Origin of the sequence: uncultured Psychroserpens sp., from assembly GCF_947492715.1 — a bacterium.
Lineage (GTDB): Bacteria > Bacteroidota > Bacteroidia > Flavobacteriales > Flavobacteriaceae > Psychroserpens.
In genome coordinates, this window is record NZ_CANLNS010000007.1 from 115,344 (window position 1) to 209,017 (window position 93,674).

The 93,674-nt window shown below is 34.1% G+C and carries 87 protein-coding genes (1 of these 87 only partly in view); 56 read left to right on the forward strand and 31 right to left on the reverse strand.

What is annotated here, in order from left to right; all coding sequences use genetic code 11:
* Positions 1–845, reverse strand: the 5' portion of a protein-coding gene (gene mqo, locus Q0787_RS16290) for a malate dehydrogenase (quinone) (RefSeq protein ID WP_298903905.1). The gene continues 646 nt to the left of window position 1, outside the view; 845 of the gene's 1,491 nt are visible here — the first part of the coding sequence; it begins with the start codon at positions 843–845; the stop codon falls past the left edge of the window.
* Between the two features lie 85 nt (positions 846–930).
* Here mqo and Q0787_RS16295 point away from each other — a divergent pair, with 85 nt between their 5' ends.
* The 5 genes from Q0787_RS16295 to Q0787_RS16315 all read left to right on the forward strand — a co-directional run bounded on the left by Q0787_RS16295 (position 931) and on the right by Q0787_RS16315 (position 4,458).
* On the forward strand, positions 931–1,527 hold the full coding sequence (locus tag Q0787_RS16295) for a TetR/AcrR family transcriptional regulator (protein WP_298903906.1): 597 nt from the start codon (positions 931–933) through the stop codon (positions 1,525–1,527).
* A 50-nt stretch (positions 1,528–1,577) separates the two neighbouring features.
* The gene (locus tag Q0787_RS16300) at positions 1,578–2,066 is read left to right on the forward strand and encodes a thioesterase family protein (protein ID WP_298903907.1); all 489 of its coding nucleotides are present in this window, start codon (positions 1,578–1,580) and stop codon (positions 2,064–2,066) included.
* A gap of 59 nt (positions 2,067–2,125) precedes the next feature.
* Entirely contained in the window at positions 2,126–2,986 is an 861-nt protein-coding gene (locus Q0787_RS16305; protein ID WP_298903908.1) for a TraB/GumN family protein, read from the forward strand.
* 219 nt (positions 2,987–3,205) lie between these two features.
* Positions 3,206–3,868 (forward strand): deoxyribose-phosphate aldolase, encoded by a 663-nt coding sequence (gene deoC / locus Q0787_RS16310; protein ID WP_298903909.1) that lies wholly within the window; start codon positions 3,206–3,208, stop codon positions 3,866–3,868.
* Positions 3,869–3,942: 74 nt separating this feature from the next.
* On the forward strand, positions 3,943–4,458 hold the full coding sequence (locus Q0787_RS16315) for a histidine phosphatase family protein (protein ID WP_298903910.1): 516 nt from the start codon (positions 3,943–3,945) through the stop codon (positions 4,456–4,458).
* Here the strand turns inward: Q0787_RS16315 and Q0787_RS16320 are convergent.
* Positions 4,451–5,212 (reverse strand): DUF6503 family protein, encoded by a 762-nt coding sequence (locus tag Q0787_RS16320; RefSeq protein ID WP_298903911.1) that lies wholly within the window; start codon positions 5,210–5,212, stop codon positions 4,451–4,453. The two genes, Q0787_RS16315 and Q0787_RS16320, sit on opposite strands and share 8 nt — an antisense overlap.
* A gap of 82 nt (positions 5,213–5,294) precedes the next feature.
* On the opposite strand from Q0787_RS16320, the gene smpB reads away from it, so the two are divergent.
* From smpB to Q0787_RS16345, 5 genes are all read left to right on the forward strand, one after another.
* Positions 5,295–5,753, forward strand: coding sequence for an SsrA-binding protein SmpB (smpB, locus tag Q0787_RS16325; RefSeq protein WP_298903912.1), 459 nt, complete (start codon positions 5,295–5,297; stop codon positions 5,751–5,753).
* Positions 5,754–5,920: 167 nt separating this feature from the next.
* Complete coding sequence (locus Q0787_RS16330; RefSeq protein ID WP_298903913.1) at positions 5,921–8,386, forward strand: DUF5686 and carboxypeptidase regulatory-like domain-containing protein; 2,466 nt, start codon at positions 5,921–5,923, stop codon at positions 8,384–8,386.
* Between the two features lie 10 nt (positions 8,387–8,396).
* On the forward strand, positions 8,397–8,915 hold the full coding sequence (locus Q0787_RS16335; RefSeq protein WP_298903914.1) for a hypothetical protein: 519 nt from the start codon (positions 8,397–8,399) through the stop codon (positions 8,913–8,915).
* Positions 8,916–9,054: 139 nt separating this feature from the next.
* Positions 9,055–10,896: a Xaa-Pro dipeptidyl-peptidase gene (locus Q0787_RS16340; RefSeq protein ID WP_298903915.1), complete on the forward strand. Its 1,842-nt coding sequence runs from the start codon at positions 9,055–9,057 to the stop codon at positions 10,894–10,896.
* A complete protein-coding gene (locus Q0787_RS16345) occupies positions 10,897–11,388 on the forward strand; it encodes a GNAT family N-acetyltransferase (protein ID WP_298903916.1) in 492 nt (163 codons plus the stop codon).
* Between the two features lie 30 nt (positions 11,389–11,418).
* On the opposite strand, the gene Q0787_RS16350 is transcribed toward Q0787_RS16345, so the two are convergent.
* A complete protein-coding gene (locus tag Q0787_RS16350) occupies positions 11,419–12,060 on the reverse strand; it encodes a protein-L-isoaspartate(D-aspartate) O-methyltransferase (RefSeq protein ID WP_298903917.1) in 642 nt (213 codons plus the stop codon).
* A 156-nt stretch (positions 12,061–12,216) separates the two neighbouring features.
* Between Q0787_RS16350 and Q0787_RS16355 the strand changes: the two genes are divergently transcribed.
* The 11 genes from Q0787_RS16355 to miaA are packed head-to-tail and all read left to right on the forward strand — an operon-like array spanning position 12,217 to position 22,520.
* Positions 12,217–13,176, forward strand: coding sequence for a Gfo/Idh/MocA family oxidoreductase (locus Q0787_RS16355; RefSeq protein WP_298903918.1), 960 nt, complete (start codon positions 12,217–12,219; stop codon positions 13,174–13,176).
* A gap of 18 nt (positions 13,177–13,194) precedes the next feature.
* Entirely contained in the window at positions 13,195–14,085 is an 891-nt protein-coding gene (locus Q0787_RS16360; RefSeq protein WP_298903919.1) for a 3-hydroxyacyl-CoA dehydrogenase family protein, read from the forward strand.
* 12 nt (positions 14,086–14,097) lie between these two features.
* A complete protein-coding gene (locus Q0787_RS16365) occupies positions 14,098–14,739 on the forward strand; it encodes a M23 family metallopeptidase (RefSeq protein WP_298903920.1) in 642 nt (213 codons plus the stop codon).
* Positions 14,740–15,978: a DUF1015 domain-containing protein gene (locus tag Q0787_RS16370; RefSeq protein WP_298903921.1), complete on the forward strand. Its 1,239-nt coding sequence runs from the start codon at positions 14,740–14,742 to the stop codon at positions 15,976–15,978.
* Between the two features lie 12 nt (positions 15,979–15,990).
* Positions 15,991–16,620, forward strand: a complete 630-nt coding sequence (locus Q0787_RS16375; protein ID WP_298903922.1) for a hypothetical protein — start codon at positions 15,991–15,993, stop codon at positions 16,618–16,620.
* 1 nt (position 16,621) lies between these two features.
* Positions 16,622–16,756 carry a hypothetical protein gene (locus tag Q0787_RS16380; protein WP_298903923.1) on the forward strand — a complete coding sequence of 45 codons (135 nt, stop codon included), beginning with the start codon at positions 16,622–16,624 and terminating at the stop codon, positions 16,754–16,756.
* A 13-nt stretch (positions 16,757–16,769) separates the two neighbouring features.
* Positions 16,770–17,426 (forward strand): YggS family pyridoxal phosphate-dependent enzyme, encoded by a 657-nt coding sequence (locus Q0787_RS16385; protein WP_298903924.1) that lies wholly within the window; start codon positions 16,770–16,772, stop codon positions 17,424–17,426.
* 17 nt (positions 17,427–17,443) lie between these two features.
* Positions 17,444–18,805, forward strand: a complete 1,362-nt coding sequence (locus tag Q0787_RS16390) for an exonuclease domain-containing protein (protein WP_298904019.1) — start codon at positions 17,444–17,446, stop codon at positions 18,803–18,805.
* Between the two features lie 3 nt (positions 18,806–18,808).
* Entirely contained in the window at positions 18,809–20,767 is a 1,959-nt protein-coding gene (locus tag Q0787_RS16395) for a DUF3857 domain-containing protein (protein WP_298903925.1), read from the forward strand.
* 21 nt (positions 20,768–20,788) lie between these two features.
* Entirely contained in the window at positions 20,789–21,619 is an 831-nt protein-coding gene (locus Q0787_RS16400; RefSeq protein ID WP_298903926.1) for an ion transporter, read from the forward strand.
* Entirely contained in the window at positions 21,609–22,520 is a 912-nt protein-coding gene (gene miaA, locus Q0787_RS16405; protein ID WP_298903927.1) for a tRNA (adenosine(37)-N6)-dimethylallyltransferase MiaA, read from the forward strand. Before Q0787_RS16400 ends, miaA begins: the two co-directional genes overlap by 11 nt.
* 50 nt (positions 22,521–22,570) lie before the next feature.
* Here miaA and Q0787_RS16410 read toward each other — a convergent pair whose 3' ends face one another.
* The 5 genes from Q0787_RS16410 to Q0787_RS16430 all read right to left on the reverse strand — a co-directional run bounded on the left by Q0787_RS16410 (position 22,571) and on the right by Q0787_RS16430 (position 27,490).
* Positions 22,571–23,281: a response regulator transcription factor gene (locus tag Q0787_RS16410; RefSeq protein WP_230935597.1), complete on the reverse strand. Its 711-nt coding sequence runs from the start codon at positions 23,279–23,281 to the stop codon at positions 22,571–22,573.
* A 3-nt stretch (positions 23,282–23,284) separates the two neighbouring features.
* Complete coding sequence (locus tag Q0787_RS16415; protein ID WP_298903928.1) at positions 23,285–24,823, reverse strand: sensor histidine kinase KdpD; 1,539 nt, start codon at positions 24,821–24,823, stop codon at positions 23,285–23,287.
* 99 nt (positions 24,824–24,922) lie between these two features.
* A complete protein-coding gene (gene coaE, locus Q0787_RS16420; RefSeq protein WP_298903929.1) occupies positions 24,923–25,522 on the reverse strand; it encodes a dephospho-CoA kinase in 600 nt (199 codons plus the stop codon).
* A complete protein-coding gene (locus tag Q0787_RS16425) occupies positions 25,519–26,487 on the reverse strand; it encodes a CdaR family protein (protein ID WP_298903930.1) in 969 nt (322 codons plus the stop codon). The genes coaE and Q0787_RS16425 overlap by 4 nt, the downstream gene beginning before the upstream one ends.
* On the reverse strand, positions 26,477–27,490 hold the full coding sequence (locus Q0787_RS16430; protein WP_298903931.1) for a glycosyltransferase: 1,014 nt from the start codon (positions 27,488–27,490) through the stop codon (positions 26,477–26,479). The genes Q0787_RS16425 and Q0787_RS16430 overlap by 11 nt, the downstream gene beginning before the upstream one ends.
* A gap of 65 nt (positions 27,491–27,555) precedes the next feature.
* Here Q0787_RS16430 and Q0787_RS16435 point away from each other — a divergent pair, with 65 nt between their 5' ends.
* Positions 27,556–28,659, forward strand: a complete 1,104-nt coding sequence (locus Q0787_RS16435) for a sulfotransferase family 2 domain-containing protein (RefSeq protein ID WP_298903932.1) — start codon at positions 27,556–27,558, stop codon at positions 28,657–28,659.
* A 53-nt stretch (positions 28,660–28,712) separates the two neighbouring features.
* On the opposite strand, the gene Q0787_RS16440 is transcribed toward Q0787_RS16435, so the two are convergent.
* The 12 genes from Q0787_RS16440 to Q0787_RS16495 all read right to left on the reverse strand — a co-directional run bounded on the left by Q0787_RS16440 (position 28,713) and on the right by Q0787_RS16495 (position 46,787).
* Positions 28,713–30,458 (reverse strand): T9SS type A sorting domain-containing protein, encoded by a 1,746-nt coding sequence (locus Q0787_RS16440; RefSeq protein ID WP_298903933.1) that lies wholly within the window; start codon positions 30,456–30,458, stop codon positions 28,713–28,715.
* Between the two features lie 245 nt (positions 30,459–30,703).
* Positions 30,704–33,856 (reverse strand): GEVED domain-containing protein, encoded by a 3,153-nt coding sequence (locus tag Q0787_RS16445; RefSeq protein ID WP_298903934.1) that lies wholly within the window; start codon positions 33,854–33,856, stop codon positions 30,704–30,706.
* Positions 33,857–34,099: 243 nt separating this feature from the next.
* Positions 34,100–35,809 (reverse strand): FG-GAP-like repeat-containing protein, encoded by a 1,710-nt coding sequence (locus Q0787_RS16450; protein ID WP_298903935.1) that lies wholly within the window; start codon positions 35,807–35,809, stop codon positions 34,100–34,102.
* Positions 35,810–35,909: 100 nt separating this feature from the next.
* Positions 35,910–39,074: a T9SS type A sorting domain-containing protein gene (locus Q0787_RS16455; RefSeq protein ID WP_298903936.1), complete on the reverse strand. Its 3,165-nt coding sequence runs from the start codon at positions 39,072–39,074 to the stop codon at positions 35,910–35,912.
* A 351-nt stretch (positions 39,075–39,425) separates the two neighbouring features.
* Positions 39,426–40,244, reverse strand: coding sequence for an SDR family oxidoreductase (locus Q0787_RS16460; protein ID WP_298903937.1), 819 nt, complete (start codon positions 40,242–40,244; stop codon positions 39,426–39,428).
* A 50-nt stretch (positions 40,245–40,294) separates the two neighbouring features.
* Entirely contained in the window at positions 40,295–41,947 is a 1,653-nt protein-coding gene (gene recN, locus Q0787_RS16465) for a DNA repair protein RecN (protein WP_298903938.1), read from the reverse strand.
* Positions 41,948–42,009: 62 nt separating this feature from the next.
* Positions 42,010–42,897: a DUF4835 family protein gene (locus Q0787_RS16470; RefSeq protein ID WP_298903939.1), complete on the reverse strand. Its 888-nt coding sequence runs from the start codon at positions 42,895–42,897 to the stop codon at positions 42,010–42,012.
* Positions 42,890–44,101, reverse strand: a complete 1,212-nt coding sequence (coaBC, locus tag Q0787_RS16475) for a bifunctional phosphopantothenoylcysteine decarboxylase/phosphopantothenate--cysteine ligase CoaBC (protein WP_298903940.1) — start codon at positions 44,099–44,101, stop codon at positions 42,890–42,892. Before coaBC ends, Q0787_RS16470 begins: the two co-directional genes overlap by 8 nt.
* A 7-nt stretch (positions 44,102–44,108) precedes the next feature.
* Complete coding sequence (locus Q0787_RS16480; protein ID WP_298756595.1) at positions 44,109–44,438, reverse strand: DNA-directed RNA polymerase subunit omega; 330 nt, start codon at positions 44,436–44,438, stop codon at positions 44,109–44,111.
* A gap of 12 nt (positions 44,439–44,450) precedes the next feature.
* On the reverse strand, positions 44,451–45,266 hold the full coding sequence (gene bamD / locus Q0787_RS16485) for an outer membrane protein assembly factor BamD (RefSeq protein ID WP_298903941.1): 816 nt from the start codon (positions 45,264–45,266) through the stop codon (positions 44,451–44,453).
* A 121-nt stretch (positions 45,267–45,387) separates the two neighbouring features.
* Positions 45,388–46,269 (reverse strand): 4-hydroxy-tetrahydrodipicolinate synthase, encoded by an 882-nt coding sequence (dapA, locus tag Q0787_RS16490; RefSeq protein WP_298903942.1) that lies wholly within the window; start codon positions 46,267–46,269, stop codon positions 45,388–45,390.
* Positions 46,269–46,787: a hypothetical protein gene (locus Q0787_RS16495; RefSeq protein WP_298903943.1), complete on the reverse strand. Its 519-nt coding sequence runs from the start codon at positions 46,785–46,787 to the stop codon at positions 46,269–46,271. Before Q0787_RS16495 ends, dapA begins: the two co-directional genes overlap by 1 nt.
* Before the next feature lie 72 nt (positions 46,788–46,859).
* On the opposite strand from Q0787_RS16495, the gene Q0787_RS16500 reads away from it, so the two are divergent.
* Together Q0787_RS16500 and Q0787_RS16505 are read left to right on the forward strand one after the other, a co-directional pair.
* On the forward strand, positions 46,860–47,618 hold the full coding sequence (locus tag Q0787_RS16500) for a 5'-nucleotidase C-terminal domain-containing protein (RefSeq protein ID WP_298903944.1): 759 nt from the start codon (positions 46,860–46,862) through the stop codon (positions 47,616–47,618).
* 2 nt (positions 47,619–47,620) lie between these two features.
* The gene (locus Q0787_RS16505; protein WP_298903945.1) at positions 47,621–48,532 is read left to right on the forward strand and encodes a bifunctional UDP-sugar hydrolase/5'-nucleotidase; all 912 of its coding nucleotides are present in this window, start codon (positions 47,621–47,623) and stop codon (positions 48,530–48,532) included.
* On the opposite strand, the gene Q0787_RS16510 is transcribed toward Q0787_RS16505, so the two are convergent.
* Entirely contained in the window at positions 48,533–49,300 is a 768-nt protein-coding gene (locus Q0787_RS16510) for a hypothetical protein (protein WP_298903946.1), read from the reverse strand. It lies immediately after the preceding gene.
* Positions 49,301–49,456: 156 nt separating this feature from the next.
* On the opposite strand from Q0787_RS16510, the gene Q0787_RS16515 reads away from it, so the two are divergent.
* Positions 49,457–49,846, forward strand: a complete 390-nt coding sequence (locus Q0787_RS16515; protein WP_298903947.1) for a DoxX family membrane protein — start codon at positions 49,457–49,459, stop codon at positions 49,844–49,846.
* Here the strand turns inward: Q0787_RS16515 and Q0787_RS16520 are convergent.
* Both Q0787_RS16520 and ligA read right to left on the reverse strand, forming a co-directional pair.
* A complete protein-coding gene (locus Q0787_RS16520; protein WP_298903948.1) occupies positions 49,835–50,569 on the reverse strand; it encodes a hypothetical protein in 735 nt (244 codons plus the stop codon). The two genes, Q0787_RS16515 and Q0787_RS16520, sit on opposite strands and share 12 nt — an antisense overlap.
* Positions 50,570–50,666: 97 nt before the next feature.
* Positions 50,667–52,661 carry an NAD-dependent DNA ligase LigA gene (ligA, locus tag Q0787_RS16525; protein ID WP_298903949.1) on the reverse strand — a complete coding sequence of 665 codons (1,995 nt, stop codon included), beginning with the start codon at positions 52,659–52,661 and terminating at the stop codon, positions 50,667–50,669.
* 50 nt (positions 52,662–52,711) lie between these two features.
* On the opposite strand from ligA, the gene Q0787_RS16530 reads away from it, so the two are divergent.
* The 3 genes from Q0787_RS16530 to Q0787_RS16540 are packed head-to-tail and all read left to right on the forward strand — an operon-like array spanning position 52,712 to position 58,167.
* On the forward strand, positions 52,712–54,988 hold the full coding sequence (locus tag Q0787_RS16530; protein WP_298903950.1) for a family 20 glycosylhydrolase: 2,277 nt from the start codon (positions 52,712–52,714) through the stop codon (positions 54,986–54,988).
* A 1-nt stretch (position 54,989) separates the two neighbouring features.
* Positions 54,990–55,697 (forward strand): copper homeostasis protein CutC, encoded by a 708-nt coding sequence (locus Q0787_RS16535; RefSeq protein ID WP_298903951.1) that lies wholly within the window; start codon positions 54,990–54,992, stop codon positions 55,695–55,697.
* Complete coding sequence (locus Q0787_RS16540) at positions 55,687–58,167, forward strand: glycoside hydrolase family 2 protein (RefSeq protein WP_298903952.1); 2,481 nt, start codon at positions 55,687–55,689, stop codon at positions 58,165–58,167. Before Q0787_RS16535 ends, Q0787_RS16540 begins: the two co-directional genes overlap by 11 nt.
* Here Q0787_RS16540 and prmC read toward each other — a convergent pair whose 3' ends face one another.
* Entirely contained in the window at positions 58,168–59,025 is an 858-nt protein-coding gene (prmC, locus tag Q0787_RS16545; RefSeq protein ID WP_298903953.1) for a peptide chain release factor N(5)-glutamine methyltransferase, read from the reverse strand.
* Positions 59,022–59,534, reverse strand: coding sequence for a GNAT family N-acetyltransferase (locus Q0787_RS16550; RefSeq protein WP_298903954.1), 513 nt, complete (start codon positions 59,532–59,534; stop codon positions 59,022–59,024). Before Q0787_RS16550 ends, prmC begins: the two co-directional genes overlap by 4 nt.
* Before the next feature lie 43 nt (positions 59,535–59,577).
* Between Q0787_RS16550 and Q0787_RS16555 the strand changes: the two genes are divergently transcribed.
* The 5 genes from Q0787_RS16555 (at position 59,578) to Q0787_RS16575 (ending at position 63,377) form a co-directional block, all read left to right on the forward strand.
* Positions 59,578–60,042 carry an LEA type 2 family protein gene (locus Q0787_RS16555; RefSeq protein ID WP_298903955.1) on the forward strand — a complete coding sequence of 155 codons (465 nt, stop codon included), beginning with the start codon at positions 59,578–59,580 and terminating at the stop codon, positions 60,040–60,042.
* 245 nt (positions 60,043–60,287) lie between these two features.
* Positions 60,288–61,292: a bifunctional diaminohydroxyphosphoribosylaminopyrimidine deaminase/5-amino-6-(5-phosphoribosylamino)uracil reductase RibD gene (gene ribD, locus Q0787_RS16560; protein ID WP_298903956.1), complete on the forward strand. Its 1,005-nt coding sequence runs from the start codon at positions 60,288–60,290 to the stop codon at positions 61,290–61,292.
* Positions 61,279–61,896, forward strand: a complete 618-nt coding sequence (locus tag Q0787_RS16565; protein WP_298903957.1) for an HAD-IA family hydrolase — start codon at positions 61,279–61,281, stop codon at positions 61,894–61,896. The genes ribD and Q0787_RS16565 overlap by 14 nt, the downstream gene beginning before the upstream one ends.
* Positions 61,893–62,756: an EamA family transporter gene (locus Q0787_RS16570; protein ID WP_298903958.1), complete on the forward strand. Its 864-nt coding sequence runs from the start codon at positions 61,893–61,895 to the stop codon at positions 62,754–62,756. The genes Q0787_RS16565 and Q0787_RS16570 overlap by 4 nt, the downstream gene beginning before the upstream one ends.
* On the forward strand, positions 62,757–63,377 hold the full coding sequence (locus Q0787_RS16575) for a YigZ family protein (RefSeq protein ID WP_298903959.1): 621 nt from the start codon (positions 62,757–62,759) through the stop codon (positions 63,375–63,377). It abuts the gene before it with no gap.
* Here Q0787_RS16575 and Q0787_RS16580 read toward each other — a convergent pair.
* Positions 63,374–63,784, reverse strand: a complete 411-nt coding sequence (locus Q0787_RS16580) for a thioesterase family protein (protein WP_298903960.1) — start codon at positions 63,782–63,784, stop codon at positions 63,374–63,376. The genes Q0787_RS16575 and Q0787_RS16580 overlap by 4 nt on opposite strands.
* Positions 63,785–63,974: 190 nt before the next feature.
* On the opposite strand from Q0787_RS16580, the gene dnaA reads away from it, so the two are divergent.
* From dnaA to Q0787_RS16605, 5 genes are all read left to right on the forward strand, one after another.
* Positions 63,975–65,402: a chromosomal replication initiator protein DnaA gene (gene dnaA / locus Q0787_RS16585; RefSeq protein WP_298903961.1), complete on the forward strand. Its 1,428-nt coding sequence runs from the start codon at positions 63,975–63,977 to the stop codon at positions 65,400–65,402.
* Positions 65,403–65,410: 8 nt separating this feature from the next.
* Positions 65,411–65,875 (forward strand): low molecular weight protein-tyrosine-phosphatase, encoded by a 465-nt coding sequence (locus Q0787_RS16590; protein WP_298903962.1) that lies wholly within the window; start codon positions 65,411–65,413, stop codon positions 65,873–65,875.
* A gap of 66 nt (positions 65,876–65,941) precedes the next feature.
* Positions 65,942–67,357: a PQQ-dependent sugar dehydrogenase gene (locus Q0787_RS16595; protein WP_298903963.1), complete on the forward strand. Its 1,416-nt coding sequence runs from the start codon at positions 65,942–65,944 to the stop codon at positions 67,355–67,357.
* Positions 67,358–68,074, forward strand: a complete 717-nt coding sequence (locus Q0787_RS16600; protein ID WP_298903964.1) for an SAM-dependent methyltransferase — start codon at positions 67,358–67,360, stop codon at positions 68,072–68,074.
* A gap of 169 nt (positions 68,075–68,243) precedes the next feature.
* Positions 68,244–69,044, forward strand: coding sequence for a hypothetical protein (locus Q0787_RS16605; RefSeq protein WP_298903965.1), 801 nt, complete (start codon positions 68,244–68,246; stop codon positions 69,042–69,044).
* Positions 69,045–69,111: 67 nt separating this feature from the next.
* On the opposite strand, the gene Q0787_RS16610 is transcribed toward Q0787_RS16605, so the two are convergent.
* The 5 genes from Q0787_RS16610 to dapF form a co-directional block, all read right to left on the reverse strand.
* On the reverse strand, positions 69,112–69,807 hold the full coding sequence (locus Q0787_RS16610) for a peptidoglycan-binding protein LysM (RefSeq protein WP_298903966.1): 696 nt from the start codon (positions 69,805–69,807) through the stop codon (positions 69,112–69,114).
* A 108-nt stretch (positions 69,808–69,915) separates the two neighbouring features.
* On the reverse strand, positions 69,916–70,830 hold the full coding sequence (locus Q0787_RS16615) for a DUF2279 domain-containing protein (protein ID WP_298903967.1): 915 nt from the start codon (positions 70,828–70,830) through the stop codon (positions 69,916–69,918).
* Positions 70,830–71,873: an endolytic transglycosylase MltG gene (gene mltG / locus Q0787_RS16620; protein WP_298903968.1), complete on the reverse strand. Its 1,044-nt coding sequence runs from the start codon at positions 71,871–71,873 to the stop codon at positions 70,830–70,832. The genes Q0787_RS16615 and mltG overlap by 1 nt, the downstream gene beginning before the upstream one ends.
* Positions 71,874–72,398, reverse strand: a complete 525-nt coding sequence (locus tag Q0787_RS16625; RefSeq protein ID WP_298903969.1) for a GNAT family N-acetyltransferase — start codon at positions 72,396–72,398, stop codon at positions 71,874–71,876.
* Complete coding sequence (dapF, locus tag Q0787_RS16630; protein WP_298903970.1) at positions 72,398–73,171, reverse strand: diaminopimelate epimerase; 774 nt, start codon at positions 73,169–73,171, stop codon at positions 72,398–72,400. Before dapF ends, Q0787_RS16625 begins: the two co-directional genes overlap by 1 nt.
* A gap of 154 nt (positions 73,172–73,325) precedes the next feature.
* Between dapF and Q0787_RS16635 the strand changes: the two genes are divergently transcribed.
* The 18 genes from Q0787_RS16635 (at position 73,326) to Q0787_RS16720 (ending at position 93,584) form a co-directional block, all read left to right on the forward strand.
* On the forward strand, positions 73,326–74,741 hold the full coding sequence (locus tag Q0787_RS16635) for a trypsin-like peptidase domain-containing protein (protein WP_298903971.1): 1,416 nt from the start codon (positions 73,326–73,328) through the stop codon (positions 74,739–74,741).
* A 142-nt stretch (positions 74,742–74,883) separates the two neighbouring features.
* Positions 74,884–76,332 (forward strand): glyceraldehyde-3-phosphate dehydrogenase, encoded by a 1,449-nt coding sequence (locus Q0787_RS16640; RefSeq protein ID WP_298904021.1) that lies wholly within the window; start codon positions 74,884–74,886, stop codon positions 76,330–76,332.
* A gap of 118 nt (positions 76,333–76,450) precedes the next feature.
* Positions 76,451–76,978, forward strand: a complete 528-nt coding sequence (locus Q0787_RS16645; RefSeq protein ID WP_298903972.1) for a hypothetical protein — start codon at positions 76,451–76,453, stop codon at positions 76,976–76,978.
* An 18-nt stretch (positions 76,979–76,996) separates the two neighbouring features.
* Positions 76,997–77,734 (forward strand): hypothetical protein, encoded by a 738-nt coding sequence (locus Q0787_RS16650; RefSeq protein ID WP_298903973.1) that lies wholly within the window; start codon positions 76,997–76,999, stop codon positions 77,732–77,734.
* A 144-nt stretch (positions 77,735–77,878) separates the two neighbouring features.
* Entirely contained in the window at positions 77,879–78,490 is a 612-nt protein-coding gene (locus tag Q0787_RS16655) for a tRNA (guanine-N1)-methyltransferase (RefSeq protein ID WP_298903974.1), read from the forward strand.
* Positions 78,491–78,565: 75 nt separating this feature from the next.
* A complete protein-coding gene (locus Q0787_RS16660; RefSeq protein ID WP_298903975.1) occupies positions 78,566–79,003 on the forward strand; it encodes a GNAT family N-acetyltransferase in 438 nt (145 codons plus the stop codon).
* A 34-nt stretch (positions 79,004–79,037) separates the two neighbouring features.
* Positions 79,038–79,922 (forward strand): hypothetical protein, encoded by an 885-nt coding sequence (locus Q0787_RS16665; RefSeq protein WP_298903976.1) that lies wholly within the window; start codon positions 79,038–79,040, stop codon positions 79,920–79,922.
* Between the two features lie 83 nt (positions 79,923–80,005).
* Positions 80,006–82,744 (forward strand): DEAD/DEAH box helicase family protein, encoded by a 2,739-nt coding sequence (locus Q0787_RS16670; RefSeq protein WP_298903977.1) that lies wholly within the window; start codon positions 80,006–80,008, stop codon positions 82,742–82,744.
* A gap of 137 nt (positions 82,745–82,881) precedes the next feature.
* A complete protein-coding gene (gene trmD / locus Q0787_RS16675) occupies positions 82,882–83,559 on the forward strand; it encodes a tRNA (guanosine(37)-N1)-methyltransferase TrmD (RefSeq protein ID WP_298903978.1) in 678 nt (225 codons plus the stop codon).
* Between the two features lie 17 nt (positions 83,560–83,576).
* Complete coding sequence (locus Q0787_RS16680; protein WP_298903979.1) at positions 83,577–83,912, forward strand: hypothetical protein; 336 nt, start codon at positions 83,577–83,579, stop codon at positions 83,910–83,912.
* A 254-nt stretch (positions 83,913–84,166) separates the two neighbouring features.
* Positions 84,167–84,517 (forward strand): 50S ribosomal protein L19, encoded by a 351-nt coding sequence (gene rplS / locus Q0787_RS16685; protein ID WP_298896955.1) that lies wholly within the window; start codon positions 84,167–84,169, stop codon positions 84,515–84,517.
* 710 nt (positions 84,518–85,227) lie between these two features.
* Positions 85,228–85,803 carry a pentapeptide repeat-containing protein gene (locus tag Q0787_RS16690; protein ID WP_298903981.1) on the forward strand — a complete coding sequence of 192 codons (576 nt, stop codon included), beginning with the start codon at positions 85,228–85,230 and terminating at the stop codon, positions 85,801–85,803.
* A gap of 194 nt (positions 85,804–85,997) precedes the next feature.
* A complete protein-coding gene (locus Q0787_RS16695) occupies positions 85,998–88,217 on the forward strand; it encodes an NADP-dependent isocitrate dehydrogenase (protein WP_298903983.1) in 2,220 nt (739 codons plus the stop codon).
* Between the two features lie 80 nt (positions 88,218–88,297).
* Positions 88,298–89,233 (forward strand): threonine/serine dehydratase, encoded by a 936-nt coding sequence (locus tag Q0787_RS16700; protein WP_298903985.1) that lies wholly within the window; start codon positions 88,298–88,300, stop codon positions 89,231–89,233.
* Positions 89,234–89,290: 57 nt separating this feature from the next.
* Positions 89,291–91,669 carry a TonB-dependent receptor gene (locus Q0787_RS16705; RefSeq protein ID WP_298903987.1) on the forward strand — a complete coding sequence of 793 codons (2,379 nt, stop codon included), beginning with the start codon at positions 89,291–89,293 and terminating at the stop codon, positions 91,667–91,669.
* A 3-nt stretch (positions 91,670–91,672) separates the two neighbouring features.
* The gene (locus tag Q0787_RS16710) at positions 91,673–92,494 is read left to right on the forward strand and encodes a DUF4249 family protein (RefSeq protein ID WP_298904011.1); all 822 of its coding nucleotides are present in this window, start codon (positions 91,673–91,675) and stop codon (positions 92,492–92,494) included.
* Positions 92,495–92,542: 48 nt separating this feature from the next.
* Positions 92,543–93,361 (forward strand): N-acetylmuramic acid 6-phosphate etherase, encoded by an 819-nt coding sequence (gene murQ, locus Q0787_RS16715; RefSeq protein WP_298904013.1) that lies wholly within the window; start codon positions 92,543–92,545, stop codon positions 93,359–93,361.
* Entirely contained in the window at positions 93,351–93,584 is a 234-nt protein-coding gene (locus Q0787_RS16720; RefSeq protein ID WP_298904015.1) for a DUF6095 family protein, read from the forward strand. The genes murQ and Q0787_RS16720 overlap by 11 nt, the downstream gene beginning before the upstream one ends.
* Positions 93,585–93,674: the final 90 nt, after the last annotated feature.

The following is a 93,674-nucleotide window of genomic DNA, read 5'->3' on the forward strand; positions in this document are numbered from 1 at the left end:
TCATTTTTACAAACCAACCATTCACCACTTACGGGAAAGCCTCCATAGCCATGTTTCTCAGGAATCTCAACTTTTTGTAACAGCAATAAACTACCGCCTCCAGCACCAATAAACACGTGATGAGCATCATAGTACTTTTTTTGATCAGTTTTTAAATCTCTAGCAATTATAGACCATTCAATATCCTCATCAGGATCTATGTCAAGCACCTCATGATAGCACTGCACTTTGGTATCAAATTGTTCGTCTAGGATTGAAAATAATTGCCGCGTCAAATTTCCGTAGTTAACCTCTGTCCCTCTATCAATTCTGCTCGCAGCAATTGGCTCATCTGTTGCTCTTCCGTTAGCTATCAGCGGGAACCACTCCTTCATTTTATCAATCTGTTCTGTATATTCTATATCGTCAAACATAAAGTGTGATTTCATAGCTTCATAACGACGCTTTAGATAACTCACATTTTCGGCACCATAAACCCAACTATGATGCGGAACATGCTGTATAAAATCTTGAGGGTTTTCTATTAATCCTTGTTCAACCAAAAAAGACCAAAACTGTTTAGATACTTCAAATTGATTACAAATTTTAATCGCTTTCTTTATAGACACATCATTATGCTCATTGGTTGGGCAATAATTTAATTCACATAAAGCAGAATGCCCTGTACCAGCATTATTCCATGCGGCCGAACTTTCTAAAGCAACAGCCTCTAGACGTTCTAAAATGAGAATATTCATATTAGGATCAAATAACTTAGCCATTAGCGCTAAAGTCGCACTCATTATTCCTGCACCAACACATATTAAATCATAGTCTTTATCGATATGAACAGTAGTTTTACTCATGTTTTTTTTATAAATATAATCAAGTAAATCGAGTTTTTTATACTTTTAAATATACCGTTTGGTATATTTTTAATATATTTGTTTCATGCACACTAAAGCTGATCTTACGAAACACTATATTTTAGAAACTGTAGCTCCTATTTTTAATCAAAATGGTTATGCTGCAACAAGTATGAGCGATATTACTCAAGCTACAGGTTTAACCAAAGGCGCCATCTATGGCAATTTTAAAAACAAAGAAGAATTGGCAATATCAGCTTTTAAATTTACAGTAAAGGCTTTAATGAAACGTATTTCTAGACATTTAGAACTCAGTGATTCACCAATTCAGAAGTTATTTTTGATTTCAGACTTTTATAGAAACTATTATGACTATAGCAAGCAGTTAGGCGGTTGCCCTGTACTAAATATTGGTGTTGATGCAAACAATCAGAATACACCTTTATTAGAAAATGTAAAAATTGTAATTGAAAAAATTCAAGATCAGGTGGCGACTATTATTGAAAATGGAATTGAAGCTGGCGAAATTTCAACCGAAATCAATGCTATGCAATATGCAAAACGACTTGACACCATGATTCAAGGAGCCGTCTTTATGACCTATACCATGGATGACGAATTCTATATGAAAGACACAATGAATCAAATTGATCAAATGATTCATAACGACTTAAAATCTTAAAAAAATTTAACATATAATATACCAATTGGTATATTCTAAAAACAACACGTATGACACTACCAAAAATTGTAAACAGTAAAACAAAAATAAGGTTTCAAGACTGTGATCCTTTCAATCATTTAAATAACGGAAGCTATATCAACTACTTCATGAATCACCGCGAAGATCAATTATTAAAGCATTATAACATTGACATTTATAAAATGGCTCAAAAAATTGGTATAAGTTGGGTGTCTAGTAGCAACCAAATTGCTTATCTCAAGCCTGCGTTTTTAATGGAAACGGTAATCATCGAATCCCAATTAATATACTACGATTCTAGTCAGCTTAAAGTAGAAATGCGCATGTATAACGAAGACAAATCACAGCTAAAAGCAATTATATGGTGTGGCTTTGTACATTTCAATCTTCTTAAACAATCAAGAGAACAACATTCAGAAGCGTTAATAGCCCTCTTTAAAAGTATTATTAGTCCAATAGACAGGGCTACTTTTGAAGAACGTGTTCTTGAATTTAAACGAATTAAAACAGAAATTTAAATGGCGTGTAACATTTCAGTATTCATAGATACTTATAAGAGGAAACTTAAACTTTAATTATGAAAAAAATACTATGTTTTTTGGCATTATGCCTTGGCTTTTTTACCAACTCTAATGGACAAGAGCTTGAAAAATCGCTATTATGGGAAATATCTGGTAACGGATTAAAAGAGTCATCATATTTATATGGTACTATACATATGACTTGTGATGCATCTCTGGACGAAGATGTACAAAAAGCAATGAAGGCAACCAAATTACTTGTATTGGAGCTAGATATGGATGACCCTTCAATGCAAATGACAATGATGAAAGGTCTATACATGAAAGATGGTAAAACCATTAAAGATTTAGTCACTAAAGACGAATACAAAACTATATCAAAATTTATAAAAGAGGAATTAGGAATGCCTCTCGAGGCCATGGCTAACATTAAACCATTCTTCATAAGTGCTATGTTTTATCCGAAATTATTGGGCTGCCCTGTTCAATCTTATGAAGAAGCGCTGATGAAAGTTGCTCATGAACAAAACGAAGAAGTTTTAGGCTTAGAAACAGTTGAAGACCAATTAAATGTATTTGATGAGATTCCTTATAAAGATCAGGCTGCCGACTTATTACGTTCTGTAAAAGACAACTTAGCTTATGACAAAGAATCATTTGTTAAAATGCTTCAACTTTATGACAATGAAGATATTGAGGGCATGGATGTTATGATGAAAGAAGATAAAAATTTATCGACAACCAAACACAGAGACAAAATGTTGGATAACAGAAATAAAAATTGGATACCTAAGATCGAAGAATTCTCTAAGAAACAGCCTACATTTTTTGGTGTTGGTGCAGGTCATCTAGCAGGTAAAAAAGGCGTTATAAAGCTATTAAGAAAAGCTGGATACACTGTAAAAGCAGTGAACTAATGTCTTAAAAACACAGCTTAAGCCTCTGAAAAGAGGCTTTTTGTTGAAAACTTGTTTAAAACTCTTGATTTATACAATAAAACTTTAGTAATTAAGGTTATGATTATTAGATTTAATTGCTAACTTTGAATTGCTATTAATTCCCAAATTTACATTAGTTAAAAGTATGCCGATTCTTCTTCAAATCAAGAATTGGTGATAAAATACGCCTACTTTAATATGAATATTAACTCATATATTGATCACACACTCTTAAGTGCCTCTGCCACTGAACGGGACATTATTGACCATTGTAATCAAGCCAAAAAACACAAATTCTACTCTGTTTGCATTAATAGTTGTTATGTACCATTAGCAAAACAATTACTAAAAGATTCTAGTATAAAAATCTGTACCGTTGTTGGTTTTCCTTTAGGAGCTTCTTCAACTGAAGCTAAAGTTTTTGAAGCCAAACAGGCCATTGACGATGGTGCTCATGAAATTGACATGGTCATGAATCTTGGTGTTTTTAAAAGTAAAAATTATGTTGAAGTTTTTAAAGATATCAAAGATGTAAAAACTGCAATTGGAAAAACGCCATTAAAGGTTATCATAGAGATTAGTGAATTGTCTAAAAACGGCATTGTTAAGGCATCAGAAATTTGCCTAGATGCAAAAGTTGACTTTGTAAAAACCTCTTCTGGTTTTACAAAAAGTGGTGCTACGCTTACCGCTGTAAAAATTATTAGAAAAACGGTTAGAGACAAATGTAAGATAAAGGCTTCTGGTGGAATAGGCGATTATGAAACTGCCAGGAAATATACTGATATTGGTGTAGAACGAATTGGCACTTCCAAAGGTGTTGCTATAGCAAATGGAGAGCTCTCGCGCGCCGATTATTAACCTTAAGTTTTAACATAGTTTTTTAAGTTTTAAATTTGGAGTCATTTATATTTGACTATCAACAAAACACTACTATGAAGCATATTATTACACTACTACTAGTTATCACTATAGCTTTGCCTTCTTTTGCTCAAGAAACAGGTAAAAAAAACGGAGAAATTACGACCTATTATTTTATTCGTCATGCAGAAAAAGATAGAAGTGATAAAACGAATAGAAATCCTGATCTCACCGATGCAGGAAAAACAAGGGCAATACATTGGAGTGAAATCCTTCAGCACGTTAAGTTTGATGCTGTCTATTCTACAAAGTATAATCGTACTATGCAAACCGCTGCGCCTACTGCTGAGAAAAACAAAGTTGAACTTCAGTTCTATGACCCGAGAGCATTATATTCTGAAGATTTCGCCAAGGCAACTCAGGGACAAACTGTTTTAGTTGTTGGACATAGTAATACAACTCCTGCTTTTGTTAATATGATATTGAAAGACAAAAAGTACGAAGATATCAACGACAATAATAATGGCAACCTTTATATTGTGACCATATCTAATGGAACCACAACAGATCAGGTTCTAACTATTAATTAACCGTAACCTCCTCTAGTTCTATTTTAGATAATAGTTTTAGCTGATTGTTATTAAATAATTCTGGTAATTTAATTAAAGATATCGAGGCATCATTGGGCTTATAATTATTATAATCTACAAACCTTATACCTTTAATATAACGTTCATTATAGACCTCTCTAAACCGAAGTCCTAAACCGTCACTTTCATTGTATGAGTATGCCAAATAATCAACCTTGTATGACGCTTTGTTAATCCAATAAATAAATACGTCTTCAAAGTCTTCTCCTCCTCCATCTTGATTGAAGGTTACCTGAATAGTAAAATACTCATGATCTTTAATCATCATATCTGCTAATCGTTTTTTATTAACCGCAGCATCGTTTAAACCATATGGTAGTACAGAAAAATAATGTACTGAGTTTACAGAAGCCGCATATTTAGCTGCCATAGTATCTGTGACGTTCATTGGAGAATTATCAACAAACCTCATAAACCCTTTATTATTTAGAACATCTTTGACCTCATTAATAGAATCTACTTCCTCAAATATCAGCGCTTTAAATTGTCGTTCTAAGTGAAAAACCCCTTTATTTCTAAAAGCCATATAATGCTTGTCTCGAAAGTCAAAATGTATGGTAGTAGAATCCATCAAATCCCCTCCAGACACTTGAATCGCTTTGTCTATAAGCGATTGTGCTGTCACCGTTTCAGAAGCATCAGATTTACAATTTAAAAGCAAAAAGGATAACGTAATAATAACGAGATATTTCATATAATTAACTTTAGAAATTAAGTCGGAAAACTAATCATTTCATAACAGCTATAAAAGTTAAAAATAATTACCTTTGCCTTCCATGCAAAAACCGGTTAACATAAAAAACAAAAAAGCAAAGTTTGAGTACGAAATTCTCGATACTTACACCGCTGGTATTGTACTTACTGGAACAGAAATTAAATCCATTAGAGATAGTAAAGCCTCCATTGCCGAAAGTTTTTGTGAGTTTAATGATCGAGGAGAATTGTTTGTAATAAACATGACAATTCAAGAATATGTCTTCGGAAACTACTACAATCATAAACCTAAGGCAGAGCGCAAACTTTTACTTAATAAACGTGAACTTAAAAAACTTGAAAAGGAAGTTAATGTTAAAGGAAATGCTATTGTTCCATTGCGCTTATTTATTAATGAAAAGGGTTTAGCTAAGTTAGAAATTGCCTTAGGTAAAGGAAAAAAACTCTTTGACAAACGCGACACAATAAAAGATCGCGATAATAAACGCCATCTAGATCGTATAAAAAAAATCTATAAGTAATTACATATAGATAAGTTCAAAATCTGAGATAATATTTAACAGGAAAGTTAGTTTTATTTATGATTGTTTAACAAAAGTCATTTAAATAAATACCTATGTTTGGCATCGCTTAGGCAACCTTTTTATAAAATTGTGCGTCTATATAAATAAACCATCAATCAATTCTTATGAAACAAAAATTACTCCTCGTATTCACATTCTTAATTACTTTTCAATCTTTTTCTCAAATCCAAGGTACGGTTAAAGATAACAAAGACGAACCCTTACCATTTGTAAATATTTACATAGAAAACACCTATACAGGGACTACAAGTAACGAAGACGGCAACTACGAACTTGGCATTAGCAAATCTGGTGATTATACTATTGTATTTCAATTTTTAGGCTATAAAACGGTAAAAAAAACAGTAACCATAAGTTCCTTTCCTTATACATTAGACGCCACTTTATTAGACGAAGAAATTTCGTTAAACGAAGTTGTTGTTAACGCCGAAGAAAACCCTGCCAATATTATTATTCGTCAGGCTATTGCAAAGCGAAAAGAAAATCAGAACAAAATTCAAAGTTATAAATCAGACTTCTATTCTCGTGGATTGATTAGGATTAAAGATGCACCTGAAAAAATTCTTGGTGCCGAAGTTGGAGATTTAGGTGGCGGACTAGATTCTACAAGAAGTGGTGTCATTTACCTATCTGAAACAGTTTCCAAATTGGAGTTTTTAAGACCAAATAAACTCAAAGAAAAAATCTTAGCTTCTAAAGTTAGTGGCGATGACAACGGATTTAGTTTTAACAATGCCATAGATGTTGACTACGACTTATATAACAATACTGTAGAAATAGGAAATCAAATTATTACACCAATTGCTAATAATGCTTTTGGATATTACCGTTATAAGTTAGAAGGTATCTTCTATGATGACAGAGGTAACCTTATCAACAAAATAAAAGCAACGCCTAGGCGAGAAAATGATCCCGTTTTTGAAGGTTATATATACATCGTTGAAGATCAATGGACCATTTATGCAGCCGAATTAGATATTACAGGAACTCAAGCTCGAATTCCTGCCGTTGACAAAATTACCATAACGCAAAATTTCTCCTTTTCTGAACAAGATAATATTTGGGCTAAAATATCTCAAAATATAGATTTTAAATACGGAATTCTTGGTATAAAAGGTGATGGTCGCTTTACAGCCGTTTACAGTGATTACAAATTTAATCCTGGCCTAACACGAAAAGATTTTACCAGAGAAATTGTATCATTTGCAGAGGCTGCTAATAAAAAGGACTCTACCTTCTGGAATACAATCAGACCTGTACCTCTAACTGTCGAAGAAATTACAGATTATATCAAAAAAGATAGCATCCAAATTGTTCGAGAATCTAAAACCTATAAGGATTCTGTGGATGGTGTGAATAATAAATTTAAATTAGGTGATATCGTTGGTGGATATACTTACACTAATTCATATGAAAACTGGAGAGCTGGCATTAGCTCTCCTATAGAGGCTATTAGTTTTAATACAGTTCAAGGGTGGAATGCTAACATAGGTGCTTTTTACACTAAAAGTTACGATGATTTTGAGCGCTTCTTTACCATAAGAGGAAACATTAATTATGGCTTTAGCGATGATCGTTTAAGAGGGACACTTTCAGCAACTTATAAATTCAACAACAAGAGCAGACCTTTCTTAACACTTTCGGGAGGTGTTGTGACCCAACAGTTTAATACAAGTAATCCTATCTCCAAATCTTTAAACACAGGTTTTTCTCTATTTTCAGAAGAAAACTATATGAAGATTTTTGAAAACAGCTATGTTCAAGCCTCCTATTCTAATGAATTATTCAATGGATTTAGAATTAATACAAGTTTAGGCTATCAAAGACGTAAGGCGTTATTTAACACCACAGATCAGGCGTGGTATCCAAAAGATGACAAAGTTTATACTAGCAATAACCCTTTAGATGAAACAGCTTATGGTGTTGCTCCTTTTGACACTCATAATATCATGAAATTTAATCTTACGGCTCGCATTAATTTTGCCCAAAATTATTTAAGCTATCCAGATGGTAAATACAACATTCCAAATTCTAAGTACCCAACCGTAATTCTTGGATACGAAAAAGGCTTTGCGTCATCCATAGACGATTATAATTTTGATCAAGTAAAATTTAGAGTAACACAAGGGCTCAATGTTGGCGATAAAGGGCGTTTTCGATATAATATTAAAGCGGGTAAATTCTTTGGTGGAGATGATATCGCTTTTGTAGATTATCAACATTTTAATGGCAACCAAACACATATTGGCTCTGGATCTTATCTCAATGTCTTTAATAATTTACCATATTACGCGGCTAGCACTAATGATTCATATTTAGAGATGCACGCCGAACATGATTTTAATGGATTTCTATTAGGAAGAGTGCCACTTCTAAAGAAACTAAACTTTAATCTTATTGTTGGAGCACACGCCTTATCTACTCCAGACAATAAACCATATCAAGAATACACAATCGGGCTTGACAATATTGGTTGGGGAAAATTTAGATTTTTACGTTTAGATTACGTACGTTCGTATCAAGGTGGATTTCAAAGCGATGCATTTCTGTTTGGCTTGAAATTCTTTTAATCTCAACATTATGAAAAATTTAATTTTAATTTTATTCGTGATTGGTTCTCTTAGCTATGGACAAGATAAAACCGATTACTCAAAAAAAGTAGCATCCTTAGATAGTACAATAGAAACGTTATATAGTGTTATCTCTGGAGATAAAGGTGAAGCCCGTAATTGGGAATTATTCAAGTATCTATTTCATAAAGATGCTAAACTCATTCCGTCAGGGAAAGATAACGAAGGTACTCACAATGCCACCTTCATGACACCAGATGATTATATTCAACGCTCAGGTAAATGGCTTGTTGAAAATGGATTTCACGAAGTTGAAATCAGCCGAAAAGTTCAAACTTTTGGTAATATTTCTCAAGTATTTAGCACATACGAATCCTTCAGAAACAAAAGCGATAAAGAGCCATTTATGAGAGGGATTAATAGTATTCAACTATTAAACGATGGCAATCGTTGGTGGATTATTAATATCTATTGGCAACAGGAAACAAAAGACAACCCAATACCTAAGAAGTATTTGAGTAAACAATAAGTTTTTAGGTCTTACATCTTTTTAAACGCATACTCATGTTTAACTATAAAATGATTTAACTTTTATCAAAAAGTTAAATCATTTTAGTTTAGCCATATTACTTCTTATTTTTATCAAAACATTTATCAAACTATAAATTATGACAAGTTCAGTTAAATCGACATCATTAATGCTCTTTGCCTTATCGGTATTCTCTTTTAGCAATGCCCAAGATACGTCTCAAGAAGCAAAACCTGCTTTTAAAGACGGAGAAGCGCAAATCGTTGAAGCGTTTAGTGATTCTGGAAAATGGATACGACACGATTTATGGGTAGAAACTAATTTTGATACCGATGGCGACGGTAAATTAGACCGAATGCATGTTGATGTTACACGTCCAGAACAAACGGAAAGTGAAGGCTTAAAATTACCTGTAATATATGAAACAAGTCCTTATTATGCAGGAGTTGCTGCAGATGTACCAGGTGTGTTTTGGAATGTAGAGATAGAACTTGGAGAGGCCGCAGAAGAGCGCGCACATCCAGAGGTTAAGCGTCGTGGTAAACGCCCTATCATATCTAATTCTCTTATAAGAACTTGGGTTCCTAGAGGCTATATAGTTGTACATTCATCGTCTCCTGGAACAGGTTTATCACAAGGTGCTCCTACAGTTGGTGGCGACAATGAATCTCTAGCGCCTAAAGCTGTTATCGACTGGTTAAACGGTCGCGCAAAAGGTTATACAACACCAGATGGAAACGAAGAAGTTAAGGCCAATTGGAGTACAGGGAAAGTTGGTATGACCGGAACATCTTATAATGGTACTTTACCCTTAGCAGCAGCAACAACTGGTGTTGATGGTTTAGAAGTCATCATTCCAATTGCTCCTAACACGTCATATTATCATTATTACCGTTCTAATGGGTTAGTGCGTTCCCCAGGAGGATATTTAGGAGAAGACATTGATGTGCTTTACGATTATATTCATAGTGGCGATGAAGCTAAACGCCCTTATAATAATAAAACGGTTAGAGATACCGAAATGGCCAATGGCATGGATCGTCTCACAGGCGATTATAACGATTTTTGGGCTGGACGTGATTATCTCAATGAGATGAAACCAATGAAAGCCGCTTTGCTAATGTCACACGGATTTAACGATTGGAATGTCATGCCCGAACATAGCTATCGTATATATAAAGCTGCAAAAGAAAAAGGCTTGCCTGCTCAAATCTATTACCATCAAAATGGACATGGTGGCCCACCTCCTACAGCTATGATGAACCGTTGGTTTACACGATATTTACATGGTATTAAAAATGGCGTTGAAAATGAAGCAAACAAAGCGCATATCGTAAGAGAGGATGATAAACCAAATAACCCAACAACATATAAAGATTATCCAAACCCAGATGCCACAGATGTCACCCTGCATCTCACTGCTGGTGGAAATAAGGCAGGAGGCTTAAGTACGACTAAAACTAAAGGGAAAGCCATATCCGAAAAATTAATTGATGATGTAAGTTTCTCTGGAAAAGATTTAGCTAAAGCGGAATCATCAGAACATAGACTCTTATATCTTTCCCCTACACTTACTGAAGATATACACATTTCTGGCTTGGCAAATATTACTATTGAATTAAGTAGCAACAAACCAGCGGCAAATTTATCTGTTTGGTTGGTTGCCTTACCGTGGGATGGCGGAAAAATCACAAATGATATTATCACTCGTGGATGGGCAGATCCTCAAAATCATAAATCATTAACAAAGAGTGCTCCGTTAAAAATAGACAAATCCTATACTTTGAATTTCGATCTTCAACCAGACGACCAGATTATAAAGAAAGGCCAACAAATTGGTTTAATGATTTTTTCTAGCGATAAGGAATTTACATTACACCCAGACCCAGGTACGACGCTGTCTATAAATATCAAAAATACTAAGTTGAACCTCCCTATAGTTGGGGGGATTGAAGCTTATAAAAAGGCTACACAGAAATAAATGACAGAAATACGTGCAGTAAAAAGCAAGGATGACTGCAATGCTATTGCTCAACTAGCCAACATAATTTGGCGCGAGCATTATACACCAATAATTGGAAGAGATCAAGTAAGTTACATGCTTGATAAATTTCAATCTTCTGAAGCCATTAAGCAGCAAATAGAAGATGGTTACAAATATTATGCAATCAGTTATAATATGGTCTTGGTTGGCTACCTGGCGATTAAAAAAAATGACCATACCATGTTTTTAAGTAAAATCTATATCTCCAAAGATTTTAGAGGTCTTGGTATTGGCAAGACAGCTTTGAATTTTATCGATCAAGAAGCGACAAATCATGCGTGTAAAACGATAACATTAACGGTAAATAGGTTTAATACGAATTCTATCAATGCCTATGAAAAGTTAGGCTATATCAAAACCAGAACAGCCATTAAAGATATTGGTGAAGGTTATGTTATGGATGATTATATAATGGAGCGAACACTTTAATCATTATTTGTTAATAAAAAAAATAGCCATTTAATTCTTATCTTCTAATAAAGGTACAAAACGAAATTCTCCAAATTCATGTTGTTCAAACTCTTTTGCCCCTTTTCTAATAAATAAGGTCATAATTTGTACATCGTCTCCAACGGGAATAACTAAACGTCCTCCTATTTTAAGCTGACTTAATAAAGGTTTAGGTACGAAAGGAGCACCAGCTGTTACAATAATACTATCAAAAGGAGCTTCATCTTCTAAACCAATATAACCATCTCCAAAAATGAGTTTCTTTGCTCTGTATCCCAATTTTGGTAAGAATTTGCTTGTCTTTTTATAGAGTTCATTCTGGCGTTCAATACTGTACACCTTAGCGCCAAGCACACATAAAACAGCCGTTTGATAACCGCTTCCTGTTCCTATTTCAAGAACGGTATCACCACGTTTAACTTGCATAAGTTCGGTTTGAAATGCAACAGTATATGGCTGTGAAATGGTTTGATCGGCAGCAATTGGAAATGCTTTATCCTGATAAGCATGATCTAAAAAACTAGAATCCATAAATAAATGTCTTGGTATGGCACCTATAGCTTCCAGAACTTTTTCGTTAGATATGCCTTTGGATTTTAGCGTGGCCACCAGCTTTTGCCGTAGCCCTTGATGTTTAAACGTGTCTTTCAAAGTAGTTAAGTTTGTTATGCTAAAATAACTGAAACATTTTTATACTGAAAGTTAAATCTAATTGAATTATCAACCTCATAAAAGCAATGATTTTTTATTGTCATTTTCTCATAAATAAACTCTGAAAAATCTTATTTTTGTTGAAAACGTAAAATCATGCTAAAAGCTGGTGTTCTAGGTGCTGGTCACCTTGGTAAAATCCATTTAAGACTTCTTAATCAATCTGAAAAATATGACCTTGTTGGGTTTTATGACGCAGATGAAACCAATGCTAAAAAGGTGGAAACCGAATTTGGTTATAAATACTTTAATTCTATTGAAGCGCTTATTGAAGCTGTGGATATGGTAGATATTGTAACACCAACCTTGTCGCATTATGATTGCGCTAAAAAAGCAATCGCTCAAGGCAAACATATTTTCATTGAAAAGCCCATTACTAACACAGTTGAGGAAGCAGAACACATTAGAGAATTATTGGCCAAACATAACATTAGAGGTCAGGTTGGTCATGTAGAGCGTTTCAATCCGGCATTTATAGCAGTTCGAGATCAAGTCAATAACCCAATGTTTATTGAAACACATCGTTTGGCCGAATTTAATCCACGTGGCACAGATGTTCCTGTCGTTCTCGATTTAATGATTCATGACATAGACATCATCTTAAGCGTTGTTAGATCTAAAGTAAAAAATGTTTCAGCAAGTGGTGTTTCTGTAATAAGTGATACACCAGATATTGCAAATGCAAGAATTGAATTTGAAAATGGTTGTGTTGCTAATTTAACAGCAAGTCGTATTTCTCTTAAAAACATGAGAAAAACACGTTTCTTTCAAAAGGACGCTTACATCTCTGTGGATTTCCTTGAAAAGAAATGTGAAGTTGTAAAAATGAAAGATGCGCCAGAACAACCTGGAGATTTTGATATGATTCTACAAAACGCTGAAGGCATAAAAAAACAAATCTATTTTGACAACCCGCAAATAGCTAACAACAATGCTATCTTAGACGAATTAGAAACATTTGCTGATGCTATAAACAACAACACAACACCTATCGTAACACTTCATGACGGAACCGAAGCCTTACGCGTAGCAACAATGATAATAGATCAATTTTAAAAAATAAAATCAATATAAATGAAAAACGTAGCAGTTATAGGAGCTGGAACCATGGGAAACGGAATTGCCCATACTTTTGCTCAATCTGGATTTAAAGTACAATTAATAGACATTAGCGAAGATTCTCTTAAAAGAGGTATAGCCACCATTTCTAAAAACCTAGATAGAATGGTTGCTAAAGAGAAAATTTCTGAAAGCGACAAACAAACTACGTTGGATAATATTACAACATTTACTAGCATCACCGAAGGTGTGGAATATGCTGGTCTTGTGGTTGAAGCTGCTACAGAAAATATTGACTTAAAACTTAAAATTTTCAAGCAGTTAGATGAGGCGTGTCCAGATGACACTATTCTAGCAACCAACACTTCCTCTATTTCGATTACTCAAATTGGAGCGGCAACATCTCGTCCAGAAATGGTTATTGGAATGCACTTTATGAACCCTGTGCCTATCATGAAATTGGTAGAAATCATTCGTGGTTATAATACGAGTGACGAAGTAACTAATACCATTATGAAATTGTCAAAAACTTTAGGTAAAATACCAACTGAGGTTAACGATTACCCTGGATTTGTAGCCAACCGTATTTTAATGCCTATGCTTAATGAATCTATTGAAACACTCTACAATGGCGTTGCTGGTGTAGTAGAAATAGATACCGTAATGAAATTAGGTATGGCACATCCTATGGGTCCCTTACAACTTGCAGATTTTATTGGCCTTGATGTTTGTTTATCTATTTTGAATGTGATGTACGACGGATTTAAAAACCCAAAATACGCGCCTTGTCCATTATTAGTTAATATGGTTAGAGCAGGTAAACTTGGCGTGAAATCTGGTGAGGGATTCTATGATTATTCTGAAAGTAGAAAAGCAGAAACTGTAGCGAAGCAGTTTACTAAGTAAATCTCCTTTTTTATGACTCGTTTGTTTATTTGTGGGCTTCTTTTACTTGCTTTCGTAGCATGTAAGAACCATGATAAAACAACAAATGAGGAAGTCCATACTATAGAAGATATCGTAATTACAGAAGACACAACGGAAGTCATCGAGCAGAAAACAGACTATCTCAAACTTCTAACAGACAATCCTGATTATAGTTCTGATGGTTTTGATTTTCCTATTGGCAAACCAAATGCACGTGGTTATTACAATGCTCAAAAATTTCAAGAAAACGATCATTTAGGTGATGATTGGAATGGGGTTGGCGGTGGTAACACAGATTTAGGAGACCCTATATATGCTATAGCAAATGGTTATATTAGTGAAGTAAAAGATTATGAAGGTGGCTGGGGAAATGTAGTTAGAATCGTGCATTTACATAATAACACATTATACGAATCACTATATGCACATTGTGATACTATGGTTGTAAAGGCAAATAACTTTATAAAGAAAGGTGAGCAAATTGCTACTATTGGCAATTGTAATGGTAATTATTATGCACATCTTCATCTAGAACTAAGAGATGCCGTTGGCTTAAGTATTGGAGGTGGTTATTCTTCTGATACTACAGGATATCTAGATCCAACAGCGTTTATAAATAAAAACAGAAAATAATTGGCAAAAATACTTCCATTTAAAGCAGTTCGACCAACACGTGATAAAGTGAGCCTTGTTGCATCGCGCTCATATCAAACGTATACACAGGCTGAACGTGAAGCTCGATTAGATTATAACCCGTTTTCTTTTTTACATATCGTAAATCCTGGCTATAAATATGCCCGAGAGATTACAGGTACAGAACGCTATACACTTGTGCGCAATCGTTATTTGGAATTTAAAGAGGATAATGTTTTTGTGCATGACAAAACACCATCATACTACATTTATAAAATCGTAGATAGAGATCACCAAGTGTTTAATGGTATTGTTGCAGCAGCTAGTGCAGAAGATTACGAAAAGGACACCATCAAGAAACATGAGGATACTATTGAATATCGCGAACGTATTTTTAAAGACTATTTAAAAACAGTTGGATTTAATGCAGAACCTGTGCTTCTCACCTATCCAGATAATCCAACCATTTCAAAAATCATTCAAAACGTTCAAAAAGAGCGTGCAGAATTTGAATTTACAACAACCTATAGAGACACACATTATCTGTGGAAATTAGAAGATCCATCGTTACTTGACACTATCAAGGAAGCCTTTGAAAAAATGTCTACTATCTATATTGCAGATGGTCATCATCGCTCGGCGTCGTCATATTTGCTTTATAAAGACGAAAAAAAAAACAACCCAAAACATACTGGAGATGAGTCTTACAATCAATTTATGACCTTTCTCATTCCAGAATCAGAATTGCGTATTCATGAATTTAACAGACTAGTAAAAGACTTAAATGGACTTACAAAGGAAGAGTTCTTAATCGAATTGGATACCATCTTCAGAATTGAAAACAGAGGTGTTGTTCCCTACAAGCCCTCAAAAAAGCATCATTTTAGTATGTACTTAGATGGTGAGTTTTATTCCTTATACCTTCGGAAATCGCTCTACAATTTTAAAACATCTTTAGATGCCTTAGATCCACAAATTTTATACAATACTATTCTTCAACCTATTTTGGGCATTGAAGACCTAAGAAATGATGTGCGTATCGATTATATTAATGGCAAGAAAGACATCATTAATGTAAAAGAACGCATTGACAATGGTGAATTTGCTGTTGGGTTTGGTATGGTTCCTGTAGATATAAACGAAATGAAACACATTGCAGACGACGGACTTAAAATGCCCCCTAAGAGTACTTTTATTGAACCTAAACTTCGAAGTGGTGTCACAATTTATGAATTCTAAAATTGATATAGCATGAAACTCAGATGGTCTTTTATTGTATGTTTAATGACATTAACTATGCATGCTCAAGATTTCGAGGGTGTCATAACTTACAAGTCTGAATATCCTATAAATAAAACAGCTTTATCAAATGACGAACTCAAGAAAGAATTAGGCACAGATGTAACTACTTACTTCAAAAATGGATATTACAAAGAACTTACCAATTCAAGATTCATCAGTTATCAGCTTTTTAGGCATAATGATTCTATGGTGTATTACAAACACAACATAAAATCAGATTCATTGTTCTACAGCAAGGTTAACACTGACAAAAAGGAAACATTTTCCTATAAAATTGAAAAAAGAACAGATACAATTTTAGGCTATATATGCGATAAACTCATTGTAGAAGGTGGCTATGGTACAAAAACATACTATTATACCAGCGAACTCTCATTAAACCCTGAATATTACAAAAACTTTACGATAGGTAATAAGTATGACATTATGAAACTAATGAAAGCAATATACCTTAAGCTGGAAATGACCTACGATGCTATAAGCGTTAGAGTTGTAGCAACAGAAGTAAAAAAACAAAAGTTAGAAAATTCGGTTTTCGATATTCCAAAGCATCAATACATGATAGAACAGAATATGTAAAATGAAATATATCTTAGTCTCTTTATTAATTGTTATTATCATTTATAATATCTATAAACGATGGGACGAGTATACAGGAAAAAAGGCAGAAAACCCAAATGATTGGTGGAATGATAAAGGCTCAAATCTAGATTAATTATAACAAGGAAATGGACATCAAACAAAATCTAAATACAATACAATCTCAATTACCAGAGCATGTCACCCTAGTTGCTGTTTCTAAAACAAAACCTGTAAGTGATTTGATGGAAGCCTACGCTGCTGGGCAACGTGTTTTTGGAGAAAACAAAATCCAAGAAATGGTAGAGAAACACGATCAAATGCCTAAAGATATAGAGTGGCATATGATTGGTCATGTACAGCGTAACAAAGTGAAGTACATGGCAAAATTTGTGACTTTAATTCATGGTGTTGACAGCCTAAAATTACTCAAGGAAATTGATAAACAAGCTCAAAAGCATAATAGAATTATCAATTGTTTACTACAGATAAAAATTGCTGAAGAAGACTCCAAATTTGGAATGTCATCTTCTGATGCCAACGAATTATTACATTCAGAAGACTTTTCAACATTAAACAACGTTAATATTATTGGTGTTATGGGAATGGCAACATTTACCGATGACAGCTCACAAGTTCGACAAGAATTTGAAAGACTTAAATTAGCGTTTGATATGCTCAAAACAACTCATAATACACTTGATGTGATAAGTATGGGAATGAGCGGAGATTACCAATTAGCAATTGATTGTGGAAGTACAATGGTTCGTGTAGGAAGTAGTATATTTGGCAGTCGTAATTATTAAATTAAAAACATCAATTTATCTACGCAATACTCGACATAGAAACAACAGGCGGAAAGTACAATGAAGAAGGCATTACTGAAATTGCCATCTATAAATTTGACGGACATAAAGTCATTGATAAGTTCATTAGTCTTGTCAATCCAGAGCGCGAAATACAGCCCTTTGTGGTTAACCTTACCGGAATCAATAGTAATATGCTAAAAACGGCTCCAAAATTTTATGAGGTCGCCAAGCGTATTGTTGAAATTACCGAAGACTGTATTATTGTGGCTCATAACGCCCAATTTGATTATAGAATTTTACGAACAGAATTTAAGCGTTTAGGTTTTGGTTTTAAACGTAAAACTTTATGCACTGTTGAACTTTCAAAACAATTAATTCCAGACCAGCCTTCTTACAGTTTAGGTAAATTAACAAGAGCACTTGGCATTCCTGTTAGTGATAGACATAGAGCCAATGGTGACGCCATGGCTACAGTGAAATTATTTAAAATGTTATTATCTAAAGACATAGATAAACATATCATTAAAAGTAATGTCAAAACAGAAGTTATAAAGCGTCTTAATGATAATCATCGCTTAATTATAGATAAATTACCTTCTATTACAGGTGTCTATTATATTCATGATGAAAGCGGTGAAATTATATACATAGGTAAGAGTAAAAACATCAAGCATCGTATTAATCAGCATTTTACAAACAACAGTACTAAGTCTAAAAAACTACAACTATTAGCAAAATCAGTTACCTATGAAGCCACAGGAAGCGAACTTGTTGCCTTGTTAAAAGAGAGCGAAGAAATAAAAAGAAGTAAACCACTATATAACAGAGCGTTAAGACGAACTATCTTTACACACGCTTTATATAGTTTTATTGACGAAAATGGCTATATCAATTTAAAAATTGATAAAACAAATGCTAACGAAAAACCCATAACCACATTTAGCAATATGCAAAGTGCTAAAAGTTTTATGTTTAAAGTGGTTGAGCAATATATGCTCTGCCAGAAATTAACAGGTTTATATCCAACATCATCAAATTGCTTTAATTATACGATCAAAAGTTGTAATGGAGCCTGTATCAATGAAGAAGCTCCAGAAGATTATAATAAGCGTGTTCAGGAACTCATTGCTAAGAACAGCTATGACAATAAAAATATGGTTATTATCGATCAAGGTCGAGATATAGACGAAAAAAGTGTGATTTACATTGAGAATGGGGTTTTTAAAGGTTTAGGCTTTTACGATCTAAACCATCAAATTAATAATATCGAAATTCTCGAGTCTATTATTACACCAATGGAAAACAATCGAGACACACAGCACATTATTCAAAGTTATTTGCGCCGCAATAAAAGAGTTAAAACCATTTCACTTTAATTTATGAGATATATTACAGTATTACTTTTGTTACTAGGTGTTACTTCCGCACATTCACAATCAAAATTTAATTCAGACAGTTTTGATGTCACAAAAGAAGACCTAGAACTAAATGTATTTGAAAAAGATTCTACCGCAAATGCATTAGTTATATATGAAGTTGGAGAAAGTGATGTTAATTCTCGAACTCTCAATATTGAAACAGAGGTAAAGAAAAAAGTAAAAATCCTTAATAAAAAGGGATTTAGTTACGGCGAAGTAATCATTCCTCTTTTTGAAGATTATAGCGGAGACAAAGAAAGCATCAAAAACATAAAAGCTACTGTTTATAATCTCGTAAATGGTTCTATTGAAAAGACTAGATTAAAAAAGGCCGCTATTTTTGAAGAAGACGCATCTGAAAGTTTAAAAACTATTAAAATCGTATTTCCAAAAATAAAGGAAGGCTCTGTAGTTGTTTATAGCTACACCAAAATATCTCCTTTTCTATATAAGTACAAAGGATGGAGTTTTCAGAGTGACATTCCTAAATTGTATAGCGAATATAATGCAAGTATTCCTAGTCATTTTGAATACCATGCAAAATTAGTAGGAAACTTAGAATTTACATCTAAAGAAATCACAGAAGACCCTTATTGCACTAGAATACCAGGTAGTAATGCTATATGCAATGTTAGCAAGTATATTATGAAAGATATTCCTGCTTTTATTGTTGAAGATTATATCACTACAAAAGACAACTATCTGTCAAGAATTGAATACGAGTTAAAGTCTATAAAAGGATATCGAAATACTAAACATATCACAAAGACATGGCAAGTAGTTGATAATCAGATTCTTAAAGACACTTCTTTAGGACATGAATTGATCCAAACAACAGACTATAAAAATTTAATTTCAGAAGACATTACTTCGCTTTCTGATCCATTAGAAAAAGCGAAAAAAATCTTTGAATATGTTCAAAGCAACTACAAATGGAATGGCGGAAAACGTGCTTTTGACAACATTTCAACCAAATACCTAGTAGAACACAAAACGGGAAATGTTGGAGACATTAACATGTTATTGTACTTATTACTAAACGAGTTCGAAATCGACGTGCAACTCATCGTGCTCTCCACAAGGGAAAATGGGTTTGCTACGGTGCTTTACCCCGTTATTTCTGACTTTAATTATCTCATCATAAAAGCTGTAATTGATGGTAAAACATACCTATTGGATGCAACAAGTAACTATGTGGCCTTTGGAGAGGTCCCTTTTAGATGCCTTAATCAGTATGGAAGAGTTTTAGATTTTGCAAACGGAAGCTCTTGGTATGAAATAAAAATTGAAGACACTAGTCTCATGCAATATAGTTATGAGTTAAGCATTGATAAAGATCAAAACATTACAGCCAATGTAGATTTTGAATCAACTGGCTATCATGCTTTACCCATAAAAGAGCGTTATTTTGAAGATTCCGAAAAGTTTATACACAACTTTAAAAATGAGTTTGACTTCTTAGAATTTTCAAAATTTGAGGTAATTACAAAAGAAAAAATCTCAGACAGTTTTAAAAGTAGTTTTGAAGTACAAAACACAGCCGAAATCATTGGAAATAACATATATTTAAATCCAGTACTGTTAGAGTTTTTTCCAAAAAACCCTTTTAGATTACAAGAACGAAGTTATCCAATTGACTTTGGTTACAAGGACACTTATATCTATAAAATTAAAGTTAATGTCGATGATTCATATAACATATTAGAGATTCCTCAAAACCTAAACCTTTCTTTACCTGGTCGAGAGGCTTCAGTACGCTTTTCTGTTCAACAAAAAAACAATGAGGTCTTATTATATTTTAAATTATCCTTCAGTCAAGCCATTTATCCACCTAATTATTACGAAGCTCTAAAAGAAATTATGACTAAGGTTATTGACATACAGAACAACTCCATTATTGTCTTAGAGAAAAAACAATAAACTTTTAGTATTTTTGAATTCATGAGCACTAAAACTTCAAAATGGCAAAAGAAACTGCATGAAATAATTTATGAGGCAGATACGCCTGCCGGAAAATTGTTTGATGTCATCTTGCTCTTTGTTATTTTAGCGAGTATCGTTTTAGTAATGCTTGAAAGTGTAGAAAGCATTGACACGAAATATCATAACTTTCTTATTATTTCAGAATGGATTATTACCATTCTATTTTCTATAGAATATATAGCTAGAGTTATTAGTGTAAAAAAACCATTAAAATACGTTACGAGTTTTTATGGTATCATTGATTTACTTTCTACTATACCAATGTACTTATCCTTCTTTTTTGTAAGTTCAAGTTCACTCGTCGCTTTTAGAGCATTACGATTGTTACGTGTTTTTAGAATTTTAAAACTCACACGCTATATAGGCGCGTCAACAAATTTTGTAAGAGCTTTAAAAACCAGTCGAGCAAAAATTGCTGTTTTCCTTTCTTTTGTAATCATTTTATGCATTATTCTCGGAACGATTATGTATTTAGTAGAAAGCAAAGAAGGTAGTGGTTTTACAAGTATTCCGCGAAGTGTATATTGGGCTATTGTGACATTAACTACAGTTGGTTATGGTGATATTGCACCTGCAACACCCTTAGGTCAGTTTATTGCTTCTTTAATTATGATTATGGGTTATGGTATTATTGCTGTACCCACAGGAATTGTGTCTTCTGAAATGACAAAAGTAAATAAGCACGACGTACACACAAACACACAATCTTGCCCTAATTGTTTAGAAGGAAAGCATCGTGATAACTCTCAGTTTTGCCATAATTGTGGTCATGAATTAAATGAAAACTAACTATTTAATTTCTATTGTTGGTCCTACAGCGATAGGAAAAACGGCACTTAGTATTAAGCTAGCCAGTCATTTTAATACCGAAATTATTTCGGCAGATTCCAGACAGTTTTATAACGAAATGCAGATTGGCACTGCTGCTCCTACCCCTTCTGAACTTGCCGCTGCGACTCATCATTTTATAAAACATTTACCTGTAGATCACTATTATAATGTTGGTGCTTTTGAAAAAGATGCTATTGCATTACTTGATAAGCTGCATCAAAAACATAAAGTCGTCGTTATGGTTGGAGGGTCTGGACTTTATGTAAACGCTGTTACGAAAGGTTTAGACGATTTACCAAAAATTGATGTAGCCACAAGAACATTACTCAATACTCGATATCAAAACGAAGGATTAAAACCTTTACAGGCTCAACTTAAAGCATTAGACCCGAAAGCCTATAAAACAATTGCTATTGATAATCCGCAACGTGTTATAAGAGCTTTAGAGGTTTGCCTCTCAAGTGGAAAACCCTACTCTTCATTTTTAAAAGGCAAGGACAAGACAAGAGCCTTTAAGACGATTACCATTGGGTTAACAGCAGAGCGACAAAACATATATGATAGAATCAACCAACGTGTTGATCTTATGATAACCGAAGGTTTACTAGACGAAGTAAAGCAGTTAAAACCAATGCAACATCTCAATGCCCTTAATACAGTAGGATACAAAGAGCTCTTCAATTACTTAGACGGCACATGGGATTTAGAATTTGCTATTTCAGAAATAAAAAAGAACACCAGACGTTTTGCAAAACGCCAGCTAACCTGGTTTAAAAAGAACGAAAACACCATCTGGTTTGATTACCAATATAAGTTAGAAGCTATCGTAGCTGCAATTAAATTAGAGATGGATTCATAAAAAAACCAATCAACAAATGATTGGCTTCTTTTAATATGATATAATTCTAATTAGGCATCTTGATTAACAACTAATCTAAAACCTTCTCCATGGATATTTAAAATCTCCACGTTTTCATCTAATTTTAAATACTTTCTAAGTTTAGCAATATACACGTCCATACTTCGAGATGTAAAGTAGTTATCATCTCTCCATATTTTTGTTAAGGCCAATTCACGAGGCATTAGGTCGTTTTCATGTAAAGCTAACATACGTAATAATTCATTCTCTTTTGGAGATAATTTAATCGGATCTTTTCCATTAAATTTTAAGAAACGTAATTTAGAATTCAAGTCAAAACGTCCAATCTTGAATTCAAATTGCTTGCTATCTGCAATGGTATCTGTAGCTTTACGCTGCATAATTGCCTTAATCTTCATTAAAAGTACTTCACTGTCAAATGGCTTGTTTAAATAGTCATCTGCACCAACTTTATACCCTTTAAGAACATCTTCTTTCATAGCTTTGGCAGTCAAGAAAATAATTGGAACATCCGTATTCTTTTCCCTAATCTCTTTAGCTAGGGTAAATCCATCTTTATAAGGCATCATAACATCTAATATACATAGGTCATAATCGTCCTTTTTGAATTTTTCGAAACCTTCCATTCCGTTTTTAGCATGAACTACGTCATAGTCGTTCATGTTTAAATAATCTTTTAAAACCGTTCCAAAATTTGGATCGTCTTCTACTAAAAGAATTTTCTTATTTTGCTCTTCCATAATTTATGATATTAATGGTAGCTTTATTATGAATGTGCTACCTTTTCCCTTTTCACTTTCTACTGATATATGACCTTGATGATCATCTATAATTCGTTTAACATATGCTAAACCTAAACCGTGCCCTTTTACATTGTGTACATTTCCAGTATGTTCTCTATAAAACTTCTCGAACACTCTTTTTTGAACTTGCTTAGACATTCCATTTCCCTGATCTGAAATTTTAAGCAATACATTATTACCGACGTTTTCAGAATAAACATCAATCTTTGGTGCCGAATCACTATATTTAATAGCGTTGTCTAAAATATTGACAATCACATTTGTAAAATGTGTTTCGTTAGCCAAAACCGATGATTTATCTGCTTCTAAATGCGTTTTAACGTAGCCTTTTCTGTCCTCTACAATCAATTCAACATGCGTAATAGCATCTTCTACTAAGTCGTGGAGCTTTACACGTTCCTTACTAATGTTAAGTTCGTTTTTTTCTAACTTCGAAATTCGTAATACATTTTCTACTTGAGCATGCATTCTCTTATTTTCATCCTTAATCATTTTTAAATAACGCATGACCTTATCTTGATCACCAATTATTTTTGGATTTCGTATAGAGTCTAAGGCTAAATTTATAGTTGCAATAGGCGTTTTAAACTCATGCGTCATATTATTTATAAAATCAGTTTTGATTTGAGAGATTTGACGCTGTCTAATCAACTGATAAATAGCACTTGAATAAGCCAAAATAATTATGGAAGTAAAAATGATAGATAATACAATCATTCCCAAAATTGACGATAATAAATATTTTCTCCGTTCAGGAAAATCTACATATAACGAGTATTTACTTCTTCCTTTATCATCCAAAAAAACTGGAATTCCTATAGTAGACTCTGGATTTAATTCAAAATTATCAGACCTAATTTTAGTCGATAAATCTTTGTCATAAATTGCATATTCAAACGCTGTTTTTATACCACTAATTGAAAATTGAGATTCTAAAAAATCTGAAACTTCCTCATTAGAGATACGTTTATAAATTGGATAGTTTTTATAAACTGCGCGATAGTTTTTTTTGTAAAAACTTCGCCCCAACTCGTCCATTGTACTATAATCTCTAAACGTTTGAGATGGGCTTAAACTTATTCTTCCATCTATAGGGCTTCGATCATAAACTTTGGTTTCACTAATATTAGTAAACCTGCTTATGTTTATACTGTCTGTACCAATGTCAAAGAACAATGAGGGCACTTTAAAACTTTCTTCCGCAATGGCATTTCTAAATTGTATGGCCTGATCAGTATCTTCATCAAAAGAGTCATAAATCAAAAGTTGTTTGATTTCTGTAGTATCAGGCGTTCTACCATTTTTGGTAACTTCTTTATATAACCTATCATAACTAAGAAGTTCTTTGTCTTCAATAGCTTTCGACACTAAACTTAGAGATCGAATAACATCAGACGTAAATTGTTTTTCCTCGTTTTTTAAGGTGTTATTTATAAAAAATGCTTGAACGAAAATGATGCCAATGAGTGATAAACTCATTAAAACCACCAATAAAATGAATAGCTTTTTGCCCATCATTCAAATTTAGTATTTTAACATTTAGAACTATTACCATTTAACCTTACATTAACAAATATGTTAATTTTTCGATTTTTTGATTTTTTGGAGAATAAATTCATGAATTTTTAAAACTTGTTTTTGAGTATGCTCCAAATCGTTGTTAACAATCACAAAATGAGACTTTTCAGTCTTTTCCTTGTCACTCATTTGATTTTTTATGACGGCCTCAATTTTTGATTTCGTCTTATCATCTCTTTTCATAACACGTTTAATACGTTCGTCTATATGAGCTGTAACGGTTATAATATAGTCATACTCATCTTCTTTACCTTGTTCAAAGATAATTGCGGCCTCTTTGATCACATAATCAGATTTTTGCTTCTTCATCCATCTTTTAAAATGGGATGCCACTTTAGGATGCACAATGGCATTCATTTTTTCAAGATACGTCTTATCATTAAAGATTTTTGAGGCTATAAAGGGCTTATTAAGTCCTTTTTTGGTGTATGCTTCTTCTCCAAAAAGCGTAATAAGTTTACGCCTAATAACTTTGGACCTATTCATTAATAGCTTCGCTTCGACATCTGCTATATATATAGAAACACCAAGCTCTTCAAAGAAAGAGGCTACTGTAGTTTTTCCACTACCTATTCCGCCAGTAAGTCCAATTACAATCATTTTATAATAATATATTCTACTTTATTCTGCTTCATTTTAGCCGTTTTAACCTTGGATGAATTTACAATCAATTTGGGCGTAAAGTAGGACTTTCCAGACGCTAACACTTCATTGTAATCACATTCAATTTTAAAATCATTGGGAGTGACATATTTATAATCCTTTAAACTCAAATAGTAAGCTACTTTTATGTGCTTCGGAAAAAAGTTAATTTCATTAGTATTAGGCAAGTTTAAAATTGAAATAGGAATTTCAAATGTTCCTTCCGTAAATTTCTCTACCTCTGCTTTAATCCTGACATTATCTTCCGATAGTTTTAAATGCTTTGACGTGCTCTCGAATGCTAAATCTAATTCGGTATCTACATTGGTCTTGACATTATTTAAGTTGAAAGGCACGGTTTCAATGAATGCTATTTCAGAAATTTGGTCTTCTGCTCCTATAACTTTGACCGAATCTGGCATGAGTTCAATTCCATTTAAAGCATCATATCCTAGAGCATAGCTGACTTTAGATTTTAAAACTACTGGTACCATTTTAGTGCTTAATTTTCCGAAAGGAAAACGCAAAGTATCTGGAGTGACTGAAACGATTTTAACCGAATTACCTAATTGCTCCTTAATAGCGTAGGTTCCTTTTTCTGCAAGCCATATATATGTGTTGTCTTTCACAAACGTACTCGTCTCAAAATCTAACTGATAGGAATTATCATAAAAGTAATATGAGAACAAATTGAATCCATGCGTTGACACGGTTACATTCACTTTAGGAACACTATCGAGCGTAATCACATTAGCTTCAGGTAAGTTTTTATATTCTACATTAAAAGGGATTGTTTCCACATAAGTTTCTGAAAGTTTAGTTACAACTAAAATTAAGAATGCTATTAAAAAGAAAAGACCAAAAACATTAAGTCTTTTATTTCTTATTGATTGTCCTAATTTTGATTTTATACTATTTAGCATTTTTAAAAAATAATTTAGGAAATCTTTGTTCTGGTTTCTTTTTTAAAACCGCTACTGCCAATGTAGATTTTAAAAACCCATAGCCATAACCGAAAAACTGAATAAAAATAGCTAAAATAGATTGAATGGCTACACTTAAATTTACAGTAGCTGTTAAAGCCAAAACAAAAGCAAATAGAATATACAAGGCATACATCATTATGAAAATTTTAATTCCAACTAACCAACCAATTAATGCTATTATAAAACCAAGCGAAAATACGGTTGGAAACCAATACGTCAAACGTCTCGTTTCGGGATGCCAACTATTAAGAATTGGTCTTACTAAACCAAATTTATGAACTTGCTGATAAAATTTCTTCCAAGAAATGCGTCTTTTATGATATACGAAGGCCTCGTTAATTAACACTGTATCATAACCCAAATTATTCAACCTTATTGATAAATCTGGATCTTCACCTGGGTGAATGATACCAAAACCACCAGAACTCGTAAAGGCTTCCTTAGAGATCCCCATGTTAAAGCTACGTGGTTGAAACTTATCTCCCGATATTTTCCCTCCTCTTATGCCTCCAGTAGATATGAAAGACGTCATTGCAAAGTTAATCGCTTTTTGCAAATTGGTAAATGAACCATGTGCCGCATCAGGGCCTCCAAAACAATGAACAAAATTAGCAGAAAGATATCTATTCACAGTTTCCAAGTACTGTGATGGCAGTAAACAATCGGAATCTAAAATAATAAAGTAATTTCCTTTTGCCCTTTGCATTCCAAAATTTCTCGAATCTCCAGGTCCCGAATTTTCTTTAAAGAAATAGGATATATCCAATTGTGCCTTGTAGTTTTCTACCACATGCCTACAATCTTTGGATGATCCATCTTCAACAATAACAACCTCATAAGCCAGATCTCCATCTAATTGGCTAAAACTCATAAGTAGTTCTTCTATTTCTTCGGGTCTGTTATATACAGGGATTATAAACGAAAAATGCAGTGCTCTCATACAATACAAAGGTAGCCATTGTATTTAAATTATTATATTTAAATTATCATTCAAGTAGATCAAAAATGAAATCAAAAAATATATTCATTCATATCCCGAAAACGGGCGGCACAACTATCAATTGTATTATGACAAAATCGGATTGGCAAACCGAGCCCGATTTTAATTATCGACATATTCTATATGATACAAAACGTTCTAATTCTGGAGACATCTTTAATCCGTTAAAAAACGAAACCTACTCTGACTATCACATCTTTACGATGCTAAGAAATCCAGTAGACAGACTCATATCTGAATATTACTTTATAAAAGACAGACCCGAGTTTATGTCATTATTAAAACCAATTCCAAAGAATCTAATTGAATATGCAAAACATAAACAGACTGGTAATTATATGGTGGGGTTTCTTTTAGGCAAAAGAATGTATGACGAAGACCTAGTTACAAAAAATGATTTACAACTTGTTTTAAATACCATTAATAGTTTAAATATAAAGGTTGGTTTCTTTGAAGAGTATGAGAAATCAATGCGATATTTTAGTTCAATTACTGGAATAAAATGGCCAAAAACTATCGATATAAAGAGAAAAACATTGAATAGGCCTGAGATTAATGATGTTTCCGATGTGATTAAGAATAGCATCAAAAAAAACAATGCGCTTGATTTTGAACTCTATAATCATTGTAAGGCCATGTTTAATGACATGGATCTTTCAGGGAGCGATTCTAATAAGATTAGTTTTATTGGCAATGAATATGATTATATTATGAAATATACGCAGCGATTTAATCTTTTACAAGTTGGATTAAAAAATGTGAGCTTTATAAACAATAATCAAATTTACTTTAAGGACTTAAATCAATACTTACACAATAAACTTAAACAGAAAGAAGGCAAATCGTATGTGATGATATGGACTGATTATTTTATAAAATCGTGTCATGAGGCATTTCCAGGTTCAGGGCTAATAAAAAAACTAAACACCTTAGATTCTCATCAAGAGCCTTTAGAAAAAGTAAAAGACATGTGTAAGATTTTAGATCTAGAACTAAGAACGAAAGCCATGACCTATAACAAACCCCTAATTTTCGATCCTTCTAAACTCAATATGAATTTAAGAATAAAGAAAGGTTTGTTTTCAATTCTGAAATCAAAATTAGGATAAAATAAAAGCCCAATCAAATGATTGGGCTTTTAAATTTATGTAATTCACTAAGTTTATTGCTTAATAACTCTTACTGTTTTAGTTACATCACCAATTGTTACTTGCACGAAGTAAGCTCCTTGGCTTAAACCATTCATATCTACAGTACTTTCAACTGCATTAGGCGATGTTCTAAGAACTTCTTGACCTAACATATTATAAACAGCTACATTTTGAATATCCTTCTGTGCACTTAATGTTAACTCATTTTTAACTGGGTTAGGGTAATAAGTGAACGCATTTGGATTTTCTACACCATCTACAGAAAGTGTTGCATCAACAGATATTGTAAAGTCACCTTCAACTCTTCCTGCTGGAGGAGCCGTTGGAGGAGCAATACCATCATTCCAAACTCTAACAAGGTAAGTATTAGAAACTGTTAAACCTGTAAGGTTCAATGTTTCACCACCATTAGCATCAGAACATCCTACCTGAGTTGCTAAAGTACAATCTTCATAAACAGCAACGTTAGCTTGATCTGCAGTACCTAAAGTAGTAATAACAGTCATGTCAGCTTCAGAAGCAGTAAAAGAATACCATACATCTACGATAGTAGCTAAACCACTCTCACAAGTTGGATTAGCATCTGCAGCTTCTACAGTTGCACCAGCAGTTGTTCCTGTTTCGGCAACACCAACAGCTAAGCCTTCTGCATTAGCACATAAGTCATTAGCAGGAGCTACAATAGCAGGAGCACAAGTCACCCCTAAATCATAATTTCCAGTATCTCCAACATTCCATCCTTCTACAGCAATGTAATACGTCGTTGTACCATCAGAAATAAACGTTAAGAAAGATCTATATGATTCTGGTGGATTAGCTCCACAAGCATCTGCATCTTCATTTTCTGCAACTTGCGTTAAGTTTCCAGAAGTTCCTGTAAATACCATGATACCTGTATCATAATCTGAAGCACAAAGTGATAATGTCACTTCCTCTGCAGATCCAGAACCTGTATAAGTAAACCATACGTTAGGCGCATCAAAATCTGCTCCACCAGCAGGCTCTCCAGGATAATCTTCATCAAGAGTTGCATCAACTGTTGATCCTGTGTAGTTCATACCACAAGCAACAGGGTCTGCACCAGCGAAATCATCATTAGATGGAGGACAGTTGGCTGCGTTATACGTAAGCGCCGCACTAGATGTAGTACATGTACCATCATCATCATTGGTTACTGTAATGATAACATTTGTTCCGTTAGTGTAGGCACCATAAGAATACGTCCCAGCAGTTAAACCACCACTAGCAGCAGTACCTTGGTCATCTGTAATAGTTACACCAGAAGCTGTACCTATATCATTAATGACTACTTCTAATGTGAAGTCTGTATCAGTTGGACAGTTCGGTATCACATTGTAAGTGACATCAGGAATTGAACAAGACGGACACAGTGCTGAAATCGCTGTTGTAATACTGGTTTCTGCACCAGTACCAACTTCTGCGCCGAGCGCATCGAGTATCCTATAGGAGGTTTCGGCTCCAAAGCCTCCGCCACCATTCCAGAGCGTGGTAATCATATCACCATCGTTCACGGCAAATGTCATTGTCATTTGCACTCCAGCCGGACTTCCTTCACCAGCTGTAAAAGTAACGTCATCTAAGACCTCTACACCGTTTACAAGTACATCCATAGTGTTGCCATTCCAGCCATCACCCCAAGAGTCATTCATCTCCAAGGTATAATTACACTGGGCTTTAGCGGAAAAACTAAAGCATAAGGTAACAATTGCAATAAATAAAAAAGTAATTTTTTTCATATTAGGTTGAATTTAATTATTATGTGTTAAAATTATGATAATTCTATAATATATAATACTGAATATTATAAAATCGATAAAAAGACAAAAACACCGATAAAATACCATACCACTTTCATAATCAATATTTTACAAAACACCGATAGTTATTGGCCTCACACTATATTTTCTTTTTAAAAACCACGAAATCCAATAAAAAAAGAGGCCATTTTGGCCTCTTTTAAAAATAATTGTGAATTTGTATTTTACTGTTTTATAATTCTTATTGTTTCTGTAACATCATTTATTGTCACTTTCACGAAATAAGTTCCAGTTTGTAATTGACTCATATCTAATTCAGAACGCAATTCTCTTGGAGCAATTGTTAATACTTCTTGACCAAGCATGTTGATAACTGTAATAGCATCAATTGCGTTTTGAGCATTTAACGTTAGCGTGTTTTTAACTGGGTTAGGGAAATATGTAAATGCATTCTCATTTTCAAACTCATCGGTAGATAATGAAGCATCAACAGTAATTGTATAATCTTCAGTTTCACCACGAGGTGTAGCTGCCGATCCATATGAGCAAGGTGCATCATCCCCTGGATTTGCATCGTTCCAATCAATTAACACTCTCATTCTATAATCTCCATCTGGTGTTGCATCTGGTATAGTAATTGTTCCGTTAAATGGTCCATTACCATAACTTGTTGTACTAAAAGCAACTTCAGAAGTATCAAATACGAAATCATTGTTCCAATCAACCCAAACTGCACATCCTACAGTACCACCAACAATCACTACTTCAAAATCAATTGTCGCATTTGGTCCACCACTTGCAGACATTGTAGCCGAATTGTTTTGATAGTTATTAGGTGCTAAACCAGAACTTAAATTTGTAATATTCATATCATTCCCTGACGTAGAAAAATCATCTATATACGTCGCTGTACTTGTTCCATTAGGAATACAATATCCAGCGTTAAAAGTAAATGGTTGTGACCAACTACTTGTATCTCCTCCTCCACAATCTGATTGTACACGTAAGTCATAAAGTGTATCCACTGTTAAACCTGTAGCTGTATCGAATAAGTCGGCTGTTGATCCACTTGAAACTACACCATCTCCCTGAGCATTACCTTGAGGAACAACCTCCCAGTTATATCCTACTGGTGTTGTACCATCAGTTGGTGCTGTCCAAGAAAGGTCGGCTGAACTTGGTGCAACGAATGCTGCATCAAGGTTTTCAGGAACAACACATGAAGGCGGTGTTCCAACACATACATCAAACGTAGTTTGCGCTGTACCAGTAGGGCTACTACTCCATCCATAAACTCTTACATAATAAGTATTACCACCTGTAAGACCTGTTAAATCTAAAGTATTAGGATCACTTTCTCCTACTTCGTTGGCTGCTGTCATATTACATCCTGCAGCATCATCAAATACACTCATTCCCATGTCAGTTGAAGTTCCTACTTGTGCAACAACATTTAAAAGTGAGATTTGGTGCTCTGCTCCTGTTGCAACAAATGTAAACCAAACATCATTATTTGGTGTTCCTGTAGCATCATCAGGTTGAGGAGATTCTGTAGCACTAACTGTAGTACCGCTAGTTACAACACCACAAGCTAAATCGGCATTTACCGTTAAAGCAACCGCAGCATCACATTCATCGTTTGCTGGTGGTGAAGGTGGTGTTCCTACACATACATCGAATGTAGTTTGAGCCGTAGCTGTCGGGCTGCTGCTCCATCCATAAACTCTTACATAATATGTATTACCTCCAGTAAGTCCTGTTAAACTAAGGGTGTTAGGATCACTTTCTCCTACTTCGTTGGCTGCTGTCATATTACATCCTGCAGCATCATCAAATACACTCATTCCCATATCTACTGAAGTACCTACTTGAGCTACAATATTTAAAAGTGAGATTTGGTGCTCTGCTCCTGTTGCAACAAATGTAAACCAAACATCGTTATTTGGTGTTCCTGTAGCATCATCTGGCTGTGGTGATTCTGTTGCACTCACAGTTGTTCCGCTAGTTACAACACCGCAAGCTAAATCAGCATTTACAGTTAAAGCAACTGCAGCATCACATTCGTCGTTTGCAGGAGGTGCAGGTGGTGTTCCTACACAAATATCGAAAGTTGTTTGAGCAGAATTTGTACCACTCCATCCATAAACTCTAACATAATAAGTATTGCCATTAGTAAGACCAGTTAGATTAAGTGAATTAGGATCACTTTCTCCTACTTCATTTGCTGCTGTCATATTACATCCAGCTGCATCATCAAATACGCTCATTCCCATATCTGTTGAAGTTCCAATTACCGCAGTAACATTTAAAAGTGAGATTTGATGTTGAGCACCCGTTGCTACGAATGTAAACCAAACATCATTATCTGGCGTTCCTGTGGCATCATCAGGTTGTGGAGAAGCTGTACCTCCAACCGTAGTTCCGCTGGTTACTACACCACATGCTAAATCGGCATTAACAGTTAAAGCAACTGCAGCATCACACTCATCATTTGCTGGTGGTACGGCAGGCGTCGTAAACGCTACTGGACCTACCCAATTACTTGTAGATCCACTACAATCTGATCTAACGTATATTTCATAATCATTCTGAGCAGTTAATCCCATTAACATATAAGGATTTGCAACGCCTGAAGCCGTTGGTGTACCTGTCGCTGTTCCTGCAGCCGTAATGTCTACTAATTCTACATCCCATAACATTGCTGTTCCAGCTTCTGTCCAAGCTATAGTAGCCTCAATTGGAGATGTCGGTGTCGCTGTTAGCGATGTTGGATCTGGACAAGCTGGAGGTGTTGCAGACGTAATTGTCGGAGCATCAAAACAGAAACCCCATTCATAAGCAGCTCCACCGGCTCCACCATCGTCTAAAAACGAAATTCTATATCTAAAACCTGATTGTTGTGTTCCTGTAAACCCAGCAATGTTTAAAACAATACTAGTAAAGGAATCTCTTGCCCCTGCACAGAAATCATTTTGAGGTTGATCTGCGGTTCCAACAAATTGCTCCCAAGTAGTCCAAGCTCCTGCATCAGCATCCCAGTATTCTAGTGTTAAAGTATCATCTAAATCATTATAAGTAAAATCTACACTTACTGTTAGCCAAGTTTCACCTGCACCAAAAGCAGCTGTTAAATCTATAACAGGAGACTCTGCAGCAATGTCATCATCACTACCATTTCCGGCATCATCATCATCAAATGCAAAATTAGCAGTTAGGGTTGGATCAGCTTCAAAAGCAAGAGGGTCTGTATTATAGACTCCGGTCACGGTCCAATTCGCATTGGGCCAACTTGCATTTTGATTAAGCGTTTGCGCCATCAATTCGCTCGTAAAAACGAAAGAAAACGTCAACAGAAAAAATAAAGTAATCTTTTTCATATTAATTAATTTTTTAAATAGTTATCGTTTAAAATTAAATTAAAAATCCATGACCGAATCAGGCGCATGTCCTTAATCGATTAAAAGTAAAAAACAACGACGAACTTGAATTTACCTTAACAAAAAATAGAACTCAACATCAGTTTTTTACTTTTAATCGTTGAAAAATTGATTACAGAACAATTAAACAATGGTCAAAGTTGCTTTTTATCGATTAAAAAATGAATTACATATAAGAAGGCATCAATTTTTTAAAACTCTTAAGGTCTCATAACGGTTTTCAATAAAAACCTTAACGATATAGATACCAGACTGCAGTGAAGACATGTCTATGTGTTGTGCTGTACTTTGATTTTTAATAGCAATAACTAGCTGCCCCAAAACATTTCTAATTTCGATTGCATCAATACTATGCGACGTAGCTATTCTCAAAATATCCTGTACAGGATTAGGGTAAATTCTTAAATCATTGTTGATTGAATTCTCATCTATAGATAGTGATTCTCCCTCAGCAAGCACAACTACTTGGTTGGATTGTACATTAAAATGCATTTCTTCAAGACCGCTTGGCCAAGTTACTTTCACATAATTTACCAGTGAATTATTATCCAATCCAAAATGCATCGTTCCAGAGTTTTGCCCCAAATAACCTTCTCCACATAATTTATAGCCATATTGCTTTTCTCCGTTAACGGAAATCTCAACTCTAGCTCCAATAGCATCTCTATTACTCTGTGTCCCTTCCAATTTCAATTTTAGCCAATTCCTTGAATTAGATGTCATGTTTTTCCATAGAAACATATCTTGACCATCATTACTTACTACAATGTCAAGTAATCCGTCATTATTAATATCACCTGTTGCATTAGAATAACTCGCACCATTATCCATGGGGAAACAACTATTATTTAAAGTAAACGTATTATTATCATTGTTTTCATAAAATGCGGAAGACAACAAACCTCCCACGCTTCCATCATATTGTCCACTTACATATAAATCAAGGTCGCTATCATTATCAGCTTCAAAGAACACTGCTCCCCAACCGATGCTATCGAACGTAGTCCCAGTAGACATTGCCATATTCTGAAAGGTTTCATCGCCATTGTTTTTTAAGAGGTAATTTCCAGAAGGACTATTAGTGATATAAATATCAAAGAAACCATCTTTATTATAATCGCCAACTGTAACAGACATGGCATCAATTGCTATATTAGTTCCAGACGATATACTAATATCTGTAAACGTACCATTGCCATTATTTTTATAAAGTTTGTTTTCGTAATTAAGTTTATCGTTAGACACATAAAGATCTTGATATCCATCGTTGTTAATATCTAAAAATGCGGCACAAAATGAGAATGCTGGATCTTGATCAATCCCAGCTGGCAAAGTCATATCTGTAAATGTGCCATCGCCGTTATTCTTATAAAGTATGTTAGAAAATATTGACGTTCTATTACTTAAAAAGACATCTAAAAACCCATCATTATCATAATCTCCCCAAGAAGCCCCATAAGTAAATACGTTACCAGTTATCATACCAGAAGTGGCCGTAATATCTTCGAAGATCATATTTCCATTGTTCTTCAATAGTTTATTACCATTAGTATCACTAGTTACGAACAAATCATTATCTCCGTCGTTATCAAAATCTACCCAAACTGCACATCTTGTTTGGTAATTGATGTATGGTAAATTAAAATCTTGTTCAGCAAAAACACCAAAAAAGTTTTTAAAAAACCTCAACTCATTATTATTAGCAGTGCTAATTGTAATATCATCCCAACCATCGTTATCATAATCAAAAAAAGAAACACCATTTCCTAAAGATGTTAATCCTGGAGAAATATCAACACCCAAATTAGCAGCCATGTTCTCAAATTGTATTTGAGCATTTACTACATTTAGTGAAAGCGTATAAAGCAACAAAAAACAAAAGGTTTTTTTCATAACTAGTAGTTTTCAATATTCGATAGTATAATATAAGAATAAAATAAAAAAGAGGCCTAATTTAAAATTAGACCTCTTTGTCATATAAAGATATTAAAGATTACTCTTTTAAAACTCTTATTGCTTTGGTTTGGGTTTCAATAGAAACCTTAACAATATAAGCTCCAGATTGTAAATTAGACATATCTATGTTTTGAATCGTATTTTGGCTATCAATTGCAATAATACGTTGCCCAAGAACATTAAACACTTCTATTTTATCAATAGTTTTAGGTGAATCTAAAGTTAATACATCTTTTACTGGATTTGGATAATAATTAAAGCCAGCAAATGTATCGTCTTCTACTCCTAAACTCGTTGGAGACCAAGCACAAATATTAAAATCTCCTTTAACATTATCACCAAATTCCCAAACTCTAATTAATAGAATATCACCAGGTGTTAACCCCGTTAATTCCACTAGAGAAAACAAACCAGTACCACCATCATCATCACATCCAGCAGATAAAAGATTACCTGAAGTTCCTGAGTACACTTCCATTGTGGTATCTGTAATTCCACTTCCATCAGCAGAAGATGTTTCAATTGTTAATTCGCCCGTTGCAGGCACCATAACTTTAAACCATACATCTCCACCTTCATAACCAGAGGCGCCACATGAAGGATCTCCCTCTCCAGAATCTGTAGCACCTACATTAGAACCTAATGTTGGTGATTCACACAATGTGTCTCCAACAGAAATTTCAACTGCACCTGCCGGTACATCATTTTCAGGCGGACAAACATCTGTCGAGAACGACTCAGTAGCTGCACAAGTATCATCGGCAGCATCTTCTATTGTTACATCATAATCTGTTGCGGCATTTAAACCAGTAATACTATAAGGCGACGCTGTTCCATCAACACCAGAAATTACGGGTGCACCATCTAACAAAATATTAACTGAAGTAGCACTTCCTATATTAGTAATATCTACATCAATAACGAAACCATCTTCAGATGGACACGTATTACCGCCATCAGATAATGCAAATGAGGCTGGTATACAAGCTGGTGGTGGCACACAACTTACATCAAGTGTATATGCTCCTGCATTTGTTGAGAAACCATGTACTAACACATAGTAATCTGTACCTACTGTTGTTGTAAATGTAAATAAAGACGTGGTACCTGTACCTCCATCATCATTTCCTCCAACACAAACTAAGGCATCACATCCACCTTCAAAGACTCTAATCTTTGTATCAAAAGTTGACAAACTTAAATCTAAAGTGACATCATCACCTTGACTTCCATTAGCCGCTGCTCCATCATTAGAATTCGCTCCTGTAAATCTATACCATACAGCTCCTGCCGATCCTGCCGAAGTTCCACAGAATCCTGGATCTGGATCTTCTGGATTCGCATTTGTTGTATCTCCTGTATACTGACCATCACAAGCAATCTCTATAGCTCCAGCGCAGTCATCATTTTCTGGTGCCGGTTGTGGACACGTAAAATCAAATGTTCCAACAGTTGAACTACATGCTGCATCTAAAGCTGTTAATTCAATTGTTACTGAATCTCCACTATTATAAGGTCCTGTTGTTACTGTTCCTGCTACTATTGGGTACGTATTTGTTCCATCGTCTAAAACACTTCCTGCATCTCCAGCATCTGAAAACACGTGATCTACAGTAAATGTTCCTGTTCCATCTGGATTACAACTATCAACGACGGTCGAACTATCTAAAACTGGTGGTGTACATGCTGGTGGTGGCACACAAGTTATTGTCAATTCAAAAGCTCCAACATTACCAACGTTCCAACCTTCAACTGAAATCCAATATTGCGTTCCTACTACTGAAACAAATGTGGTCTCCGCTGTAAAATTAACCTCAGATCCACCACACTCATCAAATCCATCATCAATACAAGTCAAATTACCGGATGAGCCTGTAAAGACAAACAATTCAGTGTCAAAATCTGTATTTGCACATGTAGACAATGTGACTGTATCTCCTGTTCCAACAAAACCATACCATACATTTGGTGAGTCAGTATCTGCTCCTGTATCTGGTTCTATTGTAGCAACATCTGGAGCATCGGCTTCATCAATTGTAGCTGCAGATGTATCTCCCGCATATGTGTTTCCACAAGTTATATCAATAGCATTTGCCAAGTCATCATTCTCAGGTCCTGGTTGTGGACATGTAAAATCAAACGTTCCTACTGTAGAACTACAATCTGTATCTAAAGCCGTTAATTCAATTGTTACTGAATCTCCACTATTATATGGTCCTGTTGTTACTGTTCCTGCAACTATTGGGTACGTATTTGTTCCATCGTCTAAAACACTTCCTGCATCTCCTGCATCTGAAAACACGTGATCTACAGTAAATGTTCCTGTTCCATCTGGATTACAACTATCAACGACAGTTGAACTATCCAATGTAGGCGGTGTACATGTTGGTATAACTGCACATGTTAAGGTAAGGTCTATTGTTCCAGTAGTGCTGCTAGAGCCTGACCAATGTGCTATATACACATAATAAGTCTCATCTAATACTGAGGTGAAGGTAAACGTCTCTTCTCCGGCTGAACCATCATCACAACCAACATTTGCTAATGCTCCACAAGCTCCACTTGTGATTGCCATTTCATGGTCAAAACTAGCAGTAGAAGTTAATGTCATATCACCCCCTGTTCCTGTGAATGTAAACCAAATTCCATTTGTTCCCATTGTACAGCCACTTCCTTCTTGGTCTCCAGTAGACCCTACAGATGAAGTGTTTATAGTCTCATCACATACTATTGGTGTTGCATTAGCACAGTCAACATTATCTGGAGCTGCTGGTGGATCTTGTACAACCCACTCAAGTGTAAAGGTACCTGATCCTGTAGAAAAGGCAGACTGAGTCCAAAAAACTGTTTGATCAGATCCAGTGTCATTATCCCATGTTTCTGTTTGCGTATCTGGGTCATCAGTGCAAACAATAAGTGTTTCACCAGGACATGTCCCATAAGCTAATCTATGCTTAGAATCATAGCTATTTGCAGATTGACCTATGACGAGTTGTTGCCCATCTGGCACAAGAATTGAAAACACTTGGTCTGGTGCCCCTACATTGGTTAAACAATCTTGTCCGAAATCATTAGCTGCACCTGTGGTATCGCCATTATATGGACTTGTCAAGGCACCTAAATCTATTACTCCTGCACAATCCTCTTGTGAGAATGCGAAGCATGATAGCAATAGAAAAAATAATAAAGTAATTTTTTTCATTTTTGTCGGTTTTTAGTTAATGTATTAATTAATAACCCTGTAAATTATTCATATTAAAAGCATTACAATCAAAAAGAACTTAACAAGATATCAACAATTCGACAAAGCATAAGAAAACACCGATAAGTGGTTGTGCGTGATTAAGAAAAAATCTAAATTTTAACAAAAAACATGCATTTTTTTATAGTTTTTTAAATCTTTAGTGCGTTTTTTTTCTTTTTTAGTCATATTTTCATCGAACAAAAAATACCATTTATCTATTATAATCCCATGTAAAACGATAAAAATATAAGCATAAAAAAAACCGATGTTTTCACATCGGTTTTGGTTATAAAAAGGTGTATTATTATATTATTGATTCTCTACAAAGGCATCCATTACAGCATCGCTTACACCCATATTACTAAAACCACCATCGTTATACAGGTTTTGAAGTGTAACACGTTTTGTTAAATCACTGAATAAAGTCACTGTGTAATTAGCACAATCTAATGCTGTTGCATTACCTAAAGGCGACATTTTTTCGGCATAAGAAATAAAGCCATCAAAACCTTTTACCCCTTGACCTGCGGTCGTTGGTGTAGGCGATTGAGAAATTGTATTCACTCTAACTTTTTTATCTCTTCCGAAGAAATAACCAAAACTACGTGCAATACTCTCTAAGTATGCTTTATTATCAGCCATGTCATTATAATCAGGAAACACGCGTTGTGCTGCCATATATGTTAATGCAACAATACTCCCCCATTCATTCATAGCATCTGCTTTATATAAGGTTTGCATAACCTTATGAAAAGACATAGCCGAAACATCAGTTCCCTTTTGGGTCCAATCGTATTTTTGATCTGTATAAGCTCTTCCTTTTCTAACGTTTACAGACATCCCAATAGAATGCAATACAAAATCGAGTTTACCACCAAGGATTTCCATAGATTGATTAACTAGATTCTCTAGATCTTCTTGCGAGGTCGCATCGGCAGGAATAATTTGAGAGCCTGTTTTTTCAGCCAACTCATTGATTTGCCCCATTCTCATTGCAATTGGTGCATTAGTAAGTACAAATGTTCCGCCTTCTTCGTGCACACGTTCTGCTGTTTTCCAAGCGATTGAATTAGAATCCAATGCGCCAAAAATAATTCCGCGCTTTCCTTTTAATAAATTGTATGACATGCGTTTATAATTAAGATGTTAGTTGATTATTTATAAGTTCAAAGATAGTATTAATTGAGTAATTGTTTAGCATGCTCTATGGCAGAATTTGAAACGTCTACTCCACCTAGCATCTGTGCGATTTCAACAATGCGTTCCTCAGGCATTAATTTTTTTAGTCGCGTTTGTGTAACGTTTTCAATATCTTCTTTATAGACTTTGAAATGTGTATCGCCTTTTGCCGCAATTTGAGGTAAGTGCGTGATTGTAAACACCTGCATTGTTTTACTCATTTGCTGCATAATGCTTGCCATTTTATTTGAAATTTCACCTGAAACACCCGTGTCAATTTCGTCAAACATAATAGTAGGTAATTGTGTGTATTTTGATAAGATTGATTTAATTGCCAGCATTATTCTTGACAATTCACCTCCTGAGGCTGCTTTTTTAAGATCATTAAATTGACCTCCTTTATTTGCAGAAAACAAAAATTTTAGATTATCGGTTCCATTAGTCAAAAACACCTCCGAAGGCTGTAATTCAATATTAAATTTCGCATTAGGCATACCTAATGTTCCTAAAATACGCTCTAATTGTTTGATGAGATCTGGAATGACCTTCACTCTATTAGAATGAAGCGCACTAGCTTTTAGTTTTAATTGTTCATTAATAACGATTATGACTTTCTCCTTTTCTAAAATATCAGAATCTAAGTGCTCTGTGGCCGAAACTTTTTCTGCAAGATTTTCTTTTACTTCAATTAACTCCTCTATGGATTGGCTAGTGTGTTTTAGCATTAAATTATGAATAACTTGCAATTTCGAATTTACAGCATCCAAGCGGTTTGGATCGGCTTCTAACTGTCCCTCTAACTGTTCAATCTCGGAAAACATATCATCTAATTCAATCAAACTACTTACAACACGCTGATACATATCTTCGTATTGTTTTCCGAAACCCGCAATCTTACCTAGTTGATTTTTAACCTCAGACAGATTAGTAGTAATACCTACCTCTTCATGACTCAGTAGACGATGAGATTGTGTTAATTTTTCTTTTATATCTTCTACATTATTAAGAGTTTCAAACTCACTTTCTAAGGTCTCTAATTCTCCAGCAACTAGTTTAGCTTCCTCCAATTCCTTTAACAAAAACAAATTGTAATCCAGCTCTTTTATAGATTCAGCCTTTTGCAAATGAAGGTGTTCAAGCTCGGCTTTTAATCCCTTATATTGTTTGAGTTTATCTGTATAATCTGTTAACAGCACCTCATTATTGGCCAAGGCATCAATAATTTGAAATTGAAAGTCGTCGTTAGTAAGCTGCAAAGTTTGGTGCTGTGAGTGTATATCTAACAAGCGTTCGCCCAAAACTTGAAGGCTATTTAAATTTACAGGTGTATCATTAATAAAAGCTCTAGATTTTCCTGAAGGTAAAATCTCTCTTCTTATTATGGTAAGCGATTCATAATCTAAACCTTCTGTAACAAACAAAGTCTTCAAATTATATTTAGCAATATCGAAGGTAGCTTCGATAATACACTTTTTTGAAGCGTCTTTTATCGCACTTAAATCTGCACGTTTACCTAAAATTAAAGACAATCCACCTAACAAAATAGACTTACCCGCTCCTGTTTCTCCAGTAATAATTGACAATCCATTATTAAAGTTTACATGGAGCTCATCTATAAGCGCATAATTTTTTATAGTAAGTTGTGTAAGCATTTTCGTGTGACTAATTACAGTATGAAATTACTGAAATTAACATAAAAACAAGGTGTATAAACTTAGAAATTTATTTTACGCCATTTAGCAGCGTGAAAAGGAGCAATTCTTGTTAAGGTTGAAATCAAATCAGACACATTAACAGACGGACCATCACTAAAAATTTCTTGTATTTCGTCTGATTTAGCATCAAAAAAGACACGCATTAAATACGAATTTGGCCGACGATTATTCAAGGTTTGCAAATCGGTTATTGATTCTGCTATAGCCTGTTTACCTTCTTTAGCATCATTACTCATTTCATCCAAACCATTACGATGATATTCGTACATAACATCTCTAAATTCCTTAAAGGTAGATGACAACACATTATCTATTAACACAAAACGTGTTTGTTGCCCATCTGCCAACTTCCAACCTTTAGCATTATTTTGCTGTGAATAATTTACAATGGTTTGTGCTTGCTTATAATATTCTTCACCTCCTTTAGGAGCAAATGTATCAGCGTCTAAACCTAAAATCATATAAATATGAAACGTAATCATAGATACAAGATTAGACTCAAACTGATTAGGATTATAAACAAAATTCTGAAATTCTAAATATTGAAAGTTGAAATCTTTATCGTTGTAATTATAAACAGGTGCAGCATAAGTAGAGCCAAATACTGGTCGTGTACTTTGCACTTGAAGCGTTGCTTGAAACAAGTCGGTATCATAATTTTCGATGGTAATAATCATACCACAATCGATACGCTCTTGGGGTTTAAACGACTTATCTGTCCACTTTGTATTATTAATAAACTCTGTTAACTGACGTTCCAATGTTTTAAAAACTTGAACATTTTCGTTACCAGTTTTTTGTGCATTTACAACAACATTACAGTTTAGTTCTTGCGACCAAGCTGTAGACATTACCAAGGCTAATAGAATAAATATATAATTACGCATGTGTTTGTTTTAAAATTTGTTGCATTAAATCTTGTGCTACTTCAGTTTTTGATTTTAACTCGTGAGCAAAAATGTCATGAGATGCAGTTATAAAAGTAACTTTATTTGTTGAACCACCAAAACCAGCGCCTTTATCATTTAATGAATTAAGAACGATTAGATCTAAATTTTTAGCTGCTAATTTCCCTTTAGCATGTTCTAATTCATTATTGGTTTCAAGAGCAAAACCAACCAAAAACTGTTGTTTTTTTATAGCTCCTAAAGATTTCAAAATATCCTTTGTTTTTTCCAACTCAATAGTAAACGTTGATTCCTTCTTTTTTATTTTTTGGGTAGCAACATTTTTTGGTCTATAATCTGCAACAGCAGCCGAAAGAATAGCTATATCACAAGTATTAAAGTGCTTGTGTACCTCATCATACATGTCTTGAGCACTCTTTACACGCTCTACGGTAATCATGCTTTGATTAACATGTTGAGATGATGGTCCTGAAACCAAAATAACTTCAGCGCCTAAATTAGCAGCCGCTTTAGCAATTTCAAACCCCATTTTCCCGCTAGAATGGTTCCCAATAAAACGTACAGGATCTATGGCTTCATATGTTGGTCCTGCCGTAATCAATATCTTCTTACCTCTTAAAGGCAATTTTCCGAGAATATCTTTTTCTACAAAGGCAATAATATCTTCGGGCTCTGCCATACGCCCCTCTCCTACGAGCCCACTCGCTAATTCACCAGATGTGGCTGGAATCATCACATTTCCGAAGGATTTCAACTTTTCAAAAGAATGCTTAGTAGAGTCGTGTTTGTACATATCTAAATCCATTGCCGGAGCAAAATACACAGGGCATTTAGCAGATAGATAGGTAGCAAGTAATAAATTATCGCAGGTTCCATTTGCCATTTTAGACATTGTATTGGCTGTAGCAGGAGCGATTACAAAGAAATCTGCCCACAGCCCAAGCTCTACATGGTTATTCCACATAGCATTGTCATCTTCTTCATTGGTAAATGTAGAATAGACTGGATTTTTAGATAAGGTAGAAAGTGTTAAAGGTGTAATGAAATCTTTAGAAGCAGGTGTCATAACGACCTTCACGTTAGCACCTGCTTTTATAAATAGCCTAACTAGGCTCGCTGTCTTGTAAGCCGCAATACCGGCAGTTATGCCTAATAGTATATTTTTGCCGCTTAATATAGACATGCTTATATTATTCCTGAACGTCGTCTTCAGTGTTTCTGTAATAAATCTTGTCGTCTAACCATTCTTGAACAGCTAAAGCGTGTGGCTTAGGCAATTTTTCATAGAATTTAGACACTTCAATTTGCTCTTTGTTTTCAAAGATTTCTTCTAGACTATCATTATAAGTAGCAAACTCTTCAAGTTTATCAACTAACTCACGTCTAATGTCTGTATTGATCTGTTCTGCTCTTTTTGAGATTACAGAAATTGCTTCATAGATATTATCTGTTGGTGCATCAATGACATTTCTGTCATAAGTTTCTGTTGTTACAGGAGCATTGGTCTTCTTTAAATCCATTATGTATGTGTATTAACTTTTTGTATTATATTGTTGTACAGCCGTTGTCATTTCTTCATTCATCTTATCGGCATCTTTCATTAGTTCTGAATTAGGAAAGAACTTTTTAAAACTGTCATAATAACTTATTGCAGTATTTAATCGTGCCTGTTTTTTTGACTGTATACTATTAATTCCTAATTTATATGCAGAATCCAATCTATAGAACATGGCTTCTTCTTTAAACGTTGTTCCTGGAAAATCTGCCAAGAAGTTATCAAACGCTTTTATAGCCGCTTCATAATCTGATGATTCAAAATAGGCTACTCTATTATATTGTTTTGCAATTTCGAATGCTTTTCGTTCTAACTTATAATCTAATTCTTTAATCAACTTATTAGCTTGTGGTAGAAAATCAGAATTCGGATATTTATTCACAAATAATTGTAGCTTTTCAAGAGCTTCTATCGTTTCTTGCTGTTCTTTACTATAAACAGGAGATACTTCATAATAGCTCTTAGCCGCTAAAAAAGCAGCCTCTTCAACTTTCTGACTGTTTGGATATGAATTTTCAAATCGCGTAAAGTGATATCCTGCTTCGAGATAACTTCTCATTTCATACAATGACTTTGCATGCATAAAAGTTAATTTCTCAGCTTGTGGTTTACCAACATATTTCGGAAGAATTTGTCCTAACAACTTATAGGCCTTAGACCATTTTCCGTCTTCGTACATTTTCGTACCCAACTCAAATTTGGTCTTAATATCTTCAGACTTTAATGCTTTTTGGTATTCGCTACAAGAGTTAAACACCAAAAGAGCGACTAATAAGTAAACTAATTTCTTCATAAATAAAAAACAGGTTGCAAAAGTACGTATTTCTAACGTATTATAAAAACAAAAAATTATGTTCAAAAATAACGTTTGAAATCAGGTGCTCACTAAGTTTAAGTATATTTTAACTATTAATCTAGTCTTCTAAATTTTGTAGTGCTGTTTTTATCTTTTGTTTTAGCTCTTCTGTGGCTTCCACCAAAGGCAATCTAACTGCCGATTTTGATAAGTTCAAGGCTTCTAAAACAGCTTTAATCCCAGCAGGATTATTCTCAGAAAAAATAAGGGATGTAAGCTCCATTAATTCAAAATGAATCTTATAAGCCTCTTTAGCCTTCCCTTCGAGTCCGAGATTAATCATAGTCGTGAATTTTTTAGGTAATGCCTGTCCTAAAACAGATATCACTCCTGCTCCACCAGCCAAAACAACTCCAAGCACCAAATCATCATCTCCCGAAATTATCAAGAAATCATCTGGCTTATCTCTTAGTAATTTTAAGTATTGATGCACGTTGTTACCAGCCTCTTTTACTGCGATTATATTTTTAAAATCTCTTGCCAATCGCAATGTTGTTTCTGGTGTCATATTAGAAGATGTTCGACCAGGAACATTGTACAAAATGATATCTACTGGAGACGCCTCTGAAATGGCTTTAAAATGCTGATAAATTCCTTCTTGTTGTGGTTTGCTATAGTATGGTGAAACAGACAGAAGCGCATCAATAGCACTCAAATCTGTAGTTGTAATTTCTTCAATAACCTGAGCTGTATTATTTCCACCAACACCCAAAACCAAAGGTACTCGTCCCTTATTAGCTTCAACAATTGTCTTTATAATATCCTGTTTCTCATGTTTGGTAATCGTAACGCTCTCGCCTGTGGTACCACTAATTACGATATAGTCTGTACCATTGTCTATGTTAAAATTCACCAAGTTTGCCAATGCATTATGGTCTACCGTAAGGTCTGCATTAAAAGGCGTGATAATGGCCACACCTGTACCATGAAATTTAGTCATTATAATTTATTTAAAACGGTTAAATATTTTTTCATTTCTTTTTTAAAAACCGAAAAATTTTTTGGTTCTATATTTATCATCAAATCGTAAAATCGTTGATCCTCATTCGTTAAACCAACTTTGAAATTTGCTTTTGATGACGCCACAATCATATCGAGTTCTAAGTGTTTTTCCCTATAATAAGAGATTAACACATCAAATTTAGTATCAATAAAGGTTTGTAAGTCGATATTATTTATCTTTCCTTTCCAACCAAAATCTTTTGGATTGAAATAAGTATCCCAAAGCACATTTGTGTCTTTCGAATCCTCAACAAAAGCTATTATTTTAGTCTTTGCCTGCTGAATTCCTAAACTTTTAAAATACATTCTAAAAGACTCAAAATCTGAATATTCACTAATATTCAAAATAACACCTACAGTTGCCATTTTACTGTTACTAACAGCAACACTTCTAGCACTTAACAATTTGTTGATGTATTTTTGGTTTGATTTTGTCTTAAATGCCTTTAAAATCATTTATATTTATGCTTTGTACAAATGTACTAAAAACACATCGTACGATATTGTAAACATTTCACAATAAATTCTATGAATTATAAACATTTTATTCTTCTTATTTGCCTTGTTACGTTGAGTTCATGTAAACAAGACAGTTACCTCAATAAAATTGAAGGAAAACAAATAAACATCTCCGATAGTCTTCAGCCAGATAAAACTATAGAAGCATTTATTAAGCCTTATAGAGAACACGTTAATGCTAACTTGGATAGTGTTTTAGCTTATGCCGTTAATACATTATCTAAAAGTGATGGGGAGTATAATACAGCCATAGGAAATATGATGGCCGATGCCGTTTTTGAGCAAGCCAATCCTATTTTTAAATCTAGAACTGGTCATGATATAGATATGGTACTGCTTAATCATGGTGGTATTCGTGCAATCATTTCCAAAGGAAACGTAACCTCAAGAACCGCATACGAAGTGATGCCTTTTGATAATTCGGTTGTGGTTGTAGAACTAAAAGGGCAACAAGTAAAAGAATTATTAGATTATCTCGTTAGAGCTAAACGTGCGCATCCTATTTCTAAATTAAAAATTACTCTTGATAAAGACACACTTTTACAATCTGCTTTTATTAATGACAAACCTATAGATTTAAACACATCTTATTTTGTTGCAACGAATGATTACTTATACAATGGTGGAGATCGAATGAATTTCTTCAAAACTAATGACAGTCTTTATGTTTTAGATTACAAGGTTAGAAATGTGCTTATTGATTATTTTTCAGAGACTGATACTTTAAGACCAGTTATTGATGATCGTTTTATTCAGTTAAAAAATTAATTATGAAAAGAAGAGATTTTATTCAGCAAACAGCAGCGGCGTCAGCATTAATTGGACTTGGCGGAATGGGTTTATCATCATTTAAACCAGCTACTAAAAAAATTACCATCTTACATACTAATGATGTTCACAGCCATATTGATGCTTTTGGTCCAGATGATGGACGAAATCCAAATCAAGGTGGTGTTGCCAGACGTGCTAGTTTAATTGATGCCATTAGAAAAGAAAACCCCAATACTTTATTACTAGATGCAGGAGATATTTTCCAAGGCACACCATACTTTAATTATTATGGAGGTGAACTGGAATTTAAACTAATGAGCATGCTTAAATATGACGTTGCCACCATCGGAAATCACGATTTTGACAATGGTATTGACGGACTTTATGCACAATTACCACATGCTAAATTTGATTTTGTTTCAGCGAACTACGATTTCTCAGATACTGTTTTAGACACTCATGTTAAGCCATATCGTATCATTATAAAAGATGGGATTAAAATTGGAATTTTCGGATTAGGAATTGAACTCGAAGGACTTGTTGAAAAAAGGATGTATAAAGAAACTCTTTATTTAGACCCTACAGAAACAGCCCAAGAAATGACACGTATTCTCAAACAAGATGAAAAATGCGACCTAATTATTTGCTTATCACATTTAGGGTACAATTATAGAAATAGGCCAGAAAAGATTAGTGATCTCAAATTAGCAGAAACCACAAAAGATATCGATTTAATTATTGGAGGCCATACGCATACATTTCTTAAAAAACCAACGGTTGTAAAGAACGCTATTGGAGAAAATTTATTAGTAAATCAAGTAGGCTGTTATGGTATCAATCTTGGAAGAATAGATTTCTACTTTGATTCTGATAAGAACAAAGCGGCAAACGGAAAATCTATTATCGTTTAATTATAAATGAACTCGAATTTCGCGTAATCGCTCTGTAGTAGGAATGAAATACGTCTTAAAATTAATGCGCTTGTTATTATTTCGATTCATGTAGTAATCATAAACATACTTATATAGTAAAAACAAACCTGCCGTATGAAGGACACCTTCGAAGACTTCGAATATCCAATAATAGACATATAAGTTACATATATAGTGTAACACATCTGAAAACACAAAACAAAAAACCATCAATAAAAAGGTAATAGACTGCGCTGTTTCTCTACTTAAATACACGGCAAATGCAAAATAAGTCATAGCTATTAATGTAATACCATGACAGATATATAGTACTAGATTTATAGTATCTACAAAATTATCTTTGGCTACACCATAAAGCGCATATAGAAAATACGAATTGAGCAATAGCACGAGTACGAGATACACAGTGACTAAACCTTCAAACTTAACACGCTTCAATTTTCCTAGAAGAACAAAAATGAGTAGCAAGTAAGCACCAATATACATTGTTTTTGATAATTTAGAAGCTATGTCTCCAAAATCAAATACAGAAAAGGCATCACCTACAAAAAACACTAAAAAAACGGTTAAAAAGATGTTAGCCATTTTATTAAGTTGACAAAAGTAAAACGTGAGTAATATCGTAACCGTGATTAGCTTGGCTATTTTAGGCACAACGATCACATCAAAATAGGTAGCTAACGACGTGCCAAGAAGCAAGACGAATAAGACCATAACCAATACCATATTTGGCTTTAATTTTTGCATTTTATGCATGGTAGATTTTTTATTGGGTGAAGCAAATATACTAAAAATTGCGTATTTCAACGAATAAAACATACATTTAATCGATTTTTTAACAAATTTTATCTGTATCTGTAGGGTTTATTTTTCTAATCGTCTAATAGACAATACACTTATATTATGAAAAAATATTTACCACTTATTTTGAGACTTGCAGTCGCCATTATTTTAATACAAACCTTACGCTTTAAATTCACAGGGCATGAAGACAGTATTTATATTTTCTCAAAAGTTGGTTTAGAGCCTGTTGGCAGAATTGGTATTGGAATTGTCGAGTTAATAGCAGGTATCTTATTACTGTTCAAAAAAACAGCCTGGGCTGGTGCAACATTAACAATAGGTATTATTGGCGGAGCAATTATGATGCACTTAACGCAATTAGGAATAGAAATAAAAGGTGATGGAGGTGTACTTTTCTATACCGCAGTTACAACATTTGTACTAGCACTAATTATTCTCTATATCTATAGAAAAGACATTCCTGTTTTAGGAAAAAAATTAAGCTTCTAAATTTTGAGTTTCGTAAGCCATTGTTTGTTCATTTTCTAAACGCGACTGCAGATAGAAGAACGCAAATGCAGCCACTAAAAACATTGAACACAATACATTGAGTACGTTAGAATCGGCAACATAAAAATAAGCGAGTTGTAAGATTTCAGAAAACACAATACAAATAGATCCTATGAGGAGATTCATTGATTTCTTATTATCCTTATGCATATAGTTAATTAAAGCTAATCCCATCAAACTCATAATTACTGCATTGTATATAAACTCAAGCATATATTCCGAATTATCAAGCTCTTCTCTGGTTGTATCGGTAACTAAGTACACGACAAAAATGCCTAAAACCGTAAGTAATATCGTTTGCACAAAAAATTTAGACATTGCTTTAAACATATTGGTTCCAACAAATATTCTAGCAATTAAAAATGAATAAGAAAATATATAAAGGCCATTTCCAATATAATAGAAGTAGTCTACATCATTACTAAAATCAAAATCTATAACCCAAGTTACATAGTTTAATATTTCCGCAGCGGTAAAAAATAGGAGAAATAACAAAAAGAAGATTTGCTTATCCTTTACACGCATAACATACAATATGGTTAACATGACCATAGCCAATGCTCTCACTCCAGAAGCGTGTAGTTCTAAAGCCTGAGATTGCAGACCTAGAAATAGTATACTCAGTAGTATAAGTACAATCCCTATAATTTTACTTAAATACATAATTTATTCCTTAATAGCATAGCAAATATACGCAAAAAATACATATAAACGAATAAAAATGCATTTAATCGATAAAATTTAACATTTTGTAGGAATTTTAATTCAATTTGGATAAAAATTCAGATTCCGAGATTATTGCGACTCCAAGTGTTTCTGCCTTAGTTCGCTTACTTGGCCCCATTTTATCACCTGCAACTAAAAAATTAGTCTTGGAAGAGATTGAGGATGAGACTTTTCCGCCATTATCTTCAATCATTTTTTTCAGTTCAGTTCTTGATACAGTTTCAAAAACTCCAGACACTACTATAGATTGTCCTTTTAGCTTATCTGTTTGATTCGCCAATTTTTCTGCAGATAATTCTAACTGTAAACCATAAGACTTCATTTCATCGACAATCATTCTATTTTCTTCGGAAGAAAAGAATTCCACAACACTTTCTGCAATTCGGTCTCCAATTTCATCAACAGCAATTAAATCTTCTACCGAAGCTTCAATAATAGCATCAATATTCTTATAGTGTTTAGCTAGTTTTTTGGCCACTGTTTCTCCTACATAACGAATACCAATAGCAAAAAGCACACGCTCAAACGGAATTTGCTTAGACGCAGCAATACCTTGTATTAAGTTCTCCGCACTTTTTTCAGCCATACGTTCTAAGGGCAATACATCTTCTTTTTTAAGTGTATACAAATCCGAATAATTCGAGATTAGACCTTCATTCACTAAGAGCGCTACCGTTTCTCCCCCTAAGCCTTCAATATCCATAGCCTTTCTTGAAATATAATGCTGAATACGACCTACAATCTGCGGATTACAACCATTATAGTTAGGGCAATAATGTTTAGCATCACCTTCTTGTCGTATCAATTCGGTTTGACATTCAGGACAATGTGTTATGTATTGCGTAGGTTTTGAATCCTCTGGTCGCTTAGACAAGTCAACAGCGATAATCTTCGGAATAATCTCACCTCCTTTTTCAACAAAAACCTCATCCCTTTCTCTAATGTCTAATTTTTCAATTTGATCAGCATTATGCAACGATGCTCGTTTTACAGTAGTTCCTGCTAATTCAACTGGCTCCAGGTTAGCCACAGGTGTTATAGCTCCTGTTCGCCCAACCTGATATGTAATTTCATTAAGTCTCGTAGACACTTGCTCTGCCTTAAACTTATAAGCCATTGCCCAACGTGGTGCCTTAGAGGTATACCCCAATTCTTCTTGTTGTTGAAGACTATTAACTTTAATGACAACACCATCTGTTTCGTAAGGTAAGTCATGCCGATGTACATCCCAATGCGATATAAACTCCAATACCTCATCAACCGACGAGGCTAATCTCGCCGCTTCTGGCACCTTAAACCCCATTTGTCTAGCACGTTCTAAACTTTCAAATTGTGTTTCAAAACCAAGGTTTCGACCAGTAATATTATATAATAAACATTCTAAAGGCCGTTTCGCCACTTCCGCACTATCTTGAAGTTTCAAACTTCCAGAGGCCGTATTTCGCGGGTTCCTATACGGCTCTTCTCCTGCCTCCAGTCGCTCCTCATTCATTTTATTAAATCCATCAAAAGGCAACACAATTTCGCCTCTAATATCAAATTTAGGAGGAAAATCACCTTGTAATTGTAAAGGAACAGATTTAATCGTTTTTATATTCGTGGTCACATCATCTCCCTGAGTACCATCACCTCGTGTAACTGCTCTAAGCAAATTACCGTTTTCGTAAGTCAAGCTAATTGAAGCGCCATCGTACTTTAATTCACAGGTATAAAAAACATCTCCATCAACGAGTTTCTTAATACGTTTTTCCCAATCTAGTAAATCTTCCTTTGAATACGAATTATCTAAAGAATACATGCGATGCTCATGAACAACAGTATTAAAGTTTTTAGTAACCTCTCCTCCAACTCTTAAGGTTGGTGAATTGGAATCATAAAACTCTGGATGCTGCTCTTCTAAATCTTGCAGTTCTTTTAGCTTCATATCAAATTCATAGTCGCTAATTGTTGCATTGTCAAGAACATAATAATTATAATTATGTTCTCGTAATTCTAAACGAAGGTCTTTTATTTTTTGCTGAATTGTCATTAAAAATGGTCGTAAAAAAAAGTTATCTTTAAGGCATCTAATATACTAAAATGTACATCAAAAAAATTGTAGCCCTAAGTGTTTTTATTAGCTTTTTATTCAGTTGTAAATCTGAAGAGCATAGAACTACCAAAATCTCTCAAATCATTCCTACACCATCAACACAAACTATTAATCCAGGTTATTTCGTTCTTAATAATGACGTAGGAATCACCTACGACGACAATTTTAAAACCTCTGGCGATTTTCTTCAGAATTTTATCGAAACCGGAAGCTCTATTACTCTTGAGAACAACGACGATATAACATTTGTTCTTGACAACTCCATAGAACATAACGAAGGCTATGTACTGGATATCAAACCATATGAAATACGAATTCGTGCAAAAACCGATAGAGGTGCGTTTTATGCTGTACAAACACTACGACAACTATTACCTCCAGAATTTGAAAACAATACATTTTCAGAAGAAACAGTTAGCATACAATGCATGACCATTACAGATGCACCTCAATTTAGTTATAGAGGAATGCATTTAGATGTTGGTAGACATATGTTTTCTGTAGATTTTATTAAAAAATACATTGACGCGCTTGCCATGTTAAAAATGAATACATTTCATTGGCATCTTACTGAAGATCAAGGTTGGCGTATCGAAATAAAAAAATACCCAAAATTACAGGAAGTGGCTGCATTTCGAGACGAAACATTAATTGGACATTACAGTGATCAACCACATCAGTTTGACGGAAAGCGTTATGGTGGTTTTTACACACAAGCCGAAATTAAAGATATCATCGCATATGCGCAAAGTAGACAAGTTACTGTAATTCCAGAAATTGAATTACCTGGTCATGCTCAAGCAGCTATTGCTGCCTACCCTAATTTAGGATGTACTGGAGAACAAGTTGATGTCGCCACTAAATGGGGTGTTTTTGAACATATCTATTGCTCTAAAGATGAAACCTTTGAATTTTTAGAAGATGTGTTAGACGAAGTTGTCGCTCTTTTTCCTAGTGAATATATTCATATTGGAGGTGACGAAGCACCAAAAACACAATGGAAATCGTGTAATAAATGTCAAGAGCGTATCCAAAGTGAGGGTTTAAAGGACGAGCATGAGCTTCAAAACTATTTTATCACACGCATTGAAGCTTATCTTAATTCTAAGGGCAAACAAATTATTGGCTGGGATGAAATTTTAGAGGGTGGATTAGCACCAAACGCAACCGTTATGTCATGGCGTGGTATTAAAGGCGCTGTTGAAGCGGCAAAACAAAAACACAATGTGGTTATGACACCAACATCACATTGTTATTTTGATTATTACCAATCTACTAATCCGGATGAACCTACTGCTATAGGTGGCTTTTTACCTTTAGAGAAAGTCTATAGTTTCAATCCTATTCCAGAGGAGTTAAATGAAGACGAAGTACAATATGTACTTGGCGCACAAGGTAATATTTGGACAGAGTATATGCCTACTTCAGATCAGGTAGAATATATGGCATTCCCAAGAATGCTCGCCATGAGTGAAGTAGTATGGTCAAAAGACGAGAACAAAAATTATATAGATTTTACAAAACGTGTAGAATTATTCAATCAACGCTTAGATATGTTAGATATTAACTACGCCAATCACCTTTATGAAATTTCAGGGGAGCTTATTTCTGAAGGCGACACAACAGCCTATGCACTAGCAACAACAACCGATAATAAGACGATCAGGTACACTCTAGATAATTCGGAGCCTAATGTATCGTCAGAGGTTTACAAAACTCCTATTCCAATAACGGAAAGCCAAACTATCAAAGCAGCCGTTTTCAATTCTGAAAAGCGTTTAGGTTCTACGTTTTCTGAAACTATAAACTACCATAAAGCCGTTGGAAAAACAATTACGATTAACAAAATACCACACAAATCGTATTCGGGTAGCGGCCCCGAAGGTTTAATAAATGGCATTTCTGGAAGCGATTCCCGATATGGCGATAAAGAATGGTTAGGCTTTTGGGGAGAAGATATTGCAATTACAATTGATTTAGGTGAAGACACTGATGTTAAATCTATTAAAACAAGATTTCATAACGGTAAAGGACAATGGATCTATGCGCCTAAAGAGATTGAATTTGGGTTTAGCGCTCATGGTATAGATTCAAAAGCAGATATTCCAACTTCAGAAAAGAACATTGTAGATGTTATTATTAAAGCCAATGTCAATACGAGATATATTTATATTAAACTCTCTAATTATGGCATTATTCCAGATGGCAACCAAGGCGCTGGCAATAAGGCATGGACTTTTATTGACGAAATCATAGTAAACTAATATGCTTTTAGAAATTTGTGCTAACTCCTACCAATCTGCAAAAAATGCTCAAGAAGCTGGAGCACATCGCATTGAGCTTTGCAGTGAATTATCCATTGGAGGCATTACACCAAGCTATGGGTTAATACAACAAGTTATTACCGAATTAGAGATCAAAACTTTTGTGCTCATAAGACCTAGAAGTGGAAACTTTTGCTATTCTGAAGCGGAGTTCGAGATTATAAAAAAAAACATTCAAGTCTGTAAAGATTTAGGATGTCATGGTATTGTTTCAGGTGTTTTGAATTCTGACAACACCATAGATATTAAACGCACACAAGAACTTATAGCTCTATCTCACCCATTACCATTTACCTTCCATCGCGCTTTTGATATGGTTCCAAATCCTACAGAAGCTATTGAACGACTTATCGATTTAGGTGCGACTAGAGTGCTCACCTCTGGGCAGCAACCAAAAGCCATTGATGGTCTAGACACATTAAAAATGTTAAAACAGCAAGCCCAACATAGAATTACAATCTTGGTTGGTAGTGGCATCTCTTCGGAAAACGCTAAAGTTTTTAAAAATGAAGGTTTTCATGAAATCCATGCTTCAGCTTCTGAAATTATCAATTCTGAGTCATCGTCATATTTCGGAAACACACCTCAAACGGTTTCGAGTTTAAAAGAAATTAAAACCATTTTAAACGTGATTACAAATGAAATATAGTCTAATTGCGATACTTTTACTATTACTAACAAGTTGTGAAGCAAAGCATGATTTACCAATAGCTACCGCTTTGCAAGACAATTGGCAATTCAAAGCTGTAAATGATTCTATTTGGCATGTAGCAACAGTACCTGGAAATGTACATGCCGATTTGCTAGACAACAAACTAATAGAACATCCTTTTATTGGTGCTAATGAAGACAGTCTACAATGGATTTCTGAAACGGATTGGGAATATAAAACTACATTTTCAGTCCCTAATGAAACACTTAGCAAAAAACACATAGCTCTAAATTTTGAAGGACTAGACACCTATGCATCAGTATTTCTAAATGATAGTTTAATTCTGAAAACGGATAATGCATTCCGAGCCTTTTCTGTAAATGTGAAATCGGTTTTAAAACCTCAAAATAAATTGCGAATTGTTTTTGAACACACGTCTATTTCCGAAGAACAAGAGAAAGCCAAATTAGGATATCAACTTCCTGAAGGCAATCGTATTTTTACCCGCAAAGCCCAGTTTCAATATGGCTGGGATTGGGGGCCAGAGTTAAATACAAGTGGCATTTGGCGCCCAATAATGTTGGAGACCTGGAATGATTTAAGACTAGAAGACTTAACCATAAAACAAAGGCTACTGAATGACTCGATTGCAGACATGACGGCCACTTTTGATATTAAGTCTGAGGTGATTAAAGACAAAGAGCTAGTCTACGAAGTTTATGTAAATGATGTACTTCATACTACTTCTAAAGTGGTTCAAAAGGGACACACCAGAACGGTTCCTTTTCAAATAAAATCTCCAAAGCTGTGGTGGCCACATAATTTAGGAGATCCATATTTGTATACTATAAAGATGGTCTTAAAGAGAAACAACAGCATTATTGATAGTGTTTCTATAAAAAAAGGACTTAGAACTATTGCCTTAGTTACTGAAAATGACACCAGAGGAGAATCTTTTTATTTTAAAGTCAATGGCGTTCCTGTATACATGAAAGGCGCTAATTATATTCCACAAAACAGCATGCAAAATAAAGTGACTGATGCGCATTACGAAAAACTTCTAGATGACGTCGTTGATGCCAACATGAATATGCTTAGAGTTTGGGGAGGTGGTATTTATGAAAATGACATTTTTTATGATTTATGTGACGAAAAAGGTATTCTTATTTGGCAGGATTTCATGTTTGCTTGCGCCATGTATCCAGGAGATCAATCATTTCTTGAAAACGTTCAAGACGAAGCTACTCAAAATATCAAACGACTTCGTAATCATGCTTCCATTGCCTTATGGTGTGGAAATAACGAAAACTCTGAAGGCTGGCATCGCTGGGGATGGCAAGCCAACAGAAGTGATGAAGAAAAAGATGAGATTTGGAACAATTATTTAAAGGTATTTGACTCTATTCTCCCTAAAACAGTTAATGAATTTACTGACGCACCCTATTGGGAATCTTCGCCAAAATATGGTCGTGGCAATCCAAAATATCAATTTGAAGGTGATGCCCACGATTGGTGGATTTGGCATGACGCTTACCCTTTTGAACATTTAGAAGACAACGTTCCTCGTTTTATGAGTGAATTTGGATTTCAAGCCTTTCCTAGCTATGAAGCCATCCGTTACATCAATCAAAGTGATTCTTTAGAAATTACTTCGGAAGGATTTAAAAATCATCAAAAACACGTGCGCGGATTTCAACTCATTGACGCCTACATGAAACGCGATTTTCCAGTGCCTGATACGGCAGAAGATTACATTTATCTGAGCCAAATACTTCAAGCCTATGGTATCACTAAAGGTATTGAAGCGCATCGCAGAGCCAAACCTTATAACATGGGAACCTTATATTGGCAACTTAACGATTGTTGGCCGTCTGTATCTTGGTCTAGTATAGATTTCTTCGGAAATTGGAAAGCCCTGCATTATAAGGCAAAAACATCATTTGAAAATGTCCTCATATCTAATACAGTAGAAAATGACACATTAAAAACTTACGGCATAAACGATAGTCTCACGGGTTTTGATGACACCTTCACCTATATCATCACAGATTTTGACGGGAAGGTTATGGGAACTGGAACTACCATGAATACACAATTAAATGCCAATTCAAGTCAGTTAATTCATACGTTAGATGTAGCAAACCTTAACATAAACAAGGACGAAGTTGTTGTTGCAACTATGTTTGCTAATTTCCACTCTTACGCTTACCTGGTTAAACCAAAAGATTTAAAACTAAAAAAGGGGGCTATCAAAAAAACAATTTCAAAAACCTCTAACGGATTTGAAATCAAATTAGAAAGTACAACGCTACAAAAAGATGTGTTCCTTTATACAAAAAGCAAAGGCCACTTTAGCGATAATTATTTTGACCTCATGCCAAACGAGACGATTATCATTGAATTCAAAACTCAGGAAGGTTCTCTAGACGATTTAAAAATAAAAACACTTAATGATCTAATGGATTAATTATTTGACACCTCTAATCATCCTATCTTTACCAGAAAGATCTTTTTTAAGCGTTACATTCTTAAAATTAAAACTGTGCATAAGATCAATCATTTCTTTTCCTAAATATTCATTGATTTCAAAATACAAAACACCATTATGCTTTAGGTGGTCTTGAGCAAATTCGCAAATCGCTCTGTAGAATTGTAGCGGATTTTCATCATCTACAAACAAGGCCAAATGCGGTTCGTTAAGCAGTACATTCGGTTTTATCTCTTTCTTTTCAAGATGTCTAACGTATGGCGGATTAGAAACGATAACATCAAACACCTGCGACGTCGATACAAGATTTGGATGATTTGGTTTTAAAATAGAATCATGAATAAACTCCAGGTCAACATCATTTAGTTTGGCATTGCGTTTTGCCACAACCAATGCATCTTCTGAAATATCTAAAGCAAAAACCACACTGTTCTTAAGATGCTTGGCCAATGAAATAGCAATACAACCCGTTCCTGTTCCAATGTCTAATATCTGATAAGATTGATCCTTTACCTCATCAATAACTAAGGCCACCAGCTCCTCTGTTTCAGGACGTGGTATTAAAGTATGCTTATTAACTTCAAATGGTAACCCAAAAAACTCGGTCTCTCTTAATATATACTGAATTGGCTGTTCTAACTTTAAGGCACTTAACGTTTCAAAAAGCGGTTGCTCTTCTATTTTAGAAAGCGCATATTCTGGTTCTACCATTAAATGTATCTTATCTAACTGCAAATAATGAGCAATTGCTAGATAAAAAAACGAATCCACCTCATCTTTTCCATAGAGCACATCTAACTCCTTATGATACAAACCTTGGATATCTTTTAATCTCATAGCGATTTAGTCATCCAAACACCACATGAATAATGTCCAGTATTCCCTAAAGGTTCTGTTCTATGCTTAAATCCATTCTGTTCATAAATATGAATAGCCGCTTTAAGTTGCGATGCCGATTCTAAATAACACGTTTCAAAACCAAAATTCTTAGCCGCATCAAGACATTTGGTAAACATAGCTTTACCAAAACCTTTGCCTCTTACTTTGGGGGAGAAATACATTTTTTGAAGTTCACAGACATTACCATCAAAATCTTTTAAAGGCTTTATGCCTCCTCCACCTAAAATCTCATCCCCATTTGCTAAAACAAAATAAACCTCTTTATCGCCTTGGTAAGACTCATACATAAAGGGTGTTTCGGCATCTTCATAAGCCGTTCCCTTTAAAGGAATTTTAAACTCTGGGAAGCAAGCTTTAATTATAGCTTCTATTTGCGCATTGTCCTCAGGACGAATTTCTCTAATAATGATATTATCTTGACTCACTTTATTATAGTATTTTTGCATTCTAATTTCGGTATGAAGATACTGATAAATCTATTTTAAAAAGATGAGAAATTTCATTTTATTATTAACAACAGCCCTAGTTTTCCATAGTTGTAGTGTTAAGGAAAAGCCGTTATTTATTGCTGTTGAAGATATCAAACTTGATGAATCTACCTCAAAAACAATAACCCTTAAAGCTAATGCCATTTTTCAAAACCCTAATGATGTAGGTGGCCGATTAGAAAGTGATAACATTTCAGTATATATCAATGATATTAAAGTGGCTCATGTCTCTTCTGAAAGTTTTAAAGTTCCTGCGAAAAAAGAATTTACAGTACCATTAAAAGTTAAAGTAAGTACCGATAGTATTCTGAAAGGTGACAATAAAAATATCTTAGGTAGTATATTAAGTAGTGTTATTAACAAAAAAATTAAAGTACAATATAAGGGAGAGATTGTTTATAAAACACTTGGGTTTTCATATACATACCCTGTAGACGAAACTGAAATGGTTAAGATAAAATTTTAATTTTCTTTTTTGAAGAACTTGTTTTTAATTAAAAGGAGTATATCTGAAACCAAATACACTAAAACGATAATAATACCTATAACACCAAGGATTTTGGCTCTAGGTTCATAGATAGGATTAGCGTAATTTGATGTTTCGAAACTCATTTTATATCCAAGAAAAATTAGAAACAAACAAAACGGATAAGTAATTAAGCGTATTAAGACGTTTTTAATCATAAACAAATATAAACATCTAAACTAAATTTGACTACCAGCGAAACCTATATAAAACGATGCATTACCATTGCAAAAAACGGTTTAGGCACTACTGCTCCAAATCCGATGGTAGGTTGCGTAATTGTTCATGAAAATCAAATTATAGGAGAAGGTTTCACAAGTGCTTATGGTGGCGCACATGCCGAGGTAAACGCTATAAACTCAGTAAAGGATAAAAATTTACTTCAAAAAGCGACCTTATATGTAACGCTCGAGCCTTGTTCTCATTTTGGAAAGACACCTCCTTGTAGCAATCTTATTATTGAACATCGTATTCCAAATGTTGTCATTGGAACTATGGATGATAACACGCAAGTTGCAGGACAGGGAATTGCTAAACTGAAAGCCGCAGGGTGTCATGTAACAGTAGGCGTTTTGGAACAGGCATGTAAAATGCATCACAAACGTTTTTTTACATTTCACAATAAAAAACGCCCCTATATTATTTTAAAATGGGCAGAATCTAAAGATGGTTTTATTGCGCCAAAGTCTAAAACAAAGAAAGCGCCAATCTGGATCACTAATCGATATTCGAGACAATTAGTACATAAATGGCGTGCTGAAGAGCAAGCAATTTTAGTTGGAACGCATACAGTACTGGAAGACAATCCAAGTTTAACCGTTAGAGATTGGACTGGATTACATCCCATTCGTGTAGTTATTGATCGCACTCAAAAACTCTCTAAGGATCACTCCATATTTAATTTAGAAAGTGAAACAATAATCATTTCAGAAGACAATACAGATTTCAATAAATCCATTCCTCCACAAATAGGAACCATTTTACATTCAAAAGCTATTAATTCTGTTATCATTGAAGGTGGAGCGCAAACGCTTCAATCTTTTATTGATAGCAATCTTTGGGACGAAGCTCGAGTTTTTACAGGTACAATCCATTTTAGTGAAGGTGTTAAAGCGCCACATTTTTCTGGACATCTCATTTCCGAAGAACATATAATGACTGATACATTAAAAATTTATGTCAACAATTAAAACTATTATTTTCGATTTTGGTGACGTGTTCATTAATTTAGATAAACAGGGTGCCATACAAAATGCATTAGACTTATTTGGCTTAAATGAACTTCCAGAAGACCTTGTAGCCATAAACACCTTATACGAACAAGGTTTAATGTCAACCTCAGAATTTCTTGGGTTTTATGAAGAAAACTTTCCTTCTCTGTCTAAAAGAGACATTACGAATGCCTGGAATTTTATTCTTAAAGACTTCCCTGTGAAACGGTTGGAATTCATTAAAACATTAGCAAAGGAAGGTAGATACAACCTCATTTTATTAAGTAACACAAATGAATTGCATATCAATTGGATAAAAAAACATGTGGCGTTTTACGAAGAATTTAGAGCTTGTTTTAACAAGTTTTATCTATCACATGAAATCAATCTAAGAAAACCAAATTCAAATATCTATGAGTTTGTTTTAACAGAAAACAACTTAAAAGCCGAAAACTGCTTCTTCATTGATGACACTAAAGACAATACAGAGGCAGCAACAGTTCTAGGAATTCATGTTTGGAATATAGATGAAACTAAAGAAGATGTTATAGACCTTTTCACTATAAACAAAAGCATATTTTGATTTATCTCTTATTAAGCATAGCGGCATCCACTTGTATTTTTATCATATTTAAACTCTTTAATAAATATGGTATAGACACCCTTCAAGGGATTGTTGTAAATTATTTAACGGCATGTTTATTTGGATTGTGGATTTATGATGAGCCCATCGTTGTTAACGACATCGTTAATGCCCCATGGATCTATGGAGCCATTGGTCTAGGGTTTTTGTTTATTGGTGTCTTTACAGTCATGGCATTAACGGCACAGCGTAACGGGCTTTCTGTAGCATCAGTTGCTTCAAAAATGAGTGTCATTATCCCTGTAATTTTTGGTATATATATGTATAATGAAGGTATCGGGTTTCAAAAAATAATGGGTATTGTTCTAGCGCTTGTTGCGGTTTATCTAGCCTCAATAAAACCTAAAAACTCTGGCAACATCACGAAAGGACTGTGGCTACCTATTTTGTTGTTTTTTGGTACTGGTACCATTGATACTTCCATTAAATACATAGAGACCGCTTATTTACCAGAAAATGGTATTCCTATTTTTTCGGCAACCGTTTTTGCCTTCGCTTTTACAATTGGACTAACATTATTAATAGTTAAAGCTATAAAAAGGTCGTATAAATTTCCTATCAAAGCCATTATTGGTGGTGCCATTTTAGGGATTATCAATTACTTCTCCATTTATTATTTGCTTAAAGCACTTAACCACGACAACTTAGAAAGCTCAACTTTATTTACAATTAATAATGTGGCCATTGTTATGGTGTCAACACTTTTAGGTGTCATTTTGTTTAAAGAAAAAATCTCTAAAAAGAACTGGATTGGAATTGCAATTGCAATTATATCTATAGTAATAGTAACTTTGTCATAAATGGAAAACAGCGACATTTACAAAACTATAACCAAAGCATCTCCTGAAGTTTTATTTAAAGACAGAAACAGCAAGTTTTATGGCTATGCATTTCCCGTCACCACAGAAGATGACGTTAAAGACCATTTGAATGCGCTTAAAAAGAATCATCATCAGGCAAGGCATTGGTGCTATGCATATCAATTTGGTATGCAAGAAAAAGACATTGTATTTAGAGCCAATGATGACGGAGAGCCCAATAATAGTGCAGGAATGCCTATTTATGGCCAAATCCAGTCTTTTGAAGTAACCAACATACTCATTGTAGTGGTTAGGTATTTTGGAGGTACCAAATTAGGTGTTGGAGGTTTAATTAACGCTTATAAAACTGGAGCCCAATTGGCGCTAGAAGCCGCCACAATTGTATCTAAAACAATAAATATTGAATATACTATCTCTTTTGATTATAAGAATATGAATAAAGTCATGAGAATTATAAAAGAGAAACATTTAAATGTTATAAATCAGACTCTAGAATTGAGTTGTAAAATTATAATCTCGGTAAGATTAAAAGACGCACCTTCAATTTTCGAAATTTTTGACAACTTATATGAGGTTAATATAAAGAAGTTGAACGATTAAATATGCAGTTTGTCTAAAATATAATCTGGACATCTTGTAGGCCGATTCTTATGAATATCCATAAATACCAAAACAGAATTTCCTGTTGTTAAAATTTCATCATTTTCATTTAAGATTTCATAATCAAATTCAATTTTGGCAGTTGGCTTTTTTACGAGTTTAGTTTTTACTTTAATGAGGTCGTCATAACACGCTGACTTTTTGTAATTTATACTTAATGAAATTACTGGCAACATGACACCACTCTCCTCCATCTCCTTATAGGAAAACCCCATTTTTCGTAACCACTCGGTTCTTCCCATTTCAAAATATTGTGCATAATTACCGTGGTACACAACTCCCATTTGATCTGTTTCTCCATAACGTACTCTAAATTGAATTTCATCAGATTTGGAAAGATCCTCCATAGTTTTTGATATTTTTTTTGTATTTTCGAACCGATTTAAACATGAGAAAAAAATTCTAGAAAATCAATACATTTTGATTTTTTTATTAAAAAATTTGTTCACATATTTGTCATGTAAAAATTATACCAGAGAAACTCGAATTTCTCTTTTTTTTGCTAACTAACTAACAACACAAAAATTAACTTAGAGAATGGATATAACTGCGCAATCGGTTTGGACTAACTGTCTCTCATTTATAAAAGACAACATACAACCTCAAGCCTACAAAACATGGTTTGAGCCTATAGTAGCAGTTAAGCTTACCGATAATGCTTTAAGTATTCAAGTACCTAGTAAATTTTTCTACGAATGGTTAGAAGAACACTACGTAAAGATTTTAAAAGTTGCTCTTACTAAACAATTAGGTGAAACTGCCAAATTAGTTTATGTCATTAAAATGGAAAACACCTATGGCAACAAACAACCTTTTACAGAAAAAATTCCTAGTTCTAATCGTGGAGCCTTAAAATCTCAAGATGTAGATGTTCCTTTAAACAACAAAAATCCTGAGCTTAAGAACCCCTTCGTAATTCCAGGAATTAGAAATGTAAAAATCGAATCTCAGCTAAATCCAAACTATAGTTTTGAAAACTTCTTAGAAGGTGATTCTAATCGTTTGGCTAGAAACGCTGGCTTGGCTGTAGCAAATAAACCTGGTGGAACCTCTTTCAATCCTTTATTAATATTTGGAGGTGTTGGCTTAGGAAAAACACATTTAGCTCATGCTATTGGTGTTGATATAAAAGATAAGTATCCAGAAAAAACAGTACTATATATCTCTGCTGAAAAATTCACACAACAGTATATAGACTCTGTTAAAAAGAATAATAGAAACGACTTTATTCACTTCTATCAAATTATTGATGTTTTGATTATTGATGATGTTCAATTCTTATCAGGAAAATCTGGAACCCAAGATGTGTTCTTTCATATTTTTAATCACTTACACCAAAACGGAAAACAAGTTATTCTAACTAGTGACAAAGCACCTGTTGACATGCAGGATATTGAACAACGTCTACTGTCTCGTTTTAAATGGGGACTTTCAGCCGAACTTCAAAGTCCAGATTTTGAAACACGTGTTTCTATACTTAAGAACAAATTATATCGCGATGGTGTAGAAATGCCAGAAGAAATTGTAGAGTATGTTGCGAAACATATCAAAACCAATGTTCGCGAATTAGAAGGTGCTATTATTTCTTTAATTGCACAATCCTCTTTCAACAAAAAGGAAATTACGGTTAACCTTGCCAAAGAGATTGTTGAAAAATTTGTTAAAAACACTAAACGTGAGGTCTCTATAGATTATATCCAAAAAGTAGTATCAGACTATTTCCAAATGGATGTTAGTACGCTTCAGTCTAAAACAAGAAAACGTCATATTGTACAAGCAAGACAGTTGGCTATGTTTTTTGCAAAGAAATACACCAAAGCATCTCTTGCTAGTATTGGTTCTCAAATAGGAAAACGAGATCATGCTACAGTACTACACGCTTGTAAAACTGTAGACAACTTATCATCTACCGATAAACAATTTAGAAAATACGTAGAAGATTTGTCGAAGAAACTTTCTTTATAAACATTACAATGACTAGTATTTTAATGGTTTGCCTGGGGAATATTTGTCGTTCACCATTGGCACATGGCATATTAGAATCCAAATTACCTTCTGATAGATTTTATGTTGATTCCGCAGGAACAGCAGGTTATCATATTGGAGACCGTCCAGATCATCGTTCTATTGCAGTTGCAAAATCTCATAATGTGGATATTTCAAGGCAGCAGGCAAGGCAGTTTCAAACATCAGATTTTGATACCTTTGACATCATCTATGTTATGGATCATTCTAATTTTGAAAACGTAGTCAAACTTGCAAGACATACTAAGGATATAGCAAAAGTAAAGCTCATATTAGAAGTTAATCAATCGATTACCAATAAAAGAGTTCCAGACCCTTATTATGGTGAAATGTCAGATTTTGAACACGTATTTTCACTTCTAAATAATGCTTGTGATATCATTTCTAAAAAGCTAACGCGTAAGTCCTTGTAACGATTCTGTTAATAGACTCTTAATTTTTTTCGTATTTTGTAAAAAAATTCCTTAAAATCTAGAAAAATGAAAAATTTAACTCTTTTCCTAGCCTGCTTTGTTATATCCCTAAGTTATGCTCAAAACATCAGCTTAGAAGTTTATGCGTCAGGCTTATCTTCTCCAGTAAATGCAAAACATGCTGGTGATGACAGATTCTTTGTTGCAGAACGCGCTGGTGTTATTAAAATTATTAATGCCGATGGTAGTGTAAACACAGCTCCCTTCTTAGATATCGATCCTAGAGTCATCAATAATGGTGGTGAACAGGGATTACTAGCAATGGCATTCCACCCCAACTATGACACTAATGGCTTCTTTTTTGTGAACTACATCGATAACAATGGTGACACAATTATCTCAAGGTTCACAAGAAGTACAGCGGATACAGCTGACCCAAATTCTGAGGTCATCTTATTAAACATCTCGCAACCATTCCCTAACCACAATGGTGGCGATATGCACTTCGGTCCTAATGATGGATATTTATATATCTCAACAGGCGATGGTGGTTCTGGTGGTGATCCAGGAAATCGCGCACAAAACATGACCTTATTATTAGGTAAAATGTTAAGACTCGATGTTGATGTAACACAAACTCAAATAGACACAGGTATAACATATCTTATTCCTAGTGACAATCCTTTTGTAAGTGACTCTGCTGTTTTAGATGAAATTTGGGCATCAGGACTAAGAAATCCTTGGAAATTCTCTTTTGATAGATCTAATGGTGATATGTGGATCGCAGATGTTGGTCAAAGTAATAGAGAAGAAATCAATCGTGTTTCATCTACATCAACAGGAGGCGAAAACTATGGATGGAAGTGTTTTGAAGGCACTTCAACATTTAGCAATGTAGCTGGTTGCAGTACTATTACTCACACACCTCCAGTTGCAGAATACAACTATGGTGGAAATCCTTTCAAATGTTCAATCACTGGTGGTTATCGTTATAGAGGAACAATTCAAACAGGGCTCCAAGGTTTATATTTCTTTGGAGATTACTGCAGCGATGAAATTGGAGTTGTTCAAGAAACAGCACCAGATACTTATACTTTGAATTTTGTCGATGACTTTTCGGGTCAAGGTTGGTCTGGTTTTGCTGAAGACGTAAATGGTGAACTTTTTGTAATAGGCTTGCTATCTGGAACAGTTTATAGAATTGTTGATGATAACTTAAGTGTTAGTGACGAAACTTTAAATAGCATTAGAATGTTTCCTAATCCTGCAAAAAACACCTTAACTTTTGATTTAACAAATGCATCCAATCAAATTAATAGTGTCAATATTTTTGATATACAAGGTAAATTAATCCAATCGAACACCAACTTTGATCAGCAACTGGTTACTTTAAACACGAAATCATTAACTAGTGGTTTATATATCGTAGAAATACAAGGAACAGATGGAAAGAAAAGTGTTCGTAAACTCATTAAAGAATAAATGAATCCAAATTTCGGAAAGCTATATCTTATTCCAACACGTCTCGGCGACAATCCGCCTCTTGAAGTTTTACCTATTTCGGTAAAAAAAATTATTGAATTGGTAGACGATTATATTGTTGAGAATGAAAAAACAGCACGACGATTTATAAAAAAGGTAGATTCGAGGAAACAACAATCTACCTTAAACTTTAAAATTCTAAACAAATATACCCAGCCCGAAGAAATTCAAAATTTCTTAGAAGACTGCAAAAAAGGAAAACCAATGGGTTTGCTCTCAGAGGCTGGCTGTCCAGGCATAGCCGATCCTGGTGCTGATATTGTAAAACTAGCACATGATAATAATATTCAGGTGGTACCCTTGGTAGGACCTTCTTCTATAGTTCTAGCATTAATGAGCTCAGGAATGAATGGCCAAAGTTTTGCTTTTAATGGATATATTCCTATTGATAAGCAAGAGCGAAAGACCACCTTAAAACGCTTGGAACGCTTGTCGTATGAGCAAAATCAAACACAATTATTCATAGAAACACCTTATCGTAACAACAAAATATTGGAAGATATTTGTTCTACGTTACATCCCAACACAAGAGTTTGTGTGGCTTGCGATATTACGCTCCCTACAGAATACATCAAAACCATGACTGCAAAGGAATGGAAACATAACAAAGTTGATTTACATAAACGACCAGCTATTTTTATTATTCATAAAGATTGAGATTAATCTCAGTTGAAAGCTGAATGTCTGGCGATTTAAAAAAACGCGCTTGCCCTTCGTAAAACACAAGGCGTTTGACATTAATTTTACACTTTTTTGACATTTCAAATGGTATTTAACCTGCTTTATATCATACATTTATGACCATAAATCAATACATTTTGGTCGCATGAAAAAAACTATTACAATTTCAGGAATTACCCTAATCATACTATGCATCTTAGTTTATGGCGCACTAAACCTAGATCATAAGACCGTAAACTATGCTAAAGATTCGAATAATGGGCTTAACCCCGTTACGGAGCCTACAAAAACGAGTGTAAACAAAAATAATCAGCGATTTTTTTATTCTGTAGGTAACCGATATGATGTTATCAAAAAATCTGATTTACTTAAAGCCAAATCAATTAAAGATTTCTTGCGAAAAGAGCAAATGCCTCCTTTAGACTCTTACCAATTTATAAGCATGATTGTCATTAAGGACAATAAGCAAACAGATGAGATAGCAATGAGTAAAACCGATAAACTATCTAAATCTCAAATTGAGTTATTAAAATCTGCTAACTTTTCAACACACATTTTAATAAGAAGTGATTATGAAAACATTAGTGAAGAAACATTACAAACTAAATATGGTTATTGGTGTCCTCACTTAACAATTGTTCCTGAACAGCAAGCAAAATATATCTATGGTCAGGACGCACTTGTATCCTATCTAGAAGAAAATGGTGAAGCAGTATTAAAATCAATTGATGAGAATAAGTTCAAATCTGTTAGTGTCTATTTTACAGTAACCAAGGAAGGCTTGATAAGCAATACTAGAATGGAATCAAACTCGAATCACCCAAAGGTTGATGAGAAGATAATAGAGCTTATTACTGGTTCTTCTGGGCAATGGGTTCCTGCAAAAAACATTAAGGGAGAAGATGTTGATCAAGAGCTTGTCTTTTCGCTTAGTACAGGCTGTTAAATAAAAAAAAGCCAATCTATATGATTGGCTTTTTTCATTCATTCATTAATCTAAAATATAATATCGACTATAATGTCGCTTTGGCTCTTTTATCTGCTTCTATGAAAGAGGTATCATATCCTGAAAACTTTTTCATATAATGTTTAACAGTCGTTCCGTAAGCATCAGAGAAATTATTACTTCCATAACTTCTCAAAAACTTCTTAACGCTACCTGGTCCAGCCAAATGGGCCGCAGCCAAAATCCCAGACTCCGTAATATCAACACCATTAATCTTCTTCCCAACAAAACGTTCGATATCCTTACGTAAAATCCATTTATTACGTTCAGCGTTGGCTAAAAATGCCTTTTCTTGTAGTTTTGGATTATATAAAAATTGTGTTGGATTATAGATTCCAATCATTTTCAATGTTTCTTTACCAAATTGGTATTTCCCTAAATACCCTAAAGTATTTACTGTAAAATAGTTACCTCTAGACTCTTTAAATGCTAGAGCTTCTTTAAAACCATGGTAAGATTTGCCTAAATACGGAAAATAAGTGTACGTTGATGGCATTGAACTAGTTGCTTCTTTCAGCGTTAATTCATTATCATTAGGTGTATGCTCGTTAAAAGCAATGTCCTTAGATATATTGTAATCAAGCTCTAAACCTTCAGTTGAATAATCGGCATAATTGATCGATTGCTCAGGTTTAAGTGCCAAATAAAGTGTGACACAAATAGCTAATGGTACAACAAAATAATTACCTACTTTTTTAATCATAATAGCTAATTTTAGTAAGTCGAAATCATCCCCTTCTATGACTTACAAATTGCGCCTGCAAATATACGCTTTTTTCTATATATCTGAAAATAAGCTGTTAAAGTGTTGTTAAAAGTAGATATAGTGGAGCTTTATGCCGTTTTTCCCGTTGAATTCAATAGCTGGAAAAGGCACTTTTATGACGTTCAAAACGTCAAATACGGTTCTCAACACTCGAGAATTTGTGCGTATTCTAGACAAATCTACATCCAAACTAAGGAAAAATTGCCGCTGTCTATTTTGAGTTATAAATATGTTATTAACATTTTCCTCTTTTCCGGTGAGCATTCCCTCTGCACTATAACCAACTGCCAGGTTAATCCATTTAGGAATTTTACTATCCTTAAAGAAAGAATGCACATTGGCACTCAACCAATATGTTTGTCCATTATAATCCTTTAAAAGCTCTTCTAAAAACCCCTCTCCTAGTTTATCAGGTCGCTGACTAGCATATTGTGTTTGATGAAATGAATACTTCATTGTTATACGTTGCTCGTCCCATAACAGTTCTTGTCCGACATACAGTCCAGTTCCCAAGCCATTGGCAACCATATCAGACCAAGAAAATCCCCATTCTTCAGAATAGCCATCAAAAATTTCTACAGCAGTTAAAAATCCAAAACCTAAGGTAGCTCCATAAATAAGTTGATCTTTTTTGGAAACACCACTCCATCTTAGGGCATTTGCTCCTAGTCTTCCAAGTTGATAAGACGAAAACACATGACCGAGTTTGTCCATTTGCAACCACTCATCAGTATCATTTATTGTTTTAAATTTAGATCTAGGGAAATCGGCATACCATAATTGATCGAGTCCTATTAACGTTAGTGTAGCTAAGGAAGTTTCAGCAATAACAACAGCATTACGTCTTGAATTGTGCAGGGTATCGCTTGGTTTTAAAAAAGAATCGCCCCTTGATTGAGAGTGAGCAGAAACCAACACCAAGGCACATATCAGAAATAAAAAATGTCGAATCCTGAACATTATTTATTAATCCCTTGAGACGAAAGATAACGTTGATACTCTCTAGCATTGACATTATGCTGAGATAAAGTTTTTGCGAACTTATGAAATCCGAGTTTTTTTGCATTGGCAGCAAAATACAAGTAATTATGCTTTTCATAATTGAGTACTGCATTAATGGCTGAAATATCAGGCATAGCTATTAATCCTGGAGGCAAACCTGCATTCATATAAGTATTATAAGGTGACTCAATATCCTTATGTTTGTTCAGTACTCGTTTTATAATCGTGTTTTTATATTCGGGTAATTTATACGCTGCAAATTTCAAGGTTGGATCAGCTTGCAAAGGCATTCCAATGCGCAATCGGTTCATATATACACCAGCAATTCTTGGTTGTTCACTGGCCTGCTTTGATTCTTCATGAACAATAGATGCAAGTGCCATTATTTCATCTTGAGACAAGCCAATAGTTTTAGCTTTTGCTTTTCTATTGTCATTCCAAAAACGATTATATTCTTTGAGCATTCGGTCTCTAAATCCTTCTGCCGACGTATTCCAGAAAAACTCATAACTATTTGGGACATACATACCCAGAGCTGTTTCGTTTGAAAAGCCGTTTTCTTCCAAGAATGACGTATCAGTCATTGCTTGAATTAAAGCGGTACTATCGGTATCTATTTGGTTGCTTATTCGACCTGCCAACTTCTCAAGACTCTCTTGGTTGTTAAATGCTATTTTAATAGGAACATTATTACTTCGTATAGAATTAATAATATCATTATTACTCATTCCTTTTTTAATGACAAACTTTCCCGCCTTTAAATTAGAAGTGTACTTCTTTCGTTCTGCCAAAGCATCAAACCCCTCAATATCCTTAAGTAAGGGTTCTAGTTGCATTCTTACATCTTTGTAGGCGTCGTTTTTAGACACAAAAATGTAAGCCTCATCATTATTGAAGCTGGTATTTGGCGATAACATCGCGTTATAGACATAATATCCAAAATAAGCAGCAACAAGCAAACCTATAATTGCGATAGCCCAGAGTATTTTCTTTATATACATTTAATTAAGAAGTATTTGTAATAAGTATTCATTTTTATAAGAACCATTTACATAGTTCCAGTCTTTTTTTAATCCGATTATATCGAATCCCTGATTTTTAAACAACTTCAAGCTCATATCATTTTCTTCGGAAATATTACAAAACAGTTGATGCATATCTAAGTGTGACTTACAGTAAGCTATTAATAACTGCAATGCTTCCTGTCCATAACCTCTTTGCCTCATATCCTTGTCTTTTATCAATATTCCCACACCAGCACGTCTATTTTTAAAATCAAAATCAAATAAATCGATCATTCCAATAGCTATATCATTTTGAGTACAAATTACTAAACGCAATTGTTTGACTTCAAAAATATCTTTATGAGCTTGTTCAAGATATTGCTTTATTAAAAACTTAGAATAAGGTGTTATCGTATTACTTACTTCCCAAATATCCTGATTATTCTCAATGGCATGAATAAAATCAAGATCTTCTGGCTCTAAAGCTCTCAAATAAATATGTTCTCCTTTGAGTGTTACCATTATATATGACCTTTATAAACTTGAGTTGCTGGACCAATAAGCCATATATTCTCATAACTTCCATGACCTTTTTCAAAAGATACTTTTAGCGTCCCTCCTTCAGTTTCTAACGTTATCAGTTTTTTTTCTGTCTCTCCTATATAGTGCATTGCCAAGGCAACTGCTGTAACCCCTGTACCACAAGAATAAGTCTCATCCTCAACACCTCTTTCATAGGTTCTTACCGAAAAACTATCATCACTATTCTTACTTACAAAATTAACGTTACTCCCTTCTTCATTATAAGGTTCACCTGATCTAATTTGTCTTCCGATAGTCTTAACATCAAATGATGCCAAATCATTAGCCATTTGAATATGATGTGGCGACCCTGTATCTAAAAACGTATGAGATTCGTAAGTCTCAATAGAACTAACATCTTGCATTTGTAAACTTACCAAGCCATTTTCAATTTTAGCCTTATGCAGTCCGTCAATAGCCTCAAAAGTTGCAGTATCCTTAATGACACCCAAAAAATTAGCAAAGGCAGTTATACATCTTCCACCATTACCACACATAGAGCTTTCATTACCATCTGCGTTAAAATAAACCATTCTAAAATCGCATGATTCATGAGTTTCAAGAAGTATTAATCCGTCGGCACCAATACCAAACCGTCTATCACATAAAAAAGAGATAAACGCCGTATCTTTTTTGTTGAAAATTTGCTGACGATTATCAACCATCACAAAATCATTTCCTGTTCCCTGATATTTATAAAATGTAAGTTCCATAGGTGATGCAAATATATAAATAATGATGCGATAATTGTGTTGTTAAATGAGCGTTAAATTAGACGTTAAAAATCGTTAAAGTTCAATTTCTACTTCAATAAATAGTTAATTTTAGTCGTTACATTTTGTAATAACATTTAAAACCTAATAACTAATGAAAAAGATTTTAACCTTAGTATTTGTTTCGGTGTTAGGTGGAATCATAGCATTATCTGCCTACACTCTTTTTATCGAAAAAAATCAAACTATAACCATGACTGAAAGCTCAAACGAGCCACAATTTTTGAATGCGAGTTATGACACAAATACAGCCAACTTGATTAATGGCGAACAACCAGATTTTATTGAAGCTGCCGAGAATACAATTAACTCAGTAGTTCATGTCAAAAACACATCTATAGTAAGTGGAGCTTTAACCTTTGAAGATTTATTCTACGGACGAAGTTCACAACGCGCTCAAGTTGGAACTGGTAGTGGTGTTATCATTGATAAAAATGGCTACATTATTACTAATAATCATGTGATTGCTGGTTCTAGTAGTATTTCTATTACTTTAAATGATAATAGAGTATATGAGGCTACACTTATAGGTGCAGATGAAAAAACAGACATCGCTCTTTTAAAAATTGAAGCAGACGAAGATCTTCCTGCCATCGAATTTGGAGATTCAGATCATGCCAAAATTGGCGAATGGGTTCTGGCTGTTGGTAATCCTTTTAACCTTACCTCTACTGTAACTGCAGGAATTATCAGCGCTAAATCTAGAGATCTGTCTGGACGAAACTCTCAATCGTTTATTCAAACAGATGCAGCGGTAAATCCTGGAAATTCGGGAGGTGCTTTAGTGAATTCTAATGGTAGACTTATTGGTATCAATACGGCTATTACATCAAAAACAGGGTCTTACATTGGATACTCGTTTGCAGTGCCAAGTAACATTGCCAAAAAAGTAGTACAGGATATTATTGAATATGGCGATGTACAAGAAGGTGTGCTTGGTGTATCTATTTTAAATAGAAATTCTGACGAAGCAAAAGAACTAGGGGTAAGCGAAATTCAAGGCGTATATATTAGTAATGTCGAAGATAATTCTGGTGCAGAAAAAGCAGGTATCAAAAATGGAGATATTATTAAAAGATTAGATAACGTAGAAATTTCTAAATTTTCAGATTTGAGCGGCTATATTAAAACCAAACGCCCTAATGATGTCATTAATGTTGAAATTGAACGTGATAGCAAAGTTAAGATTATCCCTGTTACGCTTTCAAAAAGCGATATTATTAGTGTCAAATTTATCGACATGGAGTTACGTAATCTCCCTTCAAAACTTAAAAAAGAATACGATATCAAAAACGGTGTTATTGTTCAAGATAATAAGAATAGTTTCCTCTATTCAAAACTAGGTATCTCACGCGGGTATATTATTACTGGTATCAACGACGTTCCAATTAATAGTGTAGAAGATATTTCAAAATTCACCGAAAAATATGGTGATAAAGCTCAAGAAAACATTTTTAAGCTAGAATATTTAAATACCAAATTAGAGCGAAAAGAAGTCATCTTTAGATAGACCAAAATCAAACGAACAAAAACCTCTTCAAAATTTAAAATTTAGAAGGGGTTTTTATTTTGTATAAAAACGCTACGAAAACGTTTGAAATGTATTATTTTTGCAAAAATTTTTAAACACACAACACACTAAATTAATTACAATGGGTTTGAACGGAACTTATGAAAAAGAACTCGCTTTTCAAGCAGATCGAAGAAGAGCTACAGTTGAATTTATAAAAATTGTTAGCGATCTTTGGTACGACAAATCAATAGAATTGGTGCTTTTTAGAAACCAACTAATTGATCGTAACGTGAGCGAAATTTTAAATCTTCACGAATATGCTGGAGAGTTTGTACAGAAACCAATTTCAATTTTTGATTCTGTAGAAATTGCGCAAGCAATTAAAACGTTAGACCTTCCTCCTGCCAAGTTAGATATTGGAAAGTTAACTTACGAATTTCATCTTGAAGACCAAAAGTACAGTAATGCTACTGGATTTGTTGCTGAAAAACTTAAAGACGCTAAGAAAAATAAAGCCATACAACCAAAAGATGTGGTGCTTTATGGTTTTGGACGAATTGGTCGATTAGTGGCCAGAGAGCTAATGACTAGAACAGGAAAAGGAAGTCAATTACGTTTAAGAGCAATTGTAACTCGCGGAACTATTGACCAAGTTGTTCTTGAAAAAAGAGCCTCTTTATTACGTAACGATTCTGTACATGGTGATTTCCCAGGAACTGTTATTGCCGATGCAAAAAACAGTGCGTTAATTATCAACGGAACTACCGTAAATGTCATATCGGCTAATGCTCCTGAAGATATTGATTATACTAAGTTAGGTATTAATAATGCCTTAGTTATTGATAACACTGGAGCTTTTAGAGATGACGAAGCTCTAGGAAGACATTTAAAGTCTAAAGGTGTTGATAAAGTATTATTAACTGCTCCAGGTAAAGGTGTTCCTAATATTGTTCATGGTGTAAATCACTTAGAAAACAATCCAGATAAAGTTGATATTTTCTCTGCCGCATCTTGCACGACTAATGCCATCACTCCTGTTCTAAAAGCAGTAGAAGACACATTTGGTGTTATAAGTGGACACTTAGAAACAATCCATGCCTACACAAACGATCAAAACTTAGTTGATAATTTTCATAAAAAATACCGTCGTGGTAGAGCTGCAGCACTTAACATGGTCATTACCGAAACTGGTGCCGGAAAAGCTGTTTCAAAAGCCTTACCATCGCTAGAAGGAAAATTAACATCTAATGCGATTAGAGTGCCTGTTCCTAATGGTTCTTTAGCTATTTTAAATTTAGAATTAGAAAAAGAAACATCTGTTGACGGTATTAACACCATCATGAAAAAATATGCTCTTGAAGGTGATTTAGTAGAACAAATCAAATATGAAATGAGCGATGAGTTAGTATCTAGTGATATTGTTGGAAGCTCTGCTCCATCTATCTATGATAGCAAAGCTACTATTGTTCGTGCTGACGGAAAAAATGCTATTTTATACATCTGGTATGACAACGAATATGGTTATAGTCATCAAGTCATTAGATTAGCTAAATACATTGCTAAAGTAAGACGTTTTTCTTACTATTAGTCTTGAATATAATTTCTAGAAAAATCCCATTTTTAAAAAAGTGGGATTTTTCTGCTTTATAGAAGCAACCATTTTAATGTTTCTGCATCTAGTAATTAGAATCTATAAATCAATTACTATGAAAATGAAACCTTTTGCCTGGCTATTGCTATTATGCTTTAGTTTGAGCTTTCAATCTTGCTGGTTAACCGACACCGAAGATGACATCGTCACAACTACTGTTCCCGATTATTACGTACCTGTAATTATGCAACGTTCAGTTTTCGAAAACACCACTACACTTCAAACAACTCCAGAAGTCATTGTCAATTCAGGAAAAATTTATGTAAAGGATAACTTCATTTTTATAAACGAACGCAATAAAGGTTTTCATATCATCAATAATACAGATCCATCTAACCCAGAAAATATAGCATTTCTAAATGTTTTAGGATCTTCAGACCTGACGATTAAAGGCGCATCAATATATGTGAATAACGCAACAGATTTACTTGCGCTCACTTTAAATGCGCAAGAGGGCACAATGGAAATTACCAAACGTATCCCTAATGCCTTTCCTCAAATAAGCTCGCCATTAGGATCTAATTTTTATGGCGTACAAAACAACGAAATTATTGTAGACTGGACCTTAAACGAGAACAACTAAACTTAAAACCCACGAATTATGAAAAAATATATCTTTTTAATAATAGCAGGACTTGTGTTGAGTTGTGATTCTGACAGCTCAAGTGATTCAACCACTATGTCTAACGAAACTGGAAAAGCAGGTTCATTAGCGCGTTTTACATCCTACAATGATTATTTATATACTGTAGATAATCAGAAACTAAATGTATTTAACATTGCTAACAGAGAATCTCCTGTAAAGGTAAATGAGCTTCAAATAGGGTTCAATATAGAAACCTTATTTAACTATAAAGAATACCTGTATATAGGTTCTCAAAATGGAATGTATATCTATAGCGTTCAAAACCCTGAACAACCTCAATATTTATCTGATGTACAACATTTTACAGCTTGCGATCCTGTAATTGCCAACGCTACACACGCCTATGTTACATTGCATGCCGATATTGGATGTGGTACAACAATCAATGTTTTAGAAACCTATGACGTGACAGATGTTGTAAACCCTATTTTAATTTCTAGTCGAAATTTGACTAAACCTATCGGATTAGGATTGTACAATGACTATCTTATTGTTTGTGATGATGAAGTTAAAATATTTGATGTGTCTGATCCCAGTAATTCGGTCTTAGTTCATGCTATAAATCGCAGTGCTTTTGATGTTATTGTTAACAATAATACCTTGATTCTTATTGGTGAAAACGGATTATATCAATACAGCCTTAATCCAAATAGTATCCAAAACACAGAAGAGTTGAGCACTATCAACATCTAAAATCAACTTTCATTCGTATATAATTTAGCCTCACATTTAGTGAGGCTAAATGTTTATATCAACATATTGATTTACACCTAAATTATCATATAAATTGTTATATTGCTACCATTAATTATGCTATTAAAACTCAACCAAACCAAGATGAAATTTTTTAAGACATTACTACTCTCTACTCTTACTGTACTATGTTTTTCTGTGGCTTCTGCACAAACAACCAATGATGAGGAAAAATTATCATTAAACAGTGGGACTATCGACAATCAATTTGAATACGTTATTAGACGTTCAAATAGCTGGCAAGATTATAAAACAGTTAAGAAAACATGGCTTTATGCATTAAAAGCGCATACCATTGATTCTTTGAAAGCAGTTCATAAAGATTTAGATGATACTCAAGCTATTGTTCAAACACAAGCCAAGGAAATTGAAGACCTAAAATCTAATCTTGCTAACACTAAAACGAGTTTAGATAACACCATTGCCGAAAAAGATAATATGGAACTTTTCGGGATTCAAACCAGCAAACCAAACTATAGCTTAATCTTATGGAGCATTGTTGGCGTATTGTCGGCACTTTTATTGTTCTTTATTTATAAGTTTAGAAATAGTAATGCTATAACTAAGCAAGCCAAAAAGACCTTAGCTGAAACCGAAGAGGAATTTGAAGAGCACAGACGTGTTGCACTAGAACGTGAACAAAAAGTAAGACGTCAATTACAAGACGAAATTAACAAGCAAAAAAACAACGGATAGTCATTTCTGAGGAAATAAAAATTCGTGTACTGTTTTAAATTTAAAATCTGTAATTTCGGTTACAGATTTTTTTTTATGACTATCACGCACGCACAACTCAAAGACTTAGATGCCCTTATTGGCTTATTTGAAGGCTATCGCATATTCTACAAACAAGAACCAAATCCACAAGCTGCAAAGCGCTTTTTAACACAACGCATCGTTAAGAATGATTCTATTATATACATTGCTTATGTTAATAATCAACCTGCTGGTTTTACTCAGCTATACCCATTGTTTTCTTCTGTATACATGAAGTCAATATATATGCTCAACGATTTGTATGTAGCTTCCAAATTTAGAAACCAAGGTATTGGAGAAGCGTTGATTAATCGGGCTAAACATTTATGCCAGTCTGAAAATAATAAAGGTATGGCCATTCAAACAGCTTTTGATAATCCTGCGCAGCACTTATACGAACGCTTAGGTTTTGAGAGAGATACCGATTTGCAGTTTTTCTGGAAAAACGCATAAACTTCAACTCAAGTTTCAATTTAAAATTATATAAATGAGCTATCATATTTATACCGAAAACAATAAAGAATTAAAATTATCTGATATACTTCAAAGCGAGCATTTACCAACTAATGTAGCGATTGCTTTTGGACAATTAGAAGATGAAATCATAAATGGTTACTCTAAACTATATATACCTCATCAATCTTCAAGAGGAGTCGTGATTACTAAAGATGATACCGAATATGACATCGAACTAAATATAGGCTCAAGTAAAGAAGATTATCATCTTGCGTCCAAAATTGCTTTAGCTCTAGGTACTTTAAATAACTCCAAAATTTCTCCTGAATTTGATGAGAGCCTGTCACTCAATGAATTTGAAAAAAAATATGACACAGCTTGGGCTGAGGAAAGTCAATCGATAGGTGTAAGTACATTGATAAGCATCGTAAAAGAAAAAAGCCCTATAGTAAAGATTAATGGTTGTAAACGAGGGTATTACTTTGGTGAAAACATGATAAATGAATTCTCTATAGATAACCCAGACGAAAAGCAGTTTACAGAACGTTTAGTTGAAAACATAAGACGCATTCAGTTCATTGAAGATTTAAATGAAGACCTAAATATCCCTAGTTTAATGGAAGCTGATTTCCCTGAAGGTGTAAAAACATTTATAGTTGTTCCTCCAGAGTTTAAACTATTACTTTTAAAATCAGACTTCATAGTTTTAAATGATAATAAAAATGTACTTAAAGTAGAGGCTAATAAATTTATTGATATTCTTAATACAAAGTCCATGCTCGAAAGACTAGACGAAGAACAATACATAATGAACCCAATTAAAACTAGTGACTATGCCGAGTTAATGGCCTTGTTTAACAAGGAACAACCGCAGAAAGAAAAAAAGAACAAAAAAAGCTGGAAATTTTGGAAATAGCGTCATGTCTAATACCATACAAAAAGTTCGATATGAACCATAAATAAAGGCCTTACTATCATAAAAAATTAAACTAAATACCTTTGCGAGAATTTCCTAAGAACATAAGATTTAAATACAATTGGAGAGCCTATCAGCATCGCGTATTAGAAGACTTACAAAGTCATTTAGAAGATTCGCATTTACATATAGTGGCACCTCCAGGATCTGGCAAAACAGTTTTAGGCCTAGAGGTTGCTATCAGACTAAACAACCCTACATTAATCTTAGCGCCTACTATTGCTATTAGAAATCAATGGATACAACGCTTCTGTGAATTATTCTTACAAGTAGAAACCACACCAAACTGGATATCAAGAGATATCAGAGCTCCAAAATTTTTAACAGTTTCAACCTATCAAGGTTTACATGCAGCCTGTAATGACATTGTCATAGACATGGATGATGATGATGATGATGATGATGATGATAAAGACTATATTGAAGACCGTCATGAACTTGTCATTTCAGACACCAATATGGTAACGATTGTCAATAATTTAAAATCTCAAGGCATCAAAACCATTATTGTTGATGAAGCACATCATTTAAAAAATGGGTGGTGGTATACACTCAATAGTATTAAAGATCAATTAGACCCAATAATAGTAGGTTTAACAGCAACACCTCCTTACGATGTTACCGTTAATGAATGGCAGCGCTATTTAGATTTGAACGGACCTGTAGATACAGAGATTTCTGTTCCTGAACTCATCGTTGAAGGTGATTTATGCCCTCATCAGGATTATGTATATTTTACCCTACCGTCAAAGAAAGAAAAACAAGGCATTGCCGCGTTTAGAACGCGTATTTCTGAATTATTCGAAAGCATTAAAACAGACGAGACACTTATTCGAGCCATAGAAAATCACCCTATTTGGTTGCTTCCCTCTCTTCATGTTGATTGGATTTACACTCATCTTTCCTACTATTCCGCCTGCCTCATATTTTTAAATTCAAACGGAAAGAAGATCTCAAAATCCCATTTGGATATCATTGATGATAAACCGGTTAGTATTCCTAGCTTTGATTATGATTGGATTGAAATTCTCTTAGAATTCTATCTCTTTAGTAAGGATGATTATTTTGAAACCTTTGCAGATCACAGAAAACAACTAGAAAATCGCTTAAGACAAGGTGGCGCTTTAGAACGTAAACGTGTTCATTTCTCTAAAAATAAAAAAATGTCTCGCTTTCTAAGTTCTAGTATCAGCAAGCTACAAGGTATAAAGAACATTATAGAGTTTGAATACAATCAGCTAGATGATAAACTAAGGTTGGTTGTTCTATCAGATTATATAAGAAAAGAGTTTATAACCAATACCTCTGAAAACAAACTTGAATTAAATAAACTTGGTGTTATTCCCATTTTTGAAACGTTAAGACGGGATAATCCTAATCATATAAAACTAGGCGTGCTAACAGGTTCTCTAGTTATCATTCCAAAAAAAGCGCTTTCAGCATTTCAAGAAAAAGCGCAACAACTTAATATTTCTAATATAAAATGGAACACACTTGATTATGATGGTAATTATATTCTCATTAATCAAACCGAAACACTAAAACATCATATTGTACATATAACTACTGAAATTTTCCAAAACGGTCACATAGAGGTTCTTGTTGGAACAAAGTCCTTACTGGGTGAAGGTTGGGATGCTCCTGCCATTAATACTCTCGTACTCGCTACATTTGTAGGTTCATTTGTACTATCAAATCAAATGCGTGGTCGCGCTATTAGAACTCAAAAAAGTAACGATTCTAAAACGGCAAATATTTGGCATTTAGCCTGTATGGATACATCATCGTCATCAAATGGTGATGATTTTGATGTTTTAAAACGACGCTTCAGAAGTTTTGTTGGAGTTTCCTTTAGGGAAAAATCGAGCATTGAGAATGGTCTTGATAGACTTCAGATACCTGCAAATATTAACAGAAAAAGAACAGTCAATCAAACAAATGAAACTATGTTTGCTCTAGCGGCCAATCGTAATGAAATTAAACAACGATGGAAAAATGCTATTGCATCTGGCGTCACATTAATAGAAGAAATTAAAATTCCTTATCGTGAGGAGCGTCCATATAAAATAGCAAAGTCGGTGTCCTATTATAAAACCATCTCTAGTATTGGTGCAGCTATTATTTTTGGGTTAATAATATCTTCTGGATGGTTCCTTGAAGTCGTTTTTAAAATACTGCCACAGCATATTAGCTCATCTGGAGCGACCTTAGTTATAACTGCGATTAGTATGTTAGGGTTTTTATTGTTTGGAGGTCTCGCTTATAAACATTTACGATTATACCTTAAGTATCGAGATCTTTCAAAAGACATACACAATATTGGTAAAGCCTTGTTGGCTTCATTGGTACATGCCAATTTAATTCACACGCCCATTGAACATCTAAAAGTGGTCTCAACAAAAAATGAATATGGCGCTGTATTTTGTCATTTAGAAGGCGGTTCAACCTTCGAGAAATCAACATTTATCAACGCGTTATATGAGATTATTTCTCCAATAGACAACCCTAGATACGTGATTATAAGAAAGCATGCTTTTTTTAATATGTATCAGCAAAAAGATTATCATAGTGTGCCAAATCAACTTGCTAAGAACAAAAGACTAGCAGCGTATTTCAAAACGCAATGGCAAAAGCATGTTGGTCATTGTAAGCTCGTATTTACCAGAACTCCTAAGGGTAGAAAACTACTTTTAAAATCGAGAATAAAATCTTTAGCCGCACAATTTGAAAATAAGATTGAGCATGTTAATAAATGGCGATAATCAAAACTCTCAATTAAAATAAATTTATCTATTTGCTGGCTACGGCAGCTTTAACATTAAAATTCTTAAGTCATCTTTAAAAGTATTCTTCCTCGACTCTATGATTTAAATTATCTTTGCAGTCTTAATTACAACTTATGCGTATAGATATTATTACCGTTTTACCAGAATTGATTAAAAGCCCGTTTGAAGCATCTATATTGAAACGTGCTATTGAAGCCAATTTGGTAAGTGTGCATTTCCACAACCTTCGAGATTATGCAACAGGAGGCTATAAGGCTATCGATGACACCCAATTTGGAGGCGGAGCCGGTATGGTTATGATGATCGAACCTATAGATAAATGTATAAGTAAATTACAAAGCGAACGCCACTATGATGAGGTGATCTATATGACTCCTGATGGTGAACGCCTAACGCAAAGTATTGCTAATCAAGTGTCTTTAAAACAAAATATTATCATTTTATGCGGACACTATAAGGGTGTTGATCAACGCGTTAGAGACAAGTTTATCACGAGAGAAATATCTATTGGTGATTATGTCTTGTCTGGAGGTGAATTGGGAGCAGCAGTATTGTGCGATGCCGTTATTAGATTGATTCCAGGAGTATTAGGAAATGAAACATCTGCCCTTACCGATTCGTTTCAAGATGGTTTGTTAGCACCACCAATTTACACCAAACCACGTGAATATGATGGTATGAAAGTGCCCGAAGTATTATTTAGCGGAAATTTTCCTGAAATAGAAAAGTGGCGGGAAGAAGAAGCCTATAAACGGACTAAAGAAAGACGACCAGATTTATTGGACGATTAAATTATTGAAATAACCCGATGGATGATTATCAATATTTATATACCGTAAGTCATGTTATTTATAATTTGGCTTCACTATTAGTCGTTATCAGTTGTATTGTTATTGTGACTAAAAAAAGAACATTAGCAACAATATTAATGCTTATTGGAAGTGTGTTTGCTTTTCTTTTTGGTATTGGAAGTATTTATATATATGCCTTTACTGAAGCTTACGGAACCGACTCATCAATAAAAATGAATGCAATATCTAATTTAATTTCTGGTCTCGCTTATATAATATTTTGTTTAGGCTTGCTACTCTTTGCTATATCTCATTTTAAAAAAGACAGAACTAAAAATGAGTTCCTAGACTAAAGTGTTAAGGATTGGAACGGCATCCTTTTTACATCATTCTAGTTATGCCTAGTATGGCATCAAAAACCAGTAAAAAGATATAGTGAAAAGCCTGCCGTTTGGCTTCCTATAAAAAAGCCAAACGGAACACCCAAAAAATATGAATTAATAATTGTACGTTATTAATTATTAACTATCTTTGCACCCACTTTTGGATTAACCTCTGGCGAGAATCGTGAATGTTGATTTGAAACAACCTTGATAAACATAATAAAATGAGTTCTTTAGTAAAATTTGTACAAGACGAATTTGTAACAAAAAAAGATTTTCCAGAATTTGGAGCAGGTGATACTATTACAGTGTATTACGAAATTAAAGAAGGAAACAAAACACGTACACAGTTCTTTAAAGGTGTTGTACTACAAGTAAAAGGATCTGGTACTTCTCAAACATTTACAATTAGAAAAATGTCTGGAACTATTGGAGTAGAACGTATTTTCCCAATTAACTTACCTGCACTTCAAAAAATTGAAGTGAATAAAAGAGGTAAAGTTAGAAGAGCAAGAATCTACTACTTTAGAGGTCTTACTGGTAAGAAAGCAAGAATTAAAGAAGTTAGAAGATAGTAAGCTTCGACCACATAATTTCGAAAGAGCCTTGACAATTGTCAAGGCTTTTTTAGTTATGAACTTTTGTTAATAACTGTGGTTTATAAAATGTGAATATCTAAATAGATCAAAAATTTGGAATTCTCAAACAAAAACATACTTTAGCTAAACAATTAACAACAAACCTAGTTTGGTTTTGAATTAAGTTTTGAATTTATGTTAAATTGTAATAAAGCAACGTTCTTTATATAGTATTGTTTTTTGAGATTTTGAAAACTGCAGGTGTAAGCGTGTAAGTAGCGAAATCATGAAACTTGAAACAAATTAGATGTGTAAGCAGGTGATTTGAATGAAGTGGAAAGCTTTGAAAAAGTAACAGGAACGAAAGTAAATGTGAAAAGGATGAGCAATGTTTATCGAGGCAGTCTAACACGCAAGTGAAAGATTAAGAGAAATAAACATCAAGGAAAGCAAACTAAACCGAAACGAAGTAATAACAGGTCAATACATTTTGAAAGTTATGAAACGTTTCATTGAAATAGTGAAACTTGAACCGAAAGAGACGAGGGAACGCAAGTTCAGCTGTCTCGATTTTAGCAGCAATGCTAAATAGGTCACGCAAAGCTATCTCAAAAAAGCCATGTCAAAGTAGTTCAGCTACCATGATATGGCTTTTGTTTTTTTATCTCTCTTCGTTTTTATAATTTTAATGACTAAACTTTGTATACATGAACCTTCCCTTTATTAGCGATGAAACCTACAAAAATATAAGTTATACAAAGCAGGAACTCCCAAAAGCCGAATATGATAATTGCACCTTTGTAAATTGTGATTTTTCAGAATCCTATATTTCAAATATTAGCTTCCTTGACTGCGAGTTTATAGATTGTAACTTTAGTATGGTAAAAGCAAAAGGTACCATTTTAAAAGATGTACTATTTAACAACTGTAAAATGGTAGGTTTTCCTTTTCACGACTGTAACGCCCTCTTTATGTCGTTCAAATTTAAAACGTCTCAATTAAATTTTGCTTCTTTTCATAATCTGAAACTCAAAAACACAACATTTGATCAATGCAAGCTAGAACAAACAGATTTTACCGAAGCCGATTTAAGTGGTTCTAAATTTGATGACTGCAATTTACTTCGAGCCATTTTTGAACATACAAATTTAGAACATGTCAACTTTTCAAATTCTTACAATTTGTCTATAAATCCAGAACTTAATAAACTTAAGAATGCCAAGTTCTCAAAGGAGAATGCACTCGGACTCTTAAATAGCTATCAAATTAAAATTGAAGATTAAAACTTATGTATGGTTTTGAATTTGACAAAACAAAGCCAATAAATTATCAATTTCTCAATTTCTTACTTAAAATGTGGTACTTCTCTAAAAAGCTCATTATGTAGTCTTTATGTATTTCAAAGAAACCTTAGTTTTTTGTATATTTGCACAGCTTAAAAACTAAGCGTTTTCTATACATTAAATACTATCATTTTATGGCAAATACTCCTACAATCATTTACACGAAAACAGATGAAGCTCCTGCATTGGCAACGCATTCATTGTTACCTATTGTAAAATCGTTTACTAAATCGTCTAACATTAATATAGAAAGTAGAGATATTTCTCTTGCTGGACGTATTTTGGCGAACTTTCCAGATTTTTTAAACGAAACACAACGTGTTCCTGATGCCTTAGCAGAATTAGGAGAATTGGCTAAAAATCCAGAAGCAAATATTATTAAGCTTCCAAATATAAGCGCATCAATTCCGCAATTGAAATCTGCTATTAAAGAATTACAAACTCAAGGCTATGCTTTACCAAGCTATCCGGATGAACCAGAAAACGACAGCGAAAAAACAATAAAAGCACGTTACGACAAAATAAAGGGAAGTGCTGTTAACCCTGTCTTACGTGAAGGAAACTCGGATAGACGTGCACCTAAAGCTGTAAAGAACTTTGCGAAAATGAATCCGCATTCTATGGGAGCCTGGTCGTCAGATTCTAAAAGTCATGTTGCAACGATGTCATATGGTGATTTTGCACATAATGAGATATCTGTAACTATTCCAAATGCAACTTCAGTAAAAATTGTACATACTGATAGTGACGGAAACGCTACTGTTTTAAAAAATAATTTACCATTACTAGAAGGAGAAATTATTGATGCTACAGTAATGAGCAAGAAGGCCTTACTAGCATTTTTAGAAGAACAAGTTAAAGATGCAAAAGCAAAAGGTGTATTGTTTTCATTACATATGAAAGCTACAATGATGAAAGTTTCTGATCCCATTATTTTTGGGCATGCTGTACGTGTGTTCTTTGCCGATTTGTTTGTAAAACACGGGGATACATTTGAAGAATTAGGTGTTGATGTTAATAACGGTTTTGGAAACCTAGTAAGTAAATTAAGTGAACTACCAGAAGATAAACGCCAAGACATAGAAGCAGATATTAAAATAGCATTTGCTCATGCTCCAGATGTTGCTATGGTAAATTCTGATAGAGGTATTACAAACTTACATGTACCAAGTGACGTGATTATTGATGCGTCGATGCCAGCTATGATTCGTACGTCTGGTCAAATGTGGAATGCCGAAGGAAATCAGCAAGATACTAAAGCTGTCATTCCAGATAGCAGTTATTCTGGTATATATACAGCTACTATAAATTTCTGTAAACAACATGGTGCTTTCGATCCAACAACTATGGGAACTGTTCCTAATGTTGGACTTATGGCGCAGAAAGCTGAGGAATATGGATCTCATGACAAAACTTTTGAAATCTCTGCTAACGGAAAGGTTGAAGTTATAGACGCATCAGGAAAGGTATTAACCTCTCATAATGTAGAAGAAGGAGACATATGGAGAATGTGTCAAGTCAAAGATGCACCTATTCAAGATTGGGTAAAATTAGCCGTTACAAGAGCTAGAGCATCCAAAACTCCTGCAGTATTTTGGTTGGACGAAAATAGAGCTCATGATGCCGAACTCATAAAAAAAGTTAATGCATATTTACCAACACATGATACATCTGGTTTAGATATTAGAATCCTTTCTCCTATTAAAGCTACCGAGTTTACATTAGATCGTATCAAAGATGGACAAGATACTATTTCGGTTACTGGAAATGTATTAAGAGATTATTTAACCGATTTATTCCCAATTTTAGAACTGGGAACTAGTGCAAAAATGTTGTCTATCGTTCCATTAATGAATGGAGGTGGTTTGTTTGAAACAGGTGCTGGAGGATCTGCCCCTAAGCACGTTCAACAATTCACTAAAGAAAATCACTTACGTTGGGATTCCTTAGGTGAGTTTTTAGCATTGGCAGTGTCATTAGAGCACTTCGGAAATGTAAACAATAATGCGAAAGCCATTATTTTATCTGAAACGCTTGATGATGCCACTGAAAAGTTGTTAGCTAACGGAAAATCACCATCTAGAAAAGTTAATGAATTAGATAATAGAGGAAGTCATTTTTATTTGGCACTCTTTTGGGCTGAAGCCTTGGCAAATCAAGACAAAGATGCTGATTTAAAACATGAGTTTACGCAAGTTTATAATGAATTACACGCAAACGAAACTCAAATTGTTAACGAGCTAAACAAAGTACAAGGACAATCAATGGATATTGGTGGATATTACGAGCCTAACGAAAATTTAACTTCTAATGCTATGCGACCAAGTGACACTTTAAATAACATCTTAGGATAACACTTTAACATTATATATAAAAAAAGACTGTCTATTTAGATGGTCTTTTTTTTATACAGAACAAGTTGTAAATTTACAGAATGACAAAAGAAAACCTAATTGCTTGCCATAATAGAATTAAGCCTTACATCCACAAAACACCTGTTTTAAATTCAAGGTTAATTAATAATCTGGTAGGTGCCGAGTTGTTTTTTAAATGTGAAAATTTCCAGAAAACTGGGGCCTATAAAATGCGTGGTGCCACCAATGCAATTATGTTGCTTACTAACGAACAAAAAACTAAAGGCGTTGTAACACATTCTTCAGGGAATTTTGCCCAGGCCCTGTCATTAGCAGCACAGAGTTTAGACGTAAAAGCCACAATAATAATGCCTTCCAATTCTCCAAAGGTAAAAAAGGATGCTGTAAAAGAATATGGTGGCCATATCATAACCTGCGAACCAACAATCGAAGCTAGAGAAGCAGCTGCAAATCACGTTATCAAGAAATCAGGAGCTACATTCATTCACCCATCAAATGATCCCAATGTCATTTTAGGTCAAGGTACAGCCTGTATGGAATTACTAAATGAAATCCCTAATTTAGATGTCGTGTGCTGCCCTATTGGAGGTGGTGGATTAATTGCTGGGTCGGCATTATCTGCACACCATTTTGGCCAACATTGTAACGTTTTTGGGGGAGAGCCATTTGAAGCAGATGATGCTTATAGGTCTTTACGCTCAGGGAAAATAGAAACCAATAAAACTGCAAATACAATTGCTGACGGGCTAAGAACACAATTAGGTCATCATAATTTCCCAATTATCAGGGAACATGTCAAGGAAATTATTAGAGTCACAGAACAAGAAATTGTGCAAGCGATGCGTTATGTTTGGGAACGAATGAAAATCATTATTGAACCCTCAAGCGCTGTTGCGGTTGCGGCTATATTAAAAGAAAAAGAACAATTCAAAAACAAAAAAGTGGGTATTGTTATTTCAGGCGGAAATGTTGATGTTAATAGACTTCCCTTTTAATAATTAATTAACTTAAAAAGACTTAATTCTGATAGCATTCTTTCTTATTTTTGAAATATGACGGCATTCAGAAAAAACCTACCATTTTTAATTATATTCATTCTCAACATTGTCTCTGCTCAAGAAACATTTACTCTAAATGGTGTTATAACCGATTCTGATAGTAATGAAACGCTAATTGGTGTCAATATTATTTTCCCCGAATTACAAACTGGCACCAACACTAATGAATACGGCTTCTACTCTATTTCACTTCCTAAAGGAGACTATAAAATGCAAATTAGTTATTTAGGTTATACAACTATTACACAAACCATATCCTTTTCTGAAGATAGAACCTTAAACTTTAAATTACTTGAAAGTACTGAAAGTTTAAATGAAGTAGTAATTAAACAAGATGTAGAAAGATTAAATATCAAAAAGCCTCAAATGAGTGTTAATGCATTGTCTATTAAAACTATTAAACAAATGCCTGTTGTATTAGGTGAAGTTGATGTGATTAAATCTATAACTTTACTACCTGGAGTCACCAATGCTGGCGAAGGAGCGTCAGGATTTAATGTTCGGGGTGGCGCTGCAGATCAAAATCTGATATTACTCGACGAAGCTACTATTTTTAATTCATCTCACCTTTTTGGCTTTTTTTCAGTGTTCAACCCAGACGCTATTAAAGATTTAAAATTGTATAAAGGGGGTATTCCCGCACGATATGGAGGACGTGTCTCTTCTGTTCTAGATATTTATCAAAAGGAAGGGAATAGCAAAACATATAAACTAAGTGGAGGTATTGGAGCAGTATCTAGTCGTTTGTTGGCCGAAGGTCCTATTGTAAAAGATAAAGGTGCTTTTTTGGTTGGAGGAAGAGGTTCTTATGCCCATTTGTTCTTACCACTTATTGATAATGATAATGTTGCCTATTTTTATGACTTAAACACCAAATTGAATTATAAGCTAAATGACAATAACAGCTTATATCTGTCTGGGTATTTTGGTCGTGATGTTTTTAGAATTGCTGATAACTTTGAAAATACCTATGGAAATTCGGTGCTTAATTTAAGGTGGAATCATTTGTTCTCTGACAAAATTTTTTCCAATTTATCTCTAATATACTCTGACTATTTTTACGGATTGGAGTTAGATTTCATAGGATTCGAATGGGACTCTGGTATTCGAAATTTTAATTTAAAATATGATTTTAAACATTATCTGAATACTAATTTTCAACTTAATTATGGCATCAATAACATCTATTATAAATTCAATCCAGGAGAAATAAAACCTAATCGATCAGACTCAGGAATTGTAAGAGAAAAATTAATAGACAAGTATGCTAATGAATTTGCAGCTTATATTGATGTGGAGCATAAAATTTCCAATAAACTCATTCTGAGATATGGTGTCCGTTTAAGCAACTTCATTAGGTTGGGACAAGATGAATTAAACATATACCAAGATAATAACCCGCTTATATTTAATGAAGAACTACAAATTTATGAGGGTGCCGAACCCTTAAACACACAACAATTTAGTAGAAGTGATAAAATTGAAACGTTCACTAATTTAGAACCAAGACTAGCCATTGCTTATGCGTTCAACGATGACACTTCAATAAAAGCAAGTTATAATCGAATGGTTCAATACCTGCATCTACTATCAAATACGAGTTCCCCGACACCATTAGATGTTTGGACCCCAAGCGGTAAATATATTAAGCCCCAACTACTTAATCAGTATGCTTTTGGGTATTTTAAAAATATTAAAAACAATACCTACTCATTAGAAAGTGAAGTGTTTTATAAAACCATAAAAAATCGTATTGATTATATAGATGGTGCCAACCTTATTGCTAATAATGCCATAGAACAAGATATTCTTAATGGAGAAGCTCGCGCCTACGGTTTAGAGTTATTATTGCGGAAAAACGAAGGAAAATTTAAAGGGTGGCTTGCCTATACATTATCAAAATCTGAACAAAGAACACCTGGCAGAACAACGCTTGAAACTGGAATCAATAACAGCCAATGGTACAATACTGGATACGATAAAACTCATGACATTTCATTTAATGGGAATTATGAATTAAACGAAAAATGGACTTTTGGAGCCAATTTCATTTTTCAAACTGGACAACCTACAAATTATCCTTCTGGTCAATTTCAATTTCAAGGTTTGACCGTACCAATTTATGAAGGTTCAAGAAATAGTGAACGCCTTCCAGCATATCATCGTATTGATATCTCGGCAACCCTTACTCCCAGAAAGAATAAAAACCGAAAATGGCAAGGTGAATGGGTATTCAGTATATATAATTTATATAACAGGAGAAATGCGGCTTCAATAAATTTCGCTAGAAATCAAGATACTTTCGTAAATGAGGCAACAAGAACCTCAATTTTTGGGATTATTCCAGCATTTACTTATAATTTTAAATTTTAAGTCATGAATAGATTAATATACATAGTAATAGTGTTTTTGACATTAACAAATTGTGAAGATGTCATTGAAGTAGAAGTTCCAAATAGTGATCCTCGTCTAGTGGTAGATGCTTCATTTGAATTTTATCTTAACGAAGATCCTGTAGCCTTTGGAGGCTACTTGCGCCTTACCATGTCTGCGCCTTTTTTTGGAGACAATATTCCAACTGTTAATGATGCTACGGTCTATATTACAAATCTTGAAGACAATTCAGTGGTTAATTTTGAAGCATCTGGAGATGAAGGTTTTTATGTTCCTCTTGCTGGTTCAATTGTAATACCACAATTTGATATATCGTACGAGTTAACGGTGATTTATAATAACGAAACTTTTAAAGCCATAACGCAATTATATCCTACAACTCTGATAGAAAACATTGAACAAGGTGATGGAACTCTATTTGAAGAAGATGAAACAGAAATTATCGTTACCATTACGGATGACGGTGATAGAGATAATTTTTATTTATTTGATTTTGATTTTGATCTATTAGAAGTTAGTGAAGATCGGTTCTATCAAGGTGAAACATTTACATTCTCCTATTTTTATGAAGACATGATACCAGGCCAAGACGTAACCATAAAAGTATTAGGAATTGATGAACGTTATTTTAATTATGCCGGATTACTTATTGAACAAAGTGAGCAAGAGGGAGGGAATCCGTTCCAAACCAATCCAGCTTTATTAAGAGGAAATATAATAAATATTACAAATCCAGATAATTATGCCTTGGGATATTTCAATTTGTCTGAAGCAGATAGACTTAATTTTACTATACAAGAATAGCTTAGGCCAAAAGACTTAGATTAATCAAAAATATTTTATTTTTGGTTTATGACATTTATAAAAACTACCGAACAAGATTCTAATTATAATCATTTAGAAAAAATGACTATAAATGAACTCTTAACTCATATGAATAATGAGGACAAATCTGTTCCTTTGGCTGTCGAAAAAGCGCTTCCACAAATACAAGCACTCGCTGAACAAGTAGTAATGAAATTACAAAATAAGGGTCGTTTATTTTATATTGGTGCAGGTACAAGCGGTCGCCTAGGTATTTTAGATGCTTCTGAATGCCCTCCTACTTTCGGTGTTTCTCACGATTTAGTGGTTGGTCTTATTGCTGGAGGTGATTCAGCAATAAGAAAAGCTGTCGAATTTGCTGAAGATTCACTAACTCAAGGTTGGCAAGACCTCAAAGACTTCAATATTTGTAAAAACGACGTTGTCATTGGTATAGCTGCTTCAGGAACTACGCCATATGTTATAGCAGCTTTAGAACAATGTAATAAAGAAGCCATTGTTACTGGTTGTATAACTTGTAACAAAAACAGTCCTTTATCACATGTATCGAAATACCCAATAGAGGTTGTTGTTGGTCCAGAATTTGTTACAGGAAGTTCTAGAATGAAAGCTGGTACAGCACAGAAATTGGTTCTCAATATGATTTCAACATCCGCAATGATTAAACTCAATAAAGTGAAAGGAAATAAAATGGTAGATATGCAATTAAGTAATAATAAACTTGTTGATAGAGGGACTAGAATGCTTATGAAAGAATTGAATATTAATACCGAGCTAGCTCAGCAATTACTTAAACAACACGGCAATGTGAGGACAGCGATTCAAAATTACAAACATGGAAACTAAACGAACAGATAAAGACCTTTTAGTCAAAGGAATAAAAACTATGGGATTGACCTTAGTTTTAATGTTTTTAGGACCAACTTTATTCTATATTGGGCTATCTAATAAAGATAAGCCTTTGTTTATCCCAATTCTAATTGTAGCATCTATTTTATGTGTTCTAGCAATTTATTTTGCTTTTAAAGGTTTAAAAACCATTATGGACAGCATGTTTAAAAATTCATAGTTTTTTCAAACCCAGTATATAAAAAACAAAAAACCCTTTTCATATATATATGAAAAGGGTTTCAAAAAAGGCGACGACCTACTCTCCCAC

Excerpts from the sequence above, each read along its gene's own strand:
- Q0787_RS16415 (WP_298903928.1), bottom strand. The coding sequence starts at position 24,823 with ATGAGTTTATCACTCATTGGCATCATTTTCGTTCAAGCATTTTTTATA.
- Q0787_RS16615 (WP_298903967.1), bottom strand. The coding sequence starts at position 70,830 with ATGTTCAGGATTCGACATTTTTTATTTCTGATATGTGCCTTGGTGTTG.
- Q0787_RS16660 (WP_298903975.1), top strand. The coding sequence starts at position 78,566 with ATGACTATCACGCACGCACAACTCAAAGACTTAGATGCCCTTATTGGC.
- Q0787_RS16345 (WP_298903916.1), top strand. The coding sequence starts at position 10,897 with ATGACAGAAATACGTGCAGTAAAAAGCAAGGATGACTGCAATGCTATT.
- Q0787_RS16635 (WP_298903971.1), top strand. The coding sequence starts at position 73,326 with ATGAAAAAGATTTTAACCTTAGTATTTGTTTCGGTGTTAGGTGGAATC.
- Q0787_RS16320 (WP_298903911.1), bottom strand. The coding sequence starts at position 5,212 with ATGAAATATCTCGTTATTATTACGTTATCCTTTTTGCTTTTAAATTGT.
- Q0787_RS16385 (WP_298903924.1), top strand. The coding sequence starts at position 16,770 with ATGGACATCAAACAAAATCTAAATACAATACAATCTCAATTACCAGAG.
- Q0787_RS16395 (WP_298903925.1), top strand. The coding sequence starts at position 18,809 with ATGAGATATATTACAGTATTACTTTTGTTACTAGGTGTTACTTCCGCA.
- Q0787_RS16380 (WP_298903923.1), top strand. The coding sequence starts at position 16,622 with ATGAAATATATCTTAGTCTCTTTATTAATTGTTATTATCATTTATAAT.
- Q0787_RS16610 (WP_298903966.1), bottom strand. The coding sequence starts at position 69,807 with ATGATTAAAAAAGTAGGTAATTATTTTGTTGTACCATTAGCTATTTGT.
- Q0787_RS16640 (WP_298904021.1), top strand. The coding sequence starts at position 74,884 with ATGGGTTTGAACGGAACTTATGAAAAAGAACTCGCTTTTCAAGCAGAT.
- Q0787_RS16690 (WP_298903981.1), top strand. The coding sequence starts at position 85,228 with ATGAACCTTCCCTTTATTAGCGATGAAACCTACAAAAATATAAGTTAT.
- Q0787_RS16450 (WP_298903935.1), bottom strand. The coding sequence starts at position 35,809 with ATGAAAAAAACCTTTTGTTTTTTGTTGCTTTATACGCTTTCACTAAAT.
- Q0787_RS16400 (WP_298903926.1), top strand. The coding sequence starts at position 20,789 with ATGAGCACTAAAACTTCAAAATGGCAAAAGAAACTGCATGAAATAATT.
- dnaA (WP_298903961.1), top strand. The coding sequence starts at position 63,975 with ATGGATATAACTGCGCAATCGGTTTGGACTAACTGTCTCTCATTTATA.
- Q0787_RS16510 (WP_298903946.1), bottom strand. The coding sequence starts at position 49,300 with ATGCAAAAATTAAAGCCAAATATGGTATTGGTTATGGTCTTATTCGTC.
- miaA (WP_298903927.1), top strand. The coding sequence starts at position 21,609 with ATGAAAACTAACTATTTAATTTCTATTGTTGGTCCTACAGCGATAGGA.
- Q0787_RS16360 (WP_298903919.1), top strand. The coding sequence starts at position 13,195 with ATGAAAAACGTAGCAGTTATAGGAGCTGGAACCATGGGAAACGGAATT.
- Q0787_RS16335 (WP_298903914.1), top strand. The coding sequence starts at position 8,397 with ATGAAAAATTTAATTTTAATTTTATTCGTGATTGGTTCTCTTAGCTAT.
- Q0787_RS16535 (WP_298903951.1), top strand. The coding sequence starts at position 54,990 with ATGCTTTTAGAAATTTGTGCTAACTCCTACCAATCTGCAAAAAATGCT.
- Q0787_RS16460 (WP_298903937.1), bottom strand. The coding sequence starts at position 40,244 with ATGTCATACAATTTATTAAAAGGAAAGCGCGGAATTATTTTTGGCGCA.
- Q0787_RS16540 (WP_298903952.1), top strand. The coding sequence starts at position 55,687 with ATGAAATATAGTCTAATTGCGATACTTTTACTATTACTAACAAGTTGT.
- Q0787_RS16565 (WP_298903957.1), top strand. The coding sequence starts at position 61,279 with ATGTCAACAATTAAAACTATTATTTTCGATTTTGGTGACGTGTTCATT.
- Q0787_RS16330 (WP_298903913.1), top strand. The coding sequence starts at position 5,921 with ATGAAACAAAAATTACTCCTCGTATTCACATTCTTAATTACTTTTCAA.
- Q0787_RS16300 (WP_298903907.1), top strand. The coding sequence starts at position 1,578 with ATGACACTACCAAAAATTGTAAACAGTAAAACAAAAATAAGGTTTCAA.
- Q0787_RS16595 (WP_298903963.1), top strand. The coding sequence starts at position 65,942 with ATGAAAAATTTAACTCTTTTCCTAGCCTGCTTTGTTATATCCCTAAGT.
- Q0787_RS16705 (WP_298903987.1), top strand. The coding sequence starts at position 89,291 with ATGACGGCATTCAGAAAAAACCTACCATTTTTAATTATATTCATTCTC.
- Q0787_RS16505 (WP_298903945.1), top strand. The coding sequence starts at position 47,621 with ATGAAAAGAAGAGATTTTATTCAGCAAACAGCAGCGGCGTCAGCATTA.
- dapA (WP_298903942.1), bottom strand. The coding sequence starts at position 46,269 with ATGACTAAATTTCATGGTACAGGTGTGGCCATTATCACGCCTTTTAAT.
- trmD (WP_298903978.1), top strand. The coding sequence starts at position 82,882 with ATGCGTATAGATATTATTACCGTTTTACCAGAATTGATTAAAAGCCCG.
- Q0787_RS16435 (WP_298903932.1), top strand. The coding sequence starts at position 27,556 with ATGAAATCAAAAAATATATTCATTCATATCCCGAAAACGGGCGGCACA.
- Q0787_RS16440 (WP_298903933.1), bottom strand. The coding sequence starts at position 30,458 with ATGAAAAAAATTACTTTTTTATTTATTGCAATTGTTACCTTATGCTTT.
- Q0787_RS16355 (WP_298903918.1), top strand. The coding sequence starts at position 12,217 with ATGCTAAAAGCTGGTGTTCTAGGTGCTGGTCACCTTGGTAAAATCCAT.
- Q0787_RS16365 (WP_298903920.1), top strand. The coding sequence starts at position 14,098 with ATGACTCGTTTGTTTATTTGTGGGCTTCTTTTACTTGCTTTCGTAGCA.
- Q0787_RS16445 (WP_298903934.1), bottom strand. The coding sequence starts at position 33,856 with ATGAAAAAGATTACTTTATTTTTTCTGTTGACGTTTTCTTTCGTTTTT.
- Q0787_RS16655 (WP_298903974.1), top strand. The coding sequence starts at position 77,879 with ATGAAATTTTTTAAGACATTACTACTCTCTACTCTTACTGTACTATGT.
- Q0787_RS16315 (WP_298903910.1), top strand. The coding sequence starts at position 3,943 with ATGAAGCATATTATTACACTACTACTAGTTATCACTATAGCTTTGCCT.
- Q0787_RS16665 (WP_298903976.1), top strand. The coding sequence starts at position 79,038 with ATGAGCTATCATATTTATACCGAAAACAATAAAGAATTAAAATTATCT.
- Q0787_RS16575 (WP_298903959.1), top strand. The coding sequence starts at position 62,757 with ATGGAAAACAGCGACATTTACAAAACTATAACCAAAGCATCTCCTGAA.
- Q0787_RS16495 (WP_298903943.1), bottom strand. The coding sequence starts at position 46,787 with ATGATTTTAAAGGCATTTAAGACAAAATCAAACCAAAAATACATCAAC.
- Q0787_RS16425 (WP_298903930.1), bottom strand. The coding sequence starts at position 26,487 with ATGCTAAATAGTATAAAATCAAAATTAGGACAATCAATAAGAAATAAA.
- Q0787_RS16580 (WP_298903960.1), bottom strand. The coding sequence starts at position 63,784 with ATGGAGGATCTTTCCAAATCTGATGAAATTCAATTTAGAGTACGTTAT.
- Q0787_RS16480 (WP_298756595.1), bottom strand. The coding sequence starts at position 44,438 with ATGGATTTAAAGAAGACCAATGCTCCTGTAACAACAGAAACTTATGAC.
- Q0787_RS16515 (WP_298903947.1), top strand. The coding sequence starts at position 49,457 with ATGAAAAAATATTTACCACTTATTTTGAGACTTGCAGTCGCCATTATT.
- Q0787_RS16590 (WP_298903962.1), top strand. The coding sequence starts at position 65,411 with ATGACTAGTATTTTAATGGTTTGCCTGGGGAATATTTGTCGTTCACCA.
- coaE (WP_298903929.1), bottom strand. The coding sequence starts at position 25,522 with ATGATTGTAATTGGACTTACTGGCGGAATAGGTAGTGGAAAAACTACA.
- Q0787_RS16650 (WP_298903973.1), top strand. The coding sequence starts at position 76,997 with ATGAAAAAATATATCTTTTTAATAATAGCAGGACTTGTGTTGAGTTGT.
- mltG (WP_298903968.1), bottom strand. The coding sequence starts at position 71,873 with ATGTATATAAAGAAAATACTCTGGGCTATCGCAATTATAGGTTTGCTT.
- Q0787_RS16375 (WP_298903922.1), top strand. The coding sequence starts at position 15,991 with ATGAAACTCAGATGGTCTTTTATTGTATGTTTAATGACATTAACTATG.
- Q0787_RS16295 (WP_298903906.1), top strand. The coding sequence starts at position 931 with ATGCACACTAAAGCTGATCTTACGAAACACTATATTTTAGAAACTGTA.
- prmC (WP_298903953.1), bottom strand. The coding sequence starts at position 59,025 with ATGAGATTAAAAGATATCCAAGGTTTGTATCATAAGGAGTTAGATGTG.
- Q0787_RS16305 (WP_298903908.1), top strand. The coding sequence starts at position 2,126 with ATGAAAAAAATACTATGTTTTTTGGCATTATGCCTTGGCTTTTTTACC.
- recN (WP_298903938.1), bottom strand. The coding sequence starts at position 41,947 with ATGCTTACACAACTTACTATAAAAAATTATGCGCTTATAGATGAGCTC.
- Q0787_RS16645 (WP_298903972.1), top strand. The coding sequence starts at position 76,451 with ATGAAAATGAAACCTTTTGCCTGGCTATTGCTATTATGCTTTAGTTTG.
- Q0787_RS16695 (WP_298903983.1), top strand. The coding sequence starts at position 85,998 with ATGGCAAATACTCCTACAATCATTTACACGAAAACAGATGAAGCTCCT.
- Q0787_RS16555 (WP_298903955.1), top strand. The coding sequence starts at position 59,578 with ATGAGAAATTTCATTTTATTATTAACAACAGCCCTAGTTTTCCATAGT.
- Q0787_RS16470 (WP_298903939.1), bottom strand. The coding sequence starts at position 42,897 with ATGCGTAATTATATATTTATTCTATTAGCCTTGGTAATGTCTACAGCT.
- Q0787_RS16530 (WP_298903950.1), top strand. The coding sequence starts at position 52,712 with ATGTACATCAAAAAAATTGTAGCCCTAAGTGTTTTTATTAGCTTTTTA.
- Q0787_RS16520 (WP_298903948.1), bottom strand. The coding sequence starts at position 50,569 with ATGTATTTAAGTAAAATTATAGGGATTGTACTTATACTACTGAGTATA.
- Q0787_RS16710 (WP_298904011.1), top strand. The coding sequence starts at position 91,673 with ATGAATAGATTAATATACATAGTAATAGTGTTTTTGACATTAACAAAT.
- Q0787_RS16340 (WP_298903915.1), top strand. The coding sequence starts at position 9,055 with ATGACAAGTTCAGTTAAATCGACATCATTAATGCTCTTTGCCTTATCG.
- murQ (WP_298904013.1), top strand. The coding sequence starts at position 92,543 with ATGACATTTATAAAAACTACCGAACAAGATTCTAATTATAATCATTTA.
- dapF (WP_298903970.1), bottom strand. The coding sequence starts at position 73,171 with ATGGAACTTACATTTTATAAATATCAGGGAACAGGAAATGATTTTGTG.
- Q0787_RS16455 (WP_298903936.1), bottom strand. The coding sequence starts at position 39,074 with ATGAAAAAAATTACTTTATTATTTTTTCTATTGCTATCATGCTTCGCA.
- Q0787_RS16625 (WP_298903969.1), bottom strand. The coding sequence starts at position 72,398 with ATGGTAACACTCAAAGGAGAACATATTTATTTGAGAGCTTTAGAGCCA.
- Q0787_RS16720 (WP_298904015.1), top strand. The coding sequence starts at position 93,351 with ATGGAAACTAAACGAACAGATAAAGACCTTTTAGTCAAAGGAATAAAA.
- Q0787_RS16410 (WP_230935597.1), bottom strand. The coding sequence starts at position 23,281 with ATGGAAGAGCAAAATAAGAAAATTCTTTTAGTAGAAGACGATCCAAAT.
- deoC (WP_298903909.1), top strand. The coding sequence starts at position 3,206 with ATGAATATTAACTCATATATTGATCACACACTCTTAAGTGCCTCTGCC.
- Q0787_RS16500 (WP_298903944.1), top strand. The coding sequence starts at position 46,860 with ATGAATTATAAACATTTTATTCTTCTTATTTGCCTTGTTACGTTGAGT.
- smpB (WP_298903912.1), top strand. The coding sequence starts at position 5,295 with ATGCAAAAACCGGTTAACATAAAAAACAAAAAAGCAAAGTTTGAGTAC.
- Q0787_RS16605 (WP_298903965.1), top strand. The coding sequence starts at position 68,244 with ATGAAAAAAACTATTACAATTTCAGGAATTACCCTAATCATACTATGC.
- rplS (WP_298896955.1), top strand. The coding sequence starts at position 84,167 with ATGAGTTCTTTAGTAAAATTTGTACAAGACGAATTTGTAACAAAAAAA.
- ligA (WP_298903949.1), bottom strand. The coding sequence starts at position 52,661 with ATGACAATTCAGCAAAAAATAAAAGACCTTCGTTTAGAATTACGAGAA.
- bamD (WP_298903941.1), bottom strand. The coding sequence starts at position 45,266 with ATGAAGAAATTAGTTTACTTATTAGTCGCTCTTTTGGTGTTTAACTCT.
- Q0787_RS16700 (WP_298903985.1), top strand. The coding sequence starts at position 88,298 with ATGACAAAAGAAAACCTAATTGCTTGCCATAATAGAATTAAGCCTTAC.
- Q0787_RS16430 (WP_298903931.1), bottom strand. The coding sequence starts at position 27,490 with ATGAGAGCACTGCATTTTTCGTTTATAATCCCTGTATATAACAGACCC.
- Q0787_RS16680 (WP_298903979.1), top strand. The coding sequence starts at position 83,577 with ATGGATGATTATCAATATTTATATACCGTAAGTCATGTTATTTATAAT.
- Q0787_RS16600 (WP_298903964.1), top strand. The coding sequence starts at position 67,358 with ATGAATCCAAATTTCGGAAAGCTATATCTTATTCCAACACGTCTCGGC.
- coaBC (WP_298903940.1), bottom strand. The coding sequence starts at position 44,101 with ATGTCTATATTAAGCGGCAAAAATATACTATTAGGCATAACTGCCGGT.
- Q0787_RS16550 (WP_298903954.1), bottom strand. The coding sequence starts at position 59,534 with ATGCAAAAATACTATAATAAAGTGAGTCAAGATAATATCATTATTAGA.